Source organism: Xanthomonas sp. LMG 12462 (assembly GCF_009192885.1).
GTDB classification, from domain to species: domain Bacteria; phylum Pseudomonadota; class Gammaproteobacteria; order Xanthomonadales; family Xanthomonadaceae; genus Xanthomonas_A; species Xanthomonas_A sontii.
The window spans coordinates 1-91,051 of the sequence record NZ_NMPP01000029.1; the positions used below are offsets into that span (position 1 = coordinate 1).

Here is a 91,051-nt window from a genome sequence, read left to right on the forward strand (position 1 = left end):
TCAGCGTCAGCTACGCCGCGCAGATCACCGGCCCGGCGCAGGGCTGCGGCCTGGACGCGCTGCTGGCGCGGCGCGCCGCCAGCGGCCGCCTCAGCGGGATCGTCAACGGCATCGACGCCAGTTGGGACCCGCGCACCGACACGCACCTGCCGGCGCACTTCGGCGTCGGCCAGATCCAGGGCAAGCGCGAGAACGCGGCGCAGGTGCGCCAGGCGTTCGGCCTGCTCGACAGCGACGGTCCGCTGTTCGCGGTGGTCTCGCGGCTGGTGCACCAGAAGGGCCTGGACCTGATCTGCGAGGTGGCGCCGCAGATCGTCGCCGCCGGCGGCCAGATCGTGATCATCGGCGGCGGCGAGCCGCAGATCGAGCAGGCGGTGGCGGCGTTGGCGCGGCGTTACCCCGGCCATGTCGGCGCGCACATCGGCTTCGAAGAGCCGCTGGCGCGGCGCATGTTCGCCGGCTCCGACTTCCTGCTGATGCCCTCGCGCTTCGAGCCCTGCGGGTTGAGCCAGATGTACGCGCAGCGCTTCGGCAGCCTGCCGATCGCCCACGCCACCGGCGGCCTGATCGACACGGTGGACGACGGCGTCACCGGCTTCCTGTTCGAGGAAGCCTCGGCCGACGGCCTGCGCCGCTGCCTGCAACGGGTGTTCCGCACCTTCCGCTTGCCGGGTCTGCTGCAGGCGATGCGTCGCGCGGCGATGCTGCGGCCCAGCGGCTGGGAGTTGGCCGGGCGCAAGTACATGGCGCTGTACGAGCGCACCGCCGCCACGACCGCCGGCAACATCCCGGCCGCGGCCAGCGCCACGGTGTCGGCCACCGCGAGTGCCATGGCCGCCGCATGAGCGATCGGGAACACGCCGTGGACCCGGCCGCCGGCGGGGACCCGGCGGCGGACACGGAGGACGACGGCGACGGCCTTGCCCTGCAGGCACTGGCACGCGGCGAGGCGATCGATGCGTTCGCCTGGCTTGGCCCGCATCCACAGGCCGACGGCACGGTGCGGGTGCGTGTGCTGGCGCCGGGCGCCGAGGCGCTGGGCCTGCTCGATGCGCAGGGCAAGCTGATTGCGCGGATGCGTACCCACCCGCAGGCCGAAGGCCTGTTCGAGGGCGAACTGAAGCAGCCCACGCCCTACCGGCTGCGCATCGTGTGGCCGGACGCGGTGCAGGAATGCGACGACCCCTATGCCTTCGAGCCGATGCTCGATCCGGCCTGGCTGCAGGATCTGGCCGCTGGCGACGGCGCCGCCCTGCGGACCGCGCTCGGCGCGCATCACGCCCGCGTCGGCGAGGTGGAGGGCGTGCGCTTCGCGGTGTGGGCGCCGCAGGCCAGGCGGGTGGCGCTGGTCGGCGACTTCAATGGCTGGGACGCGCGCCGGCATCCGCTGCGCCTGCATCCGGAGGCCGGGGTCTGGGAACTGTTCGTGCCCGGGCTGCACGGCGGCGAACACTATCAATACGAAGTGCAGGCCGCCGACGGCAGCGTGCTGCCGCGCAAGGCCGATCCGGTGGCGCGCTGCAGCGCCCTGGCGCCGTCCACCGCCTCGGTGGTGCCGTACGCCGACAGCCACGCCTGGGGCGATGCGGCCTGGCTGGCGCAGCGCGAGGCCCAGGCCGGCAGCGCGCAGCCGCTGAGCGTCTACGAGCTGCATGCCGGCTCCTGGCGCCACGACGGCAACGGCCAGCCGCTGCACTGGGATGCGCTGGCCGCCGAACTGATCCCCTACGTGCGCGGGCTCGGCTTCACCCACATCGAGCTGCTGCCGATCGCCGAATATCCGTTCGGCGGCTCCTGGGGCTACCAACCGCTGGGCCTGTACGCCCCCACCGCGCGCCATGGCGACGCCGACGGCTTCGCGCGCTTCGTCGATGCCTGTCACCAGGCCGGCATCGGCGTGTTGCTGGATTGGGTCGGCGCGCACTTCCCCGACGATGCGCACGGCCTGCAGCGCTTCGACGGCAGCGCCCTGTACGAACACGCCGACCCGCGCGAAGGCGTGCACCGCGAGTGGAATACGCTGGTCTACAACTACGGCCGCCCAGAAGTGGTGGCTTACCTGATCGGCAGCGCGCTGGAATGGATCGAGCGCTTCCACGTCGACGGCCTGCGCGTGGATGCGGTCGCGGCGATGCTGTACCGCGACTACGGCCGCAACGCCGGCGAATGGATCCCCAACGCCCACGGCGGCCGCGAGAACCTGGAGGCGATCGCCTTCCTGCGCCGGCTCAACGACGAGATCGCGCAGCGCTTCCCGGGCGTGCGCACCATCGCCGAGGAATCCACCGCGTGGCCGGGTGCGACCGCGCCCACGGCGCAGGGCGGCCTGGGCTTCAGCCACAAGTGGAACATGGGCTGGGCGCACGACACCCTGCGTTACCTGCAGCGCGATCCGCTGCACCGGCAGCACCACCACAGCGAGATGAGCTTCGGCCTGGTGTATGCGTTCTCCGAGCATTTCGTGCTGCCGCTGTCGCACGACGAGGTGGCGCGCGGCAAGGGCTCGCTGCTGGCGCGCATGCCCGGCGACGCCTGGCAGCGCTTCGCCAACCTGCGCGCCTACCTGGCCTTCATGTGGGCGCATCCCGGACGCAAACTGCTGTTCATGGGCTGCGAGTTCGGGCAATGGCAGGACTGGGACCACGACCGGCCGCTGGACTGGGTGCAGGCGCAGCAGCCCGAGCACCGCGGCGTCGCGCGCCTGGTCGCCGACCTCAACCGGCAGTTGCGCACGTTGCCGGCGCTGTACCGCAGCGACCGCAGCAGCGACGGCTTCGAATGGAGCATCGCCGACGATCACCACAACAGCGTGTTCGCCTTCGTCCGCCACGATCGCGATGACGATACGCCGCCGCTGCTGGCGGTGAGCAACTTCACGCCGACCGTCCACCACGATTACCGCGTGGGGGTGCCGCGTGGCGGACGCTGGCGCGAGATTCTCAACAGCGACAGCGGCTATTACGGCGGTTCCAACCAGGGCAACGGCGGTGTGCTGTCGACCCTGCCGCAGCCGATGCACGGGCATGCGCAATCGCTGGCGCTGACCCTGCCGCCGCTGTCCACCCTTTGGCTGCAACCGGACCTTTGACCATGGCCACGACCGCTGTCTCAACCGATTCCCCAGCCGCCCCGCGCGCGGTCCTGCGCCCCGGCGCCTGGCCAGGCGCCAACGGCGAGGTCGCCTTCGCGCTATGGGCGCCGGATGCCGAGCGCGTGGAGCTGGTGTTCGGCGACGATCGGCGGCAGCCGCTGCAGGCGATCGGCGACGGCTACTTCGCCGCCACCCTGGCCTGCGCGCCCGGCACCCGCTACCGCTACGCCATCGACGGCGGCACGCCGGTGCCGGACCCGGCCTCGCGCTGGCAGCCGGACGGCGTGCACGGCGCCAGCGCGGTGCTGGCCCCCGACGGTTACGCCTGGCGCCACGGCGATTGGCGCGGCCGGCCCTGGGCCGAGACCGTGTTCTACGAACTGCACGTGGGCACCTGCGGCGGCTACGCCGGGTTGCGCGCGCAGCTGCCGACGCTGGCCGCGCTCGGCGTCACCGCGATCGAACTGATGCCGCTGGCCGAATTCCCCGGCCGCCACAACTGGGGCTACGACGGCGTGCTGCCGTACGCGCCGGCCTCGGCCTACGGCCATCCCGACGAACTCAAGGCGCTGATCGACGAGGCCCACGGCCTGGGCCTGAGCGTGTTCCTGGATGTGGTCTACAACCACTTCGGCCCGGACGGCAATTACCTGGGCCAGTACGCCTCGACCTTCTTCCGCGAGGACGCGCCGACGCCCTGGGGCGCGGCGATCGACTTCCGCCTGCCGCCGGTGCAGCGCTACTTCATCGACAACGCGCTGATGTGGCTGCACGAGTACCGCTTCGACGGCCTGCGCCTGGACGCGGTGCACGCGATCGTGCCCAACGCCTTCCTCGATACCCTGCGCGAGGCGATCACGGCCAGCGTGGCCGACGGGCGCCACGTGCACCTGGTGCTGGAGAACGAGGCCAACCAGGCCGATGTGCTGGAGCGCGGCTACAGCGCGCAGTGGGACGACGACTTCCACAACAGCCTGCACGTGCTGCTGACCGACGAGCACGAGGGCTACTACGCCGGCTTCGCCGACGCGCCGGCGCAGCACCTGGCACGCGTGCTCGGCGAAGGCTTCGCCTTCCAGGGCCAGGCCGACCATCGCGGGCACGCGCGCGGCGAGCCAAGCGGCCACCTGCCGCCGCACAAGTTCGTGATCTTCGCGCAGAACCACGACCAGATCGGCAACCGCGCCCGCGGCGACCGGCTGATCACCCAGGTGAGCGAACCGGCGCTGCGCGCGGCGCTGGCGCTGACCGCGCTGACCCCGATGATCCCGCTGTTCTTCATGGGCGAGCCGTGGGGCAGCCGCACCCCGTTCCAGTTCTTCACCGATTTCGCGCCGCCGCTGGACGAGGCGGTGCGCGAGGGCCGCCGCCGTGAATTCGCGCAGTTCGCCGCCTTCGCCGACCCGGAACAGCGCGCCACCATTCCCGATCCCAACGCACCGAGCACCTTCCAAGCCTCGATCGCTGACATCAGCGACGCCACCCACGGCGACGGTGCGCGCTGGCGCGACTGGTTCGCGGCGCTGATGGCGCTGCGCCGCCAGCACCTGGTGCCGGCGCTCGGCCAGTCCAGCGCGCTGGGCGCGCGGGTGATCGGACCGAAGGCGATCGCCGCGGGCTGGCGCCTGGGCAACGGCGAATGGCACGTGGCGGCCAACTTCGGCGACGCGCCGGTAGCGCTGGACCTGCCCGGCAGCACCGTGCACGCGGAGAACGCCGGCGACGACGCCGCGCAGTTGCCGCCCAACGCTTTCGTCGCGCGCTACCGGCCCGGCAACGCCGCATGAGCACCCGCTGTCGCGACGCCATCGCGACAGCGTCCCCGGCACGCTGGCCACCTCGTTCGCTGCCCACCGCCGCGCACGCGCTGCCGGCGCGTGTGGGCGGGACCGCGGCGGATCCCTCTTTTGCCTTGCTGCCCGGTTCGCCCTGCCCATGACCGACACTTCCCTGCACACCCTGGCCGACGCCGCCGGCCTGCTGGTCGACTGGATCGATGCCGGCGACACGTCGCGCACGGTCGGCGACGACACCCTGCGCCACGTGCTCGGCGCACTGGGCCTGGACGCGCGCGACGCGGCCGCCTGCCGCGACAGCCTGCGCCGGCTGCAGACCGATGCCGCGCTGCCGCCGCTGCTGACTGCCGACGTCGGCGCGCCGGTCGAGGTCGGCGCCGCGCCCGGCACGGCGTACCAGCTCGACAGCGAGGACGGGCGCGCACTGCACGGCCACTGCGACGCGCAGGGCCGCCTGGTCGCACCCGATACCGCCGGTTACTGGACCCTGCAGCACGGCGACCGCAGCACCACCCTGGCGGTGGCGCCGCCACGCTGCTACGGCGTCGCCGACGCGGTGGGCGCGGCGCAGCCGCGGCGCTGGGGCCTGTCGTTGCAGGTGTACTCGGCGCCGGGCGGCTACGACGCCGGCATCGGCGACGCCGACGGCACCGCCGCCTGGGCCGCGCGCATCGCCGCGGCCGGCGGCGATGCCATCGCGCTGAGCCCGGTGCATGCGGCGCGGCCGATCGGTGCGCATTACAGCCCCTACTCGCCCAGCGACCGCCGCTTCCTCGATCCGTTGCAGGCAGCGCCGGCGCGCATGCTCGGTGCCGCCGCCGCGCAGCGCGCGCTGAATGCAGCCGGGCTGGCGCAGGCCTTCGCCGAGGCGCAGGCGCGGCCGCTGATCGACTGGCCGGCGTCGGCTGCGTTGAAGTGGCAGTGGCTGCGCCAGCTGCACGCCGACTTCGGCCAGGCCGATGCCGCGCTGCACGCCGACCTGGCCGCATTCGAACGCGACGGCGGCAGCGCCCTGCATGCGCATGCCGCGTTCGCCGCGCAGGACTTCGGCGATGCCGATCCGGGTCTGCACCGCTTCGCGCAGTGGTTGGCCGCGCGCAGTTGGGCCGACGTGCAGCGGCAGTCACGCGCCGACGGCATGGGCATCGGCCTGATCGCCGACCTGGCGGTCGGCTTCGACGCGCATGGTGCCGAGGCCGCGGCGTGGCCGCAGGCGGTGCTGCAGGGGCTGGAACTGGGCGCGCCGCCGGACGCGTTCAACGGCGACGGCCAGGCCTGGGGCATCTGCGGCTATGCACCGACCGCGCTGCGCGCCACCGGCTTCGCGCCGTTCATCGAGTTGCTGCGCGCGGTGATGCGCGATCGCGGCGGCGTGCGCATCGACCACATCCTCGGCCTGCTGCGGCTGTGGGTGATTCCGCGCGGCGCACCCTCTTCCACCGGCGTGTACCTGCGCTATCCGCTGCACGACCTGCTGCGCCTGCTGGCGCTGGAATCCTGGCGGCACCGCGCGATCGTGATCGGCGAGGATCTGGGCGTGGTGCCGGACGGCATCCGCGCGGAATTGTCGCGCCGCGGGGTGATGGGCATCGACGTGCTGCTGTTCACCCGCGACCGCGCCGGCGCGTTCCTGCCGCCGGCGCAGTGGCGCCCCGACGCCCTCGCCACCACCACCACCCACGACCTGCCGACCCTGCGCGGCTGGCGCCGCGGCGAGGACATCGACTGGCGCCGACGCCTGCACTTGAGCGACGCCGCGCAGCAACACGCCGACCACCAGGCGCGCAGCGACGATGTCGCGCGCATGGACCAGGCGGTCGCCGCGGCGCTGCCGCCGACGCAGGCGGCCGACCCGGAACTGGGCGCGCTGCGCTTCGTCGCCGCCACGCCATCGCCGCTGGCGCTGCTGCCGGCCGAGGACGCGCTGGGCCTGGACCAGCAACCCAACCTGCCCGGCACCGTCGACGGCCACCCGAACTGGCGCCGGCGCCTGCCCGCGCCCGACGCCGCCGCGACCGTCGCCACCCTCGCCACGCGCCTGGACGCCTTCGCCCAGACCCGCCAATCCACCGCCACCGCCGCGCAAGGAGCCGACGCATGCGCATGATTCCCCTGCGGGCCACCGCCCGCCTGCAGCTGCATGCCGGTTTCACCCTGCTCGATGCCGCCGCACAGGTGCCGTATTACGCCGGGCTGGGCATCAGCCACCTGTATCTGTCGCCGATCGGCACCGCCGTCCCCGGCTCCACCCACGGCTACGACGTCACCGACCCGCGCCAGGTCAATCCCGAACTCGGCGGCGAGCCGGCGCTGCTGCACCTGTCCGAGCGCGCGCGCAGCCACGGCATGGGCCTGATCCTGGACATCGTGCCCAACCACATGGCCACCCACCCGAGCAATCCGTGGTGGTGGGACGTGCTCACCCATGGCCGGCGCAGCCGCCATGCCGGCTGGTTCGACATCGACTGGCGTGCGCCCGGGCGCGAGGGCAAGCTGTGGCTGCCGGTGCTGGACCGCCCCTATGCGCAGGCGCTCAGCGAAGGCGCGCTGCAGTTGCAGGTGGCCGAGGACGGCAGCGTGGTCCTGCTGCACCACGACCAGCGCTTCCCGATCCGCCTGGACGGCGCCATCGCCCAGGAACCGGCCAGCGCGCGCCCGGCCTGGGCCGCCCGGCTCAACGACGCCGCGCGGCTGGGCGACGACGCCCTGCACCGGCTGATCGAACGCCAGTGCTATCGCCTGGCCTGGTGGCGGGTCGGCAACGACATGCTCAACTACCGCCGTTTCTTCGACATCACCTCGCTGGCGGCGTTGCGGGTGGAGCAGAACGACGTGTTCGCCGCGGTCCACGAGCTGCCGCTGCGGCTGGTCGCCGAGGGCCATCTCGATGGCGTTCGGGTCGACCACGTCGATGGCCTGGCCGATCCCACCGGCTACGTGCAGCGGCTGCGCACGCAACTGGACCGCGCCGGCCGCCGCCGCGGCATCGCCGCGGGCGGCATCGCCCTGTATCTGGAAAAGATCCTGGCGCCGCACGAGCAGTTGCGCAGCGACTGGCCCTGCGACGGCACCACCGGCTACGACTTCATGGACCAGGTCGCCGCGGTGCTGCACGACCCGGCCGGCGCCGAACCGCTGACCGCGCTGTGGCGGCGCTGGAGCGGGCGCAGTGGCGACTTCGGCCAGGAGCAGCGCGCCGCGCGCGACGAGATCCTGCAGGGTTCGCTGCAGGCCGAGTTCGTGCGCACCGTGCAGGCGCTAGGCGCCGCCGCGCACCTGGATCCGCTGACCCGCGAGTTCAGCCCGCAGATGCTGGCGCGCGGGCTGATGGCCCTCTTGCGGCACTTCGAGGTGTACCGCACCTATGCCGGACCCGATGGCCTGGACGACGACGACGCAGCACGCCTGGCCCAGGCCGCGCAGCGTGCGCGCGTCGGCGCCGAGCCACGGGTGTGCGCGGCGATCGATGCGATCGAGCGCTGGAGTCGCGACGGCCGCGGCACCGGCAAGGCGCAGGTGGCGCTGCGGCGGATCGTGCGCCGGCGCCTGGAGCAACTGTCGGCGCCGCTCAACGCCAAGTCGGTGGAGGACACCTCCTTCTACCGCCACGGCGTGCTGCTCTCGCGCAACGAAGTCGGCAGCGAGCCGGACGTGTTCGCGCTGACGCCGGAGGCGTTCCACGCGGCCAACGCCGTGCGCGCGCAGCGCTATCCGCGCGCGCTGCTGGCCACCGCCACCCACGACCACAAGCGCGGCGAAGACGTGCGCATGCGCCTGGCCGCGCTCAGCGCGCAGGCGCCGTGGTGGGAGGCGGAGGTGGGGCGGTTCCAGGCGCTGTCGGCCGACCTGCTGCCGGCCGGTAGCGCCGCGCCGCTGCCCGGCGACCTGCTGATGCTGTGGCAGATGCTGGTGGCGGCGTGGCCGCTGGAACTGGCGGTGGACGACGCCGACGGCCTGCGCGACTACGCCGAGCGCATCGGCGCCTGGCAGCTCAAGGCCGCGCGCGAAGCCAAGCTGCGCACCCACTGGACCTGGCCGGACGAGGACTACGAGCGCAATGCGCGCGCGCTGCTCGACGCGGCGCTGGTGCAGCCGGCCGGCGCCGCACTGCGCGAGGCACTGGCGCAGGCGGCCGCGGCGCTGGCTCCGGCCGGCGCGCTCAACAGCCTGGTGCAGACCACCCTGCGCCTGACCCTGCCCGGCGTGCCCGACCTGTACCAGGGCAGCGAGGGCTGGGATCTGTCGCTGGTGGATCCGGACAACCGCCGCCCGGTGGACTACGCGCTGCGCCAGGCCTGGCTGCGCGATGCCACCGCAGCGGACGCGCTGCTGCAGGACTGGCACAGCGGCCACATCAAGGCCTGGTTGACCGCACAGCTGCTGCAGCTGCGGCGCGCGCATCCGGACCTGTTCGCGCACGGCCGCTACACGCCGCTGCAGGCGCAGGGCCCGCAGGCCCAACACGTGCTCGGCTTCGTGCGCGAACACGAGGGCGCCTCGCTGGTGGTGGCAGTACCGCGGCTGGGCGCCGCCGCGCAGGCGCTGCGGCCGGACGCGCCGCTGCGGGCGCAGTTCGATTGGCGTAACACGGTTCTGACACTGCCGCAGGCACAGTATCGCCCGGTGCTGGCCAGTGCTACCGTCGACGCGACGTCGGCCATTGCGGTGTCGGCGCTGTTCGCCGAGTTCCCGGTGGCCGTGCTGGTCGCCTCCCCCTGATCTCGCAAGAAGCCATGGACGCAGAAACACGCCAACGCCGCATCCGCCAACTCGCACACGAAATCTGGGAAGCCGAAGGGCGACCCGACGGCCACGCCGCCCGCCATTGGGCCATGGCCGAACGCCTGGTGGCCGCGGAAGCGGCGGCCGAAGCCGATGCCGAGGCGCTGCCGCCGTCGCAACCGCGACGCAGCGCCGGCAACGGCAGCACCTCTTCCTAAGGATCCTTCATGCCCGTGCGCAAGCTCACCCGCCGTTCGCGTATCCGCGAGGGCCTGCCGTATCCGCTGGGCGCCACCTGGGACGGCCTGGGAGTGAACTTCGCCCTGTATTCGGCGCACGCCACCAAGGTGGAGCTGTGCCTGTTCGACGATCGCGGCCGCGAGATCGAACGCATCGCCCTGCCCGAGTACACAGACGAGATCTGGCACGGCTACCTGCCCGACGCGCGCCCCGGCCAGCTCTATGGCTATCGCGTGTACGGTCCGTATGCGCCCGACGCCGGGCACCGCTTCAATCCCAACAAGCTGCTGCTCGACCCCTACGCCAAGCAACTGGTCGGCGAACTGAAATGGGCGCCGGCCCTGTTCGGCTACACCATCGGCCACAAGGATGCCGACCTCAGCTTCGACCGCCGCGACAGCGCCGCCTACATGCCCAAGTGCGCGGTGATCGATCCGGCCTTCACCTGGGGCAAGGACCAGCGCCCGCAGACGCCGTGGGACAGCACGGTGATCTACGAGACCCACCTGCGCGGCACCACCATGCGCCACCCGTCCGTGCCCGAGGCCTGGCGCGGCACCTTCTCCGGGCTGAAGGTGGACGAGGTGGTCGAGCACATCAAGCGCCTGGGCATGACCGCGGTGGAACTGCTGCCGGTGCACGCCTTCGTCGACGACGAATACCTGCTCAAGCAGGGCCTGCGCAATTACTGGGGCTACAACACCATCGGCTTCTTCGCCCCGCACCCGCGCTACATGGCCACGCGCACGGTGTCCGAGTTCAAGCAGATGGTGGCCCGGCTGCACAGCGCCGGGCTGGAAGTGATCCTGGACGTGGTCTACAACCACACCGCCGAAGGCAACGAACTGGGGCCGACGCTGTCGTTCAAGGGCATCGACAACGCCAGCTACTACCGCCTGGCCGAGGACCGCCGCTTCTACATCAACGACACCGGCACCGGGAACACCTTCGACCTGACCAATGCCGGCGCGCTGCGCATGGTCAACGACTCGCTGCGCTACTGGGTGTCGGAGATGCACGTGGACGGGTTCCGCTTCGACCTGGCCACCATCCTCGGCCGCGAGCACCACGGCTTCGATCCCAAGGGCGGCTTCCTCGACGCCTGCCGCCAGGACCCGCTGCTGAGCCAGGTCAAGCTGATCGCCGAGCCGTGGGACGTCGGCCCCGGCGGCTACCAGGTCGGCGGCTTCCCACCAGGCTGGTCGGAGTGGAACGACAAGTTCCGCGACAACGTGCGCGCGTTCTGGCGCGGCGACGAAGGCCAACTGGCGGAACTGGCCACGCGCCTGACCGGCTCGGCCGACCTGTTCCACCACCGCGGCCGCCGCCCCACCGCCTCGGTCAACTTCGTCACCGCCCACGACGGCTTCACCCTGCACGACCTGGTCAGCTACGCGCACAAGCACAACGAGGCCAACGGCGAGCACAACCGCGACGGCTCGGACAACAACATCTCCGCCAACTATGGCGTGGAAGGCGAGACCGACGACGAGCAGATCAACGCGCTGCGCCTGCGGCAGATGCGCAACATGCTGGCGACCCTGCTGCTGTCGCAGGGCACGCCGATGCTGCTGGCCGGCGACGAGTTCGGCCGCAGCAAGGGCGGCAACAACAACACCTACTGCCAGGACAACGAACTGACCTGGCTGAACTGGGAAGCCGGCCCGCGCGCGCATCAGCTCAGCGCGTTCGTCTCGCGCCTGACCCACCTGCGCGCGCACTACCCGCTACTGCACCGCGCACGCTTCTTCGACGGCGTCTACGACGAGGAACTGGGGATCAAGGACGTGACCTGGCTGGCCCCGGACGGCGAGGAGATGACCGAAGCCTCCTGGCACGACCCGCACGCCCGCGCACTGATGATGCGCCTGGACGGGCGAGCCCCATCCAGCGGCCTGCGCCAGGCCGCTTCCAACGTGACCCTGCTGATGATCGTCAACGGCGCGGTCGAGGACGTGCCGTTCACCCTGCCGCTGGTCGAAGGCGAACACTGGCGCGTGCTGATCGACACCGCCGAACGCAACGGCGAACACGGCCTGCCCGGCGGTTCGCAATGGCACGGCATCGGCCGCTCGCTGACCCTGCTGGCCGCCGAGCGCGACAGCAAGTCCACGGCTGCGCATCACCGCAATGCGGATGCGCCGACGGCGTGAGCTGATGGGAGCGCCCGACGATCTGCCGGGCGCTGCGGGTCCGCTCCTACAGAAGGCGGACGTTGCGAGCTGTCATCCGTAGGAGCGGTTTCAGCCGCGACCAGAGATCGATGGAACTCAGATACCGCCGTGCCGCGCAGCTGCCCACCGCAAGCGGCCGCACCGATAACGCCTCCGGCAGCCACTGAGGGGGCTCACTGGCGCCCACCCCGCTCCACATACGGCCGCGCCTGCAGGATCACCACCTCGTCGCCGACCACCGCCCACTCGATGTCCTGATCGCCGCCGCCCAGCGCCTGCTTGGTCATCGCGCCAACCTTGGCCAGTCGCGCGATGAGCGCGTCGGTCAGTACCTGGCGGGTGCCGACGATCGGGATCTCGCGGACGCCGCCGGCGGCGTTGGCCACGAGTTGGGTGTCCTCGGCCGAGCGGCTCAGCACCTGCACCGCCTTGGACCAGCTCGAATACATCACCTGTTCGGCCTGGCGCTTGCCCTCGACCACGCGGATGCCCAGGCCGCGCTTGGCCGAAATGTAGGTGACGTGGCGGCGCGCGGCATCGAAGGGATCGCGGGTGATCATCACCCCGGAACTGTCGGACGGGGCGGCCAGCTGCACCAGCACCGCCATGGCCACCGCATCCTGCGGCAGGCCGGCGGCGGCGCGCGCTTCGTAGGCCTCGAAGTTGTACACCGACGCCCACACCGTCTGCACCGCCTTGGCCAATGCGTCGGCGCGGGTGACGTTGGGCACGGTGGTGTACAGGCCGGCGCCGCTGAAGCCGGGCAGATCCTCGGAGTTGGACGAGCTGCGCACGAACACGCCGGCGCCGTGCAGTTGCCCCTGCCACTGCGTCTCCAGCGCGCGCACGAAGGCGGGATCGGGCGCGGCGTCGGCGATCTCGGCACGCAAGGCCGCCAGCGCGGCGCGGCGCACGTCGGCGTCGGTGGCGAAGCCGGGACGGCGCTGCAGGTCGCGCAGGCGCTGATCGACCTGCAGACGCTGCAGCGTCGCCTGATAGAGCGCGAACGGAATGCAGAAGCCGTCCGGCACGCGCGCGACCGGCGGCAGCACCGCCTTCAACGTGCCGAGATTGGCCGCCTTGGTCCCGCAGGCGCGGCTGTCGCGGGCGCGCAGCGCCGCCAGCGGCTGGAGCGCGGTCACGCTCAGGTCCGGACGCGGCAGCGCGCGGGCCGCGGTGCGGGGAGCGGCAGCGGGTGCGGCCGTCGGCGGACCCGCCAGCGCTGTCACCCGGTAATCGTTGTGGGTGACATCCAGTTGCACCCAGCGCCCGTCGTACTGGCGCAACGTCGCCTGCGCATCGCGCACGTACACGTTGGGAATGCCCCAGCTCTTGGCCAGCAGGTTGACGTGCGACAACAGCGTGGACGGGCGCTGCGTGATCAGGCCGGCGACCGGTGCCAATGCGATCGGCACCTCGTCCAGTACCGGGATGTCGCGCGGCGTCAGGGCACGGAACTGCGCCTCCGAACGCACGATGCGCAGCCGTCCCTGGGCATGGCCGGTGTTCAACGGCAGGAAGCGCTGCTCGCGCAGCAGCGCTTCCTGTGTCACGAAGGCCAACCCGGCGGACTTGGCCACCTGTTCGTGCAGCGTGGAGTTGGTCTTGAACCGCAGCGCGTCGAAGAACGAGGCGCGCAAGGCGGCATCGGTCTGCTGCAACAAGGGCGCGGTAAGGACGTCGCCCTCCCAGAACTCGTAGGTGTAGCCCGGCAGATCCTGCTGCCAGCTCAGGGTGCCGAACAGGAAGCGGCGCTGCGGATCGCGGTACTGCGCCTTCAGCGCCGCCTTGCCCATGCCCGGCGCCAGGCGCTGGCGCACGAATTGCTCGTGCAGCGCGAAGCGCGGGGTGTTGAGGTAGTAGACGCGTCCACCCTGCTGCCGGTCGATCACGAACAGCAGATGCGGCAGCTCCAGCGCGGTGCCGGCGTTGTAGACCCGCGCGAGCTGCAGGAACTGCGCACGGCTGTCCAGGCGCGGCAGGGAATCCGGTCCCGTCGCCGGCTGCACGGTGGCATTGCTGCCAGGGCGTTGCTCGTAGGCCGACGGCTTGCGCGCGGTCTGCGCCAGCGTGGGTGCCACCTGCCACAGCAGCGCGAAAAGGACACACCACGCCGACACGCGTGGCCACGAAGGGGACGGACGGGCTCGATCCATGATGCCGGTTCGGGAGGGCGACGAGCGCGGATCATACGCCAGCGCCTGCGCGTTGGTTGCGCGGCGAGGCGCTGCCGGGCATGGTTCGGCGTTTGATGCCGTCGCGACCGTTGGGATGGCGGGGACGGAATGGCCTCCGCCTGTGGACAGCTCCATCCGACCGTCCTTTCGGTATCGTTGACCGACAGAACGCTGCGCAGCCGCGTGCGACCCCACCACATGCCTGCCCGCGACCTGACGCACCTCGCCCCAGCCAGGAGTCCGCATGCCGCTGTATCCCCTGTTCGCCGACCTGGCCGGACGCCGCGTGCTGGTCGTGGGCGGCGGCGAGGTGGCGATGCGCAAGATCGAGGCGCTGCTGCACGCCGGCGCCGACGTGCTGGTGTACGCGCACGCGCTCAACCCCACCGTGGCGCAGTGGCTGGCGCAGGGCCGCCTGCAGCGCGCCGACGGCGCCTTCGACCCGCAGTGGCTGGACGATGCCTGGCTGGTGGTGGCCGCCACCGACGACGACGCGTTCAACCGGCAACTGGCCGAACAGGCCGGAGCGCGGCGCAAGTGGGTCAACGTGGTCGACGACGCCGCGCTGTCGACGTTCCAGGTGCCGGCGATCATCGATCGCGACCCGCTGTTGATCGCGATCTCCTCCAGCGGTGCGGCACCCATGCTTGCGCGGCGCCTGCGCGAGCGCTGGGAAACCGAACTGGACCACTCCTACGCCGAACTGGCGCAGTTGTTCGCGCGCCACCGCGCCACCATCCGCGCGCGCCTGCCGGACCTGCCGCAGCGCCGCCGCTGGTTCGAACAGGTACTGGAGGGACCGGTGCAGACCCTGCTGCAGAGCGGCCAGCGCGATGCCGCCGAACAGGCCTTCGCCGAGAGCCTGCAGCAAAGCGACGAGGTACCGCGGCAGGGCAGCGTGTGGCTGGTCGGCACCGGCAATGGCGACCCCGGCGCGCTGACGCTGAAGGCGCTGCGTGCGCTCAACCAGGCCGACCTGCTGCTGGTCGGTGCGCAAGTGAGCGCGGCAGTGCTGAGCCTGGCGCGCCGCGATGCCAGCCGCCAGCCGCTGCCGGACGATCCGGCCGCGCATCCGGCGCTGCTGATCGAACGGGCGCAGGCCGGGCAGCGCGTGGTCAGCCTGCTGCCGGGCGATGCGTTCCGGCAAGCGCCGCACGCGGCGCTGGCGGCGCAGTTGGCCGACGCCGGCATCGCCTGCGAGGTGGTGCCCGGAGTGGCACTGGATTGAGGCATGGCAGCGTAGCCGGCGCACTTGGCGAAAACAATCGCACGGGCCATTGGCTTTCCAAGACCACCGGCCATGACATCTAATAGTTAATTCCATCCGAATCTGCTTTACAACTCATTTTAATTCAGGCGTTAGATCGCATGAGAAAAAAATTCGCAGCCCTAGAGAGACTCACTGAATCGGGCTCGTGGAGCGAAACCGTCGCAAAAATACTTGGCGGTGATTCAGAACTGCCTTGGGGCCACGAAGACTTTGGTACGCATTGGATTGTTGCCGGTCATCGGATCCGCGAGCAAGTCGCGGATGATCGTGCCCTGGTGCAGTTCCTACGGAAAATTCTCCCACCTTATCGCGGCGCCGCTGTGGTGCTCTTTCGCGGTGAAAGCCGCGCGCGATTTCTGGCAGGAAACTTCGGCCTCTCTTGGAGCAAGAACCAAGCTGTTGCCGAGATGTTTGCCGTCGGCCTCAACTCTATCGGCGGCGGCCTAGTTCTCCGTGCAGCTTTTAGCCCCGAAGCGATAATTGCGGAGCCGAACGCGCACAGCATTTATCTCGGCGAGTACCAGTACACTGTTGATCCCATGGCTGCCAAACGGATTGAAGTCATTACGGGGTTCCCGTCAAATGTCGACTAACAATTCGTCCAAGCAGACTCCGCTTCGTTGCGCGACTTACTTAAAGGCTTTATATGACATTGGATAGAGCACGGCAATTCGTTCGCTGGAGACGCCGCTTTGAAATCGATGGCGATCCTGGAGTCGCGGAGATGAATCGCGTGCGGCTCGCGCATGACGATGTGCATGTCTCTCTACTCCTCGGCATGTGGGCTGATGCCGAGGACTGTGACGTAGATAAGCGCGAAGCTCGGGGAAATCTATTGGCAGATGTCGCACAACACATCGCCAATGGCATGACACAGATTAGGCGGTGAGCGGCGGCACCGGTTCCTCGTCTGAACGCTCGCGCTTCGCCGTCACCAGGTGCTTGCGCATGCCCACCCATAACGCCAGCGACAGCAGCGAGATGCCGCCCAGCAGCATGAACGCGGCACGGTAGCCGAACCCTTGCGCGATCCAGCCGCCCAGCGCGGGACTCAGCGCCGCGCCGACGCCCTGCATCGTCATCACCGCGCCCTGCCCGACGTTGACCCGGCCGGTGCCCTGCAACAGGTGCGCCACCAGCGCCGGCACTGCCACGCTCTGCAGGCCCGCGCCGACGCCGTCGAGGATCTGCACGGGGAACACGCCCCAGGTGTGGATGACGCTGGCGGCGATCAGCCCGCGCAACGGCAGCGCCAGGAAGGTCAGCAGCAGCACCCACCAGTGCCCGCGCACGCGGATCAGGCGCATCGCCAGCAGCGAGGCGAGCACCATCGTGGACTGGGCGACGATGATGGTGGTGGCGGTCAGCGCGTTCGGGTCGCCCTGATGCGCGGCCACCACCGCCATGCCGTACAGCGGCAGCATCGCCGCATTGCCGAGGTGGAACAGCGCCAGCGCCGCTGCCAGGACCAGCAAGGGCTTGCAGGTCAGCAGTACCGACCAGCCGCTGACGTGCGTACCGTGGTCGTCCTCGGCCTCGGCCATGCCGCGCGCCGCACGGTGATCGATGGCGTCGCGCGGAATCATCAACACCGAGATGATCGCCAGCACGCCGAAGCAGCCGGTCAGCACGAACACCGCGCCGAAACCGAATTTCCAACCGAGCAAGCCCGCCAGCGCCGCGGCCACCACGTTGCCGGCATGGCTGCCGACCTGGTTGCGCGCGATCTGGTGATCGAAGCCGGCCTGGCGCACCAGGCCCAAGGTGATGCCGGACAGCGCCGGCCCCAGCGCGGCGGCGGCGAGCGCGGTCATCACCTGCGCGGCGATGACGCCGGGCAGCGTCGGCGACCACCACAGCAGCGCCGAGGCCAGCAGGATCATGCTGCAGCCGACCACCACGATGCTGCGCTTGCGCTTGGTCGCATCGACCAGCGCGCCGCCCGGCGTGGTGGCGAGCATGCCGACGATGCCGCCGGCGGTCATCACCGAACCGATCGCGCCGAGCGACCAGCCCTTGGATTGCAGGAACACGCTCAGGAACGGGCCGAGCCCGTCCTGCACGTCGGCCATGGTGAAATTGAGCGCTTCCAGCGCGCGCGTGCCGCGTGGGCGCTTGCCAGTGCCGCTCATGCGCGCACCGCCGGCGACGCGAGCGGCGACAAGGACAGGAGAACGTGGTGCTGCGCAGGCGCGACGGGCGGCATGACGGTGTCCTAGATGAGCGCGGTAAACACAGGCGCGGCGGTGGCCAGGGGCACACCGCCGCGACGACTCGGAACTTAGTGGGACTTGGGCTTGGGCTTCGGCTTCGGCTTGGGCCCGTCCTTCGGCGCAGCATCATCCGCATGCGCGTGCAACGGCTTGTGATGAGGCTTGGGCGGCTTCGGCTTCAGCGGCTGCAGCGTCGCGTCGCTGGCGCCCAGCGCCTGCGCATGCAGCACCTGGCCATGCGCGGACTCCAGCAACTCGCCCTGCGCCACCAGCGGCTTGCCGGCGGCGAGCCAGCGCGCCGATTCCGGCACCGCGTGCGGCGGGAAGCGCACGATCAGCCCGTCCTCCAGCAGCGCGCCATGCACCTGCCCGTGCGGGCCGTGCAGCAGCCGCGCGATGGTGCCGGCGTGACGCACCGCGTCCTGCGCCGACTTTGGCTTGGCCGGCGGCTTGGGCTTGGGTGTGTGCGGACCGGCATGCGGACCTTCATCGACGATGCGCGCGGACCCATCCGGGTCCACCGCCAACGCCACCAGCATATCGGCGCCGCGCGGCTTGAGTCCGCGTACGCCGAGGCCGGCGCCAGGACGCAGCGCCTTCAGCAGTTGCGCCGACAGGTGCGGCGGGGTGTGCACTTCGGTGCCGTCGTCGAACAGCAGGCCGTCGACGTCGGCCTTGGGGTTGAGCAGGAAGCGCGCGAGCGTGCCACGGGTTTCCGGCAGGGAATCGGGATCGACCCAATGCATTGCATTCTCCAGACGAACAAGGGATGCCGGCGGGGGCCGGCAGCGCCCGCCGCGAACGGCGGGCGCAGGGGTCAGGCGCGATGGAACCGCGCCCGGATCAACGCGGGGCCGGCGGCGGCGGAGCAGCCGGCGGCGCAGGCGGGGCCGGGGGCGCGAACACCGCCTGCAGCGAGTTGCGGTCGCGGCCGACCTGGGTGGCTTCCACCGAGCGACCCACCTGGGTCAACACGCCGAAGCCGTTGACGCTCAGGCGCGCGCCGGGCCGCAGCAACTCGCTGTACTGCACAGCGGCGTGCGGTGGCATGCGCACCACGGTGCCGTCGCTGAGCAGCACGCCGGCGGTGTCGCCGCGCGGGCCATAGACCAGCCGCTCGATGCGGCCATCGGCCTGCAGCGGGGTCAGGGCCGGCGGTGCCGGGGGCGCCGGCGGCGGCGTCATCGGGTTCGGCGGGCGGTCGACCACCTGCTTGCCACTGCGGCGCGCGGTGATGGTGTTGGCCTGCAGCAGCGGCAGGCTGCCCAGGCGATAGCCCTGCACCGAGATCGCATCGCCACGACGTACGGCGGCCTGCAGATCGGCCGACAGGTGCGGCGGGAAGCTCACCTGGGTGCCGTCCATCAGCCACAGGCCATCGACGTCGCCGTTGGGGTTGAGCATGAAACGCTCGACAGTGCCGTCCACGCGCACCGGCGTGGCAGCGACGGGGGCCGCGGGCGGCGGCGGCGGTGCCGGGACGCTGCCGGGCGCCGGCGGAGCGGGAGGTGCGGGCGGCGCCGGCACCTGCGCGGTGGCGGCAGCGGCGGCGGTGGCCAGCACCAGGGACAGAGCGAGTGCGCTACGACGGATCATGGGAGTTTCTCCTGAGCGGCAAGGGGGCGCCGCTCGCAGGAGAGATAATGCAGAGGCCGTGCCAACTTTTAAGCCATTGATTTTTAAATTAATCGAGTGCCAATCTAGCTTTGGCAGCGTCTCCATTCCATCCACATCTGTCCGCTTTGCGGACAGGTTTGGATGGAAGGGGATTGGGGATTGGGGATTGGTAAAAGCGGGTGCCGCGGCCTGATGTCAGGCGCTTTCACGAATCCCCAATCCCTAATCCCCAATCCCGGCGGCGCGCGCCAGCGCGCCGCCTACAACCCATACTCGTCGAGCTTGCGGTACAGGAGCTGGCGATGGATGCCGAGCCGGCGCGCGGCCTCGGCGCGGTTGCCGTGGGCCTGGGTCAGCGCCGCCTGGATCATCTGCCGTTCCAGTTGCGCGATCGCCTGCGGCAGGGTCAGCGCGTCGGTGTCGAGCGCCGTGGGCGTCTCGGCGGGCTGGGCCAGCAGTTCGTCCAGGTCGTGCGCCTCGACCACCGGCGCACGCACCAGCACCTGGCAGCGCTGCATGGCGTTGCGCAACTCGCGCACGTTGCCAGGCCAGGGATAGGCGCGCAGGCGCGCCTGCGCTGCCGTCGACAGCGTCTGCGGGGTGCTGGCGCCGGCGGCGAGGAAGTGCTGGGCGAGCAGCAGGATGTCGTCGCCGCGCTCGCGCAGCGGCGGCAGTTCGATCGGCACCACGTTGAGCCGGTAGCGCAGGTCGCTGCGGAAACGCCCGGCGTCCACCGCCTGCAGCAGGTCGCGGTGGGTGGCGGCGATCACCCGCACGTCCACCTTCTGTGCGCCGCGCCCGCCCAGCGGCGAGACCTCGCCTTCCTGCAGGAAACGCAGCAGCTTGGCCTGCATCGGCAAGGGCATGTCGCCGATCTCGTCGAGAAACAGGGTGCCGCCATCGGCGTCGCGGATCAGGCCGTTGCGGTCGCTCACCGCGCCGGAGAACGCGCCCTTGCGGTAGCCGAACAGCTCGCTCTCCATCAGCTCGGCGGGAATCGCCGCGCAATTGATCGCCACGAACGGTTGCGCGGCACGGGCGCTGGCACGGTGCAGCGCGCGCGCCGCCAGTTCCTTGCCAGTGCCGGTTTCGCCGGTGATCAGCACCGGCAGGTCGGACGCGGCGGCAAGGCCGATGCGCTTGTGCACGGTGCGCATCGCCGCGCTGTGGCCGAGCAGCGCGTCGTCCTCCTCGGCGGGCATGGCCGGTGCGGCCTCCGGCATGGCGTCGCCGCGGCTGCGCAGGGCGCGCTCGACCACCTCGGCGATATCGGCGCGGCCCACCGGCTTGACCAGGTGATCGAAGGCGCCGAGCTTCATCGCCTCGATGGTGTTGCCGCTGGAGGCATGCGCGGTGAGCATCACCAGCGGCACGCGCATGGCCAGCGCATCGTCCTGGCGCGCACGCATCAGTGCGATGCCGTCCATGCCGGGCATTCGGAAGTCGACGAAGGCCAGGTCGAGCCCACCCTCGCCCAGGCGCGCCAGGCCCTCGCGCGGATCGGCCACGGCCACGACGTCGTGGCCGAACGAGCGCAGCGTGGCCTGCAGGGTGCTGAGGAAGGCCAGGTCGTCGTCGATGATCAGGATGCGCGCCATGGCAGCTCCAGGCTGAACTCGGTGATGCCGTCGCGATGCGCGTAGTGCGCCTCGCCGCCATGGGCGCGGGCGATCTCGCGCACCAGCGCCAGGCCCAGGCCGTTGCCGTCGCTGCGGCCGCTGGCGAACGGTTCGAACAGATGCGCGGCCACCGGCGCCGGCACCGGCTCGCCCTGGTTGCGCACGCGCAGGTGCAGCAGGTCGTTCTCGGCCTGCGCCGCCAACGTGACCTCGGTGCCGGGAGCGGCGTGCTGCAGCGCATTGCGCAGCAGGTTGTGCAGGGCGCGCCCGGCCTGCTGCGGATCCAGCATCCACTGCGCTGGCGCCGCTTGCAGGCGCAGCGCGATCGGCGGCGTCTGCCCGTCCCAGTCGGCCGGGTCCAGCAGCGCCTGCAGCCACGGTTGCAGCGCCACCGTCTGCCGGTGCAGGCGGATCGGCTGAACCATGCCGAGCAGGCTTTCCACCACGCCGTCCAGGCGCTGGATCTGCGCCAGCATCAGTTGCGCCTGGGCGTCGTCGGCGCCGTCCGCGTGCGCGGCGATCTGGTTTTCCAGCGCCAGGCGCAGGGTCGCGATCGGGTTGCGGATTTCGTGCGCCACGGTCGCGGTCATGCGCCCCAGCGCGGCCAGGCGTTCATGTCGCGACAGTTCCTCACCGAGCCGGCGGGTCTCGGCCAGGGCCTGCGCGTTGCGCTGCGCGTAGTCGGTGACCGCGGCACCGAGCCGGTCCAGTTCCGGCGCGCCGGTGCGCGGGATCTGCGGTACCTCCGCCGGCGTCGCCAGGGCCTGCTGGATGCCCTGCAGGCGCTGGCTCCAGCGCCGCACCACCCAGCCCAGCGCCAGCGCCGACACCACCACCAGCGCCAGGATCAGCGCCATGCCCAACGCCAGCGGCAGGCTGGCGGCAGCGTCGCTGGAGGCGACCCGGGTCATGGCCCAGGCCGCGGCATTGCGGTCCAGCGGGCAGGCCGCGATCAGCAGGCTCTCGCGCTGCCCGTCGCGGCGGTAGTCGACCGTGTGCTGCGCCTCCACCCCGCGCTGCACGGTGGACACAATGACGTTGCGCTCGGCCGAGGGCACGTCGGTCTTGTGCTCGGTCCCGTCGTAGGTGGGATAGGCATAGGCGACGAAGCCGCGCTGGCGGTCCCAGAAGCCGCCTTCCACGCCGGCGGCATCGGCCAGCACCAGCTGCGACACCACCGCCGCCAGGCCGGTGCCGTCGCTGCCGTGGGCAGCGGCGCTGGCGCCGTTGTAGCGCTGCACCATGCGCGTGCACACCTCGCGCAACCCGGTCTGTGCGCGTTCGCTGCGCACGCCCTCGCTGTGCCGGTACAGCCCGACCAGCACCACCGCCATACCCACGCAGGCGGCGACGATGACGATCCAGATCAGCAGCAGTTGCCGCAACAGCGAACGGGGCATGGACGTCCTTGGGCGCAACGGAAGAGGCGGAACGAACCGCGGCGATCGTAACCGCGCCGCGGTGCCTGCGGCGACTCAGCGCAGGTTGGTCTTGACCAGTTCCAGCACCTCGTCGCCGCGCCCGCTCATCACCGCGCGCAGCAGGTACAGGCCCATGCCCTTGGCCTGTTCCAGCTTGACCGCCGGCGGGATCGCCAGTTCCTGGCTGGCCACGCGCACGTCCACCAGCGCCGGGCCGGGATGCGCGAACGCCTCGCGCAGGGCCGGCTCCAGTTGCGCCGACTCGTCCACGCGCAGACCCAGGATGCCCATGGCGTTGCTCATCGCCGCGAAGTCCGGATTGCTCAGGTCGGTGCCGGTATCCAGGTAGCCGGCCGACTTCATTTCCATCGCCACGAAGCCGAGCGAGCCGTTGTTGTAGACCACCACCTTCACCGGCAGGCCGAGCTGGGCCAGGGTGATGAAATCGCCCATCAACATGGTGAAGCCGCCATCGCCGGACAGCGAGATCACCTGCCGGCGCGGAAACTGCGCCTGCGCGCCGAGCGCCTGCGGCATCGCATTGGCCATCGAGCCGTGGTTGAACGAGCCGAGCAGGCGGCGCTGGCCGTTCATGGTCAGGTAGCGCGCCGCCCACACCGTCGGCGTGCCGACGTCGCAGGTGAAGATGGCATCGGCGTCGGCGAGCGCATCGACCATGCGCGTGACGAACTGCGGATGCAACGGCTCGCCGGGGGCCGAGGCCACCGCCAGGTCGTCCAGGCCCTCGCGCGCCTTGCGGTAGTGAGCCAGCGACTTCTCCAGGAAGCCGCGGTCCTCGCGACGCTGCAGGCGCGGCAGCAGCGCGGCGATGGTCTCGCGCACGTCGGCGGCGATGCCCAGTTGCAGCGGCGTGCGCCGCCCCAGCGCGGCCGGGTCGTTATCGACCTGCACGATGGTGGCGTCCTTGGGATAGAACTGCCGGTACGGGAAATCGGTGCCGAGCATCAGCAGCGTGTCGCAGTTGAGCATGGCCTGGTAGCCGGAACTGAAGCCGATCAGGCCGGTCATGCCGACGTCGAACGGGTTGTCCCACTCCACATGTTCCTTGCCGCGCAGCGCATGCACGATCGGCGCGCCGAGCGCGTCGGCCAGCGCCACCACCTCGTCGTGCGCGCCGGCACAGCCGCTGCCGCACAGCAAGGTGGTGGCCTTGCTCGCCTGCAGCAGATCGGCCAGCTTCGCCACGTCGGCGTCGGCCGGCAGGATGCGCGGCGCGGCCAGCGCCGGCCACGTCGTCGGCGTGCCCTTGGGCATTTCCTGCAGGGCGACGTCGCCGGGGATCACCACCACCGCCACGCCGCGGCGCAGGATCGCCGTGCGCATCGCCCGCTGCAGCACTTCCGGCATCTGCGCCGGGTTGGTCACCAGTTCGACGTAGTGGCTGCACTCGCGGAACAGTTCCTGCGGGTGGGTTTCCTGGAAATAGCTCAGGCCGATCTCCGAGGACGGGATGTGCGCGGCGATCGCCAGCACCGGCTGATGACTGCGGTGGCAATCGAACAGGCCGTTGATCAGATGCAGGTTGCCCGGCCCGCAACTGCCGGCGCACACCGCCAGCTTGCCGCTGACCGCGGCTTCGGCACCGGCGGCGAAGGCGGCCACTTCCTCGTGACGCACGTGCATCCACTCGATGCTGTCCATCTGCCGCAGCGCGTCGGTCAGGCCGTTGAGGCTGTCGCCGGTCACGCCCCAGATCCGCTCCACGCCCGCGCTGTGCAGGGTTTCGGCGAGCAGGCGAGCCATGGTCTGCTTGGACATACGTGCTGATCTCCGGTTGGGGAGCGGCATGGTCGCACCGCGCGCGTTACCGACGCGTGGCGCAGCAGATGCACGCCCGTGCCTGCCGCCCCCATGTTCAGCGCACGGTGCGGCTAGTCTTCGCCGCGTGCAGCGGCAGCATCGTGTGCCGCATCGCCATCGTCCTCGTGATAGCGGCCGGGCGTGGCGGCCTTGCCGTGTGCGCCGCCGGCATGCTCGCCGGTGGCGCCGTAGGTGCCGGCCTGACCGAGGTTGGGCTGGCTGCGCCCGCTGCGGTCATCGCCGTGGTCCTGCGGTGTCCGTGCGTGCGGCGACGGCATGGGCTGCGACGGCACGCCGCTGTCGGACGACATATCGCCTTGCGTGCCGCGGTAGGCAGCCTGGCGGACATCGTGCGTGCCGGTGGGAGGTGAAGTGCGCTGGGCCATGACGATCTCCCGCAGAAGCGTGGGAGCGCGTCACGCTAGACCGGCAGGTGTTAGCCAACCCGCAAGGCGCCATGAAGAGCACGCGAGCAAGCACTACGCTGCGAATCCGCACCACCACGCCGCACGCACGTGACCTGCACGCCTGCGCCACCCGTGCTGGCCGACGCTGGCCGCTCCTTCCACACTGGAGCCCTGCGATGTCCGGTCTACTCTGGAAACTCGCGCTGGCCGGCACGGCCTTCGCCGCCATCCGCGCCTATCGCCGCAATACCCACACGACTGTGGCCGACGCGGCCTCGCCCATGCCACCAGCCGAACTGGATGACGGCCGGGCCACGCCGCCGCACGGCGACACCCTGCAGGGCGCCGAGCGCGCGTCGACAACTGCGACCACAGACGATCCGGACGGCGCAGTGCCGGCCTGATCCCCGCAACGCGCAGCGGCGTGTCGCGCGCTCACCGCCGACACGCTGCTTCCGCCGTCCGCAGGGCGCGGGCGTCAGCTCAACCTTTGGGGCGATCGTGGGTTTCGCGGCCATCGCCGTGGCGCGCATTGCGCGCACGCAGTTCCTCGCTGGCCTTGCGCGCCAGTTCCTCGTACTGGCGGCGGATCTCTTCCAGCCGCTTCTCGTCCAGTTCTTCCAGATCCAGCAGCTCGTTGTTGGCCTTGGCGCTGACCCGGATCAGCTCGTCGAGCTTGATCTGCATCGCCGCGGTGTCGGCGTTCTGGGTGTGCTGGATCAGGAACACCATCAGGAAAGTGATGATGGTGGTGCCGGTGTTGATGACCAGCTGCCAGGTGTCGTTGAAGCCGAACACCGGGCCGCTGAGGCCCCACACCAGCACGATGCCCAGCGCGATGCAGAAGGTCCACGGCGTGCCGGCGGCATACGACGCCTTCTTGGCGACGACGTTGAACAGCTTGGCAGGTTTCATCGCAGGCCCTCGCTCCACGGGAGACGCCTGCACCGCCGCCGGCGTCTGCAGGCGGCTAAGGATGATCGACAGCCTCCCGTGAGCGAGGCGTGCATATCGCGCCAGCGCCGGGCCAATGAAAAAGGCGGGATCGCCCCGCCTTTTTGCTTGACCTGTGCGCGAGGCTCAGCCGGCCTGTTGCGTCGCCGGCTGCAGCGCCCGCACCGGGCGCGGCCGGCTTGGGAAGGCGTGGCGCAGGATCCGCCACACCACCTGGCCGAACTGCTTGGGCAGCGAGCCGGTGTTGTAGTGCTGGCCGTAGCGCGCGCAGATCTCGCGCACCTGCACCGCCAGCGCCGCATAGCGGTTGGCCGGCACGTCCGGGAAGAAATGGTGCTCGATCTGGTGGCTGAGGTTGCCCGACAGCACGTTCAGCAGCTTGCCGCCGGCCAGGTTGGAGGAACCACGCAATTGCCGCAGGTACCAGTGCCCGCGCGACTCGTTCTTGATCGACTCCTTGGGGAAGGTCTCGGCGTCGGCGGTGAAGTGGCCGCAGAAGATGATCACGAAGGTCCAGATGCTGCGCAGCACGTTGGCGGCCAGGTTGCCCAGCAGCACCGGCAGGAAGAACGGGCCGGCCAGCGCCGGAAACAGGATGTAGTCCTTGAAGATCTGCCGGCCCATCTTGCGCCCGACCGGCAGGAACGTCCGCTTCAATTCGCCGCGCTTCATCTTGCCGGCCAGCCAGCGGCCCAGGCGCAGGTCCTGAATCGCCACGCCCCATTCGAACAGCAGCGCGAACACCACCGCGATGAACGGCTGCGCCAGGTAGAACGGGCGCCAGCGCTGCTCGGGGAAGATGCGCAGCAGGCCATAGCCGATATCGTCGTCCATGCCGCGCACGTTGGTGTAGGTGTGGTGCTTGAAGTTGTGCGTCTTGCGCCAGTTGTCGCCGGTGGCGACGATGTCCCACTCGTAGGTGTTGCCGTTCAGGTGCGCATCGCCCATCCAGTCGTACTGGCCGTGCATCACGTTGTGGCCCAGCTCCATGTTCTCCAGGATCTTGGACAGGGTCAGCAGCAGCACGCCGGCGATCCACGCCGGCACCAGCACGCTGTGCACGAAGGCGCCGAGGAACAGCAGCGCACGGCCGGCCACGCCGGTGTAGCGCACCGCGGCGACGATGCGGCGGATGTAGCGCGCATCGCGCGCGCCCAGGTCGGCCAGGGTGCGCATGCGCAGCGCATCCAGTTCGTCGCCGAAGGCCTGCAGTTCGGCCGGGGTGAGTGCGCGGTTGCGGGGAGCCGCCATGGGAAAATCCTTCAGAGGTCCAGGGTCAGGTCGCTGCTGGCGCTGTTGACGCACAGCTTCAGCGAACCGGGTTCGGCGGCGTGCGCGCCGCTGAGCAGATCACGGGTGATGCCGGCCTGCTTGCCGCAGGCGCAGCTGTTGCAGATGCCCATGCGGCAGCCGTGCTTGGGCCGCAGGCCTTCGGCTTCCAGCGCGGTGAGCAGCGACTGGCCGCGCGGCAGCTGCAGCACGCGGCCGCTGCGCGCCAGGGTCACCGCCACGGTGCCCTGTTCGACATCGGCCGGGGCCGGCGGCGGGCTGAACGCTTCGGCCTGGAAGCGGGCCACGCGGTGCTGCAGGCGCGCACGCGCGGACTGCACGAAGCCGCCGGGGCCGCAGGCCAGCACCTGCGCCTGCCCCAGGTCGCCCAGGGCGTCCATCGACAGCGTGTCCACGCGCGGCGCCGGCGTTTCGCCCTCGCCGGTGATGGCCAACTGCAGGCGGAAACGCGGATGCGCCGCGGCCAGCGCCTGCAGTTCGTCGCGGAAGCAGACCTGGTCGTGGCGCCGCGCCCAGTACAGCAGGTCGACATCGGCCGGCATGCCGGCATCGGCTAGTTGCCGCAGCAGCGCACGCATCGGGGTGATGCCGCTGCCGGCGGCCAGCAGCAGCCAGCGGCCGTGCGGCGCGGTCGGCAGTACCATCTCGCCATAGGCCTGGCCGAGTTCGAACACCTCGCCGATGCGCGCCGCGCCGGCCAGGTACCGGCTGACCCGGCCGCCGTCGACGGTCTTGACCGTGATCGCCAGGCGCCCGCCCGGCAACGGCGTGGGACTGTAGCTGCGCAGCAGCCGGCGGCCGTCGATCTCCACGCCCAGTTCCACGTGCTGGCCGGCACGCAGGCCGCGCCAGTGGCGGTTGGGCTGCAGCACCAGGGTCACCGCGTCGCTGCTGGCGGCCTCGCGCTGCACCAGACGGGCACGCGGGCGCTGCCAGGTCCACAGCGGATGCAGGCGGGTGGACCAGAAATCGAACACGTCCGGCTTGACCCAGGCGCGCAGGGCGCGGGCGGCAGGGCGGAGTTTGGCGGGACGGCGGGCAGCGTTCATGACGTCCACTATACAGATGAAGATACAGATGTCTATACAGTTGTGCATTCAGCAATGGCGTTATCATCCCCCATTGCCTGGCCCGGTCTGCCCATGACGACGCTCTCCCCTCCCCCGTCCGCGGACACGCCGAACGCCCGCAAGGGCGCGATCTCGCGCGAGGACCTGCTGGCCGCCGCGCTCAAACTGATCGGGCCGCACCGCAGCGTGTCCACACTGAGCCTGCGCGAGGTGACCCGCGAGGCCGGCATCGCCCCCAACAGCTTCTACCGCCAGTTCCGCGACATGGACGAGCTGGCGGTGGCGTTGATCGACCTGGCCGGCAGCTCGCTGCGCACCATCATCGGCCAGGCGCGGCAGCGTGCCGCCGGCAACCGCCGCAGCATCATCCTCAGTTCCGTGGAGACTTTCATGGAACAGTTGCGCGCCGACGACAAGCTGCTGCACGTCCTGTTACGCGAGGGCACGGTCGGCTCGGACGCGTTCAAGCATGCGGTGGACCGCGAGCTGAACTATTTCGAGGACGAACTGCGGGTGGACCTGATCCGCCTGGCCGCGCTGGAGGGCGCGCCGCTGCACGAGCCGGCACTGGTGTCCAAGGCGATCACCCGGCTGGTGTTCGCGATGGGCGCCACCGCGATGGACCTGCCGCCGGAGAAGGATCCTGAACTGATCCGGCAGATCACCGCGATGCTGCGCATGATCATCGTCGGCGCGCGCACGCTCGCCGCCGGCTGAGTTCGCGGCGCAGCGGCGTCGCCACCGCAGACAGCCATCGGCACGGGCGCTTGCCCGCATCGTGACATGCCGCCGACATGGCCTTGGCCCCGGCTTTACCTGCGCCTGCCCACCCTCGTCGGACACTCCCCCAACGAGGCATGCACATGGCCGTTCCGAACTATCCCTCGCCGCCGTTCAAGGCGCAGCAGCAATCCTTTCCCGGCAAGACCCAGGCCATGGATCCGAAACCGGATCATGGCGAAGACAGCTATGTCGGCCACGGCCTGCTGCAGGGCAAGCGCACCCTGATCACCGGCGGCGACAGCGGCATCGGCGCGGCGGTGGCGATCGCCTATGCGCGCGAGGGCGCCGACGTTGCCATCGCCTATCTGCCCGACGAGCAGGACGACGCCGAGCGCATCGGCAAGCTGGTTGAGGATGCCGGCGTGCGCGTGCTGCTGCATCCCTGCGACATCAGCGACCGCGCGCAGGCCGAGACGTTGATCAAGACCGTGACCGACGCCTTCGGCGGCCTCGACGTACTGGTCAACAACGCGGCCTACCAGCGCTATTTCCACAGCTTCGACGAGATCACCCTCGACGAGTGGGAAAAGACCTTCGCCACCAACGTGCATGCGCCGTTCCACCTGGTGCGGCTGGCGCTGCCGCACATGCCCGAGGGCGGCTCGATCATCAACACCGCCTCGGTGAACTCGAAGAAGCCCACGCCCAACATCCTTCCGTACTCTGCGACCAAGGGCGCGCTGGCCAACCTGACCATCGGCCTGGCCGGCCTGCTCGCCGAGAAGAAGATCCGCGTCAACGCGGTGCTGCCGGGCCCGATCTGGACTCCGTTTATTCCCACCGGCATGGATGAGGAATCGGTGCGCACCTTCGGGGAGCAGACGCCGTTCGGCCGTCCTGGCCAGCCAGCGGAACTGGCCTCGGCCTATGTGCTGTTGGCTGCAGACACCTCAAGCTATACCTCGGGCACGTTGCTGACCATCTCGGGTGGCGCAGTGACGCTGTAAGGCCGGGAATCGTAAGTGGGCAATCGGGAATGGGAAAAGCGCTGCGGGCTGGCGGCGCTGTAGGTGCGGCTCTGGCCGCGAGAGGCTTTCCCCTGATGTTGTCGCCGTGATCCTCACGCAAGCACACGCATCGCGCCTGCTGCTGTTTCGTTAGCAGGCCACAGATCCAGCGCACTCCCCTCTTTAGGAGCGGCTTCAGCCGCGACAGGCCTTCATGGGAATACCTGTCGCGGCTGAAGCCGCTCCTAAGAGCGCGAGCGCAAAAGACATGCAGCACCCGCGCATCACGCGTATCGCCACCGTGTATATCTCCTCACACGGCATCTCGCACGGCATTCACTCTGCGCTGCAACTGCTCTAACGGCGGCAAGTCTAGGTTGATCGCACAGGGGAAAAACACACGGACGCGCGATGCGATGCAGGTGCGTCGCGCACACCATCTGGAGCGATATCCATGACCCGAAGCAACACCGAACGCTTGTTGAAGTGGCTGCAGGACGCCTACGCCATGGAGCAGGAGGCCAACACCATGCTCACTGCCACCGCCGGCCGCCTGGAGCACTACCCGCAGCTGAAGGCGCGCATCGAGCAGCACGTCGACGAAACCCGCGATCAGTCCGAGCAGGTCAAGCGCTGCATCCAGATCCTCGACGGCTCGGTCCCGACGATCAAGGGTACGGTGGCGAGCGTGATGGCCTCGGTGCACGCCGCCGGCAATTCGATGATGAGCGACGAGGTGGCCAAGAGCCTGGGCGTGAGCTACGCGTTCGAGCATATGGAGATCGCCAGCTACCGTTCCCTGGTGATCGCCGCCAAGGAAGCCGGGCAGACCGAGATCGCCGACATCTGCGCCGCCATCCTCGACCAGGAAATCGCCATGGCCGAGTGGCTGATCGAGCACCAGGAAGCCACGATCCTGGCGTTCCTGAAGCGCGAACGCACCGAAGGCGAAACCGCCAAGCACTGAGCGTCGTCGTGCATCGCACGACGTGCGCACATTCCCCCGCAGCACCCACCCTTCACCCACCGGAGACTCCCCATGGCCGTCAAGACCATCGACGAACTGTTCATCCACGAGCTGTCGGACATCTACAGCGCCGAGAAGCAGCTGACCAAGGCACTGCCGCGGCTGGCACGCGCCTCCACCAACCCGGCGCTGCGCGCGGCGTTCGAAGCACACCTGGAGGAAACCCAGGGCCAGATCGAACGCATCGACCAGATCGTCGAGAAAGGCAACCTGCGCCTGAAGCGGATCAAGTGCGCCGCCATGGAAGGCCTGGTGGAAGAAGGCAAGGAAGTGATCGACTCGATCGAGGCTGGCCCGGTGCGCGATGCCGCGCTGATCGGCGGTGCGCAGAAGGTCGAGCATTACGAGATCGCGTCCTACGGCACGCTCGCCGCCATGGCCAAGCAGCTGGGCATGGACGATGCGTTGAGCCTGCTGCTGGAAACGCTCAATGAAGAGAAGTCCACCGACGAGAAGCTGACCCTGCTGGCCGAGCAGGGCGGCAACGAAGAGGCGGCACGCAAGCGCAAGGCGGCCTGACCGCCCCGGCCGCGGCCCGCCAGCGCGGGTCGCGGCGTCCCAGACGCCTATCCCCACGCGCGGCCCTCGGTCGCGCCATTGCGTCGTCACGACGTTCGGGCGGCACTCCAGGAGAACCCCATGTTCATGCACAACAAGCGGCTGATGTACACGGTCCGCGTGGCACAACCCGATCCGGCGCTGGCCTCGCTGATGCTGGAACAGTTCGGCGGCCCGCAAGGCGAGCTCGCCGCGGCGATGCGCTACTTCACCCAGGCCATCGGCGAGGTCGATCCCGGCCGCAAGGATCTGCTGTACGACATCGCCACCGAGGAGCTCAGCCACCTGGAAATCATCGGCTCGATCATCGCCATGCTCAATCAGGGGCCGAAGGCGATACTGTCCGAAGGCATGGCCGAAGCCGAGGACATGCGCAACCTCACCCGCAACAACAACACCAGCCAGACCCAGCAGATTCTCTACGGCGGCGGCCCGGCGCTGGTCAATTCCAGTGGCGTGCCGTGGAGCGCGGCCTACGTGGACAGTATCGGCGAGCCGACGGCCGACCTGCGCTCCAACATTGCCGCCGAAGCGCGTGCCAAGATCGTCTACGAGCGCCTGATCAACGTCACCGACGATCCGGGCATCGTCGATGCGCTGACCTTCCTGATGACCCGCGAGGTAGCGCACCAGAAATCCTTCGAGAAGGCGCTGTACGCGATCGAGCCGAACTTCCCGCCAGGCAAGCTGCCGGGCGATCCGGCCTTCACCGACCGCTACTACGACATGTCGCAGGGCGACGGCGACATGCAGGGGCCCTGGAACAGCGGCAGCCAATGGGAGTCCATTGCCGACCGCAATCGCCAGGTGGCGGTGGATGGCGGCAGCGGGATGCCCAGCGTGGGCCTGAGCGAACTGGAACAGAGCGCAGTGCAGGCGCTGGCGGCGCGTACGCTGTCGCAGCCGGACAGCGACCCGACCACCGGTGCCGATCTGGGTGCCGGCCCGGGTGCCGGTTCGACCAAGGGCAGCGTGGCGCGCTAGCGCTTCACTGCAGGTTCCACCGCAACGACGCCGACGCCGCGATGCACAAGCATCGCGGCGTTCGCATGTCTGGGCCATTGCCCGTGGTCGACACCGCCCGCGGCGCCGCGATCAATCGCCGGTCTGCCGATGCGGCGCGTGCACCGGCTTGGATTGCGGGGAATCCTTCTGCCGCAGCCAGATGCTCAACACCACCAGCGCGAACACCGCCAGGAACTCGCTCTGCCAGTTCTGCATCGATTCGAACCAGAACTGCGCGCCGCTGGCGTGTTCCCAGAAGGACGGCGGCGGCCGATGCTGCATGGCCTGCTCGGCCACCTCGTGGCGCCAACTGCCCAGTGCATGCAGGACGAAGCTGAGCAGGAACAGCGCACCGAAGGCCAGTGCCAGCGAGCGCTCGTACAGCGCCAGCCAGATGCCGCCGGCGCGCACCGGCCAAGGCGCCGGGCCCGGCGCGACGGCGTCGTCCTCCTGCCCTGGCGACAGCGGCCGCGACTCGGCCGAGCCCCACTGGCGCAGCTTCACCGTCAGCACCACGTACATGCCCATCTGCAGGAACTCGCTCTCCCAGTTCTCGAACAGCGCGCCGATGAAGTGCCCGCTGTGCAGGTACTGCCACATCGGCAGCGCCGCCAGCCCCTGCTGGCGCAGTTCCTCGTTGTAGGCCTGATGGCCGCTCAACGCCTGAGCGGCCATGAACAGCAGGCTCAGCGCCAGCAACACGATCGACAGGCTGTTGCGTTTCCAGAACATCGACTCGGCTCCTCCTCCACCGCCACACTGCCGGCGCGCCGTCGCTGCGACCATAGGCAGCCACAGGCAAAAAGTGGATGAAGAAGCTGGGGCAATACGCCTCGGATGCCAGGCGATGCCATCACCTGCAGGAGCGGCCACGGCGTGGCGGCAGATGCCACCACGCCGCACTGGCTCAGAACTCTTCCCACTCCGCGCTGTCCGCCGGCACGCCCTGGATCGGGCGTGGCTTGGCCGCCACTTGCCGCACCGGGACCGTCGGCTTGGGCTTGGTGGCGACGGCGACAGCCCGCACTGCCGACCTGGCCGGCTGCGGCCTGGCCGCGGGGGCCGGTGCCACGCTGATGGCGGCACCGCCGGCGAGGCGGAACACCGCCACCGCGCGCGCCAGTTCCGCCGCCTGGTCTTCCATGCTCTTGGCCGCCGCGCTGGCTTCTTCCACCAATGCCGCGTTCTGCTGGGTGCCCTCGTCCAGCTGCATCACCGTCTTGCTGACCTGGTCGATGCCCGCGCTCTGCTCGGCGCTGGCCGCGGAGATCTCGGCCATGATGTCGGTGACCCGCTTCACCGAGGCGACCACCTCGGTCATGGTGGTGCCGGCGCGGTTGACCAGGGTCGAGCCCTGCTCCACTTCCTGCACCGAGTCGGAGATCAGGGTCTTGATCTCCTTGGCCGCCGCCGCCGAACGCTGCGCCAGCGAGCGCACTTCCGAGGCCACCACCGCGAAGCCGCGGCCCTGTTCGCCGGCGCGTGCCGCTTCCACCGCCGCATTGAGCGCGAGGATGTTGGTCTGGAAGGCGATGCCGTCGATCACGCCGATGATGTCGGCGATGCGCGCGGACGCGGCGCTGATCGAGGCCATGGTCGCCACCACTTCTTCCACCGCGCGGCCGCCGTGCTCGGCCACCTCGCCGGTGCTCAGCACCAGCTGGTTGGCCTGGCGCGCGCTGTCGGCGTTCTGCTTCACGGTGGACGTCAGCTCCTCCATCGAGGCGGCGGTTTCTTCCAGGCTGGCCGCCTGCTGCTCGGTGCGCACCGACAGGTCGCTGTTGCCGCTGGCGATCTCGCTGGCGGCGGTGTTGATCGAGCCGACCGCGCGCTGGATGCCTTGCACGATGCCGGTCAGTTGCTCGGCGGTGCGGTTGGCGGCGTCGGCGAGCTTGCCGAACGCGCCTTCGTAGCGCACGTCCACGCGCTGCGACAGGTCGCCATCGGCGATCGCCCCCATGATCCGGCCGACGTCGGCCAGGCCGCTGTCGGCCTGGCGCATCAGCCGGTTCAGCGCTTCCACCATTTCCTTGAACGCGAACGCGTAGCGCGCCTCGTCGCCACGTGCAGTGAAGTCGCCGCGGGCGGCCGCGTCGGCCAGCCGCGCGATGTCGCCGTTGACCGCCGACAGGTTGGCCTTGACCACGTCCAGCGCCTCGTGCAGCGCGGCGCGCTGTCCCGGCAGCCGGCGCATGTCGCGGCGCAGGTCGCCGCGGCCGTACTCGTCCATGATCGCCATCGCCTCGACGATCGCGTCCAGGTGCTCGAACAGCGCCGTGTTCATGCCGTGCGCGAGCGTGCCGTAGTCGCCGGGGAAGTCCTCCGGCATGCGGTGGCTGATGTCCTCGCCCTGCTGCAGCCGCACCAGGGTCTGCATTTCGCCGTTGAAGCGCTGCAGCTGGGTCTGCATCTGCTGCATGCTGGCCATCAACTGCCCGGTCTCGTCGCGCGACTCGACCTTGATCGGATTGTCGAAGCGGCCCGAGGCGATCGCTTCGGCGGTCCGCGTGGCGCCGCGCAGCGGCGCGACGATGGCGCCGGCGATCAGCCAGCACAGGCCCACCACCAGCGCCACCAGGCCACCACCGATCACGGTGAGGATCTTGGTGAAGCCCATCGCCTGGGCCTGGATGTCCTCGGCATACACGCCCATCGCCAGCACCCAGTTCCACTGCGGGTACAGCGCGGCGTAGCTGATCTTCGGCAGCTGCACCGACTTGCCGGGCTTGGGCGCGGTGTAGTAGCTGAAACCGTCGCCGCTGCGCACCGCCGTCTGGATGTCGCGGTACACGTACTCGCCGGCATCGCTCCTGTAGCCGCTCATGTCGGTGCCGACCGCGCGCTTGGGATGCATGACGATGCGCATCTGCGGGTCGACGATGAAGAAGTAGTCCACGCCGCCGTTGGTCTTCATGTCGGCCAGCGCGCCCTTGGCCGCTGCCTGCGCCTGCGCCTCGGTCATCTCGCCGTGCTTGGCCAGATCGGCGTAGTGCTGCATCACGCTCAGGCCCATGTCGACCTGGGTCTTGACGCTTTGCTTGCGCGCATCGATCAGGTTGAGATATTGCAGGCGCGCCGCGGCAACGGCGAGCAGGATCACGCCAAGCGCGATCAGCGTGCACAGCACGATGAACTTGCGCGCCATGGGCAGATTGGCGATATGGCGGCGCAGAAATTGGATGGGATTCATGGCGTAGAAAGCAGAGAACGGAATTTTGTATCGGCCAGCGCGCGCTCGAACTTGAACTGCGAAGTGCTTCGCCAGAGCAACGCGCACCACAGTTTCACGCTGCAGCCGGCTTCCGTCAGGCCAGTGCGGCATCCATCGGCGCGCTCGCGGACGGCACGCCGGCGGCGTGCGGCTCCCACACCAGGCGATGGAAATCGAAGCCCTGCTGCAACCGCGGCTTGACCACGTTGAAGTACGGCGAGACGTCGAAATCGCGCGGCAGCGTCAGGCTGTGATGGCGCGGATGCAGGATCTCCGCGTCTTCTCCGGCATCGCTTCCCGTCGGCGGCGCCTGGTCGATTTCCGGCAGGATGGGATAGCGGATCGCGCCGAACGCCTGCGCCAGCAACGTCGAGCAGATCGCCCGGGTCGGCTCGCCGCTGCCCAGCTCCAGGAAGCGCCGCTTCACCGACGACGGCAGCGGCGGCGTGCGGATCAGGTAGCGCGCCAGATCGAAGATGTTCTTCAGGTCGTAGCTGTTGCCGACCCGCGAGACCATGTACTCCACCACGGTCTCGATCTCCTGCACGCTCAACCCGACCGGACGGCAGATGCGCGTGTGCAGGCCGGCGAACTCGCTCAATCCCACCAGGCGCACGCCGACGTTGATGTCGACATCGCAGAACAGCGGCGCTTCCTCGCCGGGAAGCGCGGCCACGTGGTCGCCGATGTACAGCGCCGCGTGCGACCAGGTGGACTGGCTCAGGTACTTGATGGCGGTGGAGAAGCGGCTGTTGCCCTCGACCAGCAACACGTCGCCCTTGCGTAGCGTGGCGCGCAACAGCTGCGGCGGGCTGGTCGGCAGTTGCGAGCCATGGCGGCGCGGCTTGGACAGGAACTTGGCCAGGTGACGGCCCAGCAAACGTGGCAAGGACAGCATGCGCGTTCCCCCGAGGGACGGCCGCTTCGGCGAAACGGCTCCGCTATCCGCAATGGCGGCCATGCGCTGGATTTCTTGAATGGCGTGCCGGCGCCAGCGACCGGCTCACGGTTGCCGCAGGATCGACAGCTCCACGAACTGCGCGCTGCTGGAACGCAGGTAGACCGCATAGCGGCCACGGCCCGGCACTTGCACCAGAAAGCGGTCTCCCGGCACCGGCTGGAGCTTGTCGACCGCGGCCGCACCCAGCGGCGCGATCCGCAGCCGCACCTTGGCATCGTCCTGCGCTGGCGTGAGATTGGCGATGGTCAGCGCGCCATCGAAGAGGGTGCGGCTCTCGCCCGGCAACAGACTCAGCATCAGCGACATCGCCGCGGCCTTGGCGTCGCAGGCACCGGCCTGCGCCTCGGCCAGCTGCCGCTGCAGCGGCTTGACCTCCACGTACTGCACGAAGCCGTAGGTCGCGCCGATCACCACCAGCACTGCCGAGACCTCGGCGGCGGTGCGCTTGAACGAGAGTGCTTGCCACCATGTCTGCGCCGGCGGGGGCGGCGTCTGTCGGGTCGTTCGAGCCATGCATCACGGTATCGATGCCGCCATGCCGCTGTCTGCCAGCACGGCTGACATCGCCGCGCACGGCCGCGTTCGTCTACCTGGCGATACAGACGCGACGCCACGTGCCTCGCGATAGGCGCCGCCCCAAGCACGGACATCGCGCGATGGCGCGGCATGGCCTCGCGCCTACGCAACTCCCAGCAGGCGATGACGCGTCTTTCGGAGGTTTCGAAACCACGGATCGTCGACGCGCAGGGAGAACCGCCCACGCATGTTGCGCCGCAACTTGACGCATCGAGCGCCCGGGCGGAGTCTTGGCATGAAATTTCGAAATTATTTTCGCAATCCGAAATTCACTTGTCAAGCGACAGGATCGGGCGGGTCGAGCAAGCTGGCGATTCCCCCGGGTCCTCCAGGAACTGCAGATGATCAAGACGACTTCCCAGCGCGCGGCCAGCGCCGCGCCCGACGACGGCGACGAGGCCGGGGACAAGAAGCTGCGCAGCACCGTGCAGTCGCTGGCCAAGGGCTTTCGCGTGCTCGAGGCGTTCTCGTCCGAGCACGAGGAACTGTCGCTGAGCCAGATCGCGGCCCTGGCCCGGCTCGATCCCGGCACCACTTTCCGCATGCTCAACACCCTGGTCGAGCTGGGCTACGTGCACCGCGTGCCGGAGAGCCGCCGCTTCCGCCTGACCCTGAAGGTGCTCGACCTCGGCTTCCACGCCATCGCCCGCCGCGATCTGCGCAGCGTGGTGCGGCCGCTGCTGCGCACGCTGGTCAGCGACGTCAACGAGGCGGCCAGCTTCGCGGTGCTGCAAGGCCCCGACGTGCTCTACATCGAGCGCGTGCGCGCCGGCATCACCCGCCTGGGCGTGGACATCCGCATCGGCACCACCGTGCCCAGCACCCGCACCGCGATCGGCCTGGCGATGCTGGCGCACCTGGCGCCGGCAGAAGTGACGCGGGTGACCGGGGTCGACGTGCAGGGTGCGCAGACGCCGGAGATCGCCACGATCCGGCGCACCTTCGACAGCATCCGCCGCGACCGCTACGTGATCCTGGAATCGATGCTGACGGAGGGCCTGCGCGTGCTGGCGGTCCCGGTGCTGGATGCGGACGACTATCCGCTCGGCGCGATCAGTGTCGCCGCGCCGTCGGTGCGCACCAGCCACGCCGAACTGCTGGAGACCGCCCTGCAGCCGACGCTGCAGGCCGCCAAGGACATCGCCTTCGCGATCCAGGCCAGCGGGAGTGTTGCCGTGACCGCCCCCAGCACCTGATCCGCCCGGGCCACCGCCCGGCCCTCCCTGTCCGTCTCGCTGCGTGGACGCTTCGGCGCCCGCGTCGGGGTCCCCTTGTCCTGCGAAAGGCAGCCACGATGCTCATGTCCACCACAGCCCCTGCCCCCACCGCCAACGCCACCGCCCGCACCCCGTCCATCGCCGAGGCGCAGGCGGAGATCGGCGCACGCCTCGAACGCCTGCCGATCACCCGCAAGGTGTGGTGGGCGCGCAACATCGTCGGCGCCGCCACGTTCTTCGACGGCTACACGGTGATCGCCATCGCCTACGCGATGCCGGTGCTGACCAAGGAATGGCAGCTGTCGCCGGCGCAGATCGGCACGATCCTGTCGGCCGGCTACCTGGGCCAACTGCTGGGCTCGGTGTTCTTCGGCTGGCTGGCCGAGCGCATCGGCCGGCTGCACGTGCTGCTGTTCACCATCCTGCTGTTCGTGTCGATGGACGTGGCCTGCCTGTTCGCCGGCAGCGCCGCGACGATGATCGCGTTCCGCTTCGTCCAGGGCATCGGCACCGGCGGCGAGGTGCCGGTGGCCAGCGCCTACATCAACGAACTGATCGGTTCGAAGAAGCGCGGCCGCTTCTTCCTGCTGTACGAGGTGATGTTCCTGCTCGGCCTGGTCGCCGCTGGCGGCATCGGCTACTTCCTGGTGCCGGCCTACGGCTGGAAGGCGATGTTCATGGTCGGGCTGATCCCTGCGGCGATCATGATTCCGCTGCGTTTCTTCATGTTCGAATCGCCGCGCTGGCTGGCCTCCAAGGGCCGCTACGCCAAGGCCGACGCGATCGTGGCCGAACTGGAGCGCAGCGCCGAGCGCCACCATGGCCCGTTGCCGGCGCCGGTGTTCGACCGCAGCGCGCTGCCCAAGGCGCAGCGCTCGGACTGGCGCGAGCTGTTCGGCAGCGTCTATCGCAAGCGCACCCTGGTGATCTGGAGCCTGTGGTTCTGCTCCTACCTGGTGGCCAACGGCATCATCACCTGGCTGCCGACGCTGTACCGCACGCACTTCGGGCTGTCGCTGCAGCAGAGCATCGCCTATGGTTTCTTCACCTCGTTGGCCGGCGTCGCCGCCGCAGTGGCCTGCGCGCTGTCGATCGACAAGGTCGGACGCAAGCGCTGGTATGGGCTGGCGTTCGTGGCCGGCGGCGTGCCGCTGCTGGCGCTGGCGGCGCTCGGCGGCACCTCGGCGCCGCAGGTGCTGGTGTTCGCGGCGCTGGGCTATGCCGCGGTGCAGACCATCACCTTCTCGCTGTACCTGTATTCGGCAGAGCTCTACCCCACCCGCATCCGCGCCATCGGCACCGGACTGGGCAGCGCCTGGCTGCGCCTGGGCTCGGCCTGCGGGCCGCTGCTGGTCGGCGCGGTGATCGCCGGACTCGGCATCCGCTACGTGTTCGCCGCCTTCGCTGCCGTGCTGCTGGTCGGCGCCGTCGTGACCTGGCGCTTCGCCCTGGAAACCAAGGGCAAATCGCTGGAACAGCTGTCGCCCTGAACGCATCGCCGGCACTGCCGCCGGCGCATCGCGCCACACCTCCGCACCACCCCCGTCGGACCCTGCGTTCGATTCCATCCCCCGTTGATCCAAAGAAGAGGAAATGAGCATGAGCACCATCGACCTGAAAGGCCTGGTCCCCGCCCCGGTCACCCCGTTCACCCGCGACGGCGCCGTCGACTATCCCGCGATCAAGCGCATCGGCGCCTGGCTCGGCGGCATCGACGGGGTCAAGGGCCTGACCGTGCTCGGCCACGCCGGCGAAGGCACGTTCCTGGAGCGCGACGAACAGGCCAAGGTGATCACCGCCTTCCGCGACGCCGTCGACGGCCGCATCCCGATCATCGCCGGCATCACCCTGGAAGGCACCCGCGTCGCCGCCGACGAAGCCAAGCGCGCGGTCGCCGCCGGCGCCTCCGCCGGCCTGATCTATCCGTCGCACGGCTGGCTGCGCTTCGGCTACCAGAAGGGCGCGCCGCAGGACCGCTACAAGGCCATCCACGAGGCCAGCGGGCTGCCGATGATCCTGTTCCAGTACCCGGACGCGACCAAGGCCACCTACGACCTGGAGACGTTGCTGGAGATCGCCGCGCTGCCGGGCGTGGTCGCGATGAAGAACGGCGTGCGCAACATGAAGCGCTGGGACACCGAGATCCCGGTGTTTCGCAAGGAGCGCCCGCACGTGCCGGTGCTGACCTGCCACGACGAGTATCTGCTGCACACCATGTTCGACGTGGATGGCGCGCTGGTGGGCTACGGCTGCATCGCCCCGGAGCCGCTGCTGGAGATGATCGCCGCGGGCAAGGCCAAGGACTACGCCAAGGCGCGCGCACTGCACGACCGCCTGCTGCCGGTGACCAAGAGCGTCTATCACCGCGGCTCGCACATGGAAGGCTCGGTGGCGCTGAAGTGGGCGCTGGTCGCGCGCGGCCTGCTCGACCACGCCACGGTGCGTTCGCCGCTGCTGCCGCTGGCCGAGGGCGCCGACAAGGAGATCGCTGCGGCGATGGCCGCCGCCGGCCTCGGCAAGGTGGGCTGACCCGCACGGGTTGCCTCCAGCTCGATGGGCCGCGCAGTTGCGCGGCCCATCCGCTGCGGCGATGGCGTGCGCCTCGGCGCAGCGCAACGCGTTCCGGTCTGCCCTCGCGTTTCTTTGCCGGTCCCCCCACAGGTCTGCACACAGGCGTGCCCGTCGCCGACGGACGCGACGCCGTGCTGCGGCTCCACGACCGGAAGGTGTCTTCCCTTCGCGCACTGCCGCGTCGCCGCGCACCCACCGCGCACGTCCGGCGAGTGCTTCGTCTCGTCCGTGGAGCGTCCCATGTCCCGTTCTCTTTCCTGCGTCTCGTTGCTGGTGGCTGCGGCCGCCCTGCCGGCCTCCGCCATTGCCGCCGACACCACGCAATGGCTCGACGACCACGGCATCGCGCCGCGCCTGGTCTGGTCCAACGACTATGCGCGCAACGTCGACGGCGGCCTGTCGCGCGGCGACCGCAACGCCGGCGGCGTGGTCGCCGGCGCCGACCTGGATCTGCAACGCCTGTTCGGCATTCCCGGTGCCACGCTGCATGTCACCGGCGCCCGGTACTACGGCGACAGCCTGTCGCAGCGGCAGATCGGCAACGGCGTCAAGGTGCAGGGCTATTGGTACCCGCAGCAGCAGGCGCAACTGGCGCAACTGACCTGGGAACAGACCTTCGCCGACGGGCGCTGGCAACTGGTCGCTGGGCGCATGAACACCACCTGGCAATTCGCGCGCAGCCGCTACGGCTGCCGCTTCGTCAGCGCCTCGGACTGTCCGTTCCAGCTGAGCCAGGCCGATGGCGGCTTCGTCGGCTTTCCCTACGTGAACTGGGGCGCGAAGCTGCGCTACAAGCCCGACGCCACCTATGTTTCGGTGGGCGCATTCGAACTGAACCCGCAGCGCAAGAACAACCACGGCCTGGACTGGAGCACCGCCGACAGCAGCGGCGTGCTGGGCACGCTCGAGGTCGGCTACGAACCCGATCCCGCACGGGGCAAGGGCGCACCGCGCTACCTCGCCGGCCTCTGGTACAACTCGGCCGACTACAGCGACCTGCGCTACAACCAGGCCGGCGGCCTGCGCGGGCTGGTCGGCGGCCCGGCGCGCCTGTACGACGGCGGACGCTGGGGCGCGTATGCGCTCGGCGAACGCGCGCTGTACCGGCCGCTGGGCATGGCCAGCAAGCGCATGCTGGTCGCCTTCGGCAACATCGCCGCCCCGTTCGACAAGCACCAGGTCTACGACCTGCAGGTGACCGCCGGGCTGTACTACAGCGGCCCGTTCGCGGCACGGCCCGGCGACGGCATGGGCGCGATCGCGCACTACTATCGCTTCAGTGCGGACCAGCAGGGCTACATGAAAGACGTGCTGCGCAAGCGCGGCGCAGCCGCGGACATCGCGCGCAACGAACTCATGTTCGAACTCAACTACAGCTATCGCATCGCGCAGACGCCGCTGTTCCTGGTGCCGAACGTGCAGTACATCGTCCATCCCGACATCCTGGGCAATCCCGCGGCGCGCCGTGCGCCCGACGATGCGCTGGTGATCGGCTTGCGGGTGATGCTCAACATGGGTGGGCTGGGCACGCCGAAGTGAGGCCGCACTTGGCACCGGCCGGGGAGCGATATCGCGGCAGCCGAGGCAGGCGCGCACGCACGCTTGCGCCGCTGGCGGTTAACCTTCCCTCCCCTTGCGTCATCCGGATCGCGCCTCAATGGCCAACCCCTACTACCGTGGCCCCGTCAGCGACCATTTCGATGGCGTACGCTTCTTCAACCCCGGCCAGCCCACCATCGACAACGCGCTGGGCAAGGTCCTGCGCTGGAAAGCGGCCATGGGCGCGGTGCGCTGGCCCGCGCAGGTCGCGGTGACGCCGGCCATGCCTGCACCGCGGCACGACGGCCTGCGCATCACCATGGTCGGCCACGCCACGCTGCTGATCCAGGCCGCCGGCCTCAACCTGCTCACCGACCCGGTGTGGTCGCAGCGCGCCAGCCCTTCGCAGATCGCAGGGCCCAAGCGGGTAACGGCACCGGGCATCCGCTTCGCGGACCTGCCGCCCATCGATGCGGTGCTGCTGAGCCACAACCACTACGACCACTTCGACCTGGCGACCTTGCGCACGCTGCACGACGCGCACCAGCCGCTGTTCGTGATGCCGCTGGGCAACGACGTCCTGCTGCGCAAGCGCGTGCCCGATGCGCGTATCGCCACCGGCGACTGGCACGACCGGCTGCCGATCGGCGACACCGCGACGGCGACACTGACCCGTGCCAACCATTGGTCGAGCCGCGGCATCGCCGACCGCAGGATGGCGCTGTGGTCTGGCTTCTTCATCGAGACGGCGCGAGGATCGGTGTGGTTCGCGGGAGACACCGGCTACGGCGATGGCGCCATCTTCCGCGAGATCCGCGACCGGCACGGCGCGCCCGACGTGGCGTTGATCCCGATCGGCGCCTACGCGCCGCGCTGGTTCATGGCGCCGCAGCACATCGACCCCACCGAAGCGGTGCGGATCTTCCGCGACACCGGCGCGCGGCGCGCGCTCGGCATCCACTGGGGCACCTTCCAGCTCACCGACGAAGGGCGTGATGAGCCGCGCGAAGCGCTGGCCGCCGCACTGCACCTGGCCGGCATCGCCGCAGCGGACTTCGTCGCCGCCGAGCCGGGGCAGGCGTTCGACTTCGCCGATTTGGCGCCTTGACGTGCGTAGAAGTGAAGCATGCGGGCGACAATGGACGCTGCTTCTTAAGGCCGGTTGCCTGAGATCCCCCCGCAGGAGCGTTCCGTCGTCACGACGCGGCGAACCGCCGCGGTCGCGCAATTCGCCCTCGCGACGCAGAGAGAGCGCAGGTGCAGACGGCTACACTCGCGCTCCCGCCCACCAGGACACCGTCATGCGCGACCTCAGCCCGCTGCCTTCCATCGCCCTCGGCCGCTATCGCCACTTCAAGGGCGGCGAATACGAGGTGCTGGGCGTGGTCCGCAGCAGCGAGACGCTGGAACCGCTGGTGCTGTATCGGCCGCTGTACGGCGAAGGCACGCTGTGGGTGCGGCCGTATCCGATGTTCATCGAGCAGGTGGAGATCGATGGCGTACGCCGCCCGCGCTTCGCGCCGATCGACGCGGACGCCTGAGCACGGCGCAGGCGACCGCGCCGCGCCCGACGCGAGACGCTAGCGCTTGGCCGCGCTGTCCACGTCGCTCTTGGTCGCGGCGTGATCCTGTGCCGGGCGGTTGCGGTTCTTCTTGGCGCGCGTGACCAGATACAGCATCGCGGCGATCAGCAGGACGAACAGTCCGGCGACCCAGGGCATCAGCGTGGTGTCCATTCGACACTCCAATTCGGTTGCACAGCGGTCACCAGACCACACCCGCAGTGAAGGCCTTGGCTAGTGCGACGGTGAGGTCGGCGTCGTGCCGGCGCATCGCATGCGCACGATGGGCGGTTCCGTCGCGCAGTCCTGAGCCGCCGCGACGGCGTCCTTTACGACGGCCTTCGCGACAGGCACAGCATCACTTGGGTTTGCGACCAGGCGCATTCCGCACGCCGCGGCGATCGCGCTGTCGATGCCTGAGAGGCCCTGGCCGAGACGTTCGCAGGACGGGCAAGCCATTCGAATCTCAGGCCTTCGGAGCGCACCGGCCGCCGTGCCGGCCAAGCCGCCCAGCGCACGCCGAATCGACCGGGACACATTGACATACGCCCTGTACGCAAATAACGTACGCCACGTATGTGAATGAAGGCCCGCCCATGCACCAGCGCCGCAGCCGCCGCGAGATGATCGAGACCACCCGCGCCAGCCTGCTGGCTGCGGCGCGGCAGGCGTTCGCCACGCACGGCTTCGCGCACACCTCGATGGACGTGTTGACCGCCGAGGCCGGTCTTACCCGTGGCGCGCTGTATCACCACTTCGGCAGCAAGGACGGCCTGCTGATCGCGGTCATCGAGCAGATCGAGGCCGAGGTGGGCCTGCGCCTGCAGGCGGTGTCCGACGCCGCGCCCACGCCGTGGGACGGTTTCCGTCGCCGCTGCCGCACCTACCTGGAACTGGCGCTGGAACCGGAGATCCGCCGGATCATCCTGCAGGACGCGCGCGCCGTGTTCGGCGACGTGCCGCCGGCGGCGCAGTCGGTGGGCATCGCCGCGCTGCAGGCGGCGCTGGAAGCCCTGATCGCCGCCGGCACGGTGGCGCCGCTGCATGCCGGGGTGATGGCACGCATGCTCTACGGCGCGATCACCGAGGCGGCGTTCTGGATCGCCGAGCCGGACGCCGACCTGCATGCACGGCTGGCCGACGCGCTGGACGCCCTGGACCGGCTGCTCGACAGCCTGCGCACGCCCTGATTCCGCAGCACTCCCCGCCTCGCCACTCGACCAGGATCACGCACATGCACTGGCGCAATACCGCACAGCGCTTCGGCGCCCTCGCCAAGCTGTTCCACTGGACCACCGCCGCCGCCTTCATCGGCGCCTATGCGGTGGTGTACTACGTCATCTGGTTCATGGACGACACCTCCGACGCCTCGCTGCCGGTGCTCAACATCCACTGGGTGCTGGGCCTGCTGGTCGGGTTCCTGGTGCTGCCGCGGCTGTTGTGGCGCTGGCTGGACGTGCAACCGGACGATCCGCCGGGCTCGGCGCTGGAACACCGGCTCGCGCATCTGGCGCATTGGGGTCTGTACGCGCTGCTGATCGTGATGCCGCTGACCGGCTACATCGGCACCGGCGCGCCGACCGACCTCGGCCTGTTCCGCATTCCCGGCTTCAACGAGACCGCGCTGTTCGGCTGGATCAGCCGCACCTGGCACCTGAGCTGGGAGGCGTTCGAAGCGCCGATCGACGTGGTGCACCACTTCATCGGCAAATGGATCGCATGGGTCGTCGTACTGCTGCACGTGGCCGCCGCGCTGTTCCATCACTGGGTCCGGCGCGACGAGGTGCTGACCCGCATGCTGCCGGGGCGTACACCGCGCGTGCGCAGCGACGCGACCTCCGCCTGAGCCAACGCGCCTCTAGCGCGACGCCGGCACCTGCGCTGTGCGCGTCGCGGCCTCCACTGGCGCCAGCGGCCAGCGCACTTCGAACCGCGTGCCGCTGCCGGCCGGCAGGCACAGCGCATCGCCGCCATGCGCCACGGCGATGGCCTTGACCACCGCCAGGCCCAGGCCGCTGCCGCCGCTCTTGCGCGAACGCGACGGATCGCCGCGGCGGAACGCATCGAACACCCGCGCGGCGATCTCCGGCGCGATGCCGGGGCCGGTGTCTTCCACGAACAGCACGCACTGGCCCGCGTCCGCCTGCACGCCCACCCGCAGCGGGCCCGGCTCGGCATAGTGCTGCGCGTTTTCGAGCAAGGCCATCAGCGCCTGGCGGATGCGCACCGCATCGCACAGCACCGGCGTGCGCAGCGCCAGCACGGGTTCCAGCACCAGCCCGCGCGCGTCCAGGCTGGCGCCGAAGGCATGCAGCACGGCCTCCACTTCCCGCGCCAGGTCGGCCGGCGCCGGCTGCAACTCCAGGTGCCCGCTGTCGGTGAGGCTGAGCACGCGCAGGTCCTCGATCAGCCGGTTCAGGCCTTCCACCTGCCGCAGCAGGCTCTCGAACGCCGCCACGTCCGGCGCGAACACGCCTTCGGCCAGGCCCTGCAGGCGCCCGCGCAGGATCGTCACCGGCGTGCGCAGTTCGTGGGCGACGGCGGCATTCCAGAATGCGCGCTCGCGGGTCATCGCCTGCAGGCGGTCGGCCATAGCGTTGAAGTCGCGCACCAGCTGCGCGGTCTCGCCCAGCGCATGCGCATCCATGCTCGCGCGTGCGTGCAAGTTGCCCTGGGCGACTTCGCGCAGGCTGTGCGCCACCGAGTTCAACGGGGTGAGGATGCGCCGCGACAGCCGCACCGCCACCGCCACCGCGATCGCCACGGCCAGTGCCGCGGTGGCGCCGATCCACATCATCTCCACCCGCGACGGCACCCAGGTGTCGGAGATGCTGTTGGGCTGGTAGGCCGCCGCCAGCGCGTAGAACACGTAGGAGCCGACCACCGACAGCAGGATGATCCACAGCGCCAGCGCGCCCAGCGACAGGATGACCTGGCGGCGCAGCCCAGGGGCGCGATTCATGCGCCGGATCCGAACCGGTAGCCGACGCCGCGCACGCTGGCCGGCGTGCCCTGCACGCCCAGCGCCTCCAGCTTCTTGCGCAGCTTGCTCATGTGGCTGTCGATGGTGCGCTCCTGGGTGTCGCCTTCCGGCAGGCAGGCGTCGAGCAGTTCGGCGCGGCTGAACACCCGCTTCGGCGCGCGCATCAGCCGCACCAGCAGCTTGAACTCGGTGAGCGTGAGGTCCAGCGTGTGCCGCTGCTCGCCCACCCGCACGCTGGCCTCGTGCTGGTCCAGATCGACATGGAAGGCGCCCACGCGCAGGCTGCGCGCCTCCTCGGCGCCGTTGCCGCGGATGCGCCGCAGCACCGCCTGCACCCGCGCCACCACCTCGGCCGGGTTGAACGGCTTGACCACGTAGTCGTCGGCGCCCAGGCGCAGGCCCATCAGCTTGTCGATGTCCTGGTCCAGCGCGGTGAGCATGATCACCGGGGTCTCGCCCCGGTGGCGCAGTTCGGCAAGCACCTTCCAGCCGTCCGCCGCCGGCAGTTGCACATCCAGCAGGATCAGATCCGGATCCAGCGCCAGGTGCAGATCCAGCGCGGCGCGGCCATCGGCGGCGTGCGCGCTGCGCAGCCCGCTGCGCGCCAGGTAGGCGCTGAGGATCTCGGCGATCTCGCTCTCGTCTTCGGCGATCAGGACCAGCGGCGCGGACGCGGGCACGGCGGCGCCCGGAGAGGAAACGGACATGGAGGCAGCGAAGGCGCATCGGCCCGGACGGGCGGATCTCCATCATATCTCCACATCGCATCGAACGCCGCGCAACCCGCGGCCGCGACCATGCGCGGCTTTGGCGTCCGCCGCATCCGCGGCGGCAGCGACGAGGCACGAGGCATGGGCATGCGGCAACAGGTATGGACTCTGGGACTCGGCGGCGCGCTGGCGTTGGCCCTGGCGGGCTGCGGCGGCGGCGCGCAGCCGCAGGCGGTGGCCGCGCCGGTACAGGTCACCGCGGTGACCCTGCACCCTGCGCCGATGACGGTGAGCGTGGACCTGCCCGGCCGCGTGGCCGCGCTGCGCAGCGCACAGATCCGCCCACAGGTCGGCGGCATCGTGCAGCGTCGCTTCTTCGAGCAGGGCGCCGATGTGCGGCGCGGCGATGCGCTGTTCCAGATCAACCCGGCACCGTTCAAGGCCGACATGGACACCGCCGCAGCCGCACTGCACCGTGCCGAGGCCGCGCAGGTGCTGGCCGACGTGCAGCATGCCCGGCTACAGCGGCTGGTCGAATCCGGCATGGTCAGCCGGCAGATGTACGACGACGCCGCCTCGCAGCGCAGCCAGGCCGCCGCGGCGGTCGCCGAGGCCAAGGCGACGCTGTCGCGGCGGCGCCTGGACCTGGCCTTCGCCACCGTCGACGCGCCGATCGACGGCCGCATCGACCAGGCACTGCTCACCGAGGGTGCGCTGGTCTCGCCCAGCGACAGCGCGCCGATGGCGGTGATCCAGCAGATCGACCAGGTCTACGTCGACGTGCGCCAGTCCGCCAGCGACCTGGACCCGCTGGATCCGGCCGCGCGCGCGCAGGCCACCGGCGACGACGGCCTGCCGGCGCAGATCCTCGACCGCAGCGGCACGCCCTCGGGACTGAGCGGGCGCGTGCTGTTCTCCGGCATCACCGTCGATGCCGGCACCGGCGATGTGCTGCTGCGCATCCTCGTCGACAACCCGCAGCGGCGCCTGTTGCCCGGCATGTACGTGCGGGCGCGGGTGCCGCGCGCCCACTACGCGCAGGCGCTGCGCGTGCCGCAGCAGGCGGTCACCCATGTCGGCAAGCGCGCGCAGGTGTGGGTGCTGGACGCCAATGCGCAGGTGCGCAGCGCGACGGTGCAGCTGGGCGAACTGGTGCAGGGGCACTACCGTGTCGTCGCCGGCCTGCAACCCGGGCAGCAGGTAGTGGTCGAAGGCATCGACCGGCTCAGCACCGGCGCCCGGGTGAAGGCGCGTGCGTGGCAGCCGCCGGTGGTCGCCACCGCCGCCGCGGACTGAACCGGGAACGCCGCCATGCCACAGTTCTTCATCGAACGCCCGGTCTTCGCCTGGGTGATCGCGCTGTTCATCGTGCTGTTCGGCACCCTGGCCATCGGCCAGCTGCCGGTGGCGCGCTATCCCTCGGTGGCGCCGCCCTCGGTGTCGCTGATCGCGTCCTACCCCGGCGCCACGCCGCAGACCCTCAACGACTCGGTGGTGAGCCTGGTCGAACGCGAGCTGTCGGGGGTCAAGAACCTGCTGTACTTCGAGTCCACGGTGGACACCTCGGGCAGCGCGCAAATCACCGCCACCTTCAAGCCCGGCACCAATGCGGAGCTGGCGCAGGTGGACGTGCAGAACCGCATCAAGGCGGTGGAGCCGCGCCTGCCGCAGGCGGTGCGGCAGAACGGCCTGCAGGTGGAATCGGCCGCGTCCGGCTTCCTGATGCTGGTCGGCCTGACCTCGCCGGACGGCCGCTACGACGAAGTGGCGCTCAACGACTACCTGGCCCGCAACATCGTGCAGGAACTGCGGCGCATCGACGGCGTCGGCCGTGTGCAGCTGTTCGGCGCCGAGCAGGCCATGCGCGTGTGGGTGGACCCGGACAAGCTCGTCGCCTACGGCATGACCATGACCGAACTGGCGCAGGCGATCGAACAGCAGAACGCGCAGATCGCGCCCGGCCGCCTCGGCGACGAGCCGACCGTGCGCGGACAACGCCTGACCGTGCCGCTGACCGTGGCCGGACAACTGACCACGCCCGCGCAGTTCGCCGCCATCGTGCTGCGTGCCGACAGCGGCGGCGCGCGGGTGACCCTGGGCGACGTGGCGCGGGTGGAGCTGGGCGCACAATCCTATGGCTTCTCCAACCGCGAGGACGGCGCTCCCGCCACCAGCGCGGCGATCCAGCTCTCGCCCGGCGCCAATGCGGTGCGCACCGCGCAGGCGGTGAAGGCGCGGCTGGCGGAACTGGCCGCGAGTATGCCGACCGGCATGCGCTATTCGATCCCGTTCGACACCGCGCCGTTCGTGAAGCTCTCGATCAAGCAGGTGGTCAAGACCCTGCTCGAAGCGATGGTGCTGGTGTTCCTGGTGATGTACCTGTTCCTGCAGAACGTGCGCTACACGCTGATCCCGGCCATCGTCGCGCCGATCGCACTGCTGGGCACCTTCGCGGTGATGCTGCTGGCCGGTTTCTCGATCAACGTGCTGACGATGTTCGGCATGGTGCTGGCGATCGGCATCATCGTCGACGACGCCATCGTGGTGGTGGAGAACGTCGAGCGGATCATGGCCAGCGAAGGCCTGCCGCCGCGGCAGGCCACGACCAAGGCGATGCGCGAGATCACCGGCGCGGTGGTCGGCATCACCCTGGTGCTGACCGCGGTGTTCATCCCCATGGCCTTCGCCAGCGGCTCGGTGGGCGTGATCTACCAGCAGTTCACCCTGGCGATGGCGGTGTCGATCCTGTTCTCGGCGTTCCTGGCGCTGACCCTGACTCCGGCGCTGTGCGCCACCCTGCTGCGCCCGATCGCGCCCGGCCATCATGCCAAGCGCAGATTCTTCGGCGCGTTCAACCGCGGCTTCGAGCGCCTGACCGGCAGCTATGCCGCACGCGTGGCGCGGCTGCTGCGGCGCAGCGCGCGGGTGCTGGCGGTGTTCGCGGTCCTGTGCGTGGCGTTGGTCTTCGCCATGCGCGTGCTGCCCTCGGCGTTCCTGCCGGAAGAGGACCAGGGCTACTTCATGACCTCGATCCAGTTGCCCACCGATGCCACCAGCGAGCGCACGCTGGCGGTGGTCAAGGCGTTCGAGCGGCACGTCGCCACGCGCCCGGCGCTGGCCTCCAACCTGGTGATCCTGGGTTTCAGCTTCTCCGGCTCGGGCACCAACGCGGCCATGGCCTTCACCATGCTCAAGGACTGGGACCAGCGCGACGGCGCCACCTCCAGCGACGAAGCCGACCGCGTGCAGCAGGCCATGGCCGACCTGCCCGAGGGCACGGTGATGAGCCTGCTGCCGCCGGCCATCGACGAGCTCGGCACCTCTTCCGGCTTCACCCTGTACCTGCAGGACCGCGGCAACCGCGGCGAGGCCGCGCTGATGGCGGCGCAGGCGAAGCTGCTGCAACTGGCCGCGGACAGCACGGTGGTCAGCGGCGTGTATCAGGACGGCCTGCCGCCGGGCAAGAGCATCCGCCTGGAGATCGACCGCCAGCATGCCGAAGCCATGGGCCTGCCGTTCTCCGCGATCAGCAACACCCTGTCGGCGGCGATGGGCTCGCTGTACGTCAACGACTTCCCCAACGCCGGGCGCATGCAGCAGGTGATCCTGCAGGCCGACGCCGCGTCGCGCATGCAACTGGACGACGTGCTGGGCCTGCGCGTGCGCAGCACGGAGGGCGGCATGGTGCCGCTGCGCGAAGTGGTGACCGCCACCTGGACCGACGCACCGCAGCAGCTGGCGCGCTTCCAGGGCTTCCCGGCCGTGCGCATCACCGGCGGCGCTGCGCCTGGCGTGTCCAGCGGCGCGGCCATGGCCGAGATGGAACGGCTGGCCGCGCAGCTGCCGCCGGGCTTCGCCGTGGCCTGGACCGGGCAATCGCTGCAGGAGCGGCAGTCGGCCGCGCAGGCGCCGCTGCTGATGCTGCTGTCGGCACTGGTGGTGTTCCTGGTGCTGGCGGCGCTGTACGAGAGCTGGACGATCCCGCTGTCGGTGATGCTGGTAGTCCCATTGGGCCTTCTAGGCGCGGTGGCCGCGGTGATGCTGCGCGGCCTGCCCAACGACGTGTTCTTCAAGGTCGGCCTGATCACCATCATCGGCCTGTCGGCGAAGAACGCCATCCTCATCGTCGAGTTCGCCCGGCAACTGCACCGCGACGGCCAGGGCCTGCTCGAGGCGGCGACCAACGCCGCGCGCCTGCGCCTGCGCCCGATCCTGATGACCTCGCTGGCCTTCGCCCTGGGCGTGGTGCCGCTGATGCTGGCCAGCGGCGCCAGCGCCGAGACCCAGCACGCCATCGGCACCGGCGTGTTCGGCGGCATGGTCAGCGGCACGGTGCTGGCGATCTTCTTCGTGCCGGCATTCTTCGTCTGCGTGGTGGGGCTGCAGGAGCGGGTGGCGCGCTGGCGTGCGCGACGCGGCGGGGGTGCGTCTGCCGAGAACTAGACCGGCGCTGCCGCTGCCATTGTGGCCGTCGACTGTCGTGCAGCCGCGCCGCGCGACGTGGTGTGCTTTTCCGATGGCGCAATGCGTCGGGACTGAAGTCCCTCCCACAGTGCACACGACTGGCTCGCCGCAAGCGCCTGTGGGAGCGGCTTCAGCCGCGACGAGGCATCACTGGGAATGCCTGTCGCGGCTGAAGCCGCTCCCACGAAAAAGAATCGCTGCCGTCGATCGGCACTGAGCCGCACTTCTTCTCCTGGCCTCGCCCGATCTCAGGAGGTGAGACGCCGCTGCCGCATGCTTGCGCGCTCCCCGCTGCTGCCCTGGCCGCCCCTTGCTGCAGGACAGCCAGGTGCGCACATGCGCTGACGTCGGCAGCATCTCGCCCGGCCTCTCTCGGCCAGGCGGTAGGCAGCGCTATCCGCACACGCGGTGCCCTTCAGTGCGGGCAAGCGACAGGCGCCACCACGGGGATCTCTCCATCGATGGATCGCACCATGTTCAAGGCACGAATCGGCGACCTGTTCGCCAGCCACGCCCACGTCCACGCGAATGCGGTCAATTGCGCCGGCATCATGGGCAAGGGCATCGCGCAGGCGTTCAAGCGGCGCTATCCGGCCATGTTCGAGGACTATGCCGTGCGCTGCCGGGAAGGCCGCGTGCGTATCGGCGAGCCCTATCTGTACCACGACGCCAGCGGCATCCGCATTCTCAACTTCCCGACCAAGCGCCATTGGCGCTCGCCGTCGCGGCTGGAGGACATCGCGGCAGGGCTGGACCACCTCGCCGCGCGTCTGCGCGAATGGGACGTGCGCAGCCTTGCCCTGCCGCCGCTCGGCTGCGGCAACGGCGGCCTGGCCTGGGAGGAGGTCGGCCCGTTGATCTACCGCACGCTGGCGCACCTGCCGGTCGACATCGAGGTCTATGCGCCGTACGGCACGCCGCTGGCGCAACTCGAAACCGCCTTCCTGACGCGGCCGGCAAACGCCTCGGCCGAGGGCGCCGGCAAACGTACGGCGCCCCAGCCGGGCTGGATCGCGATCATGGAAGTGCTGCGGCGGCTGCAGGCCCAGCCGGAGGCGCGGCCGATCGGGCGCACGCTGTTCCAGACGCTCTGCTGGGCCATGACCGAACTGGGCGTACCGACCGGGCTGACCTTCGGCACTGCCGGCCGCGGCCCGCGCCAGGGCGACGTCCGGCCGATCCTAACCGACCTGGCCAACCGCAACTGGCTGCAGGAGCAGCCGCAGGGACGGACCATGGCGCTGCGCGCCTCGCCGCAGTACGACAAGGAGCATGCGCGGTTCGCCGCGGCGTATGCGCCCTACGACACCGAGATCGCGAAAGCCGTGGACCTGTTCGCACAGATCAGGAGCATCGACCAGGCCGAGGACATCATGACGGTGTTCCAGGCCGCGCGCCGGCTGCAGGTGGCGCATCCCGGGCAGTTGCGCGACTCCGAGCAGCTTCTTGCCCATCTGATTGACGCACACGCGATCGAGCCATCGGAACAAGCGCACCGCGCGGCGGCAGCGGCGATCGGCATGCTGCTGGCGCTGGACTGGATTCGCTTGGGCTAAGCGCCGCGCTGCGAGGGCGGGTCGCGGCGCACTTGGTCCAGTGGACGTGCGGCTGTACATCCTCAGCGCTTCCTTTCCTCAATCCAGCCGCGCGGCTAGGCCACCCACACCGCACCGCGGCGACAGGGCTGGCGCCCGTGCCGAGGCTGCATCGCGTGCAGACTGCGCCGCCCACATACCGGTGGGCGGGGTCGTGCGACCGGTCAGAAGCGCACGCGCCAGACGCTGTTGCCGACATCGTCGGCAATCAGCAACGCGCCGTCCTTGTCCTGCGCCAGGCCGACCGGGGCGCCGTATAGCTGCGACTCGTCCTGCGAGTGGAAGCCGCTGACCACGGTCTGCGGCGGGCCGACCGGCCGGCCCTGCTGGAACGGCACGTACACCACCTGGTAGCCGCTGAGCGGCGAGCGGTTCCAGCTGCCGTGCTCGGCCACGAACGCACCCTCGCGGTACTTCGCCGGCAGCGCATCGCCGCGGGAGAACCACAGGCCGAGCGCGGCCACATGCGAGCCCAACGCGTAGTCCGGCTTGATCGCCTTGGCCACCAGGTCCGGGCGCTGATCCTTGACCCGCACATCCACGTTCTGTCCGTAGTAGCTGTACGGCCAGCCGTAGAAGCCGCCGTCCTGCACTGAGGTCAGGTAGTCGGGCACCAGGTCGGCGCCGATCTCGTCGCGCTCGTTGGCGATCGCCCACAGCTTGCCGGTGCGCGGTTCCCACTGCAGCCCGGTCGGATTGCGGATGCCCGATGCGAAGATGCGGCTGCTGGCGGAGGCGACATCCACCTCCAACACGGCCGCGCGGCGGTACTCCACGTCCAGCCCGTTCTCGCCGATGTTGCTGTTGGAACCCACGCCGACGTACAGCTTGCGTCCGTCGGGGCTGGCCAGCAGTGCCTTGGTCCAATGGTGTTCGATGGTGCCGGGGAGATCGGCGAACAGCGTGCCGGGCGCGGTGATCTCGGTCTGACCGGCGACGTAGGGGAACTTCATGATGTTGTCGGTGTTGGCGACGTACAGCGCATCGCCGATCAGCTGCACCCCGAACGGCGAGTGCAGCCCTTTCAGGAACGCATGCTGTTCCCACTTGCCGTCCGCGGTCCTGCGCAGCAGGGTGATGCGGTTGCCGCCCTTGGCGCTCTTGCCGGAGCGGCTCTGGACCAGCCCCGCGATCAGTTGCTTGGGCGTGGTGACGGGTTCCATCCCTGGCGAATTGGCCTCCACCACCAGCACGTCGTCGTTGGGCAGCACGTACAGCTGGCGCGGATGCTTCAGGCCACCAGCGATCTTCTCGATCTTCAGGCCAGCCGCCACCGTGGGCGCCTGCCCCTCCTTCCAGCCCACTCCCTCGGGAACCTGCATCGGCGGCAGCAGGAAGTTGCGCGGCTGCGGCAGCGGCGGCGCGTTGCCCGCCTGCTGGGTGGGCTCGAGCGAGGCCTTGCCGCCGCAGGCGGCCAGGGCCACTGCGCCGCTCAGCGCGAAAACGGACAGGCACAGGCGCTTAGCCATGGACGTAACCCTCGCGTGGCGTGGTGCGGATGGCGATGAGCACATGCCCGATCGCCAACAACGCGACCGTGGCGATCGAGAGCCAGAGCCCTGCCGGGACCACCGCATACGCGTCGCGGCTATGCACGAAGGAATTGAAGATGGCGGCGACGATGGCGAGCAGGTTCAGCCAAAAGTCGAGCCGCTCCACCGGCAGCGTGGAGCGCCGCGCAGTGATCCAGACCTGCACCAGGTTGATCAGGCGCGGCACGATGGCGATGAACAGCCCGATCGCGATCAGCCAGGCTGCCGCCTTGGTCCACAGGATCACCCCGCTGCGGGCATAGACGATGTCGAAGATCAGCGCGGCGACGAAGCAGCCGAACGGAATGGGATTGAGCAGGCCGTAGAAGGCGTTGGCCACCACGGAACGGCGCGGTGCAGTCTGCAGATGCATGAGACGGCTCTCGACGAAAGGAAGAAGGGGGCGAAGCGCTCGCTCACCACGAACCCGCGGGACGCGCCGCTGTAAGGGTGCAACCCACTATCTGCCCGCCTCTGTCTAGAGGGCGTCGCGATGGCACTGCGCGCACCGAGTGCCATCGCGCATCGTTGCGGCGGCCGCCGCCGCGTTCGCCGCGCTAGGTGCGCGTGCGCGCGACCGGCGCGCCGCTGCTCTCGCGCACCGACAGGCGCACCGGCACGATCGTCCTGCGCGGCGCTACGGCCGCGTCCAGCCGCTCCAGCACCAACTGCGCCGCCTGGCGGCCGCGGGCGCGCGGCTGCGCGGCGAGCGTGGTCAGCGCGGGCGTGCTCACCGCGGCTTCGGGGATGTCGTCGAAGCCGGTGATCGCGAAGTCCTTGCCCGGACGGATGCCGCGCGCGAGCAGGCCCAGCATCAGGCCCAGCGCGACCGTGTCGTTGTAGCAGACCGCCGCGGTGGGCGGCGCGTCGTGGGCGAACAGTTCGCCGTGGCGCGCCGCCGCTTCCAGGCGATTGGGCGCGGACTCGATCAGCCAGGCCGGGTCGACCGGCAGCCTGGCCTGCCGCATCGCCTGCGCGTGGCCGGCGCGACGCTGCCGGCAGGAGCTGGAATCGGCATGGCCGCCGTAGAAGGCGATGCGGCGGTGGCCGAGCGCGATCAGGTGCTCGGTGGCCAGTTGCGCGCCGCGCTGGTTGTCCAGACCGAGGAAACCCCAGTCGTCGGCGCCGGCAAGTTCGCGGTTGAACAGCAGCACGTTCGCGCGTGCGTCCAGCACCGTGTGAAGTTCGGCGGCGTCGCTGCCCTCGGCCGGCGACAGGATCACACCGGCCGGCGTGTGTTCCATCAGCGAGGCCAGCACGGCCTGCTGCCGCGCGGGCGATTCGCCGGTGCTGCCGAGCAGGGTCACGTAGCCCTGCTCGCCCAGCGCCTCGTCCACCCCGGCGGCGAACTCGGCGAAGAACGGATTGGCCAGGTCGTTGATGACCAGGGCCACGCAGGTCGAGGTGCGCCGGCGCAGATTGGCGGCGCCGCGGTTGTAGACGTAGCGCTGCCGCTTCAGCTCCGCTTCCACGCGCGCACGCGTGTCGGCATGCACCAGCGGGCTGCCGCGCAGCACCAGCGACACGGTCGCGCGCGAGACGCCGACCGCATCGGCGATGTCGGTGACGGTCACCACCCGCTGGCGGTCGCGCGCGGCGGAGGCCGGTGCGGTCTTTGTGGCCTTTTTCGCCTTGTCCGCATGCTCCGCCGCAACCGGCGCCGCCTTGCGCGCGGCGGCCTTGGCAGCCTTGGAACCTGCGGATCCGGTTCCGGGTGGACGCTTCTGGCTCATCGGATCGCTTCCCTTCGGACGAGACGCGCAGCGTAAACCATCGGCTGCGCGCGCCTGCCGCGCGACGGCACGGACTCAGCGCCAGCCCAGGCTGGCGGCGGACGGCGGCGCCGCGCACGGCGACACCGGCAGGTCCTGCGGCTGCGTGCCCCAGCCCTGCGGCTGCGGCGCATCGCGCAGGTCGAAACGCAGACGCCCGCCCTGGCGCAACTGCGCCCAGTCCAGCCACACCGGCGCGTGCGCACGGCCATCCAGCGACACGCCACCGACGTAGCGCAGCTTGCCATCGCCGGCCTGCGGCGCGTCGATGCGCAGCGTGCGGCCCGCGCCCACGTCCAGCTCGACGTGCGAGAAGCGCGGCGCGTGCAGCAGGAACTGCCCGGTGCCGGGCACCGCCGGGTACAGGCCCATCACGCTGAACAGATACCACGCCGACATCGTGCCCAGGTCGTCGTTGCCGGTCACGCCGTTGGGCGCATTGGTGAACAGCGTCTGCGCCGCATGCAGCACGGTGCTGGTCTTCCACGGCTGGCCGATCAGCGTGTACATCCACGGCGCATGCAGGTCCGGTTCGTTATTGGGGTTGTAGCGGAACTGGCTGTAGTAGCTGTACGGCCCCATCACCCATTCCTTGCGCGCGGCGCCGGCCGGGTCGGCCAGCAGCGCGTCGTAGGCGAAGAAGGTATCCAGTCGCCGCGCGGTCTGCTCCGGCCCGTGCATCGCCTCCACCAGGCCCGGCACGTCCTGCTGCGCCAGCCACTGGTATTGCCAGGCCGTGCCTTCGTGGAAACCGTGCTGCGAACGCGGATCGTAATGGCCATCCGACGGCGTGTACCACGCCCCATCCTCGGTGCGCGGCCGCGGGAAACCGGTGAAGCCGGTCTGCGTATCGCGCACCGAGGGATCCCAGATCGAACGCCAGTTGCGCCCACGCCGATTCAGCACCGCCGCGTCCTCGGCATGCCCCAGCGCGCCGGCCATGGTCGACAACGCGCAGTCGGCCAGCGCGTACTCCAGCGTCGCCGAGCCGCCGTGGTGCGGGTCGACATCCATGCCCTTGGACGGGAACGCGCGGTCGTACTGCACGAAGCCCTGCGCCAGGTAGTTGGCATTGCCGGAGCGCCCGGCGTGGCGCGAATTCAACGGCGGCATCTCGAACGCATTGCGGCGCAATGCGGTGTAGGCCTCGGCCTCGCGCCCCTGCAGCGCGCCGAAGCGCCACAGGTCGACCAGGAACGGCGTGACCGGATCGCCGGTCATCACGTTGGTCTCGAAGTTGGCATAGCCCCAGCGCGGCAGCCAGCCGCCTTGCGCGTTGATCGCCAGGATCGAACGGCCGATGTCGGCGGCGCGCTGCGGCCGCAGCAACGCCAGCAACTGGTTCTGCGCACGATAGGTGTCCCACAGCGAGAAGAACTCGTGGTAGGTCCAGCCGTCGGCGTGGTGGATGCCGTCGTCGTAGCCGCGGTAACGGCCATCGGCGTCGCTGCCGGTCAGCGGCTGCAGCAGCGCGTGGTAGAGCGCGGTGTAGAACACCACGCGGTCGTCGCCGCTGGCGCCCTGCACGCGCACGCTGGCCAGTTCCTTGTCCCAGGCCTGCTGCGCGCGGGCGCGCATCGCATCGAAGCCGAGCAGGCGGCCATTGGCCATGCCTTCGCGGCGCAGGTTGTCGCGCGCGCCCTCGGCGTCCACGTGCGAGATCGCCGAGATGGCGGTCACCGCGCGGCCCTTGCTCAGGTCGAAGGTGAGCCACGCGCCGCTGGGCTTGCCCTCGCCCTCCATGCCATGCCGCGAGCCCGGCACGCCGCCGGCCTCGCCCCAGGTGCCGAAGGCCTTGAACGGGCGATCGAACTCCAGGCGGAACCAGGTGGTGTACTGGTGGCCGCCACAGAAGCTCTGCGTCACCAGCTTGCCTTCCACGACACGGTCGCCGACCACGTTCAGGGTGCTGCCGGTGACCGTGTGGCGGGCGTTGGCCTGGCCGATGTTGACCAGTACGTGGCCCTCGCCCGAGGTGCTGAAGGTGTAGCGCTCGGCCGCAGCGCGGGTCAGTGCGGTGGCTTCGGCGTCGATGCCGCCGTAATCGGTCAGCCGCACCTTGTAGTAGCCGGCCTGGCCGCGCTCGCCGTCGTGCTGGTAGCGCGCGCCATAGCGGGTGTGGTCGAACGCCTTCGGGTCGCCCGTATCGAACGCGCCGCCTGGGCCGATACGCCCGGTGACCGGCAGCACCGAGACCTGCCCGCCCTGCTCCCAGCAGCCGGCGCCGGACAGGAAGGAATGGCCGAAGCCGCGGATCTGCGGATCGTCGTAGCGCCAGCCGGCGTAGTGCGCGCCGATCGGGCTGACCTGGATCATGCCGAACGGAGCGGACGCACCGGGGAAGGTGTTGCCGTCGTCCTTGCTGCCGATGAAGGTGTTGACCTCGGCACTGAGCCGCGGCGCGGCGGCCAGTGCCGGCGTCACCAGCAGCAAGGACAGGGCGAGCGTGCGCAGCAGGGAAGGCAACGGGGAACGCGTCATGCGATGGGTCCTGTGGTGAACGACCGCGACCGGCGCGACGGCGCGGTCGTGGACGGCGAAAACGGCGGCCCGGCCGTCGCCGGACCGTCGCGCCCATGCCGTCCGCCGCGCGGCAGGCATGGGCACGACACGCGCTAGCTTAGAACTTGTAGGTCAGCCCCAGGTACGCCAGCCGCCCGGCGTAGCCGCCGGTGTAGAAGCGCGCCCGGGTGTCGTCGCCCAGGTGCTGGCGCGACTCCTGCTTGGTCAAATTCAGCACCGACGCGGTGAGGCTGAGCGCCGGGGTGATGTTGTACGCCGCATTCAGATCGATCTGGTAGTACGGCTCCTCGTACACGTTCAAGCCGTTGACCAGGCCCTGCACCAGTTCGCCGCGACGGTTGTACGAGGCACGCAGCAGCAGCCGGTCGGTCTCGTAGAACACGGTGAGGTTGGTCTGGTTCTTGGCGCTGCCCGGCATCGAGGTCTTGCCGACCTCGGTGCCGTCCTCCAGCCGCACCGCGGCCTTGCTGGCATCGTTGTAGGTATAGTTGAACTGCACGCCGAGGCCGGAGGGCAGCGTGTGCTGCGCGTACAGCTCCACGCCCTGCGACACCGCGTCCTGGCCGCCGGCCTTGGTGCTGTAGTTCTGCACCGTGACGGTCTGGCCGTTGATCAGCATGTTGACGTCGCTGATCACATCGACCGAGAAGTTCTCCACGTTCTTGCGGAACAGCCCCACGCCCGCCACCGAACCCGGCTGGAAGTACCACTCCAGCCCCAGGTCGAACTGGTTGGCCTTGTACGGCTCCAGCTTCTTGTTGCTGCCCGAGCCGTACCAGCCCTGCTCGCTGGCGCCGCCGGTCAGGCGTCGGTCGGCCACGTATTCGGGGCTGTAGTACTCCAGGCTGCCGGGCGCGGCGATGGCGTTGTAGCTGGGCCGCGCGATCACCTTCGACGCCGCCGCACGCAGCAGCAGGTTCTCGGTCAGGTCGTAGGCCAGGTTGAAGCTGGGCAGCACGTCGGTGTACTTGCGGTCCAGCGCGCTGACCACGAACGACTCGGTGCGTTGCTGGGTGTCCGACAGCCGCCAGTAGCCTTCGGTACCGCAGTAGGTATCGGCCGGCGCGCCGGCGGGCATGGCCGCGCCTTGCTGGCAGGCCAGCGGATTGCCGTCGGCACCATCGAAGAAATAATCGTTGTAGGCGGTCACCTTGTCGGTGGAATCGGCATGCTGCCCGGTGCGCGCCACCCGCACGCCGACGTTGCCGCGCAGGCGCTCGGTGTGGAAGTTGAGCTGCAGATAGGTGGAGTAGATCTTCTCGTCGACGTTGTAGACGAAGTTGTCTTCGCTGCGGGTCTGCATCGCGCCGTAAGTCTGGTTCAAGTAGCCGATGTAGCCGGGGAAGTTGATCGCCGGGAACGCGCTGGACTTCACCCCGCCGGCCAGGTTGTCCAGCGGGAACAGCAGGTCCGGCGAGAACTGCGTGGCCAGCGCGTTGCAGCGCCCGTTCCAGTAGCGGTTGTTGTAGTCGCTCGGGTCGGTGCCCGGGCACACCCAGTAGTTGTTGCCGGTGTTGCGGTGGATACCGCCGTCCCGGCGCTTGAGGCCGAACTGCAGCGAGTCGAAGAAGGCGCCGTCCATGTGCCAGGTGGTATCGATCTGCGCGTACTGCTGCTGGTTGGTGTTGCGGGTCCAGGACGAACCGGTTGAACCCAGGTCGACCTGCAGGATGCCATCGCGCAGGTTCTGCATCAGCTCCGGCGAGAAGGTCATGGACGGCGTGCCGGTCAGGTCCCAGGCGCTGGCGAAGTTGCCGTTGGTCCAACTGCCGTCGGCGTTCTGGCGGCGCGGCTTGATCGGCAGGGAGAACTGCAGCTCCGGCCCGCCCTTGGCCCAGGTGCGGCCGGCCTTGAACGACACGTCCACCTTCTCGCCACGCCACTCGCCGCCCAGGTCCACCGTCTGCGACAGCGACTTCTCGATGTTGTAGCTGCCGGTGATCTGCGGCGTGGGCACCGTGCAGTCGTCCGAGCCCCAGCCGCCGGGCGGCAGGCCGGCGGCGGCGGCCTGTGCTTCGCTGCAGTAGTAGGCCTTGCCCGGATGCAGGCTGTAGTTGGCGCCGGTGACGATGGTGCCGCTGGGGTCGAACTGCAGCCCGTCGAGCAGGCGGCCGCCGCGCCAGTTGCCGTCGCCGTAGTAGCGCGCGATGTTCCACTCGGGGATCTTGACCGTATTGGTCTGCGAGTTCTGCGACAGGTCGAAACGGAAGTAGTTCGCGGTCAGGGTCAGGTCGTCGGTGGGCTTGAACTGGAAGGTCAGCTGGCCGCCCTTGCGCTCGCGCTCCTCCTGCTTGACGTCCAGGCTGACGGCCGTGGGCATCATGAAGCGGGTGTAGTACTTGCCGTTCTGGTCCCAGAAGCCGGTGCCGCCCCACCAGTTGGCATTGAAGTCCGACGGATTGCCGTTGACGTCGACCGCCGGGCCGCCTTCGTCGCGGCCGTACCACTGCCAGCTCTCGGTACTGGCGTTGAGCGTGCGCGCGGTGCGCTTCTGCTGCGTGTAGCCGACGAACACGCCGAAGCGGTTGTCCTTATCGTGCCACGAGTACGAGCCGGAGAACTGGCCGTCGGTCTTCTTGCTGCTGTCCGACCACACGCCCTCGGCGGAGACGAAGCCGGAATTGGGCTCCAGCTCCAGCGGGCGCCGCGTCTGCAGGATCACGGTGCCGCCGATGCCGCCTTCGTCGATGCGCGCTTCCGGCGTCTTGTACAGCTCGGCGCTGCCCAGCAGGTTCGACGGCAGCAGGGTGTAGTTGAACGAGCGCGTCGGGTCGCCGTTGGATTCGGCGGTGGCGATGTAGTTGCCGTTCAATTCGGTCAGCACCAGCTCCGAGGACAGGCCGCGCACGCTGACGTTCTTGCCTTCGCCGCCGTCGCGGGTGATGACCACGCCGGGCACGCGCTGCAGCGCATCGGCCACGTTCTTGTCGGGGAACTTGCCCACGTCCTCGGCGGTGATCACGTCGACCACGGCGTTGGCGTTGCGCTTCTGCTCCAGGCTCTTCTCGATCGCGTAGCGGTAGCCGGTGACCGTCACCGCGTCCAGGTCGGTGGCCTTGACCTCGGCCTGCCCCGTGGGGGCCGGCGTGCCGTCGGCCTGCTGGGCGAAGGCGGTGGTGGAGGCGGCCGTCGCGAACAAGGCGATGGCGATGCCGGCGGACAGCGTGCTGCGGTTGCGTGCGGATGGCATGCAGTTCATTTCAATCATCCTCTCCCAAAGATTGATCGGCTGCGGCGGGTTTCTATCGATCCAAGGATCGGGCGAGAACCCCGCGCGATGTGACACGAAAACTCTCCGACGCCCTTGCGGCAAGCCGGCTTCCCTACGTCTCCCTCCCCCTTCTGCGCAGATGCGATTGGATCGTTCTAATACAGTGGAAAACTAAGTATCACAGCCCATGCAGCAGCGCATGCTGCCGCGCAACAGGCCTAGTACGTCGTACGACGTCCGCGAAGCGCGGCGGGCAGGCCGCGCTCACCGCGTTCGCACGCGGTCACGGCATGGCCTGCCGCGTCACCGGCTGCAGCAGTTCGATCTCGGCCAGCGCCACGTCCTTGCCTGCATCCAGGCGCAGGCGGTAGGCGCTGTACACGCCGGGCTTGGCGATGCGGAACGGCCGCAATTGCCGCGCCCAGGCGAATGTCTGCGCGCTTCGCTGGTCCAGCGTGGTCCACGCGCCGTCTCCGTTGCGGCCTTCCAGCGTCCATGCCAGGCCGGACAAGGCGGCATCACCGCTTGTCAGCGTGTAGTGCGTGGCGCGCTGCGGCGCTGCGAAACGCAAGTCGACGCTGGCCCCGGCCGGCAGCGGCAGCGCCGTGGTCGCATCGTCGTCGATCAGGGCCGTGGCCTTGGGTTGCCCTTCCAGCGACACCGCCACGGCCTGCGACGCCACATCCTCCAGCCCGCGCGGCGCGCTGCCCGGCGGCGTCAGCGACGGCGGCAACGCGTCCGCGCCGCTGCCCCAGCGCGACGGCGTCGCCCCCATCACGAACTCCAGCGTGGCGCCGTCGGCGATGTCCTGGTGGCGCAGCCAGGCGGTGTTCCACGGCTTGCCGTTGAGCGTGAGCGACTGCACGTACACGTTGCGCGCACTGTTGTTGCGCGCGGTCACTACAAGCTTGCGACCGTTGCCGAGATCGACCTCGGCGCGCGGAAACGCCGGCGAGCCGATCACGTACTCCGGCGCGCCCATCCGCAGCGGATACAGCCCGAGCATGGCGAACAGGTACCACGCCGACATCTCGCCGTTGTCCTCGTCGCCCGGATAGCCCTGGCCGATCTCGCTGCCCAAGTACAGGCGGCGCAGCACCTCGCGGGTGAGGCCCTGGGTCTTCCACGGCTGCCCCGCGGCCACGTACATCCACGGCAGATGATGCGAGGGCTGGTTGCTGTGCGCGTACATGCCCATGCGCACGTCGCGCGCCTCGGTCATCTCGTGGATGACGCCGCGGTAGCTGCCGGCGAAGCGCCTGTCTGCGGTCTCCGGCGTGGCGAAGAGTTCGTCCAGGCGGGCCGCCATGGCGTCCTCGCCGCCCAGCAACCCGGCCAGGCCGGCCGCGTCGTGCGGCGTGGTGAAGGCGAAGGTCCAGGCATTGGCCTCGGTGTAGTCGCCGCCCCACACGCGCGGATCGAAGGTCGACGCAGGCATGCTCCACTGGCCAGCCGGCGTACGCCCACGGAAGAAGCGCGTGGCCGGGTCGAACAGATACACATAATCGGTGGCGCGGGCCCGGAAGTACTCGGCTTCCTCGCGGTAACGCTGTGCCTGCTGCGGCTCCTGTTCCTGTTCCGCCAACGCCTGCGCCATCTGCGCCAGGCCGAAATCGTTGAGTGCGCCCTCTAGCGTCCACGACAGCCCTTCGTGCACGTCGTTGGCGGCGTAGCCGCGGTACATCGAGCGGGCCAGGCCCTTGCGACCCACATTCGACACCGGCGGCACCACCGTCGCGTTGCGCAGCGCCGCCGCATAGGCCTCGTGCGCGTCGAACCCGCGCACGCCCTTCAGCCAGGCATCGGCGAAGGCCACATCGGAACTGGTGCCGACCATCAGATCCGCATAGCCCGGCGAGGACCAGCGCGCCACCCAGCCGGCATCGCGGTACTGCTGCAGGAAACCATCGATCATCGCCCCCGCCTGCTCCGGCGCGAACAGCGCATACGCCGGCCAACTGGTGCGGAAGGTGTCCCAGAAGCCGTTGTTGACGTAGATTTTGCCCGGCACGATCGGCGCCGACGTACGCTCGGCATCACCGCCGGCGTTGTCCTTGGACCAACTGTTCTGGTCGGCATGCCGCCAATCCGGATGCGCCGCATCGCCGACGTTCTCGTGGGCGATGTTGGGATACAGGAACAGCCGGTACAAATTGGAGTACACCGTGACCCGCTGGTCGTGGCTGGCGCCTTGCACCCGTACCCGCCCCAGCACCGCGTCCCACGCGTCCTGCGCACGCGACTGCACCACCTCGAACCCGGCGTCGCCGATCTCCTGCTGCAGATTGCGCTGCGCCTGCTCCACCGAGATCAGCGAGGTGGCAATGCGCATCACCACCGTGCGGTCCGCGCCCGGCGCGAACTTGACGTAGCCGGTCGGACGGCCGGTGGCGATCTTGCCGCTTGAAGCCCAAGGACGGTCGAAGCGCGCATACACGAACAGGCGCGTGGCGCCATTGGACAGGCCGCTGCGCGTGTCGGAATAGCCACGCAGGGTCTGCGTCGCCGCATCCAGAGTCAGCCCGCCGCGTGCATCGACGTTGTCGAACAACAGATTGGCATCGCCACCCTCGAGAAAGCGAAAGCGGAAGATCGCCGCCCGCTCGCTCGGCGCCAACTCGGCGCGGATGCCGTTGTCGAAGTCCACCCGGTACAGATGCGGGCGTGCCTCCTCGCGGTCGTGGCCGAACGACAACGCACGCTTCGCGCGGTCCGCCTCCGGCACCCCGCGCGTGGACGAGGGCATCACCTGGAACGTCTGGCGATCGCCCATCCACGGGCTGGGTTCGTGGCTGATCGACAGCGCCTGGAGCCGCGGCCGGTTGTCGTTGCCGTTCTGTTCGTTCCAGCGGTACAGCCAGCTCAGTGAACCCGCATCGGTCACCGGCACCCAGAAATTGAAGCCATGCGGCATGGCCGTGGCCGGGATATTGTTGCCGCGCGAGAACGTGCCGTTGGACTGCGTGCCGCGCGTGGTCACCACCTCGTCGCTGGGCCGGCGCGCCGCCTGCGGCGCTGGTTCGCGTCGCACCGCGACATCGTCGATCCAGCCCGACGCCACCTTGCCGGCGCCGGGCTGCACCTGCAGCTCGATCGCACGGATGCGCTTGCCGCGCAAGGCCGCCACCTCACCCAGCCGCACCTGCTTGAACGCCCACTGCTGCGGATACAGCGTCTTCGACGCCGCCTGCCCCGCTGCACTGACCGGCGCTCCGTGCTGATCCTCCACGGCCAACTCGGACAAGCGGCGCCCATCGTCGAACAACAGATCCACCGCCACGCCGGTCGACGCCACCGTCTCGCCGTCGACAATCTCCGGCAGCACCATCCACGACAGCACCGTGTCCGGCTCCACCGGCAGATCCACCGCAAACAGTTGTGCGCGCCCTGCCGCATTGGCGCGATAGTGCAGCGCATGCAGCCCGGTGTAACCCATGCCGGCCTTGGCCGCGTAGGGCTGCTCGGGGCCGTTGCCGATGGCGACCCGGAGACCTGTGCTGTCGGACTGCGTGGACGACGCAGGCACAGGTTCGCCGCGCTCGAACGAAGACGCGAAGCCGGGATCGGCCGCGCATGCCGCGCCGCTGCCCGCGCACAACAGCGCCGACACCGCGACGGACGCCCACCACCGGCGCGAAGATTCAGGCGGGTGCGCAAAGCACGGACGGATTGGCATGACAGGCTCCCCAAACTCTCTCGGTCGGTTGTGCCGCGACCTGTGGCGTCAAGCACTTCCGGTGGCAACGGCGCACAGTGAAGGCACGCAACGTGGACCAGATCGACCCGATGAATCGCAGCTCAAGTCGGCATCCGGCACCGTTTCACGACCGCAGCTGCATGCGGACAAAAGAGCAGGCCTCAGCAAACGCGTAGCACGCGATCCCTACCCGCCGTCTTCCCCGGATGCGCTGCATCAACGGCTTTGGATCGATCCAACTGAGCTAGAAGTAACACGCCTTTCGCAGAGTTGCATGTTGCTGCGCAACAGTTCGTCTCCGAATCGACACGCGATCCAGCATCGATCGCGTTGCGTTGAATACGAAGCGGGAGACGCTGAACCGTCCCGCGGCGAGGAGCGATCGAAGGCGATAGGGCGCCCTGCTTGACTGACGATCAACGGCTGCACTGAGAAGCGCTGGATCGCTCCACACACAGGGGGTTTCAAAATGAAAATGGCCACACTCGCACTTTTGGCTGGACTGCTGGCAACGTCGAGCGCACTTGCCGACACAACACGCTGCTCGACGGACTCGTACGGCAACACCACGTGCCGCGGCGACGATGGAAGCGTGACGCGCACCAGCAAAGACTCCTACGGCAATACCACAACCCGTGACGACCAGGGCAACGTGATTCGCTGCTCCTCGGACTCGTACGGCAACAAGACCTGCCGCGGCGACGATGGAAGCGTGACGCGCAGCAGCACGGACTCCTACGGCAATACCACGACCCGTGACGACCGGGGCAACACGATTCGCTGCTCCTCGGACTCGTACGGCAACAAGACGTGCCGCGGCGACGACGGAAGCGTGACGCGCAGCAGCACGGACTCCTATGGCAATACCACGACCCGTAGCGATTAGGGCAACGTGGTTCGCGGCACGCCGGACTCCTTCGGCGACACGACGTATCGCAACGACAAGGGCAGCGCAACGCGCTGCAGCACCGTCAGCTTTGGCATTGCCACTTGCCGACAAACAGCCTGACGCTGCATTCAAGCCGACGCCGCGCTATCGCGCGGCTTGATCCAGCAACTTCCTTCCGCGCGATGACCAGTTGAAGATTCTTGCTGGCGCGGTGTGAGATTCCGTGCGCTGGCGCGAATCATGGTGTCGAGGGGCGCGAAGGCCGCGCCGGTGAACAAATGGATACCATCGCAACCGCCATGACCGCGAACGACGCCCGAGATGCCTTCAGCGCGCTGCTGCAACGCCATTCCGGCATCGTGTTCAAAGTCGCCGGCAGCTATGCGCGCGGTGCCGAGGACCGTGCCGATCTGGCCCAGGAAATCGCGGCACAGCTCTGGCACGCCTGGCCGACGTACGACCCCGCGCGCAGCGTCAGCACCTGGATGTACCGGATCGCGTTGAACGTGGCGATCAGCCACCTGCGCAACCGCGAACTGCGGCAGCGGCACGACGCGATGCCGCTGGACGAAACCCTGCACGACGTGGCCGACGGCAACGCCGCGGACCCGGAGAACGAACAGCGGCTTCGCCTGCTGCAGGACGTCATCGCCCGCCAGCCGCCGCTGGACCGCGCACTGTTGCTGCTCTACCTCGAAGACCGCCCGCAACGCGAGATCGCCCAGATCCTCGGCATCACCGAAAGCAATGTCTCCACCAAGATCGGACGCCTGAAACAGCGCATCCGCGACGAATTTCGCTAAACCACGCCATGGAGACCATGATGGAACTCGACGACTTCAAATCGGCCTGGCAATCGCTGGACCGCCGGCTGCAACTGGACAACACGTTGAAGCTGCACGAATTGCGCGAGCGCAAACTGGACCGGACACGCGGCAGCCTGCGCCCGCTGTACTGGGGCCAGGTGCTGCAGATCCTGTTCGGCATTGCGTTCGTCCTGCTCGCGTCGCTACTGTGGATGAGCCAGCCAGCACATGCCGCGTCCATCGTCGCCGGCGTGTTGGTGCAGGCGTATGGCGTACTGACGATCGTCGCGGCCGGCGTGGTGCTGGGGCAACTCGGCAACATCGACTATGCGCAGCCGGTCGTCGGCATCCAGAAGCAATTGCTGCGCGCACGCACGCTGTACATCCGCAGCGGCATGGTCGCCGGTCTACCGTGGTGGTTCCTGTGGATCGCGGCCTTGCAGACCTTGGCTGGCCTGGGCGATATCGATCTGCTGGCCAAGGCGCCCGCGCTGGTGTGGAGCGGCTACGGCATCGGTATCGCCGGCCTGCTCGGCACCTGGTGGTTCCACCGCTGGGCACGCCGCCCGCAACGCGCCGAGTTCGGCCGGAAGATGGACGACTCCTTGAGCGGCGGCAGCCTGCGCAAGGCGCTGGCGCAACTGGAAGAATTGCAGCGCTTCGAGCGCGACTGAGCGCGCTTTCCCACGGCCGTCACCATCCACAAATGTCGCTTGGTCCAACTACCGGCTTACCCCTGCCGCCTGTGAGCAGCGCTCCCAGTCCGCGTCGTAGTGCAGTTCCATCTCCCCGCGCGCAGGCAGCGTACATCGCGCCACGCGAACGCCATTGGTCCAGATGGAGAGGCTGCGACTGTGCGATCGACGCCCCATCTCACCACTCCACTTGCTTGGTGGCGGCGGTGGAGTCGTCGCGGGTGCCGATGGTCAGCTCCAACCCCAGCGCCGCGCACCAGGCCAGGAGTTGTTCGACGCTCAACGCATGAACATTCAACTCCAGATGAGAAACCCGCGACTGGCTCAGGCCGAGACGGCCGGCCAGTGCAGCCTGAGTCAGCCCCTTGGCCTTGCGTGCGGCCTGCAGTGTTGCGCCTAGTTGCGTTGCGGTGACCAGAACGTGGCGTGTCGACATTGCAGTAATACCCGTTATCCCGCTAATCGCAAGATACCCGCAAAACGAATAAAGCTCACATAGCTGATATCCAGGTAGAGCTGTTCGCTGCCGGCTAGTCCTAGCGCTGGTGAATACGGCTTTTCGCACCGCATGAAGCGGTGCCGATTGCCCACTTCGCTGAGGCACAATCGCCGGCACCTTCTGCGGTGATTAGGGCAGCCAATCGCCACATAACATCCGCATTGCCCGCAGGGGACGGCGATGTACGCCGTACGAGGAGGCTACTCCGTCAAAGGGGACGGCGTGTAGTGACGACGCGGCAAGCACCGCGCCGCCGCCCCTCGAGCGATTCGGTAAGAGCCGGCCACCCCAGCAATGCCACTGCCAGAACCGAGCGGCTACGGTGCCACCCTGGACGTGCGTCGCGCCTTCGCCGCGGGCGGCGGCGCCACCTGCACGGCCGTGATCAGCAGGGCGCCATTGGCCATCGTGATGCGCACCTTGCCGCCCACCGCGAAGCCAATGCCTTCCAGCCATAGGCCATACAAGCGCAGGCTCGGGACCTGCCGCCCGACCCGCATGCCATTGCGCTCCACATCGTATTAGCGATAGCCGATGGTGCATTGCTTGGGTCGGCGCGGGATCGAGCGCCTGGGAACTGGGTCCTTGTCGGCCTCGGGGCACAACGGTGGCGCCGACGCGCCAAGCAGCGGTTCGGCGGCAATCGCATCCAAGGGGTCGGGGGATTCGAGCTTAAGCCAGCATGGTGGCGCCTTGGTGGCGCGGCGAGTGGATGCGGTCTTCGAGCGAACGGAAGGGTTACGGGGCATGACGTTCTCCTTTTGAGTAGGAGTCCGCCATCGCGAGACCAATCGGGGTGGCGGACGGTGCGGGTTGGTCTACCGGTCAAAAGGCAACCCGGCGGGCCCGAAGGCCCCCACGCACCGCCCGCCATTGAAGAGCGAGCAGGCCCGACGCGATGTCGAGGCAACAAAAAAGCGCCTGATATCGACGAAGGGCGCTGGTGCGCCATTTGATTTCGGGAGACCAATCCCGGCTGCGGAATTTGCCGCAACGAATAGATAATTGCTATATCACAGAGAGGTTGTCAACGCTTAAAGCGTGATGCTTGTAGACACATGCTTGAGATACCCCTGGTGCAGATAGAGTCAACCTGGACCCAATAGCGAGCTGTACCCGACACGCGCGGTAATATCAGCAATGCCGAACTCGCTGCCAGGTGCTTCACCGGGTCAGTTTCGTATACACCCCAGTCTTCGGCCAGCAGCGGATCCAACGAGCTGCGGTCGCGGCATTGCAGCACACCACCTGCGCAAGTTGTGAGGGGGGCAGTTGCATGCTGGACTCAAATCGAAAGAGCCGGTGTCCCCCGGGCTTTGAAAGCGGACCGCGACCGGGTATCCCGGTCAGACGGCGGAAACAAAAAAGCCCCAGCTTCCGCCGGGGGCTTCTATGTCACAGTGCCATTAAAGAACCGGAGAGGTGTGCACCTGTCAATCGCTGGACGGGCGGCGTATTAGCGCGTAGGGACCATCCGAACGCAGGAACGGCCTTAGATCGTAGAAGGAGACCAGAACTGACCAGGTGCCACATACGTATGGGGCCACCTGATATGGTGGGAAAAGAAAAGTTAGCCCATATTCAGACATGCTAAACGACCCGAAATTCTCTGAGGAGGCACCAGCACCCCGTTGGAGCCATTCGATGTTTTCAGGACTCGGGTCCCGCCCAAACCTGAGCCAATACTCTTTTCGCAGTTCTGTTATGCATACCGCACTTATTACCTCCAAAGCGGGTTCCAGCTCAACAAACAGATCGCCAAGCTCAAATTGCACCAAAAATGGATCCAGAACGAAATTGTAAGTCTCAAAGTGAGAATTAGGGTGAGCGGCACCCGCTCCATACCAACCAACGTTATAAACGACACTAAGAACGCGATCTGAAGCATAGGCAATCTGGTAGTCGTCCCAGCGCCCGTTCGACGCGGCATCGCGATAGTTCCCCTCAAACAACTCAGGGCTCTGCTCCCATGTCTTTTGCCTCGCGTCCACTGTCACCTTAGCCGCACGCCCCTCGAAGAACCGGCTTAGCTCCTCAGCAAGTGGAATAGCCGACTGCGACGTAAATCTGGGGTAGGCGATTGCGATGTCGTGCCCCGGCAAAGCCTCCCATTTCTCAGAAGTAGCGCGAGGAAGCACGCGAAATATTCCGAATTCAGACCCTTCCTCTACCTTGATCGATTGTTGCTCAGCTGCTAAAGCAAGAGATGCTGAAATACTGCTCTTTGCGAATGGAGTGTCCCATGCAATATGCTGCAACCGTGCAGAGATGTGCGACGGAACCTCGCACGCCTCCAGGAGGATCGGAATTGCATAGACATCGGTCGGCAGTTTATAAACCAACTTCTGTAAAGCCTCATTTGCCTCTCGCTGGACGAAACCTCTTTTTGAAACACTCCTGGGACTCAGCAAGAGAAGAATGACGTTAGCATCGTTAAATGCCTTCTCAATCTCCGCCTCCCAGTTTTGCCCCGGAAGTATGCGCCTTTGATCCATCCAAGGCTCAACGCCGATGGATCCAAGCCAATCGAAAATCTCTAGTGCTGTTGCTTCGTCTTCTCGCGCGTAGCTCACAAATACTTTAAACATAAAAAAGCCCACTCCCCCAAGTTGGGTGAAGCATACTCGGATTACGCAGCTTCAGACACCCGCGCTTCCATGCGAGCACGCACACACTGAAAACTCAGCTCCACCAAGCTCGAGAACGAGGTCAGGCTCACTTCTAGCACTCTCTTCTTTTCAAGAGCAGACAACATTCAATTGCCGTCGCTTATAGCCGTTAGGCAATCATCACAACGGCTCCCACGCATTGACGATGGGAACTCCTGTGGGTTCAAAATCAGAGACATTGCGCGTAACTACCGCCATGCCATGCACAAGCGCCGTCGCCGCGATGAGCGCGTCGCGCTCGCCGCGCTTGTCGGGCACATGCAGCCGGGCGCAGCGTTGCGCCACAGTGGTATCGATCGGCAATGTGCGTCCGGAGAATTCTGGCAATACGTGTTGCTCCAGCCACGCGCGCAGCATGGCACCCTGGGTGGCGTCCTTGCGTTCAATCGAAAGAACGCCCAGCTCCAGCTCCATGACGGTGATGGCCGAGATGAAGAGATCGGCGGCATCGACGCTTTCCGCCCACGCCGCCACATTCGCATCCGCTTTGCCGAGCCGCACCTTGCGCAACTCGGACAGCACGTTGGTGTCGAGCACGTACATCACGAAAGATCAGCCGGCTGGGCTCCGATCGTCACGCGCGGCGGCTCGAACTCGATGTCTGCAACGCCCGGCATCGCCAGCGCATCGGCGATGTTGCGCCGCTGCCTGGTCAACCGTTGGTAGTCCTCGAAGCTCAACAGCACGTGTGCAGGCTTGCCGCGGTCCGTGATGAACACCGGGCCGCTCTTGGTGGCCTTCTTTGCCCGCGTCACGTCCTGATTCAGTTCCCGACTTGATAGGGTTGTGATGGTCATAAGGCGACTCCTGGATCCGCTCAATGTAGTTACGTTACTACAACGATGTTTGAGGGGCAAATGACGGACCAACACGGCGACGAGTGTCTCAGCCAGGCAGCCCTTCCTGTCGAGAACGGGCCGGGTTCTCTCCTAACATCCGCATTTTCAGGAGCGGACAACATGCAGTCGCCGTTGCATGCTGCTGGTAGACCACTAGCAATCGCTACTGCCTGCATCACATCGCCCCACGCAGCTATCGCTGCCAGGACTAGCTCCCCACACTTCTGCTAGTTAACCTGGTGACACGCGAGAGGAGCTATATGGCACGAGGCACAGACTGGTCGCATGAAGAAGTAGAGGCCTGCGTCGCCGACTACCTGCACATGCTCACGCTCGAACTGAACGGCCAGCGGTATAACAAGACCGTCCATGCACGCGCGCTGGCCGAGCGGCTTGACGGGCGCAATCGGGCCGCCATCGAGTTCAAGCACTGCAACATCAGCGCGGCCCTTCTCGCACTCGGCTACCCGTACATCGATGGCTACAAGCCGCGCGGCAACTACCAGACCCTGTTGTTCGACGTGGTGGGAGGTCAGGCGCAGTCGAACGATGCACTACAGGCTGCTGCTCAATCCGCAGTGCTGCGGCCTGCCGTCATGGTCGCCCCAGAGGATACGGATGCCGTATGGGTTCCGGCACCGACAGCGGCACGGGTACGAGAGACACCACCTATCTACCTGCCCAGATTCTCGCCTATCCAACGCGACTACCTGGCACAAGAAGCGCGGAATCAATCGTTGGGCCGGGCCGGCGAGTTGTTCGTAATGGAGTTGGAAACCCGCCGCCTTCATGCAGCCGGCCAAAAACGCCTGGCCAATCGGGTCGAGCACATAGCCGCTTCTCAAGGCGATGGCCTAGGCTACGACGTACTCTCCTACGAGACCGATGGCCGAGAACGACTCATCGAGGTAAAGACCACCGCGTTCGGCATCCTGACTCCATTCCATGTCAGCCGCAACGAACTGGCGCGCTCGGAAGTCGATGCTGACAAATACCGCCTCTATCGTCTCTTCGACTTCCGCGCAAAGCCACGCCTATTCGATCTTCCCGGCGCTATAGCTTCGCATTGCCATCTCGAGGCAAACATGTACATCGCGCGCTTCTAAGACGACGGCCTCACCAACACTACAAGAATGAGATCAGGCTCACTTCCAACATCCGCTCATCTTGAAGAGCAGACAGCATGCGATTGCCTTTGCATGCTGATGGTGGGCCCACCAGGATTCGAACCTGGAACCAAAGGATTATGAGTCCTCTGCTCTAACCGTTGAGCTATAGGCCCGGATGCGTCCGGAGCGGGCGGGCGATGCGTCGGCCGCCGGCTTGGCGCCTCTGGCGTACTCGCTGGGGAGGCGCCGAAGCAGCGTGAGTTTACAGTTCGACGTGGCGCGCTGTCTTCCCGGGACGGGAGCGTCGGGGCTCCCACGCAGCTTACCCCTACGCGTGAAAACGGTAGCGGGCCGTGCTGACGCCCATCAGCAGGGGCCGCAACCTTCCGCCAGCCACAAACAGCGAGCGCCGCTACTGGCCCCCAATGCCAGAGAACATGCTCGCGACGCAAGCAGCGACCTGCTGCGCCTGCCCCTCCGGCACAATGATCTTCACGACTTTACTGCCGGTCCAGTGGAACACGTGGTCATCCAGCAGTTCGATGGCGAGTACGTTCCCGTTGAACGCGTATCTCGCCCGCCTGGTCGCGAATCCATGGATCTGGTCGTCCGCCTCGATGTAGAGGCATCCGGGATCCTCGATCTCGTCCCGGCAGAGCCCGATGTTGTACGGCAGGCCAGCACGCTCTTGGTCGATCAGGAAGCCCAGCGAAAAGTAGCCGTCGTCGCTTTCCTGGTTGTCGACGTCCACTCGCAGCGACTTCAGGATGTCATCCATGCGCCTCTCCCTTGCCCCCCCGTCCCGCTGAGTGGTGGGAGACGCACACAAGGATAGCGCGTCCCCGCGACACCATGGCCGCGCACGCGTCCACGCCGTACCGCACACGATCAATTGCGACTCCTAGTCCTCCAGTCCCAGCACCAACACAGCCAGCGGCGGCACGGTCAACGCCAGCGACGCCGGATGCCCATGCGCGCCGACGTTCTCGGCCCGCACGCTGCCGCCGTTGCCGGTGTTGCTGCCGCCGTAGATCTCACTGTCGGAGTTGAGCAGTTCGCGCCAGCGGCCGGCGCGGGGCACGCCGATGCGGTAGCCGTGATGCACCTGCGGGGTGAGGTTGGCCACCACCAGCAGCGGGGTGTCGCCGCTGCGAGCCTTGCGCAGGTAGGCGAACAGGCTGTTGCCGGCGTCGTCGCCGATGACCCAGGCGAAGCCTTCGGGTTCGTCGTCGCGGGCGTGCAGTGCGGGGTGTTCGGCGTAGAGGCGATTGAGGTCGCGGACCAGGCGCTGGATGCCGCGGTGGTTCGGCTGGTCGAGCAGGTGCCAGGGCAGCGCGGCGTCGTGGTTCCACTCGGTGGGCTGGGCGATTTCGCAGCCCATGAACAGCAGTTTGCGCCCGGGGTGGGTGTACATGTAGCCGAGGTAGGCGCGCAGGTTGGCGAAGCGCTGCCAGTCGTCGCCGGGCATGCGTCCGAGCAGGGAGCGCTTGCCGTGCACCACTTCGTCGTGGGAGATGGGCAGCATGAAGCGCTCGGAATACGCATAGACCATGCTGAAGGTCATCTCGCCGTGGTGGTAGCGGCGGTAGATCGGGTCCAGTTCGATGTAGTGCAGGCTGTCGTGCATCCAGCCCATGTTCCATTTGTAGTCGAAGCCCAGGCCGCCGTGGGCGAGGTCGGCGGTGACGCCGGGCCAGGCGGTGGATTCTTCGGCGATGGTCATGGCGCCCGGCGCCTGCTCGGCCACCACCTGGTTGAGCCGGCGCAGGAAGGCGATGCTCTCGTAGTTCTCGCGGCCGCCGTGGATGTTGGGCACCCACTCGCCGGCGTTGCGGCTGTAGTCGCGGTAGAGCATGGAGGCGACGGCGTCCACGCGCAGGCCGTCGACGTGGTAGCGCTGCAGGAATTCCAGCGCGCTGGCGATCAGGAAGCCGGAGACTTCGCGACGGCCGTGGTTGTAGATGAGGGTATTCCAGTCGCGGTGGAAACCTTCGCGCGGGTCGGCGTGTTCGTACAGGGCGGTGCCGTCGAAGTGGGCCAGGCCGTGCGCGTCGGTGGGGAAATGCGCCGGCACCCAGTCGACGATGACGCCGATGTCCTCGCGGTGGCAGCGATCGACGAAGCGGGCGAAGCCTTCCGGGCTGCCGAAGCGCGCGGTGGGCGCGAACAGGCCCAGCGGCTGGTAGCCCCAGGAGCCGCCGAACGGGTGTTCGGTGACCGGCAGCAGTTCGATGTGGGTGAAGCCCATGTCGGCCACGTAGGGAATCAGCCGCTCGGCCAGCGCGTCCCAATCGAGCATGCTGCCGTCGGCGGCGTGCATCCACGAGCCGGCGTGCACTTCGTACACGCTGATCGGCGCCTGCGGGGCGTGGCGGCGCGCGCGCGTGGCCATCCAGGCGTCGTCGCGCCACTGGAACGGTGTGGGGTCGGCGACGATGGAGGCGGTGCCGGGCGCCAGTTCGGCCTGGCGCGCGACCGGGTCGGCCTTGGCCGGCAGTTCTTCGCCGCGCGGGCCGCGCAGGGCGAACTTGTAGCGGGCGCCGGGGCCGACGCCGGGCACGAACAGCTCCCACACGCCGGCCTGGTGGCGCAGGCGCATCGGGTGGCGGCGCGCGTCCCAACTGTTGAAGTCGCCGATCACCGCCACGCGCGGGGCGTTGGGCGCCCACACTGCGAAGCGGGTGCCGCGCTCGCCGTCGACCTCGACCACGTTGGCGCCCAGCGCATCGGCCAGGTGCAGATGATGGCCTTCGGCGATCAGGTGCAGGTCGAAGTCGCTCAGTTGTGGGCCGAAGGCGTAGGCGTCGGCGGTGTACTGCTCGCCGCCGGGCCAGCGGATGCGCAGGCGGTAGCGCCCTTCGCCCGGCAGTTCGGCATGGAAGAAGCCTTCCGGCCCCTGCTGCAGCGGCACTTCGCTGCCGTCCTCCAGCACCGCCAGCACCGCATCGGCGCCCGGCTGGTAGCTGCGCAGCACGCGCGCCTCGCCGAGGCGATGCGCACCCAGCACGGCGAACGGGTCGCCGTGGCGGGCAGTGGCGAAGGCGCGTTGCGTCGCGTCGTCCCAGACGTGGACGGCATCACTCATCGAATCGACTCCTGGGGCGCGGGAAAGCGGTCGAGTATGCGCAACAGTCCCTGTATGGGCACCATGATCCATGCCGGGCGATTGGCGGCCTCGTAGCGAATTTCGTAGCAGGCCTTCTCGATCAGGAACAGCAAGGTGGTGGCCTCGAACGCGGCCGGCGCCACCCACGGATGCGGGCTGACATCGAGCACGCCGCGATAGGCGGCCAGGAACGCGGCGCTGGCGCGGCTGCGGAACGCGGCCAGGTATTGCTCCTGCGCGGTGTCCAGGCCGGCGCCGACGCGTGCGGCGGTGCCCTCCTCGCCGCGCGCGGAGACTTCACTGGCGTAGTCCAGCGAGCGCAGGAAGCCGGCCACGTCGTGCAGCGGGCTGGCCTTGGCGCGGCGTTCGTCCAGCGACTTGGCCGGCTCGCCTTCGAAGTCGATCAGCACCACGTCGTCGAACGCGACCAGGATCTGGCCGAGGTGGAAATCGCCATGCACGCGGGTCAGCAGCGCACCCGACAACAGCGACGGCGCCTGCTGCAGCCAGGCATCCAAACGCGCACGCTCGGCCAGCAGGCTGTCCACCGCGGCGTGTTCGGCCGGGTCGTCGTTGGCGTCGCGATGCGCCAGCAGGGTGTCCCACATCGCCTGCACCTCGTGCACCACGCCGTCCACCACCTGCTGCGCGGCGGCCGCGTCCACCGGCTGCGGCGCGAAGGCGGGCGCGTCGGTGGGTTGCGCCAGCACCGCGTGCAGTTCGGCCAGGCGCCGGCCGACCAGCGCGGCGAAGGCGTCATAGCCGGCCACGCTCTCCAGCCGCGCCGCATCGTCCTGGGCGGCATCGTATTCCTCGGCACCACGTGCGAGATGATCCAGGGTCCAGCGCCAGGCGTCGCCCTGGTTGCGCACGAAGCCCTGCAGCAGCGCCAGCGTGGTCTCGCTGCCGTCGGCCTCGACGCGGGCGACATGGCCCAGCAGCGGCGCGGCGTTGGCGTAGCCCAGCGCAGTGAGGCGCTCGCCGATCTCGATCTCCGGATTGATGCCGGCCGACACGCGCCGCAGCAGCTTGAACACCGCCGCATCGCCGACGATCAGCGAGCTGTTGCTCTGCTCGGCCGACAGCCAGCGGATCTCCGGGTCGGCGGGGATGTCCACGCGCTGCAATGCGGGCGTCGGGCAGAAGCGGATGCGCTCGGCAGCCATCTCGTTGCCAGCGTCACCGTCCACGCGCAGCTCCGCCTTGTCGCGCAGCGCGGCGAGCATGCTCAGGGTGAAGGGCTTCAGCGCGAAGGCGTCGGTCAGGTAGCCAACCTCGCGGCCGTGGCGCACGCGCGCCAGCGCCAACTGTTCGGCCAGCACGCTCGGCTGCTCGCGCTCCCAGACGATGCCCAGCGGCAGGATGTAGCGCTCGTGGGCGCCGTCGTCCAGCTCCGCCTCGATCTCCAGCAGGGTCAGGCCGTCTCCGCCGGACAGCGGCGTGCGCAGAGCGATGCGTACGCTGCGCAGCGCGCGGTCCTTGGCCGCGAACCAGCGCCGCGTGGACAGCCACGCCGGCAGGATGTCGCGTTCCAGCGTCGGCAGATGCGCCTGCAGGCCGGCGCTATCGACCGTATTGCGCAGCACCAGGGTCTGGTAGTCCGGCAGCGGCACCGGCGCCGGCACGTGCCAGTCCGGCAGCGTGGCATTGCCGACCAGTTGGAAAGCGTAGAAACCGAACGCCGGCACGGTGAGCAGATAGGTCAGGCGCCCGATCGGCGGGAAGCTGCCGCCGCCGAGGATGTCCACCGGCACCCGGCCCTCGAACTCGGACAGGTCCAGTTCCACCGCCTGCAGCGTATGCGAGAGGTTGGCCACGCACAGCACGGTCTCGTCCTCGTGGCAGCGTAGGTAGGCGAGCAGGCGGCGGTTGCCCGGATACAGGAAGCGCAGCGCACCGCGACCGAAGGCGCGGTAGCGCTTGCGCACCGACAGCACGCGGCGGGTCCAGGTCAGCAGCGAGTACTGGTCGCGCTGCTGCGCTTCCACGTTGACCGCCTGGAAGCCGTACAGCGGGTCCATGATCGGCGGCAGCACCAGCGCGGCGGGATCGGCGCGCGAGAAGCCGCCGTTGCGGTCGATCGACCATTGCATCGGCGTGCGTACGCCGTCGCGATCGCCGAGATGGATGTTGTCGCCCATGCCGATCTCGTCGCCGTAGTACAGCACCGGCGTGCCGGGCATGGTCAGCAGCAGCGAGGTCATCAGTTCGATGCGGCGGCGGTCGCGCTCCAGCAGCGGCGCCAGGCGCCGGCGGATGCCCAGGTTGATGCGCGCGCGGCGGTCGGCGGCATAGGTCTGCCACAGGTAGTCGCGCTCGGAGTCGGTGACCATCTCCAGGGTCAGTTCGTCGTGGTTGCGCAGGAAGATCGCCCACTGGCAACTCTCCGGGATCTCCGGGGTCTGGCGCATGATGTCGGTGATCGGGAAGCGGTCCTCGCGCGCGATCGCCATGTACATGCGCGGCATCAGCGGGAAGTGGAACGCCATGTGGCATTCGTCGGCGTTCTCGCCGAAGTACTGCTGAGTGTCCTCCGGCCACATGTTGGCCTCGGCCAGCAGCATGCGGTCGGGGTACTCGGCATCGAGCGTGGCGCGGATGCGGCGCAGGATGGCGTGGGTCTCGGGCAGATTCTCGTTCGAGGTGCCCTCGCGCTCGATCAGGTACGGCACCGCGTCCAGGCGCAGGCCGTCCACGCCCAGGTCCAGCCAGAAGCGCATCACTTCCAGCACGGCTTCCATGACCGCCGGGTTGTCGAAGTTCAGATCCGGTTGGTGCGAGTAGAAGCGGTGCCAGAAGTACTGGCCGGCTTCCGGGTCCCAGGTCCAGTTGGACTTCTCGGTATCGCAGAAGATGACGCGGGTGCCGGCGTAGTCCTGGTCGCTGTCGGACCACACGTAGAACGCGCGCTCCGGCGAGCCGGCCGGGGCCATGCGCGCACGCTGGAACCAGGGATGCTGGTCGGAGGTGTGGTTGATCACCAGCTCGGTGACGATGCGGATGCCGCGCGCATGCGCCTGCTCCACGAAACGCTGGAAGTCGGCGATGCTGCCGTAGTCCGGGTGCACCGCCATGTACTCGGCGATGTCGTAGCCGTCGTCGCGGCGCGGGCTGGGGTAGAACGGCAGCAGCCAGATCGTGTCCACGCCCAGGTCGGCGATGTAGTCGAGCTTGGAGATCAGCCCGGGGAAATCGCCGATGCCGTCGTCGTTGGAGTCGAAGAACGACTTGACGTGCACCTGGTAGATGATCGCGTCCTTGTACCAGCGCGCATCGCCGACCGGTGCGCGCGGCTCGAGGTGGGGGGACGACGGCGCGGCGACATTCATGCAGGAACTCCGGCGCGGATGCGCCACAGGGAGAACGGCCGCGACGGATCGAGGCGGATGTGTTGGGTCTTGCCGTACCAGGCGAAGTCGTGGCCGTCCCACAGGTCGCGCACGGCGACGCTGGCATGGTCGGGCAGGCCCAGTTCCCACAGCGGCACCTCGATCTGCGCGTTCTGCGCCGCATGCGGATCCAGGCTCACCGCCACCAGCACCAGGCTGCGCCCGCGCGCCAGGTGCGCTTCATCGAGGAACTTGCCGAAGTACAGCACCTGCTCGTTGTGCGCGACGTAGAAGCGCGTGCCCAGGTGCGACTGCAGCTCCGGATGCTGGCGGCGCAGCAGGTTGAGGCGGGTGATCTCCTCGACGATGTCGCCCGGGGCGCGCTCGGGCCACACCCGCAACTGGTACTTCTCCGAGTCGAGGTACTCCTCCTTGCCCGGCAGCGGCGTGGCCTCGCACAGTTCGAAGCCCTGGTACATGCCCCACAGCCCGGACAGCGTGGTGGCCAGCGCGGCGCGGATCAGGTGCCCGCTGCGCCCGCTGTGCTGCAGGAACAGCGGATTGATGTCCGGGGTGTTGACGAAAAAGTGCGGGCGGAAGCACTCGCTGGGCGCGCCGCTGTTGAGTTCCTCGATGTAGGCCTGCAGTTCGGCCTTGTGCTGGCGCCAAGTGAAATAGGTATAGGACTGCGAGAAGCCGACCTTGGCCAGCCGGTACATCGGCTTGGGCCGGGTGAAGGCCTCGGACAGGAACACCACTTGCGGATGGCGCCCGCGCACCTCGGCGATCAACCATTCCCAGAACGGGAACGGCTTGGTGTGCGGGTTGTCGACACGGAACAAGGTGACGCCCTCGTTGACCCAGAACAGCACCGCATCGCGCAGCGCATTCCACAGCGCCGGCACCGCGCCGCTGGCGTAGAAGTCGACGTTGACGATGTCCTGGTACTTCTTCGGCGGATTCTCCGCGTACGGGATGGAGCCGTCGACGCGCCAGGTGAACCAGTCCGGATGGTCGCGCAGCCACGGATGGTCTGGGGCGCACTGGATGGCGAAGTCCAGCGCCAGCTCCAGGCCGTGCTCGGCCGCGGCGACACGCAGGCGGCGAAAACCGTCGAGCCCGCCCAGTTCGGGATGCACCTCGGTATGGCCGCCCTCGGCCGAGCCGATCGCATACGGGCTGCCGGGTTCGCCCGGCTCGGCGGTCACCGCGTTGTTGCGGCCCTTGCGGTTCTTCTCGCCGATGGGATGGATCGGCGGCATGTACAGCACGTCGAAGCCCATCGCCTGGATGTGCGGCAGCCGCGCGATCACGTCGTCGAAGGTGCCGTGGCGCTGCGGATCGCCGCTCTGCGAGCGCGGGAACAGTTCGTACCAACTGGCGAAGTGCGCCGCGCGGCGTTCGGCCTCGACCCGGAAGGTCATCGGGTATTCGGTGCGGAACGGCTTGGCGTCGGCGCGCGCCATCGCGTCGGCGGTGTCGGGTTCGAGCAGCAGCTGCGCCTTCTCGGCCAGGTCGTCGGTGCGGGCGATGCGGGTCGCGATGGCCTTCAGCCGCGTGGCGAGCGCGCCGCGGCTACGGCCACGTGCGGCCTCGACCTGGGCCAGTGCTTCCTGCACGTCCACCGACAGCAAGGTGCCGGCGGCGCGCTTCTTTTCCAGGTCGGCGTGGGTGGTGGCGTAGACGTCGCGCCAGGCTTCGATGCGGAACTCGTAGCGGCCCAGGCGCTGCAGCGGGAACTCGCCGCGCCAGCGGTCGTTGCCGAGCGCGCGCATCGGCGCGCTCGACCAAGTGCGCGCATCGGCGGCGCGCCACAGCAGCGCCACGGCGATGCGGTCGTGGCCGTCGCAGAACGCGTCGGCCTCCACGCACACGCGGTCGCCGACGGTGCGTTTGACCGGGAAGCGTCCGTCGTCCACCGACGGCGTCACCGCCTCGATGCACACCCGCGCCTCGCCGGCGGCGATCTCGGCCGGTGTGCGTGCGCGCGCGGCGGTCAGTACCGGGCGCGCCGGCAGGCTGCGATAGATGCGCACCTCGCCCGCTTCCAGGGTGCCGCCCTGCTCGCCTTGGATCGGCTCGCCTTGGTCGCTGAGCAGGCCTTCGCTGTCGCCCAGCAGGCGCAGCAGCGCCGGCCCGGGCACCGGCAGTAGGTGGTCGCGGTCGCTGTTGAGCAGCACCAGCCATGGCGCGGCATCCAGCGGCTCCACCGCCACCGCGGTGAGCGCGCCGTCGCGCAGCAGTGGGCGCAGGCGCAGCGACGCGTTGGCGTCGGGCAGCGATGCTGACAGCGGGGACGCATCCCCCTCGGATATGCCGTGCTGCGCAGGCGCGGGCTGCCCGTGTTCCGTCGATGTGTCCTGCGCGGCGATCGCCCAGGCCCCACCAAAGGCAGCCGCTAGGCGCTGCCGCTGCGCGCGCGGCAAGGGCAGTGGCGTATCCGAGGCCGTCTCGGCATCGACGGTGGCGACCACGCAACGCGCCAGAGCACGCAAGGCGCTGTCCTCATCGAAGAACCAGTCGCCGCGGCCGTCCCACCAAGCCAGGGAGGAGAAGGCGGCATCGAAGCCGGCGCCGGCCAAGCCGCGCAAGGCGTCCAGGCCCAGGCCGGGCGTCCAGGCCAGCAGCCGCGCCTGCGGCGCCTGTGCGTGGACCCCGTCGATCAGCGTGCGCCACAACGGCGCCGGAATGCGCCCTGGCTGCAGCACGCGGAAGCCGGCTACGCCGCTGCGCAGCCAGTCGACCAGGCGCGCACTCCACCACTGCGCCAGGCCCGCCCCTTCTTCGGCGGAGGCGAAGCGGCCCACCGCGATGTCCGGCGCGGCGCGTTCGGCGCGCGGATCCGGCAGCGCCGAGCTGCGTGCGCGGAACCAGTGCGGGTGTTCCTGCAGCAGGCGGCTGCCGCCGCCGATCTCGTCGATGCGCAGGTCCAGCAGCACGCGCAGCCCATGCTGCTCGGCCCGCTGCAGCCAGTGGCGCAACTGTGTCTGGCCCGCCGCGTCGTCGGCTGCGGGGTCGTGCAGACGGCCCTGCGCATCCTGTGCGAACGGATTGGGCACGACGATGTGATCGCAGCCCTGTGCCTGTGCCGCCGCCATGGCCGTGTCCAGCGCGGCCGCATCGTGAGGAGGAAAGAGGGACAGCAGGCAGACATGCATTCGGAAGATCCCGTTCGACGAATGAGAAGGACACGTCGCCTCTGCGCGCCGTTGCCGGCAGCGCGGACTGCGCCGTCGCATGGCAAGGGCGTCGGAACGGGATGCGCCTGCACGCGGTCGCGCTTTCAGAGATGGCGACGGCGCCGGCGCACCCGGTCCGCGCGATGCGATGCAGCCGCGCTACAAGACCACGAACGCCGCAAATGGAATGTGTGGATGACATTAAATGCGCGTGCATGTGATGCGACGCGCTGTGACAGGGTGTGGCGGCGCACGCTGCGCGACGCCATACGCAATGCGGGCCATGCCGAATTCACGCGATGCTGACGCTCGCGCTTGCGTGGCGCGCGAGGCCGCAGTTTGGCGCAGAGGCCTCGGCCGTCTTCCAGGCGCAGACTCACGCCGGCGTGGCTTCAACGCATCTCCGAACTTACTGCCACTACACCCTATCCGTATGCCGCTGGCCCTTGGGGCCTAACTGCCATGCCGCCGCGACGCGCGAAGTGATGTACCTTCCGATGGCGCAATGCGTCGGGACTGAAGTCCCTCCCACAGTGCACCCCGCAGGCTCGCCGTAAGCCCCTGTGGGAGCGACTTCGTCGCGACCAGTGAAGCCATCCAATGACCGATTGCTACAGCAGTCGGGACTGAAGCCCCTCTCGCAATGCACCCGGCAGGCTCGCCGTAAACCCACGCAGGGATCAACTGTCATGCCGCCGCGACGCGCGACGTGATGTGCGTTTTCCGATCGCCCAATGCGTCGGGACTGAAGTCCCTCCCACAGTGCACCGGGCAGGCTCGCCGCAAGCCCCTGTGGGAGCGACTTCAGTCGCGACGAGTGAAGCCATCCAATGACCGATTGCGACAACAGTCGGGCCTGAAGCCCCCTCTCACAATGCACCCGGCAGGCTCGCCGTAAACCCACGCGGGGATCAACTGTCATGCCGCCGCAACGCTAGAAGTGATGTGCTTTCCGATGGCGCAATGCGTCGGGACTGAAGTCCCTCCCACAGTGCACCCGGCAGGCTCCCCGTAAGCCCCTGTGGGAGCGACTTCGTCGCGACCAGTGAAGCCATCCAATGACCGATTGCTACAGCAGTCGGGACTGAAGCCCCTCTCACAATGCACCCGGCAGGCTCGCCGCAAACTCACGCGGTGATCAACTGTCATGCCGCCGCGATACGCGACGTGACGTGCGTTTTCCGATCGCCCAATGCGTCGGGACTGAAGTCCCTCCCACAGTGCACCGGGCGGGCTCGCCGCAAGCCCCAGTGGGGCGGCTTCAGCCGACAGGGCTCGACCGGAAATGCACCGTCGCGGCTGAAGCCGCTCTTACGGGACATCTCCCGGAATAGGTGGAGCGCCCTTCACTCGCTCATCGAATAGGCGCGCTCGGCGCCGGCCGCGGACCAGGCGGTGTTGGGGGTGGCCTGCAGGGTGAAGCGCAGTTCGCCGCCGGCCATGAGTTCCTCGTGGCGCAGGAACGCGCGGTTCAGCGGCCGCCCGTTGAGGGTGACGCTGCCGACATAGGGGTGCGCGTCGTCCAGGCCGTCGGCGATCACCGTGAAGCGCTTGCCGTTGGGCAGCGCCAGGGTGGCGCGCGGCAGGAACGGGCGGCCGAGGATGTACTGGTTGCTGGCCGGCGCCACCGGGTAGAAGCCCAGCGCGGTGAACACGTACCAGGCCGACATCTGCCCCATGTCGTCGTTGCCGGCCAGGCCGTCCGGGCGCGCCGCGTACTGGCTGCGCATGATCTGCTGCAGCCGCGCCTGGGTGCGCCACGGCTGCCCGGCGTAGGCATACAGATAGGCGACGTGATGGCTGGGTTCGTTGCCGTGCGCATACCAGCCGATCAGCCCGGTGATGTCCTCCATGTGCGCGAACACCTTGGGATCGACCTTGGCGTCGAACACCTGGTCCAGCCGCGCCAGCAGCTTGTCGTCGCCACCGTGCGCACTCGCCAGGCCGGCCACGTCCTGCGGCACGTACCAGGAGTACTGCCAGGCGTTGCCTTCGGTGTAGTCGGTGCCGTAGCCGCTGGCGTCCGGATCGAACGGGGTGCGGAAGCTGCCGTCGCGCTTGCGCGCGCGCATGAAGCCGGTGTCCGGATCGAAGGCGTTGCGCCAGTTGCCGGCACGCTTGGCGAAGGTGGCTGCAACCTCCGTGCGGCCCATGTCCTGCGCCATCTGCGCGATGGTCCAGTCGTCGAAGGCGTATTCCAGGGTCTTGGAAGCGGCCTCGCCTTCCTCGTCGATCGGCACGTAGCCCAGCTCGCGGTACTGGGCGATGCCGTCGTAGGGGCCGTAGTTGGCGCTGGCCACCATGGCCTTGAGCGCGGCGTCGGTGTCGTAGCCGCGGATGCCCTTCATGTACGCGTCGGCGATCACCGGCACCGCGTGGTAGCCGATCATGCACCAGGTCTCCAGGCCGTGGAACGCCCACACCGGCAGCACACCGTAGGGGCTTTCGCGCTGGTGCGCGAGCAGCGAGTTGACGATGTCGTTGGTGCGTTGCGGCGGCTGCACGATGGTCAGCAGCGGATGCAGCGCGCGGTAGGTGTCCCACAGCGAGAACGTCGAATAGTGGGTGTAGCCCTGCGCCTGGTGCACGGCGTTGTCCGGCCCGCGATAGCGGCCGTCGCTGTCCATGAACAGGGTCGGACCGAGCAGGCTGTGGTACAGCGCGGTATAGAACTGGGTGCGCTGCGCGGGCGGCGCGTCCACCTCCACCGCGCCCAGCGCCTGCGCCCATTGCGCGCGCGCCGCGCGGCGCACGCCGTCGAAATCCCAGCCCGGCACCTCGGCGTCGAGATTGGCGATGGCACTGTCCTCGCTGACCGGCGAGATCGCCACCTTCACCAGCAGCGGCCCGCGCAGGGCGTCGCCGAAGTCGAACGAGCCGACCAGTTGCCGGCCTTCGATCTGCGCGCGCTGGGTGGGGTCGTTGTCGCCCGGCGGCGGGAAGCCCTTGTAGGGGATGTCCTGCTCGGTGTTGTGGAAGGCGTGGCCGCGCAGCGGCTGCGAGAAACGCAGGGCGAAGTACAGCTGCCGCCCCGGCGCCCAGCCGCGGGTCTCGCGGAAACCGGTGACGGTGCCGTCGGCGCGCAGGCGCAGCCGCGACCAACTGATCTTGCCCGGGTAGTCGTACAGGCTGGTGCGCAGGTCCAGCAGCACGTGCGCCGGCTGGCCGGCCGGATAGGTGTAGCGGTGCACGCCGACGCGGGCGCTGGCGGTCAGTTCGGCGCGCACCTTGTAGTCGTCCAGGGTCACCGCGTAGTAGCCCGGCTCGGCGCGCTCGTCGTCGTGGCGGAAGCGCGCGCTGTAGCCGCTGCCGGGTGTGTCCGGGTCGCCGCGCTCCAGCCGCACCGCACCGCTGATCGGCATCAGCAGCACGTCGCCCAGGTCGGAGTGGCCGGTGCCGGAGAAGTGCGTATGCGAGAAGCCGACCAGGCTGCGGTCGTCGTAGCGGTAACCCGCCGCCCAGCCGTAGGCGTCCTTGCGCGGCTGGATGCGCGTGTCCGGGCTCAGCTGGACCATGCCGAACGGCACCGTGGCGCCAGGATAGGTGTGGCCCTCGCCGCCGGTACCGATGAAGGGGTCCACCGCGGCCACCGCACGCCCGCCGGCGTTACCGCCCGCCGCCGCGACGGCGGATGCGATCGGCCACAGCGCGGCCAACAGCAGCGCGGCAGCGCCGCCCAGCGTCCTCGAGCTGCGCATGGGCGGCTCCCCGTATCGAATCGATCCAAACGGATAGCACAAAGCCACTGCAATGCCTTGCTGCACTGCAAAATGCGGATCGGATCACGACGGCGCAGGATGAGCGACCTTTTGAACCGGTCTAATCCGCCGTGGCGCCGTCTCCCGCCGACAAACGCGTCACCGTGTCCGACATCGCCGCCGCCTGCGGCGTGTCGCGGGCGACCGTGTCGCTGGTGCTGCGCAACAGCCCGCTGGTGCATGCGGACACGCGCGCGCGGGTGGCGGCGGAGATCGCCCGCCAGGGCTATGTCTACCACCGCGGCGCGGCCAGCCTGCGCGGCCGCGCGTCCAATGCGGTGGCGCTGGTGGTCAACGACCTGGCCAATCCGTTCTTCGCCGAGTTCGCCGGCGGCGTGGACGCGGCGCTGGCCGAGGCCGGCTACGTGATGCTGATGGGCAGCACCGGCGAATCGCCGGAGCGCCAGCAGACCGTGCTGGCCTCGCTGATCGAGCATCACCCGGCGGCGATGATCCTCTCGCCCACCGAGAACACCGACGCGGCGCGGTTGCGCCAGTTGCTGGGGCCGCGCCTGCCGGTGCTGCTGTTCAACCGCGCGCTGGACGGCGACTGGCCGCTGCTGGCGCTGGACAACTGCCGCGGCGCGCGCCTGGCCACCGAACACCTGCTGGCGCAGGGCCACCGCGCCATCGCCTTCTTCGGCGGCCACCGCCAGTCCAGTTCCTGCGCCGAGCGCCGTGCCGGCTACCGCGAGGCGCTGGCCGCCGCCGGCATCGCGGTCGACCCGGCGTGGCTGATCGAATGCGCGCCGACCCGGCTGGAAGCCGCGCGCCAGGCCGGCGCGCTGTGCGCGCGCGACCCGCTGCCGACCGCGCTGGTCTGCTACAACGACGTGGTCGCGCTGGGCCTGGCCAGCGGCCTGGCCGAACGTGGCCGCATCGCCGGCCGCGACTACGCACTGATCGGCTTCGACGACATTCCCGAGGCCGCCGTCGCCACCCCGCCGCTGTCCACCGTCGCCGTCGCCCCGCGCGAGCGCGGCATGCAGGCCGCGCGCCTGGTGCTGGACGCGCTGCGCCACCGCCAGGCCCTGCCTGCGCTTACCATCGCCCCCGCCCGGCTGTGCCTGCGCGCCAGCAGCCGGGTCGCCCTCTCGCCCGTTCCCGGAGTCGCTGCATGAGCCGTCGCCCGCTGTCCAACACCGCCGCCATCGCGGTGGTCAGCATGATCTTCTTCACCTGGGGCGGCCTGACCAGCCTCAACGACGTGTTGATCCCGCATCTGAAAGCCGTGTTCCAGATGAACTACGCGCAGTCGATGCTCATCCAGTTCACCTTCTTCGGCGCCTACTTCCTGATGTCGGTGCCGGCCGGCGCGGTGGTGTCGCGGGTCGGCTACAAGGCCAGCATCGTCATCGGCCTGGTGGTGGCGGCGATCGGCGCGGCGATGTTCTACCCGGCCGCGCGCCTGCCCTCCTACCCACTGTTCCTGACCGCACTGTTCGTGCTGGCCAGCGGCATCACCCTGCTGCAGGTGGCGGCCAATCCGTACATCAGCCTGATCGGTGCCCCGGAGAAGGCGCCGAGCCGGCTCAACTTTGCCCAGGCGCTGAACTCGCTGGGCACCACCGTATTCCCGTGGCTGATCGGCCCGCTGATCCTGGCCGGCGCGGTGCTCGGCGCCGACCAGCTGGCGGCGATGAATCCCGCGCAGCTGTCCGCCTACCGCATTGAGCAGGCGCGCTCGGTGGAGATCCCCTACCTGATGCTGGCCGGCGGCCTGCTGCTGCTGGCGGTGTTCGTGCTGGTGATGCGGGTACCGTCGCTGCGTGAGGACAACGACGCCAGCGCCGAATCGCATCACAGCTTCGCCGACGCGCTGCGCCACCCGCACCTGCTGTGGGGTGTGGTGGCGATCTTCATGTACGTGGGCGCGGAAGTGTCGATCGGCAGCTTCCTGATCAACTACATCTCCGGCCCCACCACCGGTGGCCTGACCGAAGCCGCTGCCAGCCACTATCTGCCGTTCTACTGGGGCGGCGCGATGGTCGGCCGCTTCGCCGGCGCCGCGCTGCTGCAGTTCGTCCCGGCCCGCAAGCTGCTGGCGACCTTCGCCGGCATCGCCTCGCTGCTGCTGATCGCCACCATGCTCAGCACCGGCCATGTGGCGATGTGGAGCGTGATCGCCATCGGCCTGTTCAACTCGATCATGTTCCCGACCATCTTCACCGTGGCCATCGAGCGCCTGGGCGTGCTCACCAGCAAGGCCTCCAGTCTGCTGATCATGGGCATCGTCGGTGGCGCCCTGGTGCCGCTGGCGCAGGGTGCGCTGGCCGACGCCATCGGCATCCAGCACGCCTTCGTGATTCCGCTGCTGTGCTACGCCTACATCGTCTGGTACGGCCTGCGCGGTTCGCGCCTGTCGCCGGAGCTGGCGGCGGCCGCGCCCACCACCGCGCCGACCGCGCGCGTGATGCACTGATCCGTTGATCCGTTCCCGGTGCGGCGGCGGCGCACACGCCGTCGCCGCGCACCAACGCCTTCCCCTCCCTCACCCAGCTCGCCAGCCAACCGTATGAACCTGCCCGCCACGCCCCTGCCCGACTTCGCCGACACCGCCGTCCTGCGCGCGCACATCGCCGACACCATGGCCTTCTACCACCCGCGCGCGATCGACCCGGCGGGCGGCTTCTTCCACTACTTCCGCGACGACGGCAGCGTGTACGACGCCGGCCATCGCCACCTGGTCAGCAGCACCCGCTTCGTCTTCAACTACGCGATGGCGGCGATCGAGTTCGCCGACTCGGCACTGGCCGCCGAATACCTGGACGCCGCGCGCCACGGCCTGCGCTACCTGCGCGAGGTGCACCGCGATACCGCCAGCGGCGGCTACGTGTGGACCCTGCGCGACGGCGTGGCCGAGGACCGCACCCAGCACGCCTACGGCGCCGCCTTCGTGCTGCTGGCCTACGCCACTGCGAAGAAGGCCGGCCTGGACACCGACGCGTGGATGGACGAGACCTGGCAGTTGCTGGAAACCCGCTACTGGGATGCCGCCGCCGGCCTGTACCGCGACGAGGCCACCCCGGAGTGGACGTTCTCCAGCTACCGCGGCCAGAACGCCAACATGCACCTGTGCGAAGCGCTGATCGCCGCCTACGAGGCCAGCGCCGAGCCGCGCTACCTGCAGCGCGCGCTGCTCCTGGCCGACCACATCACCCGCCGCCAGGCGGCACTGGCCGGCGGCCTGGTGTGGGAGCACTACGACGCCGACTGGCAGGTGGACTGGGACTACAACCGCGACAACCCCAAGCACCTGTTCCGGCCGTGGGGTTTCCAGCCCGGCCATCAGGTCGAGTGGTCCAAGCTGCTGGTGCTGCTGCACGGGCACCTGCAGGCGTCCACCGGCACCGCGCCGGCGTGGCTGCTGCCGACCGCGCGGCACCTGTTCGACACCGCCCTGGCGCACGGCTGGGACGCGCAGCATGGCGGCATCGTCTACGGCTTCGCCTCCGGCACCGAAGACGCGCCGGTGGTCGGCGTGCCCGACGTGGCCGCGGCGCCGACCTACTTCTGCGACGACGACAAGTACTTCTGGGTGCAGGCCGAAGCCATCGCCGCGGCCTCGCGGTTGCTGGCCGCCACCGGCGATGCCACGTATCGCGCCGTCTACGACAAGCTGTGGGCATATTCCTGGGAGCACCTGGTCGACCACCGCTACGGCGCCTGGTTCCGCATCCTCAGCCGCGACAACCGCAGCTACAGCGACGAGAAGAGCCCGGCCGGCAAGACCGACTACCACACCATGGGCGCCTGCCACGACGTGCTGGCGGTGATGCGCGGCAGCAAGGCGTTCGCGTAGGCGAATAGCGCGGAGATGCACTGCGGGAGCGACTTCAGTCGCGAC

Annotated in this window: 67 protein-coding genes and 1 tRNA gene; 33 read left to right on the forward strand and 35 right to left on the reverse strand. The window is 68.9% G+C overall.

Features of this window, described 5'->3' with window-relative positions; genetic code table 11:
* From CEK69_RS07895 to glgX, 7 genes are all read left to right on the forward strand, one after another.
* The coding region (locus CEK69_RS07895; protein WP_152244887.1) for a glycosyltransferase at positions 1-845 on the forward strand (845 nt) is incomplete at its 5' end.
* A gap of 17 nt (positions 846-862) precedes the next feature.
* Positions 863-3,088 (forward strand): 1,4-alpha-glucan branching enzyme, encoded by a 2,226-nt coding sequence (locus CEK69_RS07900; protein ID WP_343195288.1) that lies wholly within the window; start codon positions 863-865, stop codon positions 3,086-3,088.
* Between the two features lie 2 nt (positions 3,089-3,090).
* Positions 3,091-4,878 (forward strand): malto-oligosyltrehalose trehalohydrolase, encoded by a 1,788-nt coding sequence (gene treZ, locus CEK69_RS07905; protein WP_193313933.1) that lies wholly within the window; start codon positions 3,091-3,093, stop codon positions 4,876-4,878.
* A gap of 148 nt (positions 4,879-5,026) precedes the next feature.
* Complete coding sequence (locus tag CEK69_RS07910) at positions 5,027-6,994, forward strand: 4-alpha-glucanotransferase (protein WP_152244893.1); 1,968 nt, start codon at positions 5,027-5,029, stop codon at positions 6,992-6,994.
* Complete coding sequence (gene treY, locus CEK69_RS07915) at positions 6,991-9,606, forward strand: malto-oligosyltrehalose synthase (protein ID WP_152244964.1); 2,616 nt, start codon at positions 6,991-6,993, stop codon at positions 9,604-9,606. The genes CEK69_RS07910 and treY overlap by 4 nt, the downstream gene beginning before the upstream one ends.
* 14 nt (positions 9,607-9,620) lie before the next feature.
* Positions 9,621-9,827 (forward strand): DUF2934 domain-containing protein, encoded by a 207-nt coding sequence (locus tag CEK69_RS07920; protein WP_081613481.1) that lies wholly within the window; start codon positions 9,621-9,623, stop codon positions 9,825-9,827.
* Positions 9,828-9,836: 9 nt separating this feature from the next.
* On the forward strand, positions 9,837-12,002 hold the full coding sequence (gene glgX / locus CEK69_RS07925) for a glycogen debranching protein GlgX (protein ID WP_017915232.1): 2,166 nt from the start codon (positions 9,837-9,839) through the stop codon (positions 12,000-12,002).
* A gap of 194 nt (positions 12,003-12,196) precedes the next feature.
* Here the strand turns inward: glgX and CEK69_RS07930 are convergent, their stop codons facing one another.
* Positions 12,197-14,104: a PEP/pyruvate-binding domain-containing protein gene (locus CEK69_RS07930; protein WP_226975087.1), complete on the reverse strand. Its 1,908-nt coding sequence runs from the start codon at positions 14,102-14,104 to the stop codon at positions 12,197-12,199.
* A gap of 340 nt (positions 14,105-14,444) precedes the next feature.
* On the opposite strand from CEK69_RS07930, the gene CEK69_RS07935 reads away from it, so the two are divergent.
* Both CEK69_RS07935 and CEK69_RS07940 read left to right on the forward strand, forming a co-directional pair.
* Positions 14,445-15,428 carry an NAD(P)-dependent oxidoreductase gene (locus CEK69_RS07935; protein ID WP_152244895.1) on the forward strand — a complete coding sequence of 328 codons (984 nt, stop codon included), beginning with the start codon at positions 14,445-14,447 and terminating at the stop codon, positions 15,426-15,428.
* 140 nt (positions 15,429-15,568) lie between these two features.
* Positions 15,569-16,063: a hypothetical protein gene (locus CEK69_RS07940; RefSeq protein WP_152244897.1), complete on the forward strand. Its 495-nt coding sequence runs from the start codon at positions 15,569-15,571 to the stop codon at positions 16,061-16,063.
* A 285-nt stretch (positions 16,064-16,348) separates the two neighbouring features.
* On the opposite strand, the gene CEK69_RS07950 is transcribed toward CEK69_RS07940, so the two are convergent.
* The 7 genes from CEK69_RS07950 to CEK69_RS07985 form a co-directional block, all read right to left on the reverse strand.
* Complete coding sequence (locus CEK69_RS07950) at positions 16,349-17,602, reverse strand: MFS transporter (RefSeq protein WP_152244901.1); 1,254 nt, start codon at positions 17,600-17,602, stop codon at positions 16,349-16,351.
* A gap of 149 nt (positions 17,603-17,751) precedes the next feature.
* Positions 17,752-18,429, reverse strand: coding sequence for a hypothetical protein (locus tag CEK69_RS07955; protein ID WP_152244903.1), 678 nt, complete (start codon positions 18,427-18,429; stop codon positions 17,752-17,754).
* 97 nt (positions 18,430-18,526) lie between these two features.
* A complete protein-coding gene (locus tag CEK69_RS07960; RefSeq protein WP_193313935.1) occupies positions 18,527-19,279 on the reverse strand; it encodes a hypothetical protein in 753 nt (250 codons plus the stop codon).
* Between the two features lie 281 nt (positions 19,280-19,560).
* The gene (locus CEK69_RS07970; RefSeq protein WP_152244909.1) at positions 19,561-20,898 is read right to left on the reverse strand and encodes a sigma-54 dependent transcriptional regulator; all 1,338 of its coding nucleotides are present in this window, start codon (positions 20,896-20,898) and stop codon (positions 19,561-19,563) included.
* Entirely contained in the window at positions 20,883-22,319 is a 1,437-nt protein-coding gene (locus CEK69_RS07975) for a HAMP domain-containing sensor histidine kinase (RefSeq protein WP_152244911.1), read from the reverse strand. Before CEK69_RS07975 ends, CEK69_RS07970 begins: the two co-directional genes overlap by 16 nt.
* A gap of 75 nt (positions 22,320-22,394) precedes the next feature.
* Complete coding sequence (gene poxB, locus CEK69_RS07980; protein ID WP_026143522.1) at positions 22,395-24,104, reverse strand: ubiquinone-dependent pyruvate dehydrogenase; 1,710 nt, start codon at positions 24,102-24,104, stop codon at positions 22,395-22,397.
* Positions 24,105-24,232: 128 nt separating this feature from the next.
* Positions 24,233-24,547, reverse strand: coding sequence for a hypothetical protein (locus CEK69_RS07985; RefSeq protein WP_026143523.1), 315 nt, complete (start codon positions 24,545-24,547; stop codon positions 24,233-24,235).
* 197 nt (positions 24,548-24,744) lie between these two features.
* Here CEK69_RS07985 and CEK69_RS07990 point away from each other — a divergent pair, with 197 nt between their 5' ends.
* Complete coding sequence (locus tag CEK69_RS07990) at positions 24,745-24,972, forward strand: hypothetical protein (RefSeq protein WP_152244913.1); 228 nt, start codon at positions 24,745-24,747, stop codon at positions 24,970-24,972.
* A gap of 79 nt (positions 24,973-25,051) precedes the next feature.
* Here the strand turns inward: CEK69_RS07990 and CEK69_RS07995 are convergent, their stop codons facing one another.
* The 3 genes from CEK69_RS07995 to CEK69_RS08005 all read right to left on the reverse strand — a co-directional run bounded on the left by CEK69_RS07995 (position 25,052) and on the right by CEK69_RS08005 (position 27,861).
* Entirely contained in the window at positions 25,052-25,483 is a 432-nt protein-coding gene (locus tag CEK69_RS07995; protein ID WP_152244915.1) for a low affinity iron permease family protein, read from the reverse strand.
* A 165-nt stretch (positions 25,484-25,648) separates the two neighbouring features.
* Complete coding sequence (locus tag CEK69_RS08000) at positions 25,649-26,773, reverse strand: acyl-CoA desaturase (protein ID WP_152235636.1); 1,125 nt, start codon at positions 26,771-26,773, stop codon at positions 25,649-25,651.
* Between the two features lie 11 nt (positions 26,774-26,784).
* A complete protein-coding gene (locus tag CEK69_RS08005) occupies positions 26,785-27,861 on the reverse strand; it encodes a ferredoxin reductase (protein WP_152244917.1) in 1,077 nt (358 codons plus the stop codon).
* Between the two features lie 93 nt (positions 27,862-27,954).
* Between CEK69_RS08005 and fabR the strand changes: the two genes are divergently transcribed.
* The 5 genes from fabR (at position 27,955) to CEK69_RS08030 (ending at position 32,181) form a co-directional block, all read left to right on the forward strand.
* A complete protein-coding gene (fabR, locus tag CEK69_RS08010; protein ID WP_017912841.1) occupies positions 27,955-28,599 on the forward strand; it encodes an HTH-type transcriptional repressor FabR in 645 nt (214 codons plus the stop codon).
* Positions 28,600-28,745: 146 nt separating this feature from the next.
* The gene (locus tag CEK69_RS08015; RefSeq protein ID WP_017910119.1) at positions 28,746-29,612 is read left to right on the forward strand and encodes an SDR family oxidoreductase; all 867 of its coding nucleotides are present in this window, start codon (positions 28,746-28,748) and stop codon (positions 29,610-29,612) included.
* Between the two features lie 454 nt (positions 29,613-30,066).
* Positions 30,067-30,579 carry a ferritin-like domain-containing protein gene (locus tag CEK69_RS08020; protein WP_043094625.1) on the forward strand — a complete coding sequence of 171 codons (513 nt, stop codon included), beginning with the start codon at positions 30,067-30,069 and terminating at the stop codon, positions 30,577-30,579.
* A gap of 72 nt (positions 30,580-30,651) precedes the next feature.
* Complete coding sequence (locus CEK69_RS08025; RefSeq protein WP_152244919.1) at positions 30,652-31,158, forward strand: ferritin-like domain-containing protein; 507 nt, start codon at positions 30,652-30,654, stop codon at positions 31,156-31,158.
* A gap of 120 nt (positions 31,159-31,278) precedes the next feature.
* The gene (locus CEK69_RS08030; protein ID WP_152244921.1) at positions 31,279-32,181 is read left to right on the forward strand and encodes a manganese catalase family protein; all 903 of its coding nucleotides are present in this window, start codon (positions 31,279-31,281) and stop codon (positions 32,179-32,181) included.
* Positions 32,182-32,292: 111 nt separating this feature from the next.
* Here the strand turns inward: CEK69_RS08030 and CEK69_RS08035 are convergent, their stop codons facing one another.
* The 4 genes from CEK69_RS08035 to CEK69_RS08050 all read right to left on the reverse strand — a co-directional run bounded on the left by CEK69_RS08035 (position 32,293) and on the right by CEK69_RS08050 (position 36,887).
* On the reverse strand, positions 32,293-32,934 hold the full coding sequence (locus CEK69_RS08035) for a DUF6766 family protein (RefSeq protein ID WP_017910115.1): 642 nt from the start codon (positions 32,932-32,934) through the stop codon (positions 32,293-32,295).
* A gap of 175 nt (positions 32,935-33,109) precedes the next feature.
* Complete coding sequence (locus CEK69_RS08040; protein ID WP_226975092.1) at positions 33,110-35,374, reverse strand: methyl-accepting chemotaxis protein; 2,265 nt, start codon at positions 35,372-35,374, stop codon at positions 33,110-33,112.
* A gap of 133 nt (positions 35,375-35,507) precedes the next feature.
* Positions 35,508-36,311: a YiiX/YebB-like N1pC/P60 family cysteine hydrolase gene (locus tag CEK69_RS08045; protein WP_017910113.1), complete on the reverse strand. Its 804-nt coding sequence runs from the start codon at positions 36,309-36,311 to the stop codon at positions 35,508-35,510.
* Between the two features lie 105 nt (positions 36,312-36,416).
* Positions 36,417-36,887, reverse strand: coding sequence for a hypothetical protein (locus CEK69_RS08050; RefSeq protein WP_039728364.1), 471 nt, complete (start codon positions 36,885-36,887; stop codon positions 36,417-36,419).
* Between the two features lie 404 nt (positions 36,888-37,291).
* Here CEK69_RS08050 and CEK69_RS08055 point away from each other — a divergent pair, with 404 nt between their 5' ends.
* The 6 genes from CEK69_RS08055 to CEK69_RS08080 all read left to right on the forward strand — a co-directional run bounded on the left by CEK69_RS08055 (position 37,292) and on the right by CEK69_RS08080 (position 43,818).
* Positions 37,292-38,146: an IclR family transcriptional regulator gene (locus CEK69_RS08055; protein WP_152244925.1), complete on the forward strand. Its 855-nt coding sequence runs from the start codon at positions 37,292-37,294 to the stop codon at positions 38,144-38,146.
* A 104-nt stretch (positions 38,147-38,250) separates the two neighbouring features.
* On the forward strand, positions 38,251-39,657 hold the full coding sequence (locus CEK69_RS08060) for an MFS transporter (protein WP_193313936.1): 1,407 nt from the start codon (positions 38,251-38,253) through the stop codon (positions 39,655-39,657).
* Between the two features lie 109 nt (positions 39,658-39,766).
* The gene (locus tag CEK69_RS08065; protein WP_026144587.1) at positions 39,767-40,696 is read left to right on the forward strand and encodes a dihydrodipicolinate synthase family protein; all 930 of its coding nucleotides are present in this window, start codon (positions 39,767-39,769) and stop codon (positions 40,694-40,696) included.
* A gap of 282 nt (positions 40,697-40,978) precedes the next feature.
* A complete protein-coding gene (locus CEK69_RS08070) occupies positions 40,979-42,277 on the forward strand; it encodes a carbohydrate porin (protein ID WP_193313937.1) in 1,299 nt (432 codons plus the stop codon).
* Between the two features lie 118 nt (positions 42,278-42,395).
* Positions 42,396-43,385: an MBL fold metallo-hydrolase gene (locus CEK69_RS08075; RefSeq protein WP_017912851.1), complete on the forward strand. Its 990-nt coding sequence runs from the start codon at positions 42,396-42,398 to the stop codon at positions 43,383-43,385.
* A gap of 193 nt (positions 43,386-43,578) precedes the next feature.
* Positions 43,579-43,818, forward strand: a complete 240-nt coding sequence (locus CEK69_RS08080) for a DUF1653 domain-containing protein (RefSeq protein ID WP_017912852.1) — start codon at positions 43,579-43,581, stop codon at positions 43,816-43,818.
* A gap of 39 nt (positions 43,819-43,857) precedes the next feature.
* Here the strand turns inward: CEK69_RS08080 and CEK69_RS21020 are convergent, their stop codons facing one another.
* Positions 43,858-44,013 carry a hypothetical protein gene (locus CEK69_RS21020; RefSeq protein ID WP_017910105.1) on the reverse strand — a complete coding sequence of 52 codons (156 nt, stop codon included), beginning with the start codon at positions 44,011-44,013 and terminating at the stop codon, positions 43,858-43,860.
* Positions 44,014-44,435: 422 nt separating this feature from the next.
* Between CEK69_RS21020 and CEK69_RS08085 the strand changes: the two genes are divergently transcribed.
* Positions 44,436-45,029: a TetR/AcrR family transcriptional regulator gene (locus CEK69_RS08085; RefSeq protein WP_043094607.1), complete on the forward strand. Its 594-nt coding sequence runs from the start codon at positions 44,436-44,438 to the stop codon at positions 45,027-45,029.
* A 44-nt stretch (positions 45,030-45,073) separates the two neighbouring features.
* A complete protein-coding gene (locus CEK69_RS08090; protein WP_152244931.1) occupies positions 45,074-45,685 on the forward strand; it encodes a cytochrome b in 612 nt (203 codons plus the stop codon).
* A gap of 12 nt (positions 45,686-45,697) precedes the next feature.
* Here the strand turns inward: CEK69_RS08090 and CEK69_RS08095 are convergent, their stop codons facing one another.
* Both CEK69_RS08095 and CEK69_RS08100 read right to left on the reverse strand, forming a co-directional pair.
* On the reverse strand, positions 45,698-46,801 hold the full coding sequence (locus CEK69_RS08095; protein WP_017915704.1) for an ATP-binding protein: 1,104 nt from the start codon (positions 46,799-46,801) through the stop codon (positions 45,698-45,700).
* A complete protein-coding gene (locus tag CEK69_RS08100) occupies positions 46,798-47,529 on the reverse strand; it encodes a response regulator (RefSeq protein WP_051064810.1) in 732 nt (243 codons plus the stop codon). Before CEK69_RS08100 ends, CEK69_RS08095 begins: the two co-directional genes overlap by 4 nt.
* A gap of 150 nt (positions 47,530-47,679) precedes the next feature.
* Here CEK69_RS08100 and CEK69_RS08105 point away from each other — a divergent pair, with 150 nt between their 5' ends.
* From CEK69_RS08105 to CEK69_RS08115, 3 genes are all read left to right on the forward strand, one after another.
* Positions 47,680-48,828 (forward strand): efflux RND transporter periplasmic adaptor subunit, encoded by a 1,149-nt coding sequence (locus CEK69_RS08105; RefSeq protein WP_226975088.1) that lies wholly within the window; start codon positions 47,680-47,682, stop codon positions 48,826-48,828.
* A gap of 15 nt (positions 48,829-48,843) precedes the next feature.
* Positions 48,844-51,975: an efflux RND transporter permease subunit gene (locus tag CEK69_RS08110; RefSeq protein ID WP_152244935.1), complete on the forward strand. Its 3,132-nt coding sequence runs from the start codon at positions 48,844-48,846 to the stop codon at positions 51,973-51,975.
* A 494-nt stretch (positions 51,976-52,469) separates the two neighbouring features.
* Positions 52,470-53,552 carry a macro domain-containing protein gene (locus CEK69_RS08115; RefSeq protein ID WP_226975089.1) on the forward strand — a complete coding sequence of 361 codons (1,083 nt, stop codon included), beginning with the start codon at positions 52,470-52,472 and terminating at the stop codon, positions 53,550-53,552.
* Between the two features lie 203 nt (positions 53,553-53,755).
* Here the strand turns inward: CEK69_RS08115 and CEK69_RS08120 are convergent, their stop codons facing one another.
* The 6 genes from CEK69_RS08120 to CEK69_RS08145 all read right to left on the reverse strand — a co-directional run bounded on the left by CEK69_RS08120 (position 53,756) and on the right by CEK69_RS08145 (position 66,305).
* Complete coding sequence (locus CEK69_RS08120) at positions 53,756-55,060, reverse strand: sorbosone dehydrogenase family protein (protein WP_193313939.1); 1,305 nt, start codon at positions 55,058-55,060, stop codon at positions 53,756-53,758.
* Entirely contained in the window at positions 55,053-55,496 is a 444-nt protein-coding gene (locus CEK69_RS08125) for a DUF2231 domain-containing protein (protein WP_152244939.1), read from the reverse strand. Before CEK69_RS08125 ends, CEK69_RS08120 begins: the two co-directional genes overlap by 8 nt.
* A gap of 184 nt (positions 55,497-55,680) precedes the next feature.
* The gene (locus CEK69_RS08130; RefSeq protein WP_226975090.1) at positions 55,681-56,856 is read right to left on the reverse strand and encodes a LacI family DNA-binding transcriptional regulator; all 1,176 of its coding nucleotides are present in this window, start codon (positions 56,854-56,856) and stop codon (positions 55,681-55,683) included.
* 75 nt (positions 56,857-56,931) lie between these two features.
* Entirely contained in the window at positions 56,932-59,376 is a 2,445-nt protein-coding gene (locus tag CEK69_RS08135) for a GH92 family glycosyl hydrolase (protein ID WP_152244941.1), read from the reverse strand.
* Positions 59,377-59,515: 139 nt separating this feature from the next.
* Positions 59,516-62,617 carry a TonB-dependent receptor gene (locus tag CEK69_RS08140; RefSeq protein WP_193313940.1) on the reverse strand — a complete coding sequence of 1,034 codons (3,102 nt, stop codon included), beginning with the start codon at positions 62,615-62,617 and terminating at the stop codon, positions 59,516-59,518.
* A 295-nt stretch (positions 62,618-62,912) separates the two neighbouring features.
* Positions 62,913-66,305: a GH92 family glycosyl hydrolase gene (locus CEK69_RS08145; protein ID WP_152244943.1), complete on the reverse strand. Its 3,393-nt coding sequence runs from the start codon at positions 66,303-66,305 to the stop codon at positions 62,913-62,915.
* A 496-nt stretch (positions 66,306-66,801) separates the two neighbouring features.
* Here CEK69_RS08145 and CEK69_RS08150 point away from each other — a divergent pair, with 496 nt between their 5' ends.
* The 3 genes from CEK69_RS08150 to CEK69_RS08160 all read left to right on the forward strand — a co-directional run bounded on the left by CEK69_RS08150 (position 66,802) and on the right by CEK69_RS08160 (position 68,695).
* Positions 66,802-67,212 (forward strand): hypothetical protein, encoded by a 411-nt coding sequence (locus CEK69_RS08150; RefSeq protein WP_152244945.1) that lies wholly within the window; start codon positions 66,802-66,804, stop codon positions 67,210-67,212.
* Between the two features lie 302 nt (positions 67,213-67,514).
* Positions 67,515-68,018: a sigma-70 family RNA polymerase sigma factor gene (locus tag CEK69_RS08155; RefSeq protein ID WP_026143219.1), complete on the forward strand. Its 504-nt coding sequence runs from the start codon at positions 67,515-67,517 to the stop codon at positions 68,016-68,018.
* 20 nt (positions 68,019-68,038) lie between these two features.
* Positions 68,039-68,695, forward strand: a complete 657-nt coding sequence (locus tag CEK69_RS08160; protein ID WP_152244948.1) for a serine/threonine protein kinase — start codon at positions 68,039-68,041, stop codon at positions 68,693-68,695.
* 199 nt (positions 68,696-68,894) lie between these two features.
* Here the strand turns inward: CEK69_RS08160 and CEK69_RS08165 are convergent, their stop codons facing one another.
* The 5 genes from CEK69_RS08165 to CEK69_RS08185 all read right to left on the reverse strand — a co-directional run bounded on the left by CEK69_RS08165 (position 68,895) and on the right by CEK69_RS08185 (position 72,681).
* A complete protein-coding gene (locus tag CEK69_RS08165) occupies positions 68,895-69,152 on the reverse strand; it encodes a helix-turn-helix transcriptional regulator (RefSeq protein ID WP_148829828.1) in 258 nt (85 codons plus the stop codon).
* Positions 69,153-69,532: 380 nt separating this feature from the next.
* On the reverse strand, positions 69,533-69,715 hold the full coding sequence (locus CEK69_RS21245; RefSeq protein ID WP_226975091.1) for a SymE family type I addiction module toxin: 183 nt from the start codon (positions 69,713-69,715) through the stop codon (positions 69,533-69,535).
* A 933-nt stretch (positions 69,716-70,648) separates the two neighbouring features.
* Positions 70,649-71,803 carry a TIR domain-containing protein gene (locus tag CEK69_RS08175; RefSeq protein ID WP_082028925.1) on the reverse strand — a complete coding sequence of 385 codons (1,155 nt, stop codon included), beginning with the start codon at positions 71,801-71,803 and terminating at the stop codon, positions 70,649-70,651.
* A 201-nt stretch (positions 71,804-72,004) separates the two neighbouring features.
* Positions 72,005-72,427, reverse strand: a complete 423-nt coding sequence (locus tag CEK69_RS08180; RefSeq protein ID WP_043094583.1) for a type II toxin-antitoxin system VapC family toxin — start codon at positions 72,425-72,427, stop codon at positions 72,005-72,007.
* On the reverse strand, positions 72,427-72,681 hold the full coding sequence (locus tag CEK69_RS08185) for a type II toxin-antitoxin system Phd/YefM family antitoxin (protein WP_043094581.1): 255 nt from the start codon (positions 72,679-72,681) through the stop codon (positions 72,427-72,429). The genes CEK69_RS08180 and CEK69_RS08185 overlap by 1 nt, the downstream gene beginning before the upstream one ends.
* 365 nt (positions 72,682-73,046) lie before the next feature.
* On the opposite strand from CEK69_RS08185, the gene CEK69_RS08190 reads away from it, so the two are divergent.
* Positions 73,047-73,829 (forward strand): DUF3883 domain-containing protein, encoded by a 783-nt coding sequence (locus CEK69_RS08190; RefSeq protein WP_043095509.1) that lies wholly within the window; start codon positions 73,047-73,049, stop codon positions 73,827-73,829.
* A gap of 100 nt (positions 73,830-73,929) precedes the next feature.
* On the opposite strand, the gene CEK69_RS08195 is transcribed toward CEK69_RS08190, so the two are convergent.
* From CEK69_RS08195 to CEK69_RS08220, 6 genes are all read right to left on the reverse strand, one after another.
* Positions 73,930-74,005 (reverse strand) — tRNA-Ile (locus CEK69_RS08195).
* 239 nt (positions 74,006-74,244) lie between these two features.
* Entirely contained in the window at positions 74,245-74,610 is a 366-nt protein-coding gene (locus tag CEK69_RS08200) for a hypothetical protein (protein WP_043094579.1), read from the reverse strand.
* Positions 74,611-74,733: 123 nt separating this feature from the next.
* The gene (glgB, locus tag CEK69_RS08205; protein ID WP_152244950.1) at positions 74,734-76,917 is read right to left on the reverse strand and encodes a 1,4-alpha-glucan branching protein GlgB; all 2,184 of its coding nucleotides are present in this window, start codon (positions 76,915-76,917) and stop codon (positions 74,734-74,736) included.
* Positions 76,914-80,267 carry a maltose alpha-D-glucosyltransferase gene (gene treS, locus CEK69_RS08210; protein ID WP_152244952.1) on the reverse strand — a complete coding sequence of 1,118 codons (3,354 nt, stop codon included), beginning with the start codon at positions 80,265-80,267 and terminating at the stop codon, positions 76,914-76,916. Before treS ends, glgB begins: the two co-directional genes overlap by 4 nt.
* The gene (locus CEK69_RS08215; protein ID WP_226975094.1) at positions 80,264-83,365 is read right to left on the reverse strand and encodes an alpha-1,4-glucan--maltose-1-phosphate maltosyltransferase; all 3,102 of its coding nucleotides are present in this window, start codon (positions 83,363-83,365) and stop codon (positions 80,264-80,266) included. The genes treS and CEK69_RS08215 overlap by 4 nt, the downstream gene beginning before the upstream one ends.
* A gap of 1,427 nt (positions 83,366-84,792) precedes the next feature.
* Entirely contained in the window at positions 84,793-87,144 is a 2,352-nt protein-coding gene (locus CEK69_RS08220; RefSeq protein ID WP_152244956.1) for a GH92 family glycosyl hydrolase, read from the reverse strand.
* 131 nt (positions 87,145-87,275) lie between these two features.
* Here CEK69_RS08220 and CEK69_RS08225 point away from each other — a divergent pair, with 131 nt between their 5' ends.
* The 3 genes from CEK69_RS08225 to CEK69_RS08235 all read left to right on the forward strand — a co-directional run bounded on the left by CEK69_RS08225 (position 87,276) and on the right by CEK69_RS08235 (position 91,006).
* Positions 87,276-88,325 (forward strand): LacI family DNA-binding transcriptional regulator, encoded by a 1,050-nt coding sequence (locus CEK69_RS08225; RefSeq protein ID WP_152244958.1) that lies wholly within the window; start codon positions 87,276-87,278, stop codon positions 88,323-88,325.
* Positions 88,322-89,626 carry a sugar MFS transporter gene (locus CEK69_RS08230; protein WP_152244960.1) on the forward strand — a complete coding sequence of 435 codons (1,305 nt, stop codon included), beginning with the start codon at positions 88,322-88,324 and terminating at the stop codon, positions 89,624-89,626. Before CEK69_RS08225 ends, CEK69_RS08230 begins: the two co-directional genes overlap by 4 nt.
* 93 nt (positions 89,627-89,719) lie before the next feature.
* Positions 89,720-91,006, forward strand: a complete 1,287-nt coding sequence (locus CEK69_RS08235) for an AGE family epimerase/isomerase (protein ID WP_152244962.1) — start codon at positions 89,720-89,722, stop codon at positions 91,004-91,006.
* The last annotated feature ends 45 nt before the right edge of the window (positions 91,007-91,051 follow it).

Coding starts and splice junctions, on each gene's coding strand:
- treZ (WP_193313933.1), top strand. CDS start 3,091: ATGGCCACGACCGCTGTCTCAACCGATTCCCCAGCCGCCCCGCGCGCG.
- CEK69_RS07910 (WP_152244893.1), top strand. CDS start 5,027: ATGACCGACACTTCCCTGCACACCCTGGCCGACGCCGCCGGCCTGCTG.
- treY (WP_152244964.1), top strand. CDS start 6,991: ATGATTCCCCTGCGGGCCACCGCCCGCCTGCAGCTGCATGCCGGTTTC.
- CEK69_RS07920 (WP_081613481.1), top strand. CDS start 9,621: ATGGACGCAGAAACACGCCAACGCCGCATCCGCCAACTCGCACACGAA.
- glgX (WP_017915232.1), top strand. CDS start 9,837: ATGCCCGTGCGCAAGCTCACCCGCCGTTCGCGTATCCGCGAGGGCCTG.
- CEK69_RS07935 (WP_152244895.1), top strand. CDS start 14,445: ATGCCGCTGTATCCCCTGTTCGCCGACCTGGCCGGACGCCGCGTGCTG.
- CEK69_RS07940 (WP_152244897.1), top strand. CDS start 15,569: ATGAGAAAAAAATTCGCAGCCCTAGAGAGACTCACTGAATCGGGCTCG.
- CEK69_RS07950 (WP_152244901.1), bottom strand. CDS start 17,602: ATGAGCGGCACTGGCAAGCGCCCACGCGGCACGCGCGCGCTGGAAGCG.
- CEK69_RS07955 (WP_152244903.1), bottom strand. CDS start 18,429: ATGCATTGGGTCGATCCCGATTCCCTGCCGGAAACCCGTGGCACGCTC.
- CEK69_RS07960 (WP_193313935.1), bottom strand. CDS start 19,279: ATGATCCGTCGTAGCGCACTCGCTCTGTCCCTGGTGCTGGCCACCGCC.
- CEK69_RS07970 (WP_152244909.1), bottom strand. CDS start 20,898: ATGGCGCGCATCCTGATCATCGACGACGACCTGGCCTTCCTCAGCACC.
- CEK69_RS07975 (WP_152244911.1), bottom strand. CDS start 22,319: ATGCCCCGTTCGCTGTTGCGGCAACTGCTGCTGATCTGGATCGTCATC.
- poxB (WP_026143522.1), bottom strand. CDS start 24,104: ATGGCTCGCCTGCTCGCCGAAACCCTGCACAGCGCGGGCGTGGAGCGG.
- CEK69_RS07985 (WP_026143523.1), bottom strand. CDS start 24,547: ATGGCCCAGCGCACTTCACCTCCCACCGGCACGCACGATGTCCGCCAG.
- CEK69_RS07990 (WP_152244913.1), top strand. CDS start 24,745: ATGTCCGGTCTACTCTGGAAACTCGCGCTGGCCGGCACGGCCTTCGCC.
- CEK69_RS07995 (WP_152244915.1), bottom strand. CDS start 25,483: ATGAAACCTGCCAAGCTGTTCAACGTCGTCGCCAAGAAGGCGTCGTAT.
- CEK69_RS08000 (WP_152235636.1), bottom strand. CDS start 26,773: ATGGCGGCTCCCCGCAACCGCGCACTCACCCCGGCCGAACTGCAGGCC.
- CEK69_RS08005 (WP_152244917.1), bottom strand. CDS start 27,861: ATGAACGCTGCCCGCCGTCCCGCCAAACTCCGCCCTGCCGCCCGCGCC.
- fabR (WP_017912841.1), top strand. CDS start 27,955: ATGACGACGCTCTCCCCTCCCCCGTCCGCGGACACGCCGAACGCCCGC.
- CEK69_RS08015 (WP_017910119.1), top strand. CDS start 28,746: ATGGCCGTTCCGAACTATCCCTCGCCGCCGTTCAAGGCGCAGCAGCAA.
- CEK69_RS08020 (WP_043094625.1), top strand. CDS start 30,067: ATGACCCGAAGCAACACCGAACGCTTGTTGAAGTGGCTGCAGGACGCC.
- CEK69_RS08025 (WP_152244919.1), top strand. CDS start 30,652: ATGGCCGTCAAGACCATCGACGAACTGTTCATCCACGAGCTGTCGGAC.
- CEK69_RS08030 (WP_152244921.1), top strand. CDS start 31,279: ATGTTCATGCACAACAAGCGGCTGATGTACACGGTCCGCGTGGCACAA.
- CEK69_RS08035 (WP_017910115.1), bottom strand. CDS start 32,934: ATGTTCTGGAAACGCAACAGCCTGTCGATCGTGTTGCTGGCGCTGAGC.
- CEK69_RS08045 (WP_017910113.1), bottom strand. CDS start 36,311: ATGCTGTCCTTGCCACGTTTGCTGGGCCGTCACCTGGCCAAGTTCCTG.
- CEK69_RS08050 (WP_039728364.1), bottom strand. CDS start 36,887: ATGGCTCGAACGACCCGACAGACGCCGCCCCCGCCGGCGCAGACATGG.
- CEK69_RS08055 (WP_152244925.1), top strand. CDS start 37,292: ATGATCAAGACGACTTCCCAGCGCGCGGCCAGCGCCGCGCCCGACGAC.
- CEK69_RS08060 (WP_193313936.1), top strand. CDS start 38,251: ATGTCCACCACAGCCCCTGCCCCCACCGCCAACGCCACCGCCCGCACC.
- CEK69_RS08065 (WP_026144587.1), top strand. CDS start 39,767: ATGAGCACCATCGACCTGAAAGGCCTGGTCCCCGCCCCGGTCACCCCG.
- CEK69_RS08070 (WP_193313937.1), top strand. CDS start 40,979: ATGTCCCGTTCTCTTTCCTGCGTCTCGTTGCTGGTGGCTGCGGCCGCC.
- CEK69_RS08075 (WP_017912851.1), top strand. CDS start 42,396: ATGGCCAACCCCTACTACCGTGGCCCCGTCAGCGACCATTTCGATGGC.
- CEK69_RS08080 (WP_017912852.1), top strand. CDS start 43,579: ATGCGCGACCTCAGCCCGCTGCCTTCCATCGCCCTCGGCCGCTATCGC.
- CEK69_RS21020 (WP_017910105.1), bottom strand. CDS start 44,013: ATGGACACCACGCTGATGCCCTGGGTCGCCGGACTGTTCGTCCTGCTG.
- CEK69_RS08085 (WP_043094607.1), top strand. CDS start 44,436: ATGCACCAGCGCCGCAGCCGCCGCGAGATGATCGAGACCACCCGCGCC.
- CEK69_RS08090 (WP_152244931.1), top strand. CDS start 45,074: ATGCACTGGCGCAATACCGCACAGCGCTTCGGCGCCCTCGCCAAGCTG.
- CEK69_RS08095 (WP_017915704.1), bottom strand. CDS start 46,801: ATGAATCGCGCCCCTGGGCTGCGCCGCCAGGTCATCCTGTCGCTGGGC.
- CEK69_RS08100 (WP_051064810.1), bottom strand. CDS start 47,529: ATGTCCGTTTCCTCTCCGGGCGCCGCCGTGCCCGCGTCCGCGCCGCTG.
- CEK69_RS08105 (WP_226975088.1), top strand. CDS start 47,680: ATGCGGCAACAGGTATGGACTCTGGGACTCGGCGGCGCGCTGGCGTTG.
- CEK69_RS08110 (WP_152244935.1), top strand. CDS start 48,844: ATGCCACAGTTCTTCATCGAACGCCCGGTCTTCGCCTGGGTGATCGCG.
- CEK69_RS08115 (WP_226975089.1), top strand. CDS start 52,470: ATGTTCAAGGCACGAATCGGCGACCTGTTCGCCAGCCACGCCCACGTC.
- CEK69_RS08120 (WP_193313939.1), bottom strand. CDS start 55,060: ATGGCTAAGCGCCTGTGCCTGTCCGTTTTCGCGCTGAGCGGCGCAGTG.
- CEK69_RS08125 (WP_152244939.1), bottom strand. CDS start 55,496: ATGCATCTGCAGACTGCACCGCGCCGTTCCGTGGTGGCCAACGCCTTC.
- CEK69_RS08130 (WP_226975090.1), bottom strand. CDS start 56,856: ATGAGCCAGAAGCGTCCACCCGGAACCGGATCCGCAGGTTCCAAGGCT.
- CEK69_RS08135 (WP_152244941.1), bottom strand. CDS start 59,376: ATGACGCGTTCCCCGTTGCCTTCCCTGCTGCGCACGCTCGCCCTGTCC.
- CEK69_RS08140 (WP_193313940.1), bottom strand. CDS start 62,617: ATGAACTGCATGCCATCCGCACGCAACCGCAGCACGCTGTCCGCCGGC.
- CEK69_RS08145 (WP_152244943.1), bottom strand. CDS start 66,305: ATGCCAATCCGTCCGTGCTTTGCGCACCCGCCTGAATCTTCGCGCCGG.
- CEK69_RS08150 (WP_152244945.1), top strand. CDS start 66,802: ATGGCCACACTCGCACTTTTGGCTGGACTGCTGGCAACGTCGAGCGCA.
- CEK69_RS08155 (WP_026143219.1), top strand. CDS start 67,515: ATGACCGCGAACGACGCCCGAGATGCCTTCAGCGCGCTGCTGCAACGC.
- CEK69_RS08160 (WP_152244948.1), top strand. CDS start 68,039: ATGGAACTCGACGACTTCAAATCGGCCTGGCAATCGCTGGACCGCCGG.
- CEK69_RS08165 (WP_148829828.1), bottom strand. CDS start 69,152: ATGTCGACACGCCACGTTCTGGTCACCGCAACGCAACTAGGCGCAACA.
- CEK69_RS21245 (WP_226975091.1), bottom strand. CDS start 69,715: ATGCGGGTCGGGCGGCAGGTCCCGAGCCTGCGCTTGTATGGCCTATGG.
- CEK69_RS08175 (WP_082028925.1), bottom strand. CDS start 71,803: ATGTTTAAAGTATTTGTGAGCTACGCGCGAGAAGACGAAGCAACAGCA.
- CEK69_RS08180 (WP_043094583.1), bottom strand. CDS start 72,427: ATGTACGTGCTCGACACCAACGTGCTGTCCGAGTTGCGCAAGGTGCGG.
- CEK69_RS08185 (WP_043094581.1), bottom strand. CDS start 72,681: ATGACCATCACAACCCTATCAAGTCGGGAACTGAATCAGGACGTGACG.
- CEK69_RS08190 (WP_043095509.1), top strand. CDS start 73,047: ATGCTCACGCTCGAACTGAACGGCCAGCGGTATAACAAGACCGTCCAT.
- CEK69_RS08200 (WP_043094579.1), bottom strand. CDS start 74,610: ATGGATGACATCCTGAAGTCGCTGCGAGTGGACGTCGACAACCAGGAA.
- glgB (WP_152244950.1), bottom strand. CDS start 76,917: ATGAGTGATGCCGTCCACGTCTGGGACGACGCGACGCAACGCGCCTTC.
- treS (WP_152244952.1), bottom strand. CDS start 80,267: ATGAATGTCGCCGCGCCGTCGTCCCCCCACCTCGAGCCGCGCGCACCG.
- CEK69_RS08215 (WP_226975094.1), bottom strand. CDS start 83,365: ATGGCGGCGGCACAGGCACAGGGCTGCGATCACATCGTCGTGCCCAAT.
- CEK69_RS08220 (WP_152244956.1), bottom strand. CDS start 87,144: ATGCGCAGCTCGAGGACGCTGGGCGGCGCTGCCGCGCTGCTGTTGGCC.
- CEK69_RS08230 (WP_152244960.1), top strand. CDS start 88,322: ATGAGCCGTCGCCCGCTGTCCAACACCGCCGCCATCGCGGTGGTCAGC.
- CEK69_RS08235 (WP_152244962.1), top strand. CDS start 89,720: ATGAACCTGCCCGCCACGCCCCTGCCCGACTTCGCCGACACCGCCGTC.